The following is a 112,558-nucleotide window of genomic DNA, read 5'->3' on the forward strand; positions in this document are numbered from 1 at the left end:
GGTGGCGGCCTATCCGAAAGTCTATGCACAACTACAGCTGTTTTATCGGCAGAATCCACTGGCCCGGTTACAGCAACTTCAAGCAGAAGATCCGGTCTATCAAACGCACCACTAATGTCCTGTCGCGCTATTTAAGCTGTTCATCTGAAGACCGGTTACCTGACAACCAGGCCGCCGGTCGCTCGGTAAACCCGAACACGCCCGCAACACAGTACAACCAAGGTTCTACGACCCTTGGCACGTGGCATCGGTAGCGGAGTGTGTCTATAATCGCCGCCACTTTTTGGTCAATCCGGCCAAGTCATTTGGTCAACTAACGGGGGCAACGCCCAATGAGCTACAGCAAGATTCCGGCGGGCAAAGACCTGCCGAACGACATCTACGTCGCTATCGAAATCCCGGCCAACCACGCGCCGATCAAGTACGAAATCGACAAAGACAGCGACTGCCTGTTCGTTGACCGCTTCATGGCCACCCCGATGTTCTACCCGGCCAACTATGGCTTCATCCCCAACACCCTGGCTGACGACGGCGACCCCCTCGACGTACTGGTCGTGACCCCTTACCCAGTAGCGCCAGGCTCGGTGATCCGTGCCCGTCCAGTAGGCATCCTGAACATGACCGACGACGGCGGCGGCGATGCCAAAGTGATCGCGGTACCACACGACAAGCTGTCCCAGCTGTATGTCGACGTGAAGGAATACACCGACCTGCCAGCCCTGCTGCTGGAACAGATCAAGCACTTCTTCGAGAACTACAAAGACCTCGAAAAAGGCAAGTGGGTGAAGATCGACGGTTGGGGCAATGCCGATGCAGCCCGCGCCGAGATCCTGAAGTCGGTTGCTGCCTACAAAGGCTAAGAAGCAACTGCACGCTTGGAGCAACAGGCTTCAAGAAAGAGCCCCGGTCATCCGGGGCTTTTTTATGCCCGCACGCAGCACCAGTTGCCTGCTGGCACCGGCTTGCCGGTGAACCGCTTCCTCGGCAGACCACGCATCCAGCAACATATTCTTCGCACTTTTTATTGCTTCAAGGCCTCTGGAACGCGCTTCGCACTGGGAATTCCCGGCGAATATGCGTATGCTGCGCCCCACATTTGCGCATCGACCCTTCAAGCGGTCAGAGCGCCTGACGAAGCGGATGACTTTCTCGCCCAGTCCCACAGCCAGCCGCAAGAGCTGGGTGTACGTTTTGAAGGCTGGTACGGTTTACCAAAAATGAACCAAGCCAGTCCCCGAGAAGCCGGCCACAAGCCGGCTTTTTAATGCCTGGAACCCGGGCACGGGAAGGACCGGCCACTCCTACAGCAGGTGCAGGATGCACGACCTACGCAGCTTTGCAGCTCCCACAAGATCCCCTGCGGTGAATTTTCAGCCCCTGCGGCGAGCCATCAACGGTGCATTGCTGGCGGCGCTGACAGCCCTTGGCCTTTGCGGGTGCGTGGGTGCCTGGATGGATATGCCCGAAAGGCAAGTCACCAAGACCGACGCTCACCAAACGCTGGTAGGCCACTCCATGACCCCGGTCATCACCCGCACGCAGAAGAGCCCCGCCGAACGCCAGTGGTGCGGCACCACCGTTTTGCTCGTGATCCTGCCAATCCCGCTGAAACTGCCGGTTTGCGAGTCCTACAGCGCCACCTCATACGGCAACGATATAAACGGCGCCGAAGCTGCGTTGCTGTATGTGAACCAGAAAGTCAGTTCGGACTTCTACGCCTGTGGCCCATTCATGTTCCTCGGGCCAATCGCGCACGGTTACCAGGGCAACGCGCTTTGCGGGAGGTTCCGCTAGGCCCTTCACTCCTTGGCCCCCACACCAAGGCCCTCACGTTCTCGCTACAATCCCGCCCATTGATGGCAATTCGCCCGCTCTGCAGCGGCCGGCTTCGACTCCTGCCCCTTGAGCGCGACGTTAACGAGAAATCCGGACATGCAAACGCCGGGCGTTCATGGTCAATGGCGAGCGGATGCTGATCGAATGCCAGCGCCGGTGCTCACCAATGACCTTGCTGCTGTGCGACCTGGACCATTTCAAGCGCCTGAACGACGCCTACGGTCATCAGACCGGCGACCAGGTGCTGGTCGCATTCAGCCAGGTGCTTGCAGAAACCCTGGGTACAAAAGACGTATTTGCCCGCATTGGCGGTGAAGAGTTCACCTGCCTCCTGGCCGCGACCGATGAGCAGGCCGCCTGGCTCCTGCGTGGTTTTGCCAATCAGCGGGATAACTGTGATACGCCCCCCAAAGGCGGCAAATAAGGCACTTAGCCAGTATTTCCGGCGCCCTTGGGCAAGAATAAACTCGCCGCTCTCCAGGACTCTCGGATGACAAGGAATGTGGAATAAAGAAGCCGCTATCAGTCACTTGAACGCTCACGCTCACGCCGGTAGTACGGGGCGCTGTGCGGCCTATACTCGCCAGGCGATCGAAGCCGGTGGCGGTGGGGTGATTCTGCACAGGAAGCACTCGGCCAAGGACTTCGGCTCATCATTGACTTCTGCCGGTTTCATCGAACAGCCGGCCGGCCAGACGCCCGCAGCGGGCGATGTGGTGATCATCCAGCCCATTCCAGGGCACCCCCACGGTCACATGGCGATGTTCAACGGCACACTCTGGGTGTCAGACTTCAAGCAACTGCACGGTTTCTACCCGGGGCATTCCTACCGGGTGCAGAAACCTGCCTACAAAATCTATCGCCATCCGTAAGGGGTCCTCCATGAGAATGCTGTTCTGCTCGCTTCTGGCAGCGGTCGCGATGCATCAGTCGGTCGCCCTGGCCGACTGCGCCAGTTCGCCAAAGCCCGCAACCCAGGCGTTTTATAGCTGGTACCTGCAAACCTTCAGCGAAGACAAGGATCCGTTGACCGACAACGTGGCGGAAATGAAGAAGTACGTCTCCGACTCGCTGATCACCAAGATCAAGAAACAGATGGCCAGCCCCGACGGCCTGGAAGAGGACTACTTCCTCAAGGCCCAGGACTACATGGATGAGTGGCTGACCCAGATCAAGGTCAGCGAACCACAAGTCCAGGGCTCCAGCGCCAAGGAGCAAGTGACGTTGGGCAACACCCCGGACACCACCCAGATCGTCGATGTGCGGATGATCAAGGACAAGGGCTGCTGGAAGATCGATGAAGTGATTTCCACTGCCGACCAGAGCGATTGACCTACCGCTTCGGCGCTGACTCCGGCCACAGCGCGGGTCGTCCATCCGGGCGATCCGCCATGCTAAGCTGCGCGCCGTTTCGGGCAACGGCCCGGGACCTCCTTCACTGAAAAAGGACTCTCAGTCATGTCGTTGCCGGCCGCAGTACGCCTGCCCCTGTCATTTCTCTCGCTGTTCAGCGTTCTCAGCCTCAGCAGTTCCTGGGCCCATGCCGATGCACAACAGGACGTCGCCAAGGGGCGCTGGCAAGGCCTGGCCGGCATGGCCAACCTGTACCTGGACGAAGCCACGCCAGCGGATTTCATCGAGGCCGGGGACAATGAGAAGAGCCAGCACGACAACTACGCCGGCGCCCTCGCCTACTACCTGACCGCTGCCCGCCTCGACCCGAAGAATGCCTACGCCTCCTACCAGGCCGCCGGCAGCCTGGCGGCCATGGACAAGAACAAGCGCGCCGCCGAATACCTCGACCAGGCCCGCGAGCGTGGCTTCTGGCAGCTGGTGCTGCTCAAGGAAGACGACGAACTGGAATCGTTGCAGCAGGACCCGGCCTACAAGAAGCTGTTGCAGGCCGCCGAGAAGAACTACCCGGCCAAGGCCAGGGATGCGGGCCTTGCGGCCTTCAGCATTCCCCAGGGCAAGGCCCCGAGCGAGGGCTGGCCGGTAGTGGTCTGGCTATCGGGGTTCGGTACCGAAGGCAGCGACGGCATCGACATGCGCACGGACCTTGTGGGGGAAAAAGCCGTGCTGGTGGGCATCAACGGCACTCTCAAGCGCGACGAGCACCAATTCATGTGGCAGCAGCATTCGGTAGCACCGACCGAAGAAGCGGTCAGCGCAGCGCTGAAGAAACTGGAAAAGCAGACCCGTATCGATCGCTCGCGCATCGTCCTGATGGGTTTCTCCCAAGGTGCCGAGCACGCCTCGCACCTGATCGCCGAGTACCCGCAGCATTACAGCGGCGCGCTGCTGCTGTCACCCGGCGGCTACCGGATTCCCTTCGGCGAAACCAAGGCCCGGGACAAGCGCATCGTCATCGTCCATGGCGCCAAGGAGCACGAGAGCAACCAGAAGCTCACCGCCGCCACGCAACAGGCCCTGGAACCCGGCAACCAGGTCCAGAGCCATGAGCATGAGCAAGGCCATACCTTCCAGGACGACTGGCGCCAGGTGTATCCGGGCTACCTGAAGTTCGCCCTGAACCTCTGATGCCAGGTGCCGGGGCTTGAGCCCCGGCTGCTATCACTTGGCCGGAGTCATGGGCCCGGGGGCCTTTACCTGAGTCATCAGGTCATCGTCCCACTGCCCCTCGACCTTGACCTGAGCCAGGGCCCCCAACTCCATGGCCTCGATCAGGTTGTGGTTGAGGTACACGTAGGTGCCCGGCTGCTTGAAGGTGTAGAGCGCCGCCAGGGCCGAACCGCCGGGGATGAACCAGGTCTCCAGGTTGCGTTGCGGGGCGTTGGCGAACTTGCCGGTGGTCCAGACCCAGTCGCCATGGCCGCCGATCAGGTGCGGACGGCTGTCGCGGTTGGCCTGGGAGTGGATGAACAGCACGCTTTCGCCGACCTTGGCGGTCAGGGCGTTGGCTCCGGTCAAGGCGCCGACACGGCCGTTGAACACCACGTGGCTCGGGGTCAGGGTACGCATCACTTCACGGGTGTCCTGGTAGCTGGAGGCCAGGTCCGGGTAGCTCTTGTAATGCCCGTCCTTGTCCTTGGGGATGTACAGGTCGAACTCGCCGATGGTGTAGGCCCGGTCATAGTGCAAGGGCTTGCCGGCAGGGTCCTGCAAGCCTTCGCGCGGCAGCACCATCAAGGTCCCGCTCATGCCCGAAACCACGTGCCAGGGCACCATGCCCGGCGGCGCGCAGTGATAGACGAAGGTCCCGCTGCGGTCAGCCTTGAAACGCAGCACCACTTCCTGCCCCGGCAGCACCTGGGTCAGCGCCGCACCGCCCAGGGCACCGGTGGCCGCATGGAAGTCGATGTTGTGGGGCATGCTGTTGCTGGCCGGATTGCTCAGGGTCAGCTCGACGTAGTCGCCCTCGTGCACCACCAGGGTCGGCCCCGGCATGGAGCCGTTGAAGGTCATGGCCTGCAGGGTGGTGCCCTGATCGTCCACCACCATCTTTTTCTCTTCCACGTTCATGCGGAACTGCACGACCTTCGGCGGCCCGCTGACAGCCTGCTCATGAACATGCACCTGGGGCGGCGCCACCAGGTCCACCTTGACCCGCTGCAAACCGTCGGCGCCCGCGGCCAACACCAGGCTGGAGGCACAGCTTCCGGCCACTACACAGCACTTCAACCACGATTGAAAAGCACCCATGTTCTGCATTTCCCTGCCAATGAATGGTGATTCATTGCAAGGCAAACACCGGGGGCCCGTATTGTCTCAGGGCAATGAACGGATGGCCGGGAAAGCGCATCTGTTGAGCCCGGTCATGGATAACTGAAACTGCGCACCAGGGTCAGTTCCCCGGGAGCGCGCATCGGCACCACAAAGGTCTCGCTCTTTTCATCCGGCGTGCCTTCCTCGGTAATCACTGTGACCTGGGCGGTGGTCAGGGGCTGCACGGCATTTTCCTGGCCGCCGTCTTCATCGTCGTCACTGCGATAACCGCCACCGTAGTAGTTCACATAGACCAGGTACTGGCCCTTGAGCGGCGCCGGCATGGAGAAGATCTCCGGGCCGTAGCCCGTGGTCACGTCCACATCCAGGGTCGCGCCGTTGGGAGCCACGCGGTCGCCGTACCAGATGTGCGCGCCGTCCGGGGTTACCAGGTGCAGGTCGAGGTCGGTGTTGTCGCTGTCCCAGGACAGCAGCACGCGCAACTTGGGCGGGGTCACGCCACCGCCGGTGTTGAGAAACTGCACGCGCTTGCGCTGCTGGCCATCCGGGCTGCGCACTTCGACGCTGTTGCTGCCGTTGGGGAAGGCGTACGGCCGGTCGAAGCTGCCTTGCTCATCGAACTTGAGCGGCATGCTGACGCCATTGACGATCAGCTTGCCGGGCTCTTTGTTCGCCTTGGGCGCACCCTTGATCTGCCCGCGAATACGCGCAGTATCGGCCTGGCCCTGGGGGGTATTCACCGAGGAGGCCGGGTAGTTGACCTCCTGAATGTACTGTTCACCATCCATGGCTCGAGTGCGCCAGCCGCCCTTGGGGGTGTCGAGCTGGATGCCGCTGTCGGCCAGGGCCATGGGCAGGCTGAACATTCCACAAAGGAACAGGAGGACCGGGGGAGCAGGAAGTTTCATGGCCTATTCCAATAAAAGATGACGGGCGAGCCCTTCGATGTAGGTTTCATCCTGGCCGTTGGGATGAGCTTCAAAGGCCAGGTGCAGGTATTCGTGAGTCAGGTCGAGGCGGTCTTGCAGCGAGAGCACGCCCCGCACATAGATGCGTTGCCGTTCACGGTCGACGTAGGGCCGGCCGAAACTCAGGCGGCACACGGCGAACTGGCTGATTTCGTTGTAGCCGATCTCTTGCTCCAGCGGTTGGCGCCAGCGCCGGCGCTGCTGCAGCAGCCACTCCTGGGCCGCCGGCAAGGGTTCGCAGGAGGCCACGGGGTTGTCCCAGCGGCTGAGGCTGGCCCGGGGATAGGCGTGCAGCAGGATGGCGTCGTAGCGTTGCCCGGCCCGGGCCTGCTCCACGGCCTGTTGCCAGGACAGTTTGTCCGGCGCCTTCAGGTCCGAGTGATAGGTGACTTGAGTGCCGGCCAGCACCAGGTCGCTGGTCCAGGCGGCAATGGCCCGGGCCTGGGCAGTGGCCGGGCGCGGCGCGACCCGCTGGCGGTTGCTGCTGTCGTCGATGCTCAGGCATTCGCCGCTGCGCCCGGCGTTCTGCAACAGGTAGGTACGGATGGCCACGGCCAGCGCCTTGGCGGCCTCCACTGGCTCACTGGTGGCTTCGCGCTGCAGTACCCGAGCGACATATTCCTCACGGTCCAGGCGCGCCACCAGTCGCTGGGCCGCAGGGTCTTGCTGCAGGAACAGCTCGCCGGCGCTGTGGATATCCAGCTGGTTGCCGTTGGCAAACTCCACCCGGTAATCCCCTTGCAAGGCACCCGGTTTAGCCGGCTGGCCGCCCTGGCTGACGCTTTTGAGCGGGTAGCGGGAAAACAGGCTGACCTCCACACAGCGGCCTTTATCCACAGGCGGGTTGTCCGGCAGTTCCTGGTTCAGGGCCTGGGCGTAGTCCTTCAACACCCGTTGGCTGGTGCCACGCCCGCCCACCCACAGCGGTGTGCCATCCACCAGCCAGCCGGCAAAACCACCCTGGCGCGACTGCGGGTCCTGATCCGCCAGCCAACTCCAGGTCTTGACCCGCAAGCGCCCGCCCAAGGCGCCCACTACTGCGCCGTCGGCGGCATTGAGCACCACATCCAGCAGCACGCGCCGGGCCGTGTCCCGGGCCGGCAACAGCGCCAGCACCTGCAGCAGCTCCGCCACCGGGACCCGGGTCTGGGGCTGCAGCTGGTTGAGGTCCTGCAACCAGTCGGGAGCGTTGCGGGCCCGCCAGTAATGGCGCCAGTCAGCGGCGGACAGTTGCAAGCGCTGGGGCTCGAAATACAAACCGCAGGAACGTACCAGCGCCTGATCACGGGCGATGCTGGCACCCACCGCACAGCAGTAGACCTCTTCCTTGGACTTGCCCTGGCAGGCATAGGCCGGCTCCTGGGCGCCGGTGTCCACCAGCCAGGCGTAGACAAAGAGTTTCCAGACACTGCCCAGGGGCGCTTGCAGATCCTTGGGCAACGGCTCGCGAGACAGAACCTGGGTCTTGCTCAGGCTCACCAACTCACTGTCCGGGGCGTTTTTCCAGGCCAGGCGCAGGGGCTCGTCCTGGGCCGTCACCCACCCAGGAAGCAAACACAGACATAGCCAGGCCCAGCACCGCACCATGTTATTTGACCGTGACCTGACCCAGGGCCGGGGTGCGTTCCTGAGCCTGATGCTCCGGTGCGTACACCTGGTAGAAACGTGCCGGCGGCAGATTGAACTGGCCTTTCTGGGAGAAGCGAACCAGATGGCGCAGGCGCACTTCGCTGCCGTCGTTCAACGCATCCAGCGGCACCGCGTAGCTCATCTGCCCCGGTTCGGAGCGAGCCTTCTCCAGGGACGCCGCCTCCGTACCGGCCGGGCCGGCCAGCTTGATGCCCCAGGTGGTGCGCTCGACATCGGCGCCCGGCGGCAGCGGCACTTCCAGCATGCCGTACAGCAGCGGCCGGTTGCCTTCGTTGGCGATGATCACTTCGTCCAGGTACAGGCCGTCACTGGCGATCGGCTTGTTGCCCACCGGTTCCAGCTTGAAGGTGAAGGCTTCGTCCCCCGGCACCAGGCGCAACAGGCGGCGGGTGATGTTCACCGGCGACGGCGTGCCCATGTCCAGCTTGCTCAGGTAGCTCACCGACGCCCGCAGCGGACGTTCCGGCACAGAGCCCAGGGCCAGTACCGTCGGCACCTGCGCCCCTTGCCACTGCCAGTAGCTTTCACCACTGGCGCCCTGGCGCTGTTGCCAGCCCTGCCCCGGGTTCAAGGCCACCGCCGGGGTCGACTGGGCGATGCTGCGCTGCAACCAGGTCAGGGCCAGGGCCCGTTCCAGGGTCGATTGCGACGGCAGCAGGCGTTGCAGCAAGGCACGCGCCGCGCCTTGGTCGAACGGTTTGAGCGACAGGCTCAGGGCCTGGGTGAACGGCTGGGAGCTGATATCCAATTGCTGCTGCGCCGCTTCCAGTTGGGCGACGAACGCCGCGGGTGGCGTGACCTTGGCATCCCGCGCCAGGGCCGCGGCCAGCACCCGGGCGCTGGCCAGGCCGAGAGTCGAATCCGGATCGTCCATCACCAGGCTGTCGCTGCCGTTGTCCTGCATGCTGGCTGCCGGGCCGCTACCGGCCTTGGCCAGGTCGTCCATCAGGCCGCTGACCAGGGTGTTGATCGGCAGTTTCATTTCACGGGCGAACGACAGGATCAGCGCCCGTTGCAGCAACGGCGTATTGCCAGCCTGCTTGGCGTAGACCTCCAGCACCCGCTGCCAGTGCTCCGGCGGCAGGTTCAGGTCCAGCACCTTGCTCGCATTCCAGTCGGCGTAATAGGCGTAGGCGGTGAGGAAGGCATCCGGCTCGGCATCTTCGCCCCACCAGGTGAATGCCGCTTCCGGCCCGGCCATGTGCACCAGGCGCAGACGGCTGTTCTGCATCATCAGCCGCAGCCGGTCGCGGATCTGCGGATTGCTGGCCAGCGCCGGGTAGGCAACGCTCAGCGGCAGCAACTGGCTGGCGGTCTGTTCTACGCCGCCATACGGGTATTCCAGCAGGTCATCCAGGGCCGAACGGAACAGCGCTTGCGGGCTGTCGTCCAGGCGCAGGCGAATGTCCGCAGCATCGGCCGGCAGGCCCAGCGGCGTGCTGATGGTGACCACGTCCAGGCTTTGGGTCTGCACGCTCTGCCAGCCGGCCGCACTGCTCACCAGGCGCACCGCCAGGGCATCCACGGTCTTGCCGCCCTGCACCAGCTCGGCGCTCCACTCGCCATTGCCCGGAGCAATGGCCGGCAGCGCCACATAGTTGATGCCGCTGTTGAGGGTCAGCGGCAGGCGCTGGGACTCACCGGCGTAATGGATCACCAGTTCGGCCTTGGTGGGTTGTTCGGACTGGCTGAAGGCGAATACCCCCAGGTCCGGCTTGTCACCCGTGCGGAAGCGGGTCGGACCGCTCCACTTCAGGTACAGGGCCTTGTCGGAACGCACGAACTGCTTTTTCTGCCCCACTTGGCCGTCATCGGCGATGGCCCGGGCAGTGATGCGCCAGCGGGTCAGGGAATCCGGCATGCGGAAGGTGAAACGCGCCTTGCCGCTGCCGTCGGTGACCAGCTCCGGCTGCCAGGCAGCGGTGTCGACATCTTCGCGCCGCGGACGCTCCAGTACCTTGACCCCGCGTTCGCTGCGGTTGGCCTTGCCCGGGGCGGTGGGGCTGCCCGGCAGGGCCACGTCGTAGCTGATGAACGACAGGCTGGCGCTGGTGCGCACATTGTTGCGCCGCGGGTGGTAGAAGAACTGGTCGATGCTCGGCGCCACTTCCGGTTGCAGGGCGTAGACCATTTCGTCCACCACGCTGACCGTCAGGTGTGCGGGCACCGGCTTGCCGGCGAACTGGGTAGACAGGTCGACGGTGACCATGTCACCCGGCTGGTATTTGTCCTTGTCGGTATGGATGGCCACATCGATCTGCGGCGTCAGCACCTTGATCCCGGCGTTCTGGAAGCTGTACTCGCCGCCCTTGGTGTAGAGCACGGAAAAGGTCAGGTTCGGCGCAAAGCCGTCCTTCACCGGCACCCGGGCGCGGTATTGGGTGGGGCTGAGTTTTTCCACCTTGAGCCAATCGCCGCCCTTGGACAGCAGCGCCGTGGCCTCGACCTTGTCCCGCTCCAGGGACAGCAGGGCGTCGTTGATCGGCTCCGGGAAGGTGATCAGCGCCAAGGCTTCGTCACCAGCCTTGTACTCGGGCTTGTCGAGGACGATTTCCACGGTGCCCGGCACCGCTTTCACGCCCTCGCCAGTGACCGAGTGGCTGGTGCCGCCCAGTACACGATCGTGCTCGTCGCGCAGGGTCAGGTTGTAGGTACCGGGGCGCTCGAAGGCCAGGGCGAAACCGCTGTCGGCGGCAGCCAGCTTGCCCTCGCCGGTGGACTGGTCCTCCATGCGCACCCAGCCGTAGCGGCTCGGCTTGACGTTCTTGCTCTGCTCGCTGGTGTTCTGGTTGGCGTAGCTGAACTGCACCTTGTCGCCGGCCGCGCTGAAACGCTGCGGCGCGCTGAGGCTGAAGCTCGCCGCGCCACGCTCGATGAGGATTTCCTTGGTGGTCTTGACCCGATACGCAGCGCCATCACTGGCGAATACGGTGAGCATGTAGCGGCTGGGCTTGTCCGCCGCCGGCAGGTCGAGGGTCGCACTGCCCTTGGAATCGGTGGTCAGTTCGGCGCTGGTCAACTCCACCGGGAACTGGCCCATGTACTGCAGTTCGTTGTCCACCATGGACAGCTGCTGGGCCCGCAGGCTCAGTTGCAGGCGAGCGTTGGCCACCGGTTTGCCGTCGGGGTAGAGCAGCACCAGGTTGCCCTTCACCGGCTCGCCGGTCTTGAAGTCCGGCTTGGCCAGGGCCAGGGAAACCTCAAAGTGCGGCTTGATGTACTCGGCCACGCGGAAGGCACTGCTGTAGACCTGGCCCTTGTAGCCAAAACGCAGTTCATAACCACCGGCCACGGCATTTTCCGGCAGTTGGAAGCGGCCCTGGGCGCCGGACTTGGAATCCAGGTTCAGGGTCATGTTCTGCAGGGCGGTGCCGGCGGCATCCAGCACGCTGACGTTCACCGTGCCCGCACCCGGCTGTACCGAGTCCCGGGCGTTCTTGAACTCGCGACCGACGATCTTCAGCGATACCCAGTCCCCCGGGCGATACAGCGGCCGGTCGGTGAAGGCATACAGTTTGGTGTCGTAGATTTCGCTGTCGTAATAGAAGTTCTCGGAGACGAACACCCCGCCTTCCTGGTCTTCGCCGATCACGTAGGAGCGCTCGGGGCTGACGTGCTTGAGGCGCACCAGGCCCTGTTCGTCGGTGGCGCCGCTGTTCATCACACCGAGGCCGTCGGTCCACAGCACATTGACCTTGGGCACCGAGTTGCCTTCATGCTTGCCCGCAGCCCAGACCAGCAGTTCGTCGCCGGCGATCTTGCTCACCGCCACGGTGTTGGAAACAAAAACCATGGTGGTGGCGCGGTACTTGCCCACCAGGGCCTCCACCAGGTACAGGCCGGGCTTGAGCTGCCCCAGCGGGATGTAGACGTTGCCCGGGGCGACGTTGATGAACTGGCTGGAGGAACCGGACAGGTTTACCCCGGCCGGCGGCTGGATCGGCTTGGCCTGCCACAGCGGATAACGGAACTGGGTCACCAGGGGCAGCCCCGGGATCAGGGCGAATTGCGGCTGGGCGTCATACGGCGTCGGCGCCAGCATGGAGTTGCCCACCTTCAGTTCCGGCACCTCTTCGGTGACCTGCTTGCGTGACTCGTAGGAGAAGGCGCGCTGCATCACCCGGCGGGATTTGCGGTACCAGTTGTCCCACAGGTAGGCCAGGGTGTTGGACAGGCCCTCGCCCTTGAACTGGCCGTCGCTGACCACCCGGTGCAGGTTCTTCTGGCGCTTGAGAAAGTCCAGCGGCTGGTCGATCCGGTACACCCGGATGTCCGCGCCGCCATAGGGCTCCATGCGAAAGCGCCGGTAGTCACGGCCCGGGGCTTCGAGGCGCACCATGGCCTGTTCGTCGCTGGCGAAACTGCTGTCGGCCAGGAGGAAGAAACTCTCGCCGGAGACCGCCGCATAGTCGCTGGGCGGCACCGAGTCTTCGGCGTTGACCAGGGCCACGGGGGTGAGCAGGGTCAAGGCCAGGGTCAGGCGAAACAGAAAACGGGACATACGGGATTCGCTCATTGGGTGAGGAAGTTCAGTCGATAGATGCCGATGAAGTTGGGGTTGGCTGAGTCGGGTATCCATCGAGTGTCCTTCCATGTCATCAGTTGCTGCACGCTAGCCGAGCGCATGCCGTTGTCGGTGGGAGTGGTGGTGCCGGTGTGATAGGCGATGTTGCGGCCCATCCAGATCATCAGGTGCTGGTCGTCGCCCTGGTCGAAGAACAACAGATCACCGGGGCGCGCCTGCCCCAGGTCACGGCTCACCAGATGGCTGTTGAACTGGATCAGCTTGATGGCATTGACGTAGGGCCCGGTCTGGCCGCCGCCCTGCTGCCACTGCTGGGCCAGGCCGCGCTGGCCTTCGCTCAGTTGCAGCTCCGGCGGCAGGTAGCGATTGGACATGCCGTTGGCCCGCAGCCATTTGTTGTCGTGGACCTTGAGCGCTTCGTTGGCGGCAAAGCGCACCAGGCCCGCGCAGTCCTGCTGGTACCAGCGCGGGCTAGGGCCCTGGCTCAACTGCTCCTGGGCGATGCGCACGAACCAGGCACGGAACACCTGGGACTGTTGCACGTCCAGCGGCGGAGCCTGGGTCGCGCCCACGGCGCTGCTCAGCAACAAGGCCAACAGGCCAAGGCTGCTCAGACCTTTGCGCAGTGCACTCACAGGGCACGCCATTGCAGGGGCAGCCATTGCCAGCGACCGTCGGGCTCGCTGCCCTCGGGCAGGGTCAGGGCGTACTTGCCATAACCGCCAAGGGTACGCAGCTTGGGCACCAGGTAGGTTTGCGCGGCGTTGTTGAACACCGGCTCCATGTCCTGGGGCAGGCTGTCGAAGGTTTCCTGCTGGATCAGCTGGGCCAGGGACTGCGGGCCCAGGTACACCGGCATCAGTGCATCCTTGGGCACCACGTCCGCCAGGGGCGGGAAGCGCTTGTCCAGGGTGCCCAGGGCCTTGTTCACCAGCTTGTCATCCAGGGAGAACACCAGGGTCGAGCCATGGCGGGCCAGGCTGACCTGCATGAAGGCGCGACCGGTGATGGTTTGCGGGTCCTTGGCCTCCTTGGCCGGGTACTGGCCGAAGTTGGAACTGACCTGGCGCTGCCACTGGTGCACGTCGCCGTTCTGCTGCTCGACCACCGGGAAGATGCGCTCCGCCACCTTGCTTTCCCGGGTGCCGACCATGGAGCCGAACAGCTTGCCCAGGTCCGCATCGAGCTTGGCGTTGTCCTTGTCCTTGAGGCTGGCCACCAGCAGCGGCGTGTACAGCCGCGAGTCGGCGTACCAGCACAGGCCGGCGGTCCCGGCCATGTGCTCGGTCAGGGTGGTGGCCACCGCTTCTTCGGCGCCCAGCTTGACCAGCAACGGCTTCTGCTGCTCCGCCGCCAGGGGCAAGGCTACACAGGCGCTGGCGCCCATGGGCATGGCCTGCCAGATCGGCTTGAAGTCGAACGCCGGCTGGTTGTCCTGCTCTTGCATGGCCAGGTAGCTGTGCCAGCCCTTGTCGTCCATATCGAAGCGCAGGCCGGCGAAGTTGGGGATAAAGCGCTGGTAACCCATGGCCAAAACACTGGAGTTGACTGCCAGCCGCTGCTGCACTTCAGGCTTGCGCGCCTCCAGGCCAAAGGCCTCGGGGAACAGTTTGTCGCCGTTGAGCAGGGCCTCCAGCGCCGTGGTGGACACCGCACCATGCTCGTCGTCGGCGCCGGTGGCGGGGTCATACAGCTTGGCGGGGTTGGACAGCACCACCAGCTTGTCGCCGTGGGAGGCGAATGCCAGGGACCGGCTGGCGTTGTAATTCAACTGGTACAGGGTCACCGCATCGCCACCGACCTTCAGGTCCGCCAGCTTGCTCAACTGGGTGTCATCCAGGGCCACCTTGGCCAGGGGCTCCAGCAGCTTGGCCAAGCCGCCGCGGTCCATCACCAGCAGGAAGTCCTTGAGACGCCCGTCGGCGCCGCGCCACAGCGCCACGTCGGCCGGCTGGTCGAACAACTGCTCGATCAGGTTGTCCTGCAGCTTCAGGTCATGCTCGTAGATGATCCGCCGCAGGCTGCCGATCAGGCCCAGGCGGTCGGCGTGGGTCTGGTAATAGAAGACGAAATCCTCGGTCAGGGTTTCCTTGAGGAAAGGCACCGCCAGCAGGTCCTTGGGCAACTGCGCCAGGGAATGGGTTTCCAGCAGGCCGTCGGGGCGGCTCAGGCCCAGCTTGTCGCCGGCCAGCTCCGCCACCGGAGTCTTGGGCTTGCAGCCCACGCCGGTGGCCGCGGCCGCCACCAGGCACAGGCCCATGACCAGGACCGGCCAGCGCCGCTTGCTGGCGGGTTGTTCAGTACCGGGCACGCCGGCTGCCGGGGATGCTGTGTTTTCGCTCATGATTCACAAAGCCCAATTCATCCGTGGTGCGGGATGTTCAATAGTTGAAAGACTTGACCAGCAACAGGTCGCCGATGGCCCGCATGGGCACGATAAAGGTCTCGCGTTTCTCATCGACGGTGTTTTCGTTAAGGATCAGGTTGATCTGCGAGGTGATCACCTCGTTCTGATTGCTGCCTTCGTCGAAGTTGTATCCGCCGCTGCCGAAGTTGCCCCAGTAGTTCACGTAGATCAGGTAGGTGCCCCGCAGCGGTGCGGTCATGGTGAACATTTCCGGGCCCGGGCCATCGACGCCGTCCGGGTCCAGGCCGCCGCCATTGGTCAGGCCGGGGTGGCCGAAGAAGGCGTGCTGACCGTCGGGGGTAATGATGTGCATGTCCAGCTCGGCCTTGGGATCGTCCCAGCCCAGCACTACGCGAATGCGCGGTGGAGTCTTGTTCAGGTTGGCTTCATAGAACTGCACGCGCTTGAGGGACTTGCCCTCGGAGCTGCGCACTTCGACGCTGTTGGAGCCGGCACCGAACGCATAGGGCCGGGCAAAACGGCCCTGCTCGTCGGTATAGAGATTCAACGGGTTGCCGTTGACCGACAGGCTGTGGGGCTGGCGCAAATGGCCAATGGCCTTGAGCTGGCCTTCGATCAGGGTGCGGTTGCGCTGGATGCCGCGGTCGATGGGCGGCGTCGGATAGGCCACGCGATCCTGCTCGGTGCGGTCCAGCAGGCCGGAATAACGCCAGCCGGCCAGGGGTTCCTGCAGCTCGGCAGAAGGCTCGGCGAATGCCGGCCCGGCCAGCAGCAAGGTCAGCAGAAGGGAGGATAGAGCGCGCATGTAATGCGTCCTGCCATGCATGGGAAAACCCTGGCGCCAGATCCTCGGCGCGGCTGCAAATATTCGGAAAGAGTGCCCGGCAACAAAGGGCGTTGGAAAGGCCGCAGATTAGCGACTTGGCGCCTGTTGCACAATTGCCGAAAAAGGAATTTGCGAGGGAATCGGCAATGCCCTGAACCCCCCGCAGCAAGTGCCATTACAGCGCCATCACCCCCTTCACTCCCGGGAGCGATGCGCGTCGTGAAAACCCCAGCCCCCCGCCCCCAACGCCCCCCCGCCCGAAGCCCGCCAGCGGGCGCTTCTCATTTGCCCGAAACCCCGCTGTCTGCTAGTGTCGCGCCGGTTTAACGTCAACCGGGATAGCCGCCATGGCCCGCAAAAAAGCTGCCTTAGATTTCGAACAATCCCTCGCCGACCTGCAAACCCTGGTCGAGCGTCTGGAGAACGGCGAGCTGTCGCTGGAAGACTCGTTGACCGCCTTCGAGCAAGGCATCGGCCTGACCCGCGATTGCCAGGCGGCCCTGGCCCAGGCCGAGCAGAAGGTGCAGATCCTCCTGGAGCGCGATGGCGAACTGGCGGAACAGCCCTTCGATGCGGAACAGCCGGAATGATTACCGCCTATCAGGCCTCCAGCCAGGCCCGCGTCGACGCTGCAATGCACACCCTGTTCACCGCCCCTAGCCCCGAACTTGCCCGCCTCTATGAAGCCATGCGCTACAGCGTGATGAATGGCGGCAAGCGCGTGCGCCCGCTGCTGGCCTATGCCGCCTGCGAGGCCCTGGGCGGCAAGCCCGAGCAAGCCAACGGCGCCGCCTGCGCGGTGGAGCTGATCCACGCCTATTCCCTGGTGCACGACGACCTGCCGGCCATGGACGATGACGACCTGCGCCGCGGCCAGCCCACTACCCACAAGGCTTTCGATGAAGCCTGCGCGATCCTCGCCGGCGACGGCCTGCAGAGCCTGGCCTTCAGCGCCCTGCTGGACCCGGCCCTGAGCGACGCCAGCGCCGAGATCCGCCTGCGCATGGTCACCACCCTGGCCCAGGCCGCGGGCCCGGCGGGCATGGTCGGCGGCCAGGCCATCGACCTCGGCTCCGTGGGGCTCAAGCTGGACCAGCAGGCCCTGGAATACATGCATCGGCACAAGACCGGGGCACTGATCGAAGCCAGCGTGATCCTTGGCGCCCTGGCCAGCGGCCGGGCCGAAAAGGGCGAGCTCAAGGCCCTGCAAACCTACGCTCAGGCCATTGGCCTGGCGTTCCAGGTGCAGGACGACATTCTCGATGTCGAAAGCGATACCGCCACCCTGGGCAAGCGCCAGGGCGCCGATATCGCCCGAGACAAGCCGACCTACCCGGCCTTGCTGGGCCTGGCCGCAGCCAAGGAGTACGCCCTGGAACTGCGCGACCAGGCGCTGCATGCCCTGCGTCCGTTTGACGCAGCGGCCGAGCCGCTGCGCGAGCTGGCGCGCTATATCGTCGAACGCCGCAGCTGATCGGCGGTCCGTAGCAGGACCGCATATCGGCCAAGTTCGGCGCTCTGCGTGGGCAGCTTGCGATGCATAAGGTAAACTGCCGCCTCTTTCTATACCTATAACGATTCGCCTGATGCCCACGACGTTTCATGAGATTCCCCGCAAACGCCCGACCACGCCGCTGCTCGACCGCGCCCAGACGCCGGACGGCCTGCGCCGGTTAGGCGAAGCCGAGCTGGAAACCCTGGCCGATGAGTTGCGCCTGGAATTGCTCTATACGGTCGGCCAGACCGGCGGGCACTTCGGTGCCGGCCTCGGGGTCATCGAGCTGACCATCGCGTTGCATTACGTGTTCGACACCCCGGACGACCGGCTGGTGTGGGACGTGGGTCACCAGGCGTATCCGCACAAGATCCTCACCGGGCGCCGTGAGCATATGGCCAGCCTGCGCCAGAAAGACGGCCTGGCCGCCTTCCCGCGGCGCTCCGAGAGCGAGTACGACACCTTCGGCGTCGGCCACTCCAGTACCTCCATCAGCGCTGCCCTGGGCATGGCCATCGCCGCACGCCTGCAGAACAGCGAGCGCAAGGCCATCGCCGTGATCGGCGACGGCGCCCTGACCGCGGGCATGGCCTTCGAGGCCCTGAACCACGCGCCGGAGGTGGACGCCAACATGCTGGTGATCCTCAACGACAACGACATGTCGATCTCGCGCAATGTCGGCGGGCTGTCCAACTACCTGGCCAAGATTCTCTCCAGCCGCACCTACGCCAGCATGCGCGAAGGCAGCAAGAAAGTGCTGTCGCGCCTGCCCGGGGCCTGGGAAATCGCTCGCCGCACCGAAGAATACGCCAAGGGCATGCTGGTCCCCGGCACCCTGTTCGAAGAACTGGGCTGGAACTACATCGGCCCCATCGACGGCCATGACCTGCCGACCCTGATCGCCACCCTGCGCAACATGCGCGACCTCAAGGGCCCGCAGTTCCTGCATGTGGTGACCAAGAAGGGCAAGGGCTTCGCCCCGGCGGAAGTCGACCCGATCGGCTACCACGCCATCACCAAGCTGGAACCCCTGGACGCCCCGGCGGCCGCGCCGAAAAAGGCCGGCGGGCCGAAGTACTCCGGTGTGTTCGGCGAATGGCTGTGCGACATGGCCGCCGCCGACCCGCGCCTGGTGGGCATCACCCCGGCGATGAAGGAAGGTTCGGACCTGGTGGCCTTCAGCGAGCGTTTCCCGCTGCGCTACTTCGACGTGGCAATTGCCGAGCAGCACGCCGTGACTCTGGCGGCCGGCATGGCCTGCGAGGGCGCCAAGCCGGTGGTGGCGATCTATTCGACCTTCCTCCAGCGCGGCTATGACCAGCTGATCCACGATGTGGCGGTACAGAACCTCGACGTGCTGTTCGCCATCGACCGCGCCGGCCTGGTGGGCGAAGACGGCCCGACCCACGCCGGCAGCTTCGACCTCTCCTACCTGCGTTGCATCCCCGGCATGCTGGTGATGACCCCGAGCGACGAGAACGAGCTGCGCATGATGCTCAGCACCGGGCACCTGTACAACGGCCCTGCGGCCGTGCGCTACCCACGCGGCACCGGCCCCAACGCACCGATCGACAAGAGCCTGGAACCGATCGAGATCGGCAAGGGCGTGATCCGCCGCCAGGGCAGGCAAGTGGCCCTGCTGGTGTTCGGCGTGCAACTGGCCGAAGCCCTGCAAGTGGCCGAGAAACTCGACGCCACGGTGGTCGACATGCGCTTCGTCAAGCCACTGGATGAAGCCCTGGTACGCGAGATCGCCAGCAGCCACGAACTGCTGGTGACCATCGAGGAAAACGCCATCATGGGTGGCGCCGGTGGCGCGGTCAGCGAGTACCTGGCACGGGAAAACATCCTCAAGCCGATCCTCCACCTGGGCTTGCCGGACGCCTACGTCGAGCACGCCAAACCGGCGCAGATGCTCGCCGAGTGCGGCCTCGACGAAGCCGGCATCGAGGCCTCGGTGCGCCAGCGCCTGGCGCTGCTGGGCCTGGCTTGATCCACAACGGCCAGCTGTAGCCGCTGTTGCACGCCCGCCATGCGGGCGTCGCTTTTTGGCCTTCACTGTGCAGCCTCTCCCACTTTGCGGCAAAGGCCGAGCCGCGCTAACGGAATAGCCATGAAACTCTCTCGCCTGGCCCTGCCGCTTTGCCTTTTGCCCTGCGCCGAACTCTTTGCCGACACCCCCGACCGCGATCAGGCCCTGAAACTGCCCGAAATGCTGATCAGCGCCAACCGCCAGGTGGAAGCGCGCAATGACAGCAGCGCCGCCAACACCGTATTCACCCGGGAAGACATCGACCGCCTGCAACCCGGCAGCCTCACCGACCTGCTGCAGCGGGTGCCAGGGGTGCAGGTAGCCCAGGGCGGCGGGCGCGGCAACCTGCCGAATATCTTCATCCGCGGCACCAACTCGGCCCAGAGCCTGGTGCTGGTGGACGGCCAGCGCATCAGCAGCTCATCGAGCGGCGACAGTAACCTGCAGTTCATCAGTATCGAGCAGATAGAAAGGGTGGAAGTACTGCGTGGCTCGCGCTCAGTGATCTATGGCAGCGACGCCATTGGCGGGGTGATCCAGATCTTCACCCGGCGCGGAGCGGACTCGGGGCTCCATGGGCGCATGCGCGTCGCCGCTGGCAGCAACCAGACCTGGGAGCGCAGCCTGGGACTGTCCGGTGGAGATCAACAGACACGCTTCAGCCTCGGCGCCAACCTGGATGAAACCGCCGGGATCGACTGGACCCACGAATCGTTCCCCAGCGATGCCGACCATGATGGTTACCGCAACAAGTCGTTGAGCTTCACCCTCAGCCATGCGCTGAACGATGACCTGGAGGTAGGCCTCAACCTGCTGGATAACCGTGGTCGCACGCGCTATGACAACCCCTTCGGGCGCTACGACTCAAGCTACGACGTCTTCGCCCAGGATCCTTACACCGACTTCAGTGTCAGCAGCGTCAGCGGCTATCTCGATGCGCACATCAATGATTACTGGACGTCGCGAGTAGAGCTGGGGCATAGCGAGAACCGCGACCTCAAGCGCGACAAACTCAGTGACGAACGAAACGTATTCAATACCTACCGGGACTCGCTGAACTGGCAGAACGATCTGCGCCTGGACGAACACAACAGCCTGATCCTCGGCGCTGACTGGTACGAAGACCGGCTCAATACCAGCCCGGCGCGATTTGCCGAAGACAGCCGCTGGAACCGGGCAGCCTTCATTCAGCACCGCTTTCGCGGTGACAGTTTCTCCACCGAGCTGGGTCTGCGCCGCGACCAGAACCAGCAATATGGCAGCCAGAACACCTGGAGCGGCACCTTTACCCTGCCGCTCAACCCGGACAATGACTTGCTGCTCTCCTATAGCGAAGGTTTCCGGGCGCCCAACTTCAGCGACCTGTATTACCCCGGCTTCAGCAACCCCGACCTCAAGCCGGAACACTCCAAGAGCTATGAATTGCAGTGGCGTAGCCAACTGACGCAAAGCACTCGCCTGGAGACCTCGATCTTCCGCACCGATATCAAGGACGCAATCATTTATGACCGCATAGCCCAACGCCCGGAAAACGTTGGCGCAGCGAGAATCAACGGTTTCGAAGCGGCCCTGAAACAGGAACTGTTCGGCTGGCAGACCAGCATCGGCACCGCGATCATTGATCCGCGCAATCGCAAGGATGGCCATCAACTGCCGCGCCGTGCCCGCCGCACCTTGAATCTGGATCTAGACCGGCAGTTCGACCAATTGGCGCTAGGTGCCAGCTGGCAACTGGTGAGCAAGAGCCATGAGGACTTGAGCACGAAAAAGCAAGTCCCGATTGGCGGCTACGGCCTGCTCGGACTGCGAAGCAGTTGGGCGATCAATCAGGAAGTGAAGCTGGACCTGAAACTCGACAACATCTTCGACAAGTCCTATAGCCGCGCGCTCTACGAGTACAACGGCAACGACTATGGCTACCGCAGCGAAGGCCGTACCTGGATGCTCGGCGTGACCTGGACGCCTGAGCTGTAAGGTCCGCCGCCTTCGCCGGCAAGCCGGCTCCTACAGGCCCCTAGGGCAAGGCCTGCCGGTGAAGGGGCTCAGCGCTCAGGTGCGATCAAGGCACAGAGCCTGGCCGTCGCGGCAATCATCTGCCCGCTGGGCCGCTCCAGGCCCTTGTCCCTTACCAGCAGCAACCGCCCTTGCCGCACCGCCGCGACCTGCGGCCAGTCCTTCCAGGCATCCAGTTGTCCCTGGGCGGTGGCGAGGATCGCCTGCGGATTGCGCTGCAACACCGACTCGATACTGACCTGGGGCGCCGGCAGTTGCTGGTCGGCAAACACATTGCGCGCGCCGCAGACGCTCAAGGCTTCGCTGATGATCTGCCCACCACCCACCGTGTACAGCGGCTGGTCCCAGACCTGATAGAACACCGGCAACAGCGGTTCGCGGTGATAGCGGACGCGCAATGCAGCCAGTTGCCCGTTCAACTCGGCGGCCAGCTCGCGGCCGGCCGCCGGGCGGCCCAGGCGCTCGCCGATCTCGGCAATCTGCGCGGTCAGTTGCGGGAAGTCATGGGGTTCGGCAACCAGGGTGGGAATCCCCAGGCGCGCCAGCTGATCGCGCTGGGCCGGGCCGACACTGCCCGGCCAGAGCAACAGCAAATCAGGTTTGAGGCTCAGCAGGCGCTCGATATCCAGCTGGCCGTAGCGCCCCACCGAAGGCAGGTCCTTGAGCGGCGCGGGCCGTTCACCGGCATCCAGCACGCCCACCAGCAGCTCGGCGGCGCCTAGCTCTACAACGATTTCCGAGAGCGATGGCGCAAGACTCACCACCCGCTGCGCCGCCAGCGCCGGAACACTGGCCAGCAGGCACAGGACCGCCAGCCAGCGCAGCATCAGCCCAGTTGACGCGGAATGCGATAGAGGTAGAACAGCACCGCCGTGGACACCGCCAGAAGCATCAGCGGCACCGCTTCCAGGCCGACGAACACCGCCAGGGTACCGATCCAGGCCGGCAGCGACGCCGCCAGGAACGCCACCCGCCGGCTGGCCGCAAGGTTGATCCAGGCCGCCGGTTCCTCGGGAGTGTCCAGGGCTTTCTGGGTGGCGATCAGGGCGTGCTTGTAGCCGCCGAAGAAGCGCAGGCTGACGAACATCGATGCCACCCCGGCAATGAAGAACGGCATCGCCAGCACCGGCAGGATGGGCTCGCCCTGGCCGAACAGCGCGTTGATCACGAACAACGGCAACAGGCCCAGGGCCAGGTATTGCCACCAACTGACGGTCAGGCGCCGCTTGACTTGGCCCCGGGTCACGCGCGGTCGACCTCGCCCTGATGCTCGTTGCCCATCATGTGGTCGAGCTTGCTGGCCTTGGTCGCCAGGTAGAGTTTGTTGTGCGGGTTATGGCCGGTGTGCAGCGGTACGCGCTCGGCGACCTGGATCCCCATCTCGGTCAAGGCCTTGACCTTGCGCGGGTTGTTGGTCATCAGGCGCAGGGACTTGACCCCCAGGTGCTCCAGCATCGGCAGGCACATGGCGTAGTCGCGCTGGTCGGCGGCAAAGCCCAGGCGTTCGTTGGCCTCCACGGTGTCGGCGCCACCGTCCTGCAGTTCGTAGGCGCGGATCTTGTTCAAGAGGCCGATACCCCGGCCTTCCTGGCGCAAGTACAGCAACACCCCACGACCTTCGCGGGCAATGGCCTGCAGGGCGGCTTCCAGTTGCGAGCCGCAGTCGCAACGCTGGCTGAACAGTGCATCGCCGGTCAGGCACTCGGAGTGCAGGCGGCCGAGAACCGGAGCGCCGTCGGCGATATCGCCCAGGCTGAGCACCACATGCTCGCGGCCGGTAGCTTCATCGAGAAAACCATGCATGGTGAATTGCGCAAAAGGCGTAGGCAGCTTGCAAGCAGCAACAAAAACGACGGGCACTGTTGTGCTCCTGATCTGTATGAGGACTGGAGATTCGCAGAGGCGGCATTGTAACAGCAGCCTCCACTGGACGCTTAGGCTGAATTATCGGAGATAAAGATCGATAAGTTTGATCAACGCACCGCCGGCTAAGGGCTCCCGTCAAAGGGATAAGGCTGTTTCCAGCGCTCGAAGATCGGCCGCAAACGCCCGGTGCTCACCAGCTGTGCCATGCGCTGGTCGTACAGTTCGCGCATTTCCCGCCCGCGCGGGTTGCTGGCGAACCCCAGGTACAGCGGCAGCTCGGTCAGATGGGTACGCTTGAACTGGCTCGGATCGGAGGCCTGCCCCAGCACGTAGTCGATCTCGGTCTGGGCATCGATGTAATAGTCGGCGCGGCTGTACAGCAGCATCGGCAGGATGCCGATGCGCCGGCGGATCTCGTTGTAGCGACGGATATTGGGCAGGTAGTCCTGGTACTTGTAGCCGCGCACCCAGACCAGTCGGTAACTGGCGATAGTCGCCAGGCTCAACTCGGGGTTGCTGGCCAGTCCCAGGGCGTAGATGTGATCGGTGTCGTAGTTCCAGTGGGGGTAAAGCACACCCGGCGACTCATCACGGTAGGCACCCATGTGGGCGTCCACTTCGCCGCGCTGTACCAGCCCGACCGAACGGGTATAGGGCACGCTGCAACGTTCGATGGTCACACCCAGCGGCTCGAAGACTTCGCGCAGGATGTCCCAGCCCAGCCCCTCGCCGTTGGCTTCGGTGTAATCGCTCCAGACCTCGCTGGCGATGCGAATGTGCCTGGGCTGCGCCTGCGGCTCCGCGGCCCGGACGCTGCAACAGTTCAAGGCAACCAGCAATACCAGCAGCGCGCGGCACACACCCATGCCTATTTCCTCAGCTGAAGCACCACACCAGCCCTTGCATCGCCAGCCAGGCAAACACCCCGGCGAGCACGTCGTCGAGCATGATGCCGACGCCGCCATGCACATGCCGGTCGATCCAGCGAATCGGCCAGGGCTTGAGAATGTCGAAGAAGCGGAACATCAGGAAACCTGCCAGCAGCCAGTACCAGCCTTCGGGCACCAGCCACAGGGTGATCCACATGCCGACCATTTCATCCCAGACGATGCCTTCGTGGTCATGCACCCGCAGATCGTCGGCCACCTTGCCGCACAACCAGAAGCCGAACAGCATGGTGATGCCGAGCATCAGCCAGTAGCCCCAGTCCGGCAACATCTGCCACAGCGGGATAAAGGGTAGCGCAACCAGCGAACCCCAGGTGCCCGGCGCCTTGGGCAAGGTGCCGGAGCCAAAGCCGAAGGCCAGGAAATGCCAGGGGTTGCGCCACACCGACGGCGGTACGAACTCCGCCGGGACCTGTTTGGGATGATCTGTCACTGTGTCTCCGGAAAGTGTTGATAACCCCGGGTGCCGGGGGTGATGTCCTGCCCATCGGCATCCAGCAGGGTCACCCCCTGCCCGGCCACCACTCGCCCGACCACCCGCACTGGCCAGCCGGCCGTCAGTAGCGGCGCCAGTTCGGCCGGTGGCAGGGTGAAGGCCAGGACGTAGTCGTCACCGCCACTCAGGGCCGCGGCGCGAGCGCCCTGCTGGCCGAGAAAGCCCAGCAGCGCCGGCGACAGCGGCAGCTTCTCGACCTCGACCTGCAAACCAACCGCCGAGGCCGTGGCGATATGGCCGCAGTCGGCCAGCAAGCCATCGGAGATGTCCAGCGCCGCCGTGGCCTTGCCCCGCAGCGCCTGGCCCAGGGCGAGTTGCGGTTGCGGCGACCAGTAATGGGCCAGCAGTGGCTCAGCCAGCGCCGGCTCGGCGCTGCGCTGGCCCAGAACCAGCGGCAAGGCGCCGGCGGCGCTGCCCAGGTCACCGCCGACGCACAGCAGATCGCCTGCCCGAGCACCGCTGCGGGTCAGGGCCAGGCCGGCAGGTACCCGGCCGAATACCGTCAGGGTCAGGGTCAAGGGGCCGCGGGTGGTATCGCCACCGATCAGGTGCACCCCGCAGTTCTGCGCCATGGCATTCAAGCCTTGGGCATAGGCCTGCAGCCAATCGGTGCTTACCGTCGGCAGGGTCAGGGCAAGGGTAAAGGCCAGTGGCGTGGCGCCCATGGCGGCCAGGTCGCTGACAGCCACCGCCAGGGAGCGTTGGCCAAGAAGAAAGGGCTCGCAGGGATCGGCGAAATGCACACCGGCCACCAGGGTGTCGGTGGAAATCGCCAACTGCTCGCCAGGGGCAACTGCCAGCAAGGCGCAGTCGTCGCCGATCCCCAGGGCAACACCCTCGCCGCCCTGCGCACAAGGCGCGGCAGCGAAGAAGTTACGGATCAGCTCAAACTCGCCCATGGCAGCTGCAAGCGCGGTTCAGCGCTTGAACGCCTTCACTTCAGCTTCGCGCAGGCGTGGGGCCAGCTTGTCGAGTACGCCATTGACGAACTTGTGGCCATCGGTGGAACCGAAGACCTTGGCCAGTTCGATACCTTCGTTGATCACAACGCGGTACGGCACGTCGACGCGCTTGAGCAGTTCCCAGGTGGACAGGCGCAGAACCGCCAGCTCCACAGGGTCCAGCTCATCGATGGCCAGGTCCAGGCAAGGCACGAGCGCGGTGTCGATCTCGTTCTTGTTGGCCGGAACCCCGTGCAGGATTTCACGGAAGTAGGCGCCATCGATGTCAGTGAAATCGTTGTCGACCCGGAACTGCGCTTCGATCTCGTTCAGCGAATGCTTGGCCATGTGCCATTGATACAGCGCCTGGGTCGCGAGCTGACGGGCTTCGCGACGCTTGGCGCTCTTGGATGGCTTGCCGGCATTGGCAGGCTTGGGATCGCGCGGGTTGAAACGATCGCTATCGTCGCTAATCACTTGGCCTCCAACTGCGCCAGCAGGCTGACCATTTCCAGGGCGGACAGGGCAGCTTCAGCACCTTTGTTGCCGGCCTTGGTGCCGGAACGCTCGATGGCTTGTTCGATCGAGTCAACGGTCAGCACGCCGAAGGCCACTGGCACGCCGAACTCCATGGACACCTGGGCCAGGCCCTTGGTGCACTCGCCAGCCACGTATTCGAAGTGCGGAGTACCGCCACGAATGACCGCGCCCAGGGCGACGATTGCCGCGAACTCACCCTTTTGTGCCACTTTCTGTGCAACCAACGGAATTTCGAAGGCGCCAGGAGCACGGATGATGGTGATGTCGCTTTCGCTCACGCCGTGGCGAACCAGGGCGTCAACCGCGCCGCTGACCAGGCTTTCGACGACGAAGCTGTTGAAACGGCCGACCACCAGGGCATAGCGGCCTTTAGGGGCGATGAAGGTACCTTCGATGGTCTTCAGGGTCATTCGACAAATCTCTTAAAGAGCCAGAGCGTGTCTAGTACACGCTCTTCAGTGATATTTGAACCGCGAATAGGCTGCCGGAAACAGGCGGCGTTTATTCGGAGGGCACGTATTCTACAACTTCCAGGTCGAAACCGGATATCGCATTAAACTTCATCGGCGCACTCATCAGGCGCATTTTGCGTACGCCCAGGTCGCGCAGGATCTGCGAACCGGCACCGACGATGCTGTAGGTGGTGGGTTTCTTCGCCGGCTGGTGCTCCGCGGTTTCACGGATATGCGCCAGCAGCACGTCGCCATCCAGCGGGTGCCCGAGCAACAGCACCACGCCACTGCCGGCCTCGGCCACCGTGGCCATGGCCGCCCGCAGGCTCCAGCGGCCCGGTTGCTTGACCATCAGCAGGTCGCGCAGCGGATCCATGTTGTGCACCCGTACCAGGGTAGGCTCTTCAGCGCAGATCTCGCCCAGGGTCAGGGCCATGTGCACGTCGCCTTCCACGGAGTCACGATAGGTCACCAGGTTGAACTGGCCCAGTTCGCTATCCAGCGGCTGCTCGGCAATCCGCTGAACGGTACGTTCGTGGATCATCCGGTAGTGGATCAGGTCGGCAATGGTGCCGATCTTGATGTTGTGCTCGGCGGCGAAGGCTTCCAGTTCGGTGCGACGGGACATGGTGCCGTCGTCGTTCATCACTTCGCAGATCACCCCGCTGGGCTCGAAACCGGCCATGCGCGCCAGGTCGCAGGCGGCCTCGGTGTGGCCAGCGCGGGCCAGGGTGCCGCCGGGCTGAGCCATCAGCGGGAAGATGTGGCCCGGGCTGACGATGTCTTCGGCCTTGGCATCCTTGGCCGCTGCCGCTTGTACGGTACGCGCACGGTCAGCGGCAGAGATGCCGGTGGTCACGCCTTCGGTGGCCTCGATGGACACGGTGAACTTGGTGCCAAACCCCGAACCGTTGCGCGGCGCCATCAACGGCAGCTTGAGCAGCTCGCAGCGCTCGCGGCTCATGGGCATGCAGATCAGGCCGCGGGCGTGCTTGGCCATGAAGTTGATGTGTTCGGCCTTGCAGCACTCGGCGGCCATGATCAGGTCGCCTTCGTTCTCGCGGTCTTCGTCATCCATGAGGATGACCATCTTGCCTTGGCGGATGTCTTCAACCAGTTCTTCGATGCTGTTGAGCGCCACTCGGCACCCCCTTGAGTCAGGATTTGAGATAGCCGTTAGCGGCCAGAAAACTTTCGGTAATGGTGCCGCCCGTGGCCTCGGCCGCCTTGTCGCCCAGCAGCAGGCGCTCCAGGTAGCGCGCCAGCAGGTCCACCTCAAGGTTGACCTGCCGACCCGGCCGGTAGTCGGCCATGATGGTTTCCGCCAGGGTGTGGGGAACGATGGTCAGCTCGAACTCGGCGCCATTGACCGCGTTGACCGTCAGGCTGGTGCCGTCGACGGTGATCGAGCCTTTATGAGCGATGTACTTGGCCAGCTCTTTCGGTGCGCGGATGCGGAACTGGATGGCCCGGGCATTTTCTTCCCGCGCCACCACTTCACCGACGCCGTCGACATGGCCACTGACTAGGTGACCGCCCAGGCGGGTGGTCGGGGTCAGGGCTTTCTCCAGGTTCACCCGGCTGCCGGCCTTCAACTGATGAAAGGCGGTGCAGTCCAGGGTTTCACGGCTGACATCGGCCCAGAAACCATCGCCAGGCAGTTCAACAGCGGTCAGGCAGACGCCGTTCACCGCGATGCTGTCGCCCAGTTTGACGTCGGCCAGATCAAGCTTGCCGGTTTCTACATAGACCCGCACATCTCCGCCTTTTGGGGTCAATGCGCGAATGCTGCCGATGGATTCGATGATGCCGGTGAACATGGAGTCCTCCTCGAGAACAGGGCCGCCGGGTAGGCGAAAGTCGGGAATTATACGCTCGCTGGCGGGGCCGGGATGGCAGTGACTCGCCAGTCATCGCCCACCGCACGCATTTCTATGATCTTCAGCAATGGCGCCTGGCTCATCTGCGCCAGCGGCCAGTCCAGCAACGGCCGCGCAGAGGAACCGAGGAACTTGCCGGCGACGAATATCTGGTACTCGTCCACCAGGCCCTGCTGGGCAAAGGCCCCGGCCAGGCGTGGGCCGGCTTCCACCAGCACTTCGTTGACCCCACGGGCCGCCAGCTCCAACAGCAGGCGACGCAGATCCACCTGGCCATCGGGGCCGGGAACAATCAGGCATTCCGGGCCGTTGGCGTATTGCTCTTCCACCGCCGCACAAGTGGCAACCAACGCTGGGCCGGCCTTGAAGAATGGCGCATCCAGAGGCACCCGCAGGCGGCCGTCGATCAGCACCCGCAGCGGCGGCCGGCTCATGGCCAGGGCGGTCTGCTCGGCATCCAGGCTCAGTTCGGCGGCGCGCACGGTCAGCCGCGCGTCGTCCGCCAGCACTGTGTCGGCGCCGGTCAGTACCACGCTGGACTCGGCCCGCAGGCGCTGCACTGCAGAGCGCGCCGCAGGGCCAGTGATCCACTGGCTCTCGCCACTGGCCATGGCGGTACGGCCATCCAGGCTCATGGCCAGCTTGACCCGCACATAAGGCAGGCCGTGCTCCATGCGTTTCAGAAAGCCTTTATTGATCGCCCGCGCCTCGCCTTCCAGCACACCGCCATGGGTGTCGATGCCGGCCTGGGCCAGACGCTGCAAGCCGCGGCCGGCCACTTCCGGGTTGGGGTCCTGCATGGCCGCGACCACCCGTGCCACGCCGGCATTCACCAGGGCGTCGGCGCAGGGCGGCGTACGCCCGTGATGGCTGCAGGGTTCGAGGGTCACATAGGCGGTGGCGCCACGGGCCAGTTCACCGGCCGCGCGCAGGGCATGTACCTCGGCATGGGGCTCGCCGGCCCGCACGTGCCAGCCCTCGCCCACCACCTGGCCGTCGCGCACGATGACGCAGCCGACACGCGGGTTGGGATGGGTGGAGTAGCGACCCTTGCGCGCCAGTTCCAGAGCACGGGCCATGTAGTGGGCGTCGAGGACCGCTTGCTCGGCAGGCTGGTTCATTGCTTGGCCGGCTCACGGGCGAGACGGTCGATCTCTTCGCGAAATTCGTTGAGGTCCTGGAAACGGCGATAGACCGAGGCGAAGCGGATGTAGGCGACTTCATCGAGCTTCTGCAGCTCGGTCATCACCAGCTCACCCACGACCAGCGACTTGACCTCGCGCTCGCCGGTGGCCCGCAGCTTGTGCTTGATGTGCACCAGCGCCGCCTCCAGACGCTCGACACTCACCGGGCGTTTTTCCAGGGCGCGCTGCATACCGGCGCGCAGTTTTTCTTCGTCGAAGGGCTGACGGCTGCCGTCAGTCTTGATCAGGCGCGGCATCACCAGTTCGGCGGTTTCGAAGGTGGTGAAACGTTCACCACAGGCCAGGCATTCACGCCGGCGGCGCACCTGTTCGCCCTCGGCGACCAGACGCGAGTCGATGACCTTGGTGTCGTTGGCACCGCAGAAGGGACAGTGCATGGTGGCAGGCAACAAAAAAAGGGAGGGCCATGGTAGCGCATCCCACTGGCAAGACAAGCCATAGCCTTTACGGTATACAGACCGACTATTATGTTTCGCACACGGAAATTCGCCTTGTTGGAGCTTCAGATGCCGCTCAGACCGCTCGTTCTGCTCAGTCTTGTCAGCCTGTTGGTCGCTTGCAGCAGCGATACGCCAAAAACCGCGGCCCCCTCCACTTCACAGCAGCAGGCGGTGAAAAAAAATCAGGAACCAGCCGATCCAGGCCCCTTGCCGGCCTACCAGCGCGAGTTGAGTGGCACCCTCGAGGGCGTACCGGCCGGCGCCGACGTCGAGCTGGCCCTGCTGGTGATCGATGAGCGCGGCCGTCCGCAACGCCTGCTGGCCAGCAGCAACCTGAGCGGCACCAGCCAGGCCCTGCCGTTCCGCCTGCGCTTTGCCACCGAAGCCTTTCCGGCCGGCGCCCGGGTCGAACTGCGCGGCCGCGCCAGCCAGTCCGGCCAATTGATCCTGCACCTGCCGGCCCAACGCATCGACCAACCCACCAGCCAGGCCCTGGGCCAACTGCAATTTATCAAAGCCCCATGAATGTCCCGCTCGACCTGCAAGCTGCCCTCAGCGAACTGCTGGGGGACGCGCGACTGGTAGCCTGCGAGCTGCCCGATACCACGCTGAAGCTCTGGCTGATCGACGCCAACAACATGGACCGCGCCTTCACCCCGGAAGAAACCCGGCGCATCCTCCACGAGCCGCCCTACTGGAGCTTCTGCTGGGCCAGCGGCCTGGCCCTGGCGCGCTACCTGGCCGAGCAGCCGCATTGGGTCGCGGGCAAGCGGGTGCTGGATTTCGGTGCCGGTTCCGGCGTGGCGGCAATTGCCGCGGCCAAGGCCGGGGCCCGGGAAGTGGTGGCCTGTGACCTTGACCCGCTGGCCATTGCCGCCTGCCGGGCGAATGCCCGACTCAATGGCGTCGAGCTGAGCTATTCCATGGATTTCTTCGCCGAGGCCGACCGCTTCGACCTGATCCTGGTGGCGGACGTGCTCTACGACCGGGCCAACCTGCCGCTGCTGGACCAGTTCCTCAGCCGTGGCCACCAGGCCCTGGTGGCGGATTCCCGCGTACGGGACTTCCAGCACCCGCTCTATCAGCGCCTGGAAATGCTCAATGCCCTCACCCTGCCCGACCTGGCCGAACCCTGGGAATTTCGCAACGTGAGCCTCTATCACGCACAGCGGCGATAGCGATTTTCAGCCTCCCGGCCAGCCTTTATAGTGGTTCCATTCCCGCTTATTCGAGATACCCCATGAGTCAGGAAACGCCCTACATCTTCGACGCCCGCACCGCTGATTTCGACCAGTCGGTGATCGAGAACTCCTTTCACAAGCCGGTCCTGGTGGACTTCTGGGCCGAGTGGTGTGCGCCCTGCAAGGCGCTGATGCCGATGCTGCAGCAAATTGCCGAGAGCTATCAGGGCGAACTGCTGCTGGCCAAGGTCAACTGCGACATCGAGCAGGACATCGTCGCCCGCTTCGGCATCCGCAGCCTGCCCACCGTGGTGCTGTTCAAGGACGGCCAGCCCGTAGACGGCTTTGCCGGTGCGCAACCGGAATCCGCGGTGCGGGCCATGCTCGAACCGCATGTGCAGATGCCGCCACCGCCGGCCGCCGATCCGCTGGAACAGGCCGAAGCCCTGTTTGCCGAAGGCCGTATCGGCGATGCCGAGACCCTGCTCAAGGTGCTGCTGGGCGAAGACAACAGCAACGCCAAGGCGCTGATCCTCTACGCCCGCTGCCTGGCCGAGCGTGGCGAGCTGGGTGAAGCCCAGACCGTGCTCGACGCGGTCAAGAGCGATGAGCACAAGGCGGCCCTGGCCGGAGCCAAGGCGCAGATCACCTTCCTCAAGCAGGCCGCGGACCTGCCGGACGCCGCCGAGCTCAAAGCGCGCCTGGCCAAGGACCCGCAGGACGATGAAGCCCTGTACCAACTGGCGATCCAGCAACTGGCGCGCCAGCAATATGAAGCGGCGCTCGAAGCCCTGCTCAAGCTGTTCATGCGCAACCGCAGCTACAACGAAGGCATCGCCCACAAGACCCTGCTGCAAGTCTTCGACCTGCTGGGCAACGACCACCCCCTGGTGACCGCCTACCGCCGCAAGCTGTTCGCCGCCCTGTACTGAGCCGGAGGAGCTGGCTTGTGTAGGAGCCCGCTTGCCAGCGAAAGCGTTCTGACCGACCGAACGCATTCGCCAGCAAGCGGGCTCCTGCAGGGTCATTGCACCCAGCTGTAGATCGGCGTATCGGCGCCGCTCACCACCTTGACCTCGGCACAGTGACGCAAGCGCACCAATAAGCGCTTGCCTGCCGCCGCGCTACCGGCCAGCCCTTCCAGTTGCTCCAGCAACTCCGGCCCGCTGAGCTGCCCGGCCTTGCGCAGCAACTCCTTGGTGGTCTGCCACAGGGCATCGTCCTGGCTGGCCGGCTTCGCCGCCACCGCGACGCTCTCGGGCTTGGCCGCCTGCAACTGCGCACCCAGTTGCGCCCAGTCGCCTTCGTCCAGTTCCAGGGTCAAATCCACCGGCCAGTCGCCGATGCTTCCACGAATCCGCAACATTGCTGTGCTCCTGAATTTTTCTGACGAGCATGCTCCCACGCGTCTTGCGCAACGCCAAGCGGACGGTCAAACTCAGCGGCCGATTGTTATAAGATCACATAACATTTATTTCATCTTCGCTCCGGAGACTTGCTATGCGCCGTCTGCTACTCGCCCTGCCGTTCGCCCTGTTGCCGCTGGCCGCCGCCCAGGCCGCGCAAGCCCATGATCACGAGCATGAACATGGCAGCCTCGGCGCCCACGAACATGGAGTCGGCCGTTTGAACGCGGTGCTCGACGGCCAGACCCTGGAACTGGAGCTGGAGAGCCCGGCAATGAACCTGGTGGGCTTCGAACACGCTCCGAGCACCGATGCCGACAAAGCCAAGGTGGCTGCCGCCCGCAGCCAGCTGGAACAGCCGCTGGTGCTGTTCAGCCTGCCCAAGGCAGCGGCGTGCGTGGTGGCCAAGCAGGAGCTTCAGAGCCCGCTGTTCGGCGACAAGCCCGATGCCGATGATCACGATGACGACGACCACGACGAAGATGCCAAGGACACCGCTGGCCACGAGCATCACCATGAGCACAGCGAGATCCATGCCCACTACCAGTTCACCTGCGCCAAGCCGGATGCCCTGAAGACCCTCGATCTGGGGCAGGTCTTCAAGACCTTCCCCGCCACCCAGAAAATTCAGGTACAACTCATTTCGCCGAATGGCCAGCAGGGCGTCGAAGCCAGCGCCACGGCGGCAACCCTGAAGTTCTGAGCGCCAACCCTGTAGCCGCTGCCTTCGGCGGCTACAACACTCATCCGATGATCGACCCGACATGACCCAAGCACTTATCGAACTGTCCAACCTGGGCTTCAACTGGCCCGGTCATCCACCGTTACTGGACATCCCGGACTTTCGCCTGGAAGTCGGCGAAACCCTGTTCCTCAAGGGCCCCAGCGGCAGCGGCAAGACCACCCTGCTGGGCCTGCTGGGCGGCGTGCAGAAACCCAACCAGGGCAGCATTCGCCTGCTGGGCCAGGAGCTGACCGAGCTTTCGGCCGGCGCCCGCGACCGCTTTCGCGTCGATCACACCGGCTACATCTTCCAGCAGTTCAACCTGCTGCCGTTTCTCTCGGTGCGCGAGAATGTCGAGCTGCCCTGCCACTTCTCCAAGCTACGGGCCGGCCGCGCCGCACAGCGCCATGGCAGCGTCGACCAGGCCGCAGCCACCCTGCTGGCCCACCTGGGGCTGAAGGACCCGGAGCTGCTCGGCCGCCGCGCCGATTCGCTATCCATCGGCCAGCAGCAGCGGGTCGCTGCGGCCCGGGCGCTGATCGGCCAGCCGGAACTGGTGATTGCCGACGAACCGACCTCGGCGCTGGACCATGACGCCCGGGAAGCCTTCCTCCAATTGCTGTTCGCCGAATGCCGTGAAGCCGGGGCCAGCCTGCTGTTCGTCAGCCACGACCAGAGCCTGGCAGCGCTGTTCGATCGCAACCTGTCGCTGGCCGAACTCAATCGCGCCGCCAAGCCCGCAGAGGTCTGAGATGTATCTGTTCCGTCTAGCCATGGCCAGCCTGGCTAACCGTCGCTTCACCGCGATCCTCACCGCCTTCGCCATTGCCCTCTCGGTCTGCCTGCTGCTGGCGGTGGAGCGGGTGCGCACCGAAGCCCGGGCCAGTTTCGCCAGCACCATCAGTGGAACCGACCTGATCGTCGGCGCCCGTTCCGGCTCGGTGAACCTGCTGCTGTACTCGGTATTCCGCATCGGCAACGCCACCAACAACATTCGCTGGGACAGCTTCGAGCACTTCGCCAGCAACCCCAAGGTGAAATGGGCAATTCCGATTTCCCTGGGCGACTCCCACCGCGGCTATCGGGTGATGGGTACCACTGACGCCTACTTCCAGCACTACCAGTACGGCCACCAGCAGAACCTGCAACTGGCGGTGGGCCGGGCCTTCGCCAGCGACCCCTTCGAAGTGGTGCTGGGGGCCGAAGTCGCCGATGCCTTGCACTACAAGCTGGGGGACAAGCTGGTACTGGCCCATGGCGTGGCGGCCATCAGCCTGGTCAAGCACGACGACAAGCCCTTCACCGTGGTCGGCATCCTCAAGCGCACCGGCACTCCGGTGGACCGCACCCTGCACATCAGCCTGGGCGGCATGGAGGCGATCCACATCGACTGGCACAACGGCGTGCCGGCCCGTGGCGAGGGGCGCATCAGCGCCGACCAGGCGCGCAACATGGACCTGACGCCCCAGGCCATCACCGCCTTCATGCTGGGCCTCAACAGCAAGATCTCGACCTTCGCCCTGCAACGGGAGATCAACGAATTCCGCGGCGAGCCGATGCTGGCGATCCTGCCCGGCGTGGCCCTGCAGGAGCTCTGGAGCCTGATGGGCACCGCCGAGAAAGCCTTGTTCGTGGTGTCGCTGTTCGTGGTCCTGACCGGCCTGATCGGCATGCTCACGGCGATCCTCACCAGCCTCAATGAACGCCGGCGGGAGATGGCCATCCTGCGCTCGGTGGGCGCGCGCCCCTGGCACATTGCGACCCTGCTGATCTTCGAAGCCTTCGCCCTGGCGCTGTTCGGGGTGCTGGCCGGGCTTGGCCTGCTGTACCTGGGCATCGCCCTGGCCCAGGGCTACGTGCAGTCGAATTACGGGCTGTACCTGCCACTGTCCTGGCCCAGCCAGTATGAGTGGACGCTGCTGGGCGGTATTCTGATCGCCGCGCTGCTGATGGGCAGCGTGCCGGCCTGGCGCGCCTACCGGCAATCCCTGGCCGATGGCCTGTCGATTCGTTTATGAGCCCTGGTTTATGAAGACCCAACGCTTGCTGCGCTCTCTGCTTGCCCTGTCGCTGCTGTTCAGCTCGCCGCTGTGGGCGGCGGGGGCTCCGAAGGACCTGACCTGGTCGGAAATGATCCCGCCGGACGCGCCGCCGGAAGTGCCGAACATGAAGCCGCTGCACGACCTGTCGCAGATGAGCGATGCGCTGTCCGCCGAATCGGCCCCCGCTGCCAAGCAGGACCTGCCCAATGCCCCGGTGGTGAAGAGCCTCGACGGCCAATCGGTGCGCCTGCCCGGCTACATCGTGCCCCTGGAAGTGAGCGAGGAAGGACGTACCACAGACTTCCTGCTGGTGCCCTACTTCGGCGCCTGCATCCACGTACCGCCACCGCCGTCGAACCAGATCGTCCACGTCACCAGCGAAGTCGGGGTGAAACTCGATGAGCTGTACCAGCCGTACTGGATCGAAGGCGACATGCAGGTCAAGCCCTCCACCAGCGAGCTGGCGGATGCCGGCTACCAGATGGCGGCGCAGAAGATCTACGTCTACGAGTTGCCGGAGTAAAAGAGTGCGGGTGGGCGACGCCCGGGGAACGTCAAAAGAGTGCGGGGCAAAAGAATAGTTCACCCCGCCAACCGGGGTTTGCCATTTCATTGAGCTGAGTCAAGGCGGTCAACTTGACGATCCTTACCATTGGACATAGCCAATCTGAATCGTCCTTTGGAGCTCCCATGCACAAGTCTCTGCTTAGCGCCTCCCTGATCGCGCTCGCACTCGCCGCCCCGATTGCCAACGCCCACGAAGCTGGCGATATCCTGATCCGCGCCGGTGCCATTACCGTCAATCCAAAAGCCAACAGCTCCGACGTCAAGGTCGACAGCGGCCCCTTGGCCGGCGCCAACCTGGGCGGCAAGGCGACCATGAGCAGCGACACTCAGTTGGGTCTGAACTTCGCCTACATGGTGACCAATAACGTCGGTATCGAACTGCTGGCCGCCACCCCGTTCGAACACGACGTGAAGATCAAAGACACCTCCCTGGCCGCAGCCAACGGCAAGCTCGGTACCCTCAAACACCTGCCGCCAACCCTGAGCGTTGTGTACTACCCGCTGGATAGCAAATCGGCGTTCCAACCCTACGTCGGCGCCGGTATCAACTACACCTGGATCTACGACGAGCACGTCGGCAGCCGCGCCCAAGCCGCCGGTTTCGACAACTTCCGCGCCAAGAACTCCTGGGGCCTGGCCTGGCAGGTCGGTGCCGACTACATGCTGACCGACAAGATCATGGTCAACGCCCAGGTGCGCTACATCGATATCGATACCCGTGCCTACGTGGACAACAACGCCCTGGCCGCCGGCACCCGCGCCAAGGTCAATGTCGACGTTGATCCATGGGTCTACATGGTGGGCCTGGGTTACAAGTTCTAAACCCGCCAGCAATAAAAAAGGCGCCTGCAAGGCGCCTTTTTCATGTGCGTGTTTTCCCTCAGCGCCCCATCAGGCGGGCGAGGCCGACGCTCATCGGGGTCGGCTCGGGGAACTTGAAGCGCTGCAGCAGGCGCTGGTTGCCAGCCCGTGAATGGCGGATATCGCCCGCCCGAGCCGGGCCGTAGCTGATGGGTGGCAAGGCACCCACCACCTCGGCCAGGGCCGCAAGCATCTGCTTAAGGGTCGTGGCCTGATTCAAGCCAACGTTGACCGCCCCCACTTCCAGCTGCGGCGCCTCGATGGCCTGCACCAGCACCTGAACCAGATCGCCGACGTAGACGAAATCCCGGGTCTGCTCGCCATCGCCGAACACGGTGATCGGCAAGCCTTGCTGGGCCCGTTCGCTGAAGATGCTGATCACCCCGGAATAGGGCGAAGAGGGATCCTGGCGCGGGCCGAAGATGTTGAAGAAGCGAAAGATCGCCGGTTCCAGGCCATGCTGGCGCCGATAGAAATCAAAATAATGCTCGCTGGCCAGCTTGTCGGACGCATAAGGGGTCAACGGCGCCTTGGCCGTGTCCTCGTCGATGGACTCGCCTTCGCCGTTGTTGCCATAAACCGCCGCGCTAGAGGCGAACAACACCCGCTTGACGCCGCACTGGCGCATGGCCTCACAGACATTCAGGGTACCGATGAAATTGCTCTGGTGAGTCTGTACCGGGTCGTCCACCGAGGCCTGCACCGAAGCCACCGCTGCCAGATGCGCCACAGCGCAGCAGCCTTGCATGGCCTGGCTGACCAGCGACGCATCGGCCACATTGCCCTCGATCAGCTCGACCCGCGGATCAGCCAGCGGCAGGTTGCTCGGTTTGCCGGTGGACAAGTCGTCCAGCACCCGAACCGCGTAGCCCTTGGCGAGCAGGGCATCGGCCAGGTGCGAGCCAATGAAACCGGCACCGCCGGTAATCAATACGAGGCCTTCAGCCATGACGATAAAACCTATCCAGTAAAGCCGGGAGCGCGGCACGCCAGGCGCGCGGCTTGATCCCGAAGGTATGAAGGATTTTCTTGCAGGCCAGTACTGCGTGCTGCGGTTCCTCGGCGGCATCGGCGCTGGCGGCGTGGGCCTGGGCGGTCGGCGCCTCGATGGCCAGCGGGTGCAATTGCCGGGCTTCGGTCAGCACCGCCTGCCCCAAGGCCAGGGGCGTGGTGGCTTCCTGGCCGGCGTAGTGGTAAGTGCCCCAAAGCGGCGCGGCGCAATCGAGCTGCTTGAGCACCGAGATGATCACCCGCGCGGCATCGTCCACCGGGGTCGGATTACCCCGCCGGTCGTCGGCCATCAACAGTTCGTCCGGGGATTCGGCCCGGGCCAGGAAACGCCCGAGAATACCGTCCGGGCTGTCGTCCAGCAGCCAGCCGAAACGCAGCAGCACGTGCTGCGGGCAGGTGGCGCGAACGCTTTGCTCGATCCGCCACAGAGCCTGGCCGCGCAGGCCCAGGGGCACCGGCTCGTCCTTTTCGCTGTAGGCAGTCGCCCGGGAGCCGTCGAACACCCGGTAGCTTGAAGGTTGCAGGAGGATGATGTTGTGATGCTGGCAAAGCTCTGCCAGGCGCTCGACCGCCCGTTCCTGGCCGCTCAAGCGCGCCTCGCTCACGCTCTCCGCCTGAAACCAGTCGAAGTAGTAAGCCAGGTTGATCAAGGCATCCGGGCGGGTGTCGTCGAGCAGTTGCGTAAGGCTCGCGGCATCCCAGCCGTCTTGCGGCGGACGGGGGGCGAGGAAACCGATGTCTTCCTCCGCACCCAGGCGAATCAGCGCCTGCCCAAGGGCATTTCCGCCGCCCAGTAACATAAGGCGCATTCGCATAGAGTCAGCAGGCCCAGTCTGTTCAGAACGATGGTTGGAGTCGGCCAGTCTCGTGGGGCTGGCCGTCGATAATTGCCGGAATCGTTGCATTTTGCGGGTTTGTGGCGCAAGCGTCACTCAGAAAGTGTCGAAGCCCCCATGGAATCAACGGTGCTTGCAAGTTGCCGGGTGCGGCCGCATAAATCCATCCATGAACCTTGCCCAATCCGTGAATCCGGTGCTGGACGGCTTCCACCCCGCTGTCAGCGCCTGGTTCAAGCATACCTTTGCCGCGGTGACCCCGGCCCAGGCCCGCGCCTGGCCGCTGATCGCCCAGCGCCGCTCGACCCTGATCGCCGCGCCCACCGGCTCCGGCAAGACCCTGACCGCCTTTCTCGCGGTGATCGATGACCTGGTGCGCCAGGGGCTGGCCGGCGGTGGCCAGCTGCCAGACGCCACCCTGGTGGTGTATGTGTCGCCACTCAAGGCCTTGAGCAATGACATTCAGATCAACCTGCAGCAGCCACTGGCGGGCATCACCGAGCAATTGCGCCGCATGGGCCTGCCGGAACTGTCCATCAGCACCGCGGTGCGCACCGGCGATACCCCGCAGAAAGACCGCAACGCCATGCGCAAGAGCGCGCCGCAGATCCTCGTCACCACCCCGGAATCCCTCTACGTGCTGCTGGGCTCGGATTCCGGCCGCAGGATGCTGGCCAGCACCCGCAGCGTGATCGTCGACGAAATCCACGCCCTGGCCGGCAGCAAGCGCGGCAGCCACCTGGCCCTGAGCCTGGAACGCTTGCAGGCCTTGTGCGCCGAACCCTTGCTGCGCATCGGCCTGTCCGCCACGCAGAAGCCCATCGAAGCCGTGTCGCGCTTTCTGGTGGGCCACGGCCGCCCTTGCGAAATCGTCGATATCGGCCACGCCCGGCCCCGGGACCTGGACATCGAAGTGCCGCCGGTGCCGCTGTCGGCGGTCATGGCCAATGACGTCTGGGAGCTGGTGTACGAGCGCCTCGCCAACCTGGCCAGGGAACACCGCACCACGCTGATATTCGTCAACACCCGGCGCCTGGCCGAGCGCCTGGCCCGCCACCTCAGCGAGCGCCTGGGCAAGCAGGCGGTGACCGCGCACCACGGCAGCCTGGCCAAGGAGCAGCGCCTGGAAGCCGAGCAGCGACTCAAGGCCGGCGACCTGCAAGTGCTGATCGCTACCGCTTCCCTGGAGCTGGGGATCGATATCGGTGATGTCGACCTGGTGTGCCAGATCGGCTCGCCGCGCTCGATCTCGGCCTTTCTGCAGCGGGTCGGCCGCTCCGGTCACCAGGTGGGCGGCACGCCCAAGGGCCGGTTGTTCGCCCTGACCCGCGACGACCTGATCGAATGCGCCGCCCTGCTCGACTGCGTGCGCCGGGGCGAACTGGACACTCTACTGATTCCCCATGCCCCCCTGGATGTGCTGGCCCAGCAGATCGTCGCTGAAGTCAGCTGCCAGGAGTGGTCGGAAGCCGCGCTGCTGGACATGCTGCGCCAGGCCGCGCCCTACGCCGACCTGGATCAGGCCCACTACCAGGCGCTGTTGCAGATGCTCGCCGAGGGCTTCAATGGGCGCCAGGGCCTGCGCAGCGCCTACCTGCACCGCGACGCCCTGGCCCGCGCCCTGCGCGGGCGCCGAGGCGCCCAACTGACCGCACTGACCAGCGGCGGGACCATCCCCGACAACGCCGACTACAGCGTACTGCTGGAGCCCCAGGGGCTGAACATTGGCAGCGTCAACGAAGACTTCGCCGTGGAAAGCATTGCCGGCGACGTGTTCCAGCTGGGCAACACCTCCTACCGCATCCTGCGGGTGGAAACCGGCAAGGTGCGGGTCGAGGATGCCCAGGGCCAGCCGCCGAACATTCCCTTCTGGCTCGGCGAAGCCCCCGGGCGCAGCGCCGAACTCTCCAGTGCCGTGGCGCGCCTGCTGGCCCAACTCGACGAGTTGCTCGGCGCCACGCCCGGCCAGTTGCAAGCGGCCATCCACTGGTTGCACCACGAACTGGGCCTGAACCTGGCCAGCGCCGAGCAACTGGTGGATTACCTGGCACCGGCGCGCCTGGCCCTGGGCGCGCTACCGTCCCAGGACACGCTGATCATGGAGCGCTTCTTCGACGAGTCCGGCGGCACCCAACTGGTGATCCACAGCCCCTTTGGCAGCCGCATCAACCGCGCCTGGGGCCTGGCCCTGCGCAAGCGCTTCTGCCGCACCTTCAATTTCGAATTGCAGGCCGCCGCCAGCGAGGACGCGATCGTCCTTTCCCTGTCCACCAGCCACAGCTTCGCCCTGGACGAGGTCTGGCGTTACCTGCACAGCAACAGCGCCGAACACATCCTGGTCCAGGCGCTGCTGGACGCACCGCTGTTCGGCGTGCGCTGGCGCTGGAACGCCGGGGTGGCGCTGGCCCTGCCGCGCTACAGCGGCGGGCGCAAAGTGCCGCCGCAAATCCAGCGGATGAAAAGCGAAGACCTGATCGCCAGCGTGTTCCCCGACCAGATCGCCTGCCTGGAAAACCTGGCGGGCGAGCGCGAGATTCCCGACCATCCGCTGGTGGAGCAGACCCTCGACGACTGCCTGCACGAAGCCATGGACAGCGAAGGCTGGTTGAACCTGCTGCGGCGCATGGAACAGGGCCAGGTGCGCCTGCTCAGCCGCGAACTACCGGCGCCCTCGCCCCTGGCGGCGGAAATCCTCAGCGCCAAGCCCTACACCTTTCTCGATGACGCCCCCCTGGAGGAACGCCGTACCCAGGCAGTGCTGGCCCGGCGCTGGAGCGACCCGCAAGCCACCGACGACCTGGGCGCCCTGGATGCCGAAGCGATTGCCGCGGTAGCCGCCGAAGCCTGGCCAGCCCCGGCCAGTGCCGATGAAATGCACGAAGCGCTGATGAGCCTGGCCTGTATCAGCGAAGCCGAGGCGCAGGCCAACCTCCACTGGCCCGAGTGGCTGCAAGCCCTTTCCAGCCAGGGCCGCGCCTGCCGCTTGCAGGCCGGCCCGGGCGGCGGCTTGTGGCTGGCCCTGGAACGCATCTGCTGTCTGCGGGCGCTGTACCCTCAGGCCGCCTTGCAACCCGCGCTGCAACCGGTCCCCGGTTTCGACCAGGCCTGGGAGACACAGCCGGCCCTGGTGGAGCTGATTCGCGCCCGCCTCAGCGGCTTCGCTCCCCTGACCCTGGCGCAGATCGCCGCGCCCCTGGGCCTGCCCGCTTCCAGCATCCACCAGGCGCTGATCCAGCTGGAGAGCGAAGGTTATGTGCTGCGGGGGCGCTTCAGCCCTGGCGGCGATGAAGAACAATGGTGCGAACGTCACCTGCTGGCGCGGATCCACCGCTACACGGTGAAGCGCCTGCGCCGGGAAATCGAACCGGTGGCCTTGCAGGATTTCATGCGCTTTCTGTTCGACTGGCAGCACCTGTCGCCGGGTACCCAGGGCCAGGGCAGCGCCATGCTGGCCGAGGTGGTCGCGCAGTTCGAAGGCTACCCCGCAGCGGCCTCGGCCTGGGACAGCGACCTGCTGCCGGCGCGCCTGAAGGATTACTCCGCCAGTTGGCTGGATGACCTGTGCCGCAGCGGCAAGGTGGTCTGGAGCCGGATCAACAGCAGCGGCAAGATCGCCGGCAGCGCCCTGCGCAGCACCCCCATCGTGTTGCTGCCCCGGGCCCGCGTGGCGCTCTGGAACGCCCTGACTTGCCCCATCGACAGCAGTGACCTGTCACCCAAGGCCCAGAAGGTTCACGCCGTACTGAGCCAGCTGGGCGCACTGTTTTTCGATGAACTGCTGCAAGAAGCCCACCTGCTGCGCAGCGAACTGGAAACCGTGCTGCAGGAACTGGTGGGCGCCGGATGGGTGAATGCCGACAGCTTCGCCGGGCTGCGGGCCCTGATCACCCCGGCCAGCAAGCGCCAGAACCGCAGCAGCCGACGGGGTCGCGGCGCCTTCGTCGGAGGAATGGACGACGCGGGGCGCTGGGCTTTGTTGCGCCGCGCCGCCAGCGAGGATAGCGCCGCCACCCTGGAGCACGTGGCCATGACCCTGCTACGCCGCTATGGCGTGGTGTTCTGGCGCCTGCTGGAGCGCGAGGCCGACTGGCTGCCCAACTGGCGCGATTTGCTGCGTACCTTCCATCGCCTGGAAGCCCGCGGAGAAATTCGCGGCGGGCGCTTCGTCAGCGGCCTGGCCGGCGAGCAGTTCGCCCTGCCGGAAGCCATCCCGCTACTGCGCGAAGTGCGCCGCCGGCCCCATGACGGCAGCCTGATCGCGGTGTGCGGCGTCGACCCGCTGAACCTTGCCGGGACCCTGCTGCCCGGGCCCAAGGTCCCGGCCCTGAGCGGCAACCGCCTGGTGTTCCGCGACGGCCTGCCGGCGGCCGCCGACATCGGCGGCACCCAGCACCTGTGGCTGGAGCTGGAACCCCAGGCCGCTCAGGCCCTGCGCAACAAGCTCATCCGGCACTGACCTCCCCCCGAAGGAGCCGGCTGCCGGCGAAAGGGCCCGTGAGTCCTGCGCCACATCCAGCGGCCTCTTCGCTGGCAAGCCAGCTCCTACCCAGGCAGCAGGCACCCTTCCAGACAATCCACGCCCACCCTCGTAGGAGCCGGCTTGCCGGCGAAAGGGCCCGTGAGCCCTGCGCCACATCCAGCGGCCCTTACGCTGGCCGTCGTTGCGCAATCATTGCGGGCGGGGGGATTCGGGGAGCAGCAGCGCCGAGTCGTCCTGCTCCGGTTCGTCTTCATGCACCCGCCGCGCCGGCAACACCACCGACTGTGGATAAGTCTGGGCGAAATGCACCCAGGGGCAGTTATCCACAAGCTTTTTCAGACGCTGGTTGAAGGCCCGGCTCACCGCGTACTGGCCGCCGGACACCGTGCGGAACTGGGCCGTCAGCACCACGCCGTTGAGGTCCATCTTGTCCACCCCGAACACGTCCAGGCCGCCTTGCAGGTTGTAGCGCAGGAAGCTGTCCTCGCTGATGGAACGCCCGGCTTCGCGGATCAGTTCGATGGCCTTGTCGACGTCGGAGTCGTAGGTGAACTGCACCGAGAAGAAGGCATAGGCGAACTGCCGCGACTGGTTGGTGACCGCCTTGATCTGGCCGAACGGCACCGAATGCACGAAACCCTTGCCGTCGCGCAGGCGCAGGGTGCGGATGGTCAGGCCCTCGACGGTGCCGGCATGGCCGGAGTCGAGCACCACCCAGTCACCAATGGACAGGGTGTCTTCGATGATGATGAACAGGCCAGTGATCACGTCCTGCACCAGTTGCTGGGAACCGAAGCCGATGGCCAGGCCCACCACCCCGGCACCGGCCAGCAGCGGCGCGACGTTGATCCCCAGGTTGGCCATGGTGGTGATCGCGCAGATCACCACCAGGATGATTTTGATCGCATTGCGCAGCAGCGGCAGGATGGTCTTGACCCGGGTACTGGGCTGGCGCGCCGAACGCTTGTTGGCCGGTGGCTTGAGGGCCTCCTGGATCGCCGTGTCGAGCACCACCCACAGCAGCCAGGTCACCAGGAAGATCAGGCCGATGCTGCTTAGGGAGTCGCTGATGGCCCGGCCCACGGTATTGCGCTGGGCGAACTCGAACAGCGAGATCCCCCAGATGCGCCCGAGGATCTCGATGAAGGCGATGGCCATGACGATCCGTAGCAGGGCGTGCAACAGGCTCAGGAAACGCTCCTTGTAGGCGCTGCTGCGCTGAATCGTCTGGGCGCTACCGGACTTGAACAGGTGCTGCAGCACGGTGCTGAGAAACACCGTGGCGATCAGCAGCACGGTGGTCAGCAAGGCGCAGCGCAGGGCCTGCTGGCTGTCCTCGCCGGCACCGATCAGGCTCACCGCCGAGACCAGCACCATCAGCAGGATCGGCCAGTACCAGAGCCCGGAAAAGATCCGCAGCGACTCCTGCAACGCCGGCTGTTTCAGACGCTGGGCCAGGGAGCGGTTGCGGATCAGGTGCGCCACCGGCCGGCGCAGGCGGATCACCAGCACCGCGAAGATCAGCGAGGCCAGCAGGCCGGTGAACACCGCCACGCTGCTGGTGATATTACCCCCCAACTGGCGGGCGATCTGCGGGCTGGTCAGGGCATCGCTGAGGGCCGCAAGGAAACCGATCAGAAACAGCGGTTTCGGGCAGTAGCCACGGATGATCCGCACCGCGGGCCGCTTGTGCCCGACGTTGAACATCACGATCAGGCACAACAGCACCGAGGTCGAGACGATGCCGCTGCTGGTGGCATAGGCCAGGCACAGGGCCAGCGCCCGCCCCACCGAACCGTTCAGGGAATGGCTGACGTAAAGCGTCAGCGGCAGGCAGACCAAGGCCGGCAAGGTGTAAGGCAGCATGTATTCCAACAGGCCCTGGCCTCGGGGCCGGGCCTGCAGCCAGGGCCGCTGGCTCAGCCGCCGTACCAGCAGCCCGGCCAGCACCGTGAGCAGGGCGAAGCTGCCCAGCCAGGTGCCGGACAAGGTGAGGAAATCCCCGGCCACGCTCCAGCCCGAACGGTCCGAGGGTTGGTTCACCAGGCGCCCCACTTCGTCCGCCGCGCGGTCGGCCCGCAGGCGCCAGGCGTCGATCAGGTTTTCATTGAGGTCGAGCTTGTCCTGGACATCGTCGATGCTCGAACTGATGGCGCCCAGCAGGCCCCCTTCCACCAGCAGTTCCGGCTTGGCCGGGGCCGCCGCCGGAGCTGTTGCGGCAGTGGCGGCGCAGAGCTCGCTGCTGCCCAGAACGAGCAGCATCCCGAGCAAGATCGCGGTCTTGAAATTCAACACAACGCAGGGCTCCTTCAGCAGGGTCTGTAAGGAACTGATCAGCAAACGCCTGGCAAGTTCGCTTCAGTTGCCCCCGGGGCCGGCGCGCCGGTGAACGACGGGCTCCGGGATCCTTGACCCACAGGCAAATATCTTGTGCCGATAGGGCTATTTTTCCGCACGAGTCAAACCCGGACACTGCGCGCCAATCCCACTTTCACCGGAGTTGCAGTGATGCCCATTGCCCTGCTCGCGCTGACCCTCAGCGCATTCGCCATCGGCACGACCGAGTTCGTTATCGTTGGCCTGCTACCCACCATAGGTACCGACCTCGGGGTCAGCCTGCCGTCCGCCGGGCTGCTGGTCAGCCTCTACGCTCTGGGCGTGGCGATTGGCGCCCCGGTGCTCACCGCCCTCAGCGGCAAGGTGCCGCGCAAGCTGTTGCTGCTGTCGCTAATGGTGCTGTTCACCGTTGGCAACCTGCTGGCCTGGAAGGCACCCGGGTATGAATCCCTGGTGCTGGCACGGATTGTCACGGGCCTGGCCCACGGGGTGTTCTTCTCCATCGGCTCGACCATCGCCACCAGCCTGGTGCCCAAGGAAAAAGCCGCCAGCGCGATCGCCATCATGTTCACCGGGCTCACCGTGGCCCTGGTCACCGGCGTACCCCTGGGCACCTTTATCGGCCAGCATCTGGGCTGGCGCGAAACCTTCCTCGCAGTGTCCGCCCTGGGGGTGATCGCCTTTATCGGCAGCCTGCTGTTCGTGCCGAAGAACATTACCCACCGCCCGCCGGCGTCGCTGCTGCAACAACCCGCAGCCGGGTTACGGTACCCGGCTTGCAGCCGTTGAGGTGGCACCGAAGCGATTGCGATATTCACTGGGCGCCAGCCCGGTGATTTTCCGGAACAGGCTGCGAAAGGTGGCAGGGTCCTGATAACCCACGGTCCAGGCGATGTGATCAATGCTGCCGTTGGTGAACTCCAGCAGTTCCCGGGCCTTGCCCACCCGCAGGTGTTGACAGTACTGGGTCGGCTTGAGGCCGGTGGCCGCCCGGAAGCGCCGCAGCAAGGTGCGCGGCTCAAGCCCCGCCTGTTGCGCCATCACCGGCAGCGAAACATCCACCGCGCCATTGGCCTGCAACCAGTGCTGGAGCTTGAGAATCGCCCCGTCGCCGTGGCTGAGGATCGGCGCGAAATTGCTCCCGCACTCGCTCGCGCTGGCACTGTGTTCCATCACCAGAAAGCGCGCCGTGGCACTGGCGATGCTCGGCCCCAGCAAGCGGTTCACCAGGCGCAGACCAAGCTCGGCCCAGGCCATCAGCCCGGCGCTGGTGATCAGGTCGCCGTCATCGACAATGGGTTTGTCCGCTTCCAGGCGCACCTGTGGGTAACGCTCGGCGAAGGCCTGGGCCGAGGTCCAGTGAGTGGTGGCGCTGCGGCCATCGAGCAGGCCGCTTTCGGCCAGCAGGATCGAGCCCACACAGACCCCGCCCAGGGTGGCTCCGGCGGCGTGTTGCTGGCGTAGCCAGTCCATCAGGGCGGCAGATGACTGATGGCTTGAGAAGCCCGCCAGCGAAGGCGGAATCAATACCGCCAGCAAGGCCCCGGGGGCTTCGGCCAGGCTGTCGTGGACCCGCACCGGAGGCAGTTCGCCGCTGGCCTGCCAGTGGCTGACGCGCAACCGCGGCAACTGCGCCTGCGGCTGTTCGCCGGCAATCCGGTTGGCCACCTCGAACAAGTCGCTCAGGCCATGTACCGCCGCCATCTGCACACCGGGATAGAGCAGTACCCCCAATTCGGCGTGCGTGCCTTGAATACCCACTGTCAGTTTTCCCCCGGTTAATGTCGGTGCGGCCAATCCTCGAAGGAACGACCGGTGGCGATACTGGCTCCCACGTCAATCACTCACTCGCAGGTATTACCCATGGCCAGACAGGCACTCATCGTAATCGATATCCAGAATGACTACTTCGCCGACGGCAAGTGGCCCCTGATCGACGTCGACGCTGCAGCGGACAACGCCGCCCGGCTGATCCAGGCATTTCGCCAGAACGCTGAACCTGTGGTGCACATCCGCCACGAATTCACCTCCGACGACGCTCCCTTCTTCACTCCCGGTTCCCCAGGTGCGCAGTTGCATCCCAAGGTACAGAACCACGCCGATGAGCCGGTGGTGCTCAAGCATTTCGTCAACGCGTTCCGCGACACCGAGCTGCAATCGCTGCTCACGCGGCAGGGCATCGAGGAACTGGTGATCGTCGGCAACATGAGCCACATGTGTGTGGAAGGCACTGCCCGGGCCGCTGCCGACCTGGGCTACCCGGTCAAGGTGATCCATGACGCCTGTGCCACTCTCGACCTGGAGTTCGCTGGCCAGCGCGTGCCCGCCGCCCAGGTACAAAGTGCGGTGATGGCGGCACTGGCGTTCGCCTATGCCAGCGTGCTGTCCACCGAGCAGTTTCTGGCGGCCGGGCAGGCCCCCGCGGCTTGATTACCCGCAAGCGGTGAGCCGTGGCTCACCGCAACTTCATGGCACCAGGCATTTCCCGGATTAAGTTCGCCGCTGTTTACCAAGAGGTTAATAGCGGTAAATGCCGATAGTTGCAGGACTTACAAGTTAACCACAATGCGAACGAATGATTCCCATTAACAAAAAAACACTCCCCGGCAACCCGCTCGAACAGCTCTATGGAACAACTAAATAACTCCCAATTAATAAGCAAGCCATTAAATAGCTGACTAATAGTAATCAAGGGTTAATCCGTTATTTCAAAACCTGATTTGAAACATTTGTAGAAAACCATCAAGAGCTGCCCTCGCACATTACTTAGTGCGCTTTCATGAAACGATTTTTTCTATATATCCAATTTTCATAATCTTTATAGCAAAGTAAAAAACAGCCCCACCGTCTGTACCACCCCCAGCATTCATTGAGCAAGAACAGGCTCCACCAGACTTCTTGCAAGACGTTCACTGGAGCCGTCCCGGACTAAACACGCACTTTCCCCTGAAGCCATAAAAATGCCTTGCAGGCCACTTCATTCAACTTACTTGCAAAACCCTCGGCCTTGACTAAGTTGATAGCTACTCGCCACTGAAGTGTTCTTCAGCCGCCAGAAGATCAATAAAAACCGTCGAGGAATTCAATAACCAGACGCCCTCCTGCCCTACCCAGCTGACACTGACACGGAATCCAGTCATATCAATCAAGAGGGACGCTTGATGAAGCGCAGCTCGTTGTCTCGTGCCTTTTCACTCAAGGGTGCGGCCGAAAATTACTGGCTCTCGTTATTACTATTCTCGATCCTGGTTATCGCCAGTTTCCTGTTGTTTGAACAGCAGATCCAACAGCTGCTGAGTCACCTGGGTACCTTCCTTCCCACCGATCCCGTACAGCGCCTTAGCCTGGCCCTGTTGCTGGTAACCCTGTTGGCCCTGGACGTGCTGCTGCCCGTGCCCTCCAGCCTGGTGGCACTGCTGGCCGTGGCGGCCCTGGGCGCCATTGGCGGCTACCTGGTGATCTTCATCGGCCTGTGCCTGGGGGCCAGCCTTGGCTACTGGCTGGGGGCCGGCTACTTCCGCCTGCTGTCCAATTGGCTGGGGCTCAGGACCTGGCAACCCGGGCAACTGGCCTATCGCCTCAGCACCCTGTCGCTGGTGTGCCTGCGTGGCGTGCCGGTGCTGGCAGAAACCTCGGTGCTGGCCGCCGGCATGCAACGTTATCCGCTGCGCCAGTTTCTCCTGGTCACCACCCTGGCCAACGCCGGGCTGGCCCTGGCCTATGCCGCCATCGGCAGCCTGCTGGTGGAACAGAACGCCCTGCTGGCAACCATTCTCGCCAGCATGGTGCTGCCCGGGCTGTTCCTCGGCACCCGCAGCCTGTTCAAGAGCCGCCTGGCCCAGCCCCGGTACGATCAGGCGCAGTCTCTGGAGGGCCGCTTCCAGGTGAGCTACCACTACCCGGTGCTGTTCACCGATCACATCTTCCAGGCCGACAATCCCTGCCTGCACCAGCAACTGACCCGGCAGAACCCGGGGCGCACCACGGTGCTGGTGTTTGTCGATGAACAACTGCTGCTGTGCTCACCCCAGTTGCCGCTGCAGATCGACCACTACTTCAGCGCCCACGCCGCCGACCTGCATCTGCAGGCCGCACCGATCGCGGTGCCGGCCGGCGAATTGAGCAAGACCCCGGACGTGCTCCAGCAGCTGTACGCGCAGATGCTGGAACACGGCCTGGATCGCCACTGCTATGTGCTGGCCCTGGGCGGCGGCGCAGTGCTGGACGCAGTGGGCTATGCCTGCGCCACCTTCCACCGGGGCATGCGTCTGATCCGCATCCCGTCCACCGTGCTGGCGCAGAACGATGCCGGCATCGGGGTGAAGAATGGCATCAACGCCTTCGCCCAGAAAAACCTGCTGGGGGCCTTCTACCCGGCCACAGCGGTGATCAACGACTTCCAGCTGCTGCTCAGCCTTTCCCACCGGGACCAGATTGCCGGCCTGGCCGAAGCGGTCAAGGTCGCGGTGATCAAGGATGCCGCGTTCTTCCAGTGGATGGAGCAGCAGGCCGAAGCCCTGGCCGGTTTCGAGCACAACGCCAGTCGCTATGCCATTCGCCGCTGCGCCGAACTGCACCTGGGCCATATCACCGGTGCCGGCGATCCGTTCGAACGGGGCAATGGCCGCCCCCTGGACTACGGGCACTGGGCCGCCCACAAGCTGGAGAACCTCAGCCAGCATCGCTTGCGCCACGGTGAAGCGGTGGCCGTGGGCATGGCCCTGGATGCGCTGTATGCCAACGCCAGCGGCCTGCTGTCCGACGCCGACTGCCAGCGCCTGTTGCGACTGCTGGACAGGCTCGGCTTCAACCTCTGCCCGCCGGAACTGAGCCTGCGGGACAGCCAGGGGCGTTCGCCGATCCTGGTGGGCCTGGAAGAGTTCCGCCAGCACCTGGGGGGCCAGCTGTCGATCCCGATGCTCAACCGCCTGGGCCAGTCGGTGGATGTGCACCAGATCGACATGCCGCTGATGGAACAGGCCCTGCTGCGCCTGGCGGGTTTCGCCGGGCCGGATTTCGCCTGGGGCCCGGGGTGCGCGCAATGATCCAGTCGTCGCTGACCACCTGGCTGACCCTGGGCCGGGTCTCCAACCTGCCAACGGTATGGACCAATGCCCTGGCCGCCGCGCTGCTGGCCAGCAGCGCTACCACCCTGGCGCCGCCCTCGCCGCTGGTCTGGACCCTGCTGCTGGTGGCGCTCTCGGCGCTGTACCTGGCGGGCATGCTGCTCAACGACCTGATGGACGCCGACTGGGACCAGCAGCACCACAACCCGCGGCCGATCGTTCTCGGCCTGGTCAGCCGCGCCCAGGTCCGCCTGGCCACTGCCGCGCTGCTGCTGCTGGCGGCGCTGGCGGTCCTCGGCCTGAGCCGGATGATTGCCCAGCCCCACTGGCTGCTGGCCAGCGCCGGATTGCTGCTGCTGTTTATCCTTGGCTACAACCTTCTGCACAAGAAATATCCCCACAGCGTCTGGCTGATGGGCGGCTGCCGCTCGGCGCTGTACCTGACCGCCGCCGCCAGCCTGGCCATGCCGCCCCAGCCATTGTGGCTGTGCGCCGCGCTGCTGGGCACCTACATCGCCGGCTTGACCTACCTGGCCCGCCTGGAGCATCGCAACCAGTTGCTCAGCCGCCTGCCGCTGCTGCTCATGCTCAGCCCTCTGCTCCTGGCCGCCTATGCCGGCAACAGCGTGTTCTGGCTGGTCCTGCTGCTGTGGCTGGGCTGGTTGGGCTGGCACTACCAGCGCCACCTGGCCAACCCGCAACAACGGCAGATCCGTGCCTTCATCGGTGCCGGGCTGGCCGCCCTGCCGCTGTTCGACGCCCTGGTGCTGGCGGTGGCCAACCAGCCCTTGGGCAGCCTGCTGTGTGTGCTGGTGTTCTTTCTGCTTCCCCACCTTCAACGCTGGATCAAGCCGACATGAACATGGACCCCATCGCCCCTGCGCCGCTGGCGCTCGTCATTCGCCATGGTGCCTTCGCCGAGCGCCAGCAACTGCTGGAACGGCATCTGGACGACGCCAGCCGAAGCTGGTGGCAGCAAGCCCGGGAACAACTGGCCCGGCAGCCCTCGGCCAACACCCTGATGCTGCTCAGCAGTCAGTGTCGGCGCCGCTTGGCCAGCGCACTGCTGGCCCCCAGCCCGGACTGCAACCGCATTCAACTGGCCCGGGCGCTGCTACTGGCCCAGTTGCTGGAGCAGCAGGCCGGCGCCGGGCAACTGGCCCTGTTGCGCCAGCTGTTTCTCTGGGGCGACGACCAGGAAAAGGCTGCCCTGCTCAAGGCCCTGGATGACCTCGACAGCCAGGGGGCCAGCCTCGACCTGGCGCTCCAGGCCGGGCGTACCAACAACCGCGAGGTGTTCGCCGCCATCGCCCTGGACAACCCCTTTGCCGCGCGCCATTACCCGGAACGGGCCTTCCACCAGCTGGTGCTCAAGACCCTGGGCATGGGCCTGGACAGCCGCCATATCCACGGCCTGGCAGAACGGCGCAGCGTCGACCTCAACCAGTTGGCCCTGGACCTGATGGAAGAACAGCTGGCCGCCGAACGCGAGGTCGCCGACGGCCTGCCCCAGGCCATTGCCTTCGAGCTGTTGAGCCAAGCCCAGCTGCAGCGCCTGCGAGGCCTGTACCAGCAGGGACGATTGCCTGCGCACTGGCGCGACCACTTCCCGGCGGGCGGTTGACCCCCGCCAGCTGAGCCCACGTTTTTTCCCGCACTCAAGCAAGGAGCCACCATGGCGAAGTACTTCGACCCGCACATTCATATGGTCAGCCGCACCACCGACGACTACCAGAACATGGCCGCCGCCGGCATCACCGGGGTTATCGAGCCTGCATTCTGGCAAGGCCAGGCGCGCACCAGCGTCGGCAGCTTCATCGACTACTTCGACACCCTGCTGGGCTGGGAGCGCTTTCGCGCCAGCATGTTCGGCATCCACCATTTCTGCACCATCGGCCTCAACCCCAAGGAAGCCAACGACCTGTCGGTGGCTAACGAAGTGCTGGAGATCCTGCCGCGCTACCTGGTCAAGGACGGCGTGGTAGCGGTAGGGGAAATCGGCTACGACGACATCACCCCGGAAGAAGATCGCTTTCTCGCCGCACAACTGGAACTGGCCAGACAGTTCAACCTGCCGGTGCTGGTGCACACCCCGCACCGCGACAAGATCGGCGGCACCAAGCGCACCCTGGCGGTGATCCGCGAGGTGGGCATCGCCGAAAACCTGGTGATCATCGACCACCTCAACGAACTGACCCTGCCCCTGGTGCTGGACAGCGACTGCTGGCGCGGGCACTCGATCTACCCCAACACCAAGATGTCGGAACAGCGCATGGTGGCCCTGCTGCAGGAATACGGCAGCGAAAAAATGGTGGTCAACAGCGCCGCCGACTGGGGCATCAGCGACCCGCTCAAAGTGCCCAAGACCGGCCAGGCCATGCTCGCCGCCGGCTTCAGCGAAGCCCAGGTGGAGCAGGTGCTGTTCCACAACCCAGTGGATTTCTTCGCCCAGAGCGGGCAGTTGGACAAGCAACTGGTGAGCACCCCGCTGCCGATCGACCAGCGCCGCCAGTGGCAGGACAACTCGGCCCTGAGGGGCCAGGAACCGGTGGTCAAATGAGTGCCCGGGCCGGCTGGAACGCCGCGCAGATCGGCTATTGCAGCAACGTGCACCCGGCCCGTGACGTGGCCGGCCTGCGGGCGTCGATCCAGGAACATTTCCAGGGTGTGCGGCGTCAGCGTGGGCTGGCGGTGCAGGACAGCGGCCTGTGGATCAGCGCCCAGGCCGCCGCCGAACTTCAGGTGCCCGAGGTGCGCGAGGCCTTCATCGAACTGCTGCACGATTGTGGCCTGCGCCTGACCTCGCTCAACGGTTTTCCCTATGGCCAGTTCCATGAAGGCGCGGTGAAGGCCGAGGTCTACCGGCCCACCTGGGCCGAACCCCAGCGCCTGGAATACAGCCTGCAACTGGCGCATCTGCTGGCCGCCGCTCTGCCCCTGGATTGCCAGCAGGGGGTGATTTCCAGCGTGCCCTTCGGTTATGCCGCCACCTGGGACGAAGCCCAGCAGCAACAGGCCGAAACCCACCTGCGGCAACTGACCGCCGAGCTGGCCAGCCTGCATCGCAGCAGCGGCAGGAAGATCCTGGTGTGCCTGGAGATGGAGCCGGATTGCGTGCTGGAAAACACCGATCAGGCCCTGGCCTTTTTCAAGCACTGGCAGGTCACCGATCCCCATCATGGCTACCTGGCGCTGTGCTTCGACGTCTGCCATCAGGCGGTGGTTTTCGAAGACTGCTACCAATCCCTGCAACGGCTGCTGGATGCGCGGGTTCCGGTGGGCAAGATCCAGCTGTCCAACGCCCTGATCTGCCAGTTGCCGTTTGCCGATCGCCCACGCCGCCAGCAGGTATTGCAGGCCCTGGGCAACTTCGCCGAAGCCACCTACCTGCATCAGGTCAAGGCCCGGGATATGGCCGGGCAGCTACTGGCCTGGGCCGACCTGCCCGGGGCCCTGGATGCCGCCGAACCGGCCCAGGGGCAATGCCCCGAGTTGCGCATTCACTTTCATGTGCCGCTGTTCAGCGAACAGTTTCTACTGGCCGAGCTCAGCGGCAGCCAGCAGGCCTTGCTGCGCACCTTCGACTTTCTCGCCGCGCACCCGAACTTCCAGCCGGTGCTGGAGGTGGAAACCTACAGCTGGAACGTGCTGCCTGGTGCGCTGCGCCCGGACAGCGCGCAGGCCTTGCTGCAAGGCATCGCCGCCGAGCTGCAATGGGTCGAGGGCCAATTGCGCCAGCGGCATCTGCTGCGTGCCCACTCGTCTGCCCTGGAGGCTCCGGCCCATGCCTTCTGAACGCCCGCGCCAGCCCTTGCTGCTGATCAATGTGGTGGGCCTGACACCCAGCCTGCTGGGGCCGGCCACGCCGCGGATCAACAACCTGCTGCAACGGGCGCGGATGGCCCGGCTACGTCCGGTGTTCCCCGCCGTGACCTCCACCGTGCAGGCCTCGATCCTCACCGGGCTGCCGCCTTCGGAACACGGCATCGTCGGCAACGGCTGGTATTTCCGCGATCAGGCCGAGGTGCGTTTCTGGCTGCAGCCCAACGCGCTGATCCAGGGTGAAAAGGTCTGGCAGGCGCTGCAACGGGAGATCCCCGGCCTGCGCTGCAGCCAGCTGTTCTGGTGGTTCAACATGTACGCCCAGGTGGAGGCAGCCATCACCCCGCGCCCCCACTACCCGGCCGACGGGCGCAAGATGTTCGGCCTCTATTCGTCGCCTCCGGGGCTGCACGAACGCATCGAACAGCAGATCGGCGAGTTCCCCTTTCCGAGCTTCTGGGGCCCGGCCGCGGGGATTGCCTCCAGCCGCTGGATCGTCGACTGCGCCATCGCCGAGTTCCAGATCAGCCGCCCCGACCTGCAACTGATCTACCTGCCGCACCTGGACTACAGCCTGCAACGCCTGGGGCCGGAGCATCCGTCCATCAGCGACGAAGTGCGGGCCATCGACCATGAAGTCGGGCGCCTGCTGGATTTTGCCCAGCAGCAAGGCGCGGCCGTGATGCTGGTCTCCGAATACGGCATCGAGGCGGTGCAGCAGTCCATCTCGATCAACCGCGTGCTGCGCGAGCAAGGTCTGCTGCAGGTACGTCGCTCACTGAGCTGGGAGCTGCTGGACCCCGGCGCCAGCGCGGCCTTCGCCGTGGTCGACCACCAGATCGCCCACGTCTATGTGCGCCAGCCCGAGGACATTGCCCGGGTCAAGGCCCTGCTGCTGCGCCAGCCCGGTATCGAGCAGGTGCTGGACAGGAGCGAGCAGCGGGCCTGCCAGCTCGATCACCCACGCAGCGGCGAGCTGGTGGCGGTGGCCGCCCCGGGCTTCTGGTTCGATTACTACTACTGGTTCGACGACCGCCTGGCCCCGGATTTCGCCCGCACTGTGGATATCCACCGCAAGCCGGGCTACGACCCACTGGAGCTGTTCATCGACCCGGCGATCCGCTTTCCCAAGCTGCGGGTCGCTCGCCGGCTGCTGCAGAAGAAGCTCGGCTTTCGCTACTACATGGACCTGATTCCCCTGGACACCTCACTGATTCGCGGCAGCCACGGACGCTTGCCCAGCAGTGCCGAGGCAGGGCCCCTGCTCATCACCGATTGCGATTTACCCCTGCCGGCGCACCTGCCGGCCACCGCGGTAAAGCACCTGCTCCTAGAGCATTTCCTAGGGCGCCCCTATGACGATACGGCTCAGGCCAAGGAGATTCCATGCGGCGAACCATCCCTATAGTCGTGCTCGGTGTGTTGAGCGGCCTCGCTCACGCACAGACCACGCCCGCCTTCAATTGCAGCAACTTCCTGACGTTCAATGGTGACCAGGCCGGCACCCTGAGCACCTTCAAGCAGAGCCCGGAAACCATGGCATGGAACTGGTTTGTGTGCCTCAACCAGCCGGCCGGCTCCGGTAGCCCGGAGCGGCTCTGGGAGACGTTCAAACCATCCGATGAGGTCTACCTGAGCAAGGGGCAGGCTCCCCAGCCCTACAGCACCCAGGCCAACCTGCCGAGCCAGGTGCAGACCCAGGCGCAGAAGATCCCGGGCATGAACACCAGCGGGCTGTTCCTCAACCTGGGCAACGACACCGACGGCAGCACCGACAACGGCACCCAGCAGGTCGATGGCCTGGCCCTGGAAATGGGCAACCAGGTGCCGGAAGCGCAACGGGGCCAGTCGGTGCGTTTTCACATGTTGATGGGCCAGGACACCTTCAACTACATCGTCCAGCAGAAGATCTACAACCGGAACGGCATTGCCGCCCTGACCAGCAGCCTGAACTTTCCCGCCACGGCCTGGGAGCTGAAGACCTCCTGGTTGTGGATCGGCAGCGATAGCACCTTCCAGGCGCAACTGGCAAAGGATGGCTACTTCATCGCCCAGGCCTACTACGTCGACAAGCAGGGCCAATACCACACCGGCTACGCCGGCCTCAGCGGCATGCACGTCATCAACAAGCTGACCCACGACTGGGTCTGGACCACCTTCGAGAACCGCAACAACAGCAAGTACACCGTGACCAACGGCACGCCGCCCAAGCCCATGACCAACATCACCGGGCCCACTGCCGCGGCCCAGCCGGTGAATGCCACCTTCCAGCAGCAGAACCCCACGCTGGCCCAGTACGAGTTGATCGGCGTGCAGTACGACCAGGCCCAGGCCGAGCCCAAGCTGCTGGCCAATTCCCAGCTGGAATCGGCCTTCCAGAGCCACTCATCGTGCCTGGCCTGCCACAACACCGCGGCCTACTCGAGCAACAACACCTATTTCAACTTTGCCCTGAAAGAGGATGGCGGGATCGTCTACCCCACCACCGTCCTACCGGACTCCGACTTCGTCGGCTACCAGAAACTGGACTACGTCTGGTCGCTCAAACGCGCCCAGTGGCAGCGCTAAGGAGCAGCTCATGAGCGTCTTGAACTTTCCCCGGATCTACTTCAATGGCCACATGTTCTGGAACCCGCCGACGGCCAACAACAACGACGTTTTCCCGCTATATGATGCGGTGAAGATGCGCATGAACTGGCCGTTCCTGTCCTACTACGGGATCAACGACCAGAACGCCCCGCAACAGCTGATGCCCTGGACCATCGCCCCGCTGGCCTACGAGAACGTGCCGGACTACGTGCTGCAAGTGCCCACCAATGGCGCGAAAAGTGGTTACCCGATGATTCCCGCCGAATGGGACCTGTTCGGCGACAACGCCTGCGGCTTGGTCAACTACGAGCAGACCCGCTCGGTGATCGTCGGTGGCGAGTTCCAGGCCAACACCTACATCGACAACGATCCGCTGGTGAACAAGTGTTACCAGTTGCAGGGCAACCCGTTCGGCAGCGCCGCGCCTACAGCGGCGCGCTTCGTCGATATCAGCCCCTGGCAGAACACCTTCACCGCCCTGTACTTCGACAAACTGGTGCTTGGGGACGCCACCTGCGGCCTGACCTTGAAGCGCCAGTACCGCATGCTCGACCGCTTCCTCAACTTCAACTGGGGGGCCTTTGGCGGCTTGAGCTACGTGACTACCACCTGGCAGACCTGCTTCGCGAAAGACCACCTGCAGTGGATCGTCGGCGACTCGCAACTGCTCAAGACCCTGCAACAGGAGATGATCAACCAGAACGCCAAGGGCCTGATGTTCCGGTTCACCACCTACCTGACCTTCTACGACAAGAACGGCATCTTCAACGACTTCCCGGTGGTGGACAGCCACTCCAAGACGCCCGAAGCCATGGCCGCGCTGCAGGCGATGTACCAGAAGGGCCTGGATAACGTCTCCGACATCTTCTTCAACCCGGCCTACAGCCGCACCGTCGGCACTCTGGGCCTGTGGTTCGACAATGAATACCCCACCGCTCCGGCTGGCCGGCGCCTGGAACCCAAGGCTCCGGTACCGGTGTGCAAGGGGGCTCCCAAAGACACCGAGCCTACAGCCATGACCCTGGGGGTGATCAGCGCCCAGGTGCACGACAACACCCTGTCCCTGGACCTGGGCAATACCTTTCCGTTCTTTCCCGCCGGAGACAGCGCCGCACTGCCGCTCACCAACACTGACCTGAGCCAGGGAATTCCGGTGCCCGGGAAATACCTGGCCGGTGATTACGACATCGGGGTAAGGCCCACTGGCGGCGCTTTCCACAAAGTTGCCAGTTTTGGCTTCGAGCAGTATCGCCAGACCGCCTTCGACAAACGCGCTGGCCTGCTGGACCTGCCCATCAGCCCCGCCGACCAGGCCGCGTTGCAACAGGGCGCCCTAGAGCTGCAGTTGCAGGGCAGCCAGGAACTGGTCGCCGCCGCCCAGAAGATGTGGACCGCCGAAATCCTCGACAGCGGCTGCTTCATCGATGTGGGCGACACCCGGGTCCTGAGCATCATGGTGCAGTACGACGGCCTGCCCGCGCCGGCGGGCACCGCGCTGTGGGTGGCGGAGTACAACAACGCCTACATGCTGACCACCAGCGACTACTACCTGGCCTTCAGTAACGCGGCCAACTTCACCCTGTTCAACAACTACCCGAATGATCCCGGGAGCAACACGTCGAACCGACCGCAGTTCGTCGGCGCCCAGACCGCTGAAAGCCTGTTGCATGTGGGCAGCGGCCGCCGGCTCAGCGCGGTGCTGAAGGTCGACGACAGCGAGCCACCCGAGCCCATGCTCTACCAGAGCTTCCTGACCAAGCCCTCGGCTGTGGCCCTGAGCCCCTGCCTGCAGTTCATCAATGGGCAGGCACGCAGCGGCACCCTGGCAGACCCACTGAACGCCACCGTGCAGTACAGCCTGGCGCAGATCCTGACCGACGCCAATGGCATCGCCCAGGTATCGGTCAAGGCCGTGGCGGCCGGCTTCCCGACCTTGCGTTTCTTCATCCAGGACGGCCAGCAGCAACCGCCGGTGCCCTTCAGCTTCAACTACACCGAGGCCTACACCGACTTCCTTGCGCCGCTGCGGGTCCTGCCCCAGGAGCCGGAGATGCTCAAGGACTTTATCGACTGCTGGAACCGGGTGTGCACCCAGGACGACGCCAGCGTGCGGATCTGGAAGGAGTTCATCTTCCCCAGGATCCTCCAGCCCTTTTATTACCTGTACCCGATCATGAACAAGTTCATGCCGCTCAACTCCCTGCAACGCATCGAGGGCGCGATCAACCAGTTCATCGTGCTGATCAGCAAGGACTACCAGGAGGAAAGCACCCTGGCCATGCCGATCACCCGTGACCTGCCGCAGAGCCGGCGCAGGGTGCTGGAGATCTGGGCCCAGGACCTGGTGAGCAAGGGCTACCCACCGATCCCGCTGAAACCCAGCGACTACCCCCACGGCTGAGCCGCAAAGGCCAACCCATGGAATGCCGGGCGACCCCGTCGCCCGGCGCTTTCAAAGGAGTGTCAGATGAACGCCAGTCTCTTCAAGCAACTGCTGTTGGCCGCCAGCCTGCTGAGCGCCAGCCAAACGCTATGGGCCGAGACCTACCCCGACAACGTCTACTTCAACATGGGCGTGCACAACGACCGGGGGTGCGACGCCAAGACCAACAACTGCATCGCCAAGCGCAAACCCGGCGAGCCGGCCGATCCGCTCTACCCGGCAACCTGGGTCAGTGACTGGATCATGTACCGGGTCACCGCCAACTACGTGAAGAACCCACCGCCCTACAGCAGCCCGCCCAGCACCCTGAAACCGGCCGACTACACCGTGTCCCGGGGCACCAGCTACTACGACAACGACTATGTGCCGGCCGACAAGGACGGCACCGGGGCGATGATGGAGCACTACGAGAAGTACTGCCTGCCGATCTTCCCGATCAAGGACAACAACTACACCTGCTCCTTCGTTTCCCTGGGCAACAAGGCCTACTTCCTCACCTACCCCGAGGACCGGCCAAAGGACATGCCGGCCTGCTGCATGTTCTCGCCCATGAACCATCCGCCGCGCCGGGACTTCATCAAGCACCTGCCCTACAGCGCCGCCCGCAGCCAGCATCTGGATGGCAGCGTGCAGGCCTACGCGCTGGAGATCCCGGTCCAGCCGAGCCCGATTCTGTTCGGCTATGCGTTCTACAAGAAAGCCAGCAGCGACGGCCCGGGCCAGCCGGCCTATCAGCATCCGCAATCGTTCTATTTCTCCGGTGACGAGAGCGTCGCCAACGCGCCAATCGTCAGCCAGAACTACCTCAACTGGCGCACCGAGAAACCAAATCCGGCCAAGACCTGGGACCAGGTGGCGAAGATGTGCCCGGCCAACCCGCCGGACTGCCAGCTCTTCACGCCACCGCCATCGCTGAAGAATGGTGCGCGGCCGCAGTGGAACCAACTTTTGCCCCCCTCGCCATGACAGGAGCCGCCTCATGAACCCCTGGAGCCGTTTCACCGCCCTGTTGTTGCTTGGCCTGGGCAGCCAGCAGGCCAGCGCCCTGCAGCCCAGCACGCCGGAAGCGCAGACCACTTGCCCGCCCAACGCCGTGGTGCCTGCCGCCGGAGCCTCCCAACAGGCTTTCGATCAGTACAGCTGGCAGATGTTCATCAACCTGAACTGGCCGGCCCAGGCCGCAGAGCGCGGGGTGGCCGACTGCAGCAAGCCTCTGGGCAGCCCCGGCAATACCGTGTGGCAAACCTACAAGAGCGTTGCCGATACCTTTCTGCCCGGTGCGCAGAACCCGGGGCCCTGGAACACGCCGCTGAAAACCAGAAACCTCAGCCTGATCAATATCGCCGCCGTCAAGAACACGCAGGTCGTGCAGTCGGACCTGCAGGCGGTAGGCGGCTGGCTGATCGACCAGCGCCAGAACCCGACCTACTACGACATCGCCACCAACCAGGTGTCCTACACCTACATCGTCGACAACCAGTTCTATAACGCCAACATCGTCGATGCGGCGACGAATATCGCCTTTCCCGACAACGCCACCGAGGTCAAGTCCAGCTGGCGCATCATGACGCCCAGCGACGACACCAGCCGCTACCTGACGATGCAGGCCGAAGTCACCCGGTTCAATGACCAGGGTCAGCCCATTGGCACCCAACAGGCCAACCTGGGTCTGGTGGGCCTGCATATCATCAGCAAGGTCAACGGCTTTCCCCAGTGGATCTGGTCGACGTTCGAGCAGGTCGACAACGTACCGCCTCAAATCCAGCAGCAAGGCAAATGGGTGGACCAGCCGGCGGCGGGGGTCTTCTACTCCTACTACGATGCCAAGGCACCGGACGCCAGCGTCAACCAGTCGCCATGCAACTGGCAACCGGCGAGCTCCGGCCTGGTCTGCCAACCCCAGCCCGGCACCAGCTTCAAGACGCCGAACCCCTTGAACCGGGTGACCCCCATCACTAGCAACACCCAGCAGATCAACACCCAGTTCCAGACCAGCCCTCCCGTGCAGTCCAGCGTGTTCAAGTACTACCAACTGATCACCACCCAACGGCCACAACAGCCCAATAACCCCGGCAACCCGCTGGGCCAACCGACACCGGCGCTGTCGGCCAACGTCACCATGGAAAGCTACATCCAGGCCACCAGCAGCTGCATGAACTGCCACTCCATGGCGACCCCATTGAACAGCCTGAACAAAAGCGACTTCTCCTACGTGTTCCGTTTTGCCCAAGCCCCAGCCACTCACGCCTCCGAGGCCAAGGAATAGACCATGAGCATATTGAACGGCCCCCGGCTGAACTTCTGGGGCGGCATCTCCACCGACGTCAGCGTGCCAAACAACTCACCGACCTTGCCCACCGGCCCCTCCAGCCGGATGGAACTGTTCGACCTGACCACCTCGACAGTGGCGCCCACCGCCCAGGGCTACAGTGATGATCAGCTGTACGCGCTGATCAATGCCCCCGATCCCGAAACAGGTCCCGACAGCCGCTACACAGCCGGTGGCTGGAACCACTACGGCGAACACGTAGTGACCCTGCAGAACGCGCTGATCAGCTCCCAGGGCAGCCCAGGCAACATCGCCCTGAACGGCGATCTGATCGGCCAGCCGGTGTACCTGCTCGGCTCCGTGGTGCCCGGAACCGGGCAAGGCCCCTACTCCGGCCCGATGATGGTCGACCTGGACCCTACCGCCACCACCACCACGCAGATCTTTGTGGGCGGATTGCAGATCGGCAACGGCAGCACGCCCCAACTGCTGATCCGCTGGGACACCGTGTGCAGTAGCTTCGATGTGGGCTCGCGGGTACTGGACCCGCAACGAATGGACGCACCGATGTCCTTTCACGGTTGCGGCACCTTTCAACTGACCTTCCCGCTGAGCAGCATCGTCAGCTACAACCCAGACAGCGCCGGCCTCAAGGCGCTGATCGAAGCACCCGGGGCTACGGGAATAGTGTTGCGTTTCGTGATGTTCGAGATGTGCCCGACCCTGACCACCGAACAGTTGAACGCCGACTACGCCGCTGGCCAGTTCAGCCCTAATCCAAGCATCGGCCGGATCATCGGCACCCTGGCCACAGCCTATGCCGATGAGCCACTGATCTGCCCGCCTGGACGCCAACTGCTCAACCCGGCCACCAAGACCGCGGCCTATGCCGAGGTCGCCAACGGCCTGTTGAGCATCGACATGGTCAACCTGATCCCCAAACAGACCTTCCGCGTACGACGCGACGACATCATCAGCCCCATAGGTCCGAACGCCGACTTCGGCACCGTGAACATTGCCGTGGGAACGGACACCCTGGCGAGTTTCGCCCCCACCGATCCGCAACTGCAGAACTATTACCTGTACGGCGGCCTTATCGATGTGCCACTCAACGCAACCCAGCAACAGCAGATACAGAAGACGCCGCTGAACATCAGCACTCCCGGAAGTGCCAGCAACGGCAAGCTGTCTGCCCCCGAAAGCCCCTATCGGGTGTACAGCGATCAGCGCAACAACTACCTCGACCCCGACAGCCAGGGAGTACAGGTGACCTTGCAGGCCCGCTACCTGGGTGGCGCGGTGCCCACGGATACACCGATCAGCATCGTCCCCGGCCCGACCAACCTTTATACGGAAAATCAGTATTGGGACTTTCTCCAGTTCCCGACTGAACTCACGGTACCGGCCGGCCGGTCCTCGATCAGTTTCAATGTCGTCCCCGATACAGGCTCCAGTGGCCTGGCCGGCTTCACCACACTGACCTGCACCATCAACGACAACCCTGCCTGCCAGACCTTCAACAACTTCCGCAAATACGCCCGGACCGACTTCGGCATCCCTTCGGGCAGCATCATTACCTGGGACCAGGTCTATGAGAACGTGCTGCGCTTCCACTACCTGGCCTTTCCTGCCATGTCGCGCTACATCCAGCTCAACCAGCAAGACGCGGTAATGGGCTTCAAACAGGCAATCCTCACCCGGATCTCCCCCGAGTATCAGAACACCACCTTGTACATGTCCGTGGTGCGTTCGATGTCGCCGAGCCAAAGAGCGCTGCTGACCGCCTACCTCAACGGCACGCCCTGGCAGCCTTGAACAAGGAGAAGACCATGCCCGTTGCTCTGCATATTCCCACCCAGCTCGAGCAGGTGCTGCGACCGGATCACGTCATCGCCGAGGGCCTGCTCAACCCTCGCGGGGTTTGCCTGCAAGGCGATGGCAGCCTGCTGCTGGCGGAAGCCGGCTCAGGCCTGCCGGACCAGCCGTTCAGCGGCCGCATCAGCCGCCTGCGTCCGGATCCGGGCCAGCCGGGCGCCTACCTGCCGCCTCAGGTCGTGGCTCAGGGTTTTCGTTCGATGAACATGCAATCGCGCATGCTGCGCGACGAAATCATGGGCCTGTCGGACATCGCCCTGGGCGACGGGCGCTGCCTGGCCAGCCAAACCGACTACGTCGCCGGCTCCAAGCTGCTGGACCTGCAATACAACCCGCCCGAGCCGCTGTTCCATAGTCGCGGCAACCTCAACTCGCTGTGCTATCACCCGTCGCGCCGCAGCTGGCTGGCGGTCAAGCCCGATAGCAACCAACTGGTGGAGTTCACCGAAGGCGGTGAACAAGTCCTGGCGCAACTGCCCGATCTGGATCAGGGCCAGGAAGCCGTGCCGGTGACCTTGGTGCACGAGCCGCAGACGGATGCCGTGCTGATCAGCCTGTTCTCCGGCGAGCTGCGCCGGGACCCGGCGCGGATGGGTATCGACTTCGCCGACAAGGCGGGCCAGGTGATCCGGGTCTGGCCCGAGAGCGGCAGGATCGAGGTGCTGATTCGCGGACTGCAACTGCCCACCGGGCTGGCGCTGGACCCGCAGGAGCGGATCCTGGTGCTGGAACTGTGCGACCGGCTGCTGCAACCGTTGCCACCGGACTGGGCCGGCGAAGTCCTGCACGGCGGCTTCGCCCGCTTCAGCGGCCGCCTGCTGCGCTGCGATTTGCAGCAACGCAGCGTGCAAGTACTCGCCAAGGGCCTGGATACGCCTTCCAACCTGTGCTGCGTCGGAGACGCGGTGCTGGTGAGTGAAGGCATGGGCCTGAGTGGGCGGCCGATTCCGACGCCGGAGCAGCAGGTGGTCGCACTGAGCGGCCGACTGCGGCGAGTGGCGCTTTGAGCTGAGTGATGCGGCACACCGGTTAAACCCGGGCATAAAAAAACGGGGCCACCTGCATGGCCCCGTTTTTATCGATGCTGAACGCTGAAAACAGCGATCAGAATGGGGGTACCGATAAAAGCTTTTAACAGATTGATCAGCAACGACTTTTCCTGAATTTATCGCGTTTTAGACCCAATTTTGTAAAGAAAACCTAGGAGAAATCAAGATGATAGATCGGCGTGAGAAACTGTAAAGCTACCATTTTCTCCCTCTGTAAAGGTTGAGACTTAGACGCCAAACACGAAAATTGCCTGAAAAAGGCACTGATAAAACTTACTCGTAAAGCTTCGTGTAAAGCAGCAGTACGGCCATATGGCGGCAAAATGAGGGCCATTGAGGGGACAGCCAAACGGTGTCATCATCTGGCCATCAATCGGACAGGGATTTCTACGATGACGCCTTTCGGATCAACCGACTTTCAAGCCATTAGCGATGCCCGCTTCAATGGCTGAGCCTACTCTTCTCTGCCGCCATACCGGGCAGCAGATACCCTATCAAATTAACCAGGGGTTGGTTCCCGCCTATGTGCTCCAGTTACAGGAGCAGTGGGAGGCCGAGAAAACCAAGATCGTGCGGCAGCTCTTGGCTGACTTCCCTGCGGCTGCTGCCGACCGGGATTTATTCTTTCAGCAGCTACCAAGCTATGGCCTATCGGATATCGGATGGCGGTGGCTCGACAAAGCCATGGTTTTAAACACCGATGAGTATCACTGGTTTTTTCTCAGTGCCCAAGGACGCATCCAAGCGACTTGTGTGATCTACCATCCGAAGGAAAGCCGGATGGATGGTGAACGAATTTTCTATGTCGATTACGTAGCATCAGCGTACTGGAATCGAGATCGTCCGAATTATGTGAAGCAGTTTGGGAGCGTCAGCCGGATCCTGATAGCCCACGCTGCGCGCTTTGCAATGAATTCCCTAGGCTACCGACCAGGGTTCTGTCTGCATTCGCTTCCGACAGCCGAAGGCTACTACCGATTCCTCGGAATGGTTGAGTACGAAGCGGACGCCGACAAGGAAAACCTTCGCTACTTTGAGGCTCCCGCTCACGTTGCTGGGAAATTAGCTGGGGAGGCGCATCATGTCTGATGTCCCAAATGGCATCCCAGAAGATTTCGAGGTCTACCCATCCTCGCGGGCCGCTGCGGAGAACTTCACGGCAGCGCTCACAAGTCTGCGGCAAGCGTTGAAGCCAGCCGATGCTAAATCGCATGCACGACCTGGCGAAGCGTATGAAGACTTCATCATCCGGCTTGCCCTCAACGCGACCAGCAGTAATGCAGTGCTCTATCGAAAGAATGACTCCGCTGAAGAAACCAAGATCCAAGCTTGGTTGTCGCTGATCAGCGAGAAATCTAAGATCGCCGTCTTGAGCCGAGTCATCCCTCGGTTCCAAGGTTTGAGCTTAGAGCAGCTTCGTGAAATCGCGCTTATCAGTATGGAACCTGACCGCATCACCACTCTTATCGATCACTTAGCCAGCGTTTATGGGGTTCTCTTGGTGGTGGAGCCTGGTTTCAAGTCTATGAAGATGGACGGTTGTACATTCAAACTCTCGGGAGGTACACCGGTTGTGGGAATAGCGATTCGATACAATCGCTATGACAATTTCTGGTTCACGCTTATGCATGAGTTGGCCCATGTTCATAAGCACTATGACTACCTAGATAGTCCTATCTTGGATGACCTGGAAGAGGATGCCGACTCTGATCGGGAGGTCGAGGCAAACATCATTGCTAAAGACAGCCTGATTTCCAGGCAGTATTGGCGGATGGCTTGGAATGTTAGGGCAGAAAAAAGACAGTTACTGGATCTCTGTGGTAAAGCAGAAATTCACCCGGCTATCATGGCGGGTATGATTCGCCATCAGTCCAGAAACTATAAACTTTACCCTGAGCTGCATCACAGCATGGACGTTAAACGTGCTTTCGGGTTCGCCAATGATTAAGTATGTTCCATTTCTGAAGTTCAAGCAGAACGAAATTCAAGGCGTAGGAGTGCTCGATGATGCGATTCGTAATCAGATCGCACCAATGTACGACATTCCTCGCTCTCAGAAAGTAATGACTGAGACGGAGATTCTTGAACGTCTTAGAATTGCGGATAAGACTCTAAAGGCCACGCAGAAGGGAACGGTAGCCTACAAGTTTTTTGTCGACAATTTTGATGTCGATGACAGCATCGATTTGGGCGGTGTTCCCCAATATCGCACTATCCTGAGTAAACTTTCACATTTCCCAATCATGCCTGTTCTCGCTTTTGATCGTCATGCGGATCATAACCTTGCTGCCCTCGATTTCATTAAGTCACGGCCAAATTCTGAGATTGGGATTCGGCTACAGATGGTGGACATTGATAGCTATAACCTTACGAAAAGCAACCTGCAGGCCCTGTGGGTTGACTTGTCCGCTGCCAAGCCTCAGTCAGTGATTTTGCTAATTGATTTGCGCATCATCGATGACCCTATTCACGCCAAGAAAAAAGTAGAAAAGTTCCTAGCTGGGTTCCAAAAAGATTTTCAGGTGACTGCTGCTGTCGTGAGTGGCTCAGTCGTTCCGGCCTCAATTGCGGGATTGGTCAAAACCAACGCTGAAGCTCATATAGATCGCGAGGAGTACAAGCTCTGGCGAGCTCTTAATTCGACCCCTGAATTCGACAAGGTTTTGTTTGGAGATTACGGAATAATTAGTCCGGAATATTCTGATCTGGATATCGAACCAGAACTGATAAGCGGCATGGCGGCCCCTAAGGTGTTCTATACCTACCACGAAAAATTCTTTATTGTTCGGGGAAGGCGGTTCAAAACTCACAAATACAGCCAATACTTTGATATCTCGGACAACATTGTTAGACAGGCTTTCTTCAGGCTTCCAGGGGACTCGTATGGGGAGCAATACATACATGACCGTAGCTTCAAGGCTGCGGTACGAGCGCCCAAGACGGGCAACCCTGGTACGTGGATCAAATGCTCAACGGCTGCTCACATCACATTCGTTGTCAATAATATTTGAACGCCTTTCCACGAGGGCGCTTTGGATTCCTGCCAAGGCGTCGTCGCGGCTCAGCTGAAAACTGATCTGCTCTGCAATCGTATCTCGGTTGAACGACTTTTTGAAAATAACCCTTGGATGTGCAGTTGCCAGGGCTGTCAGTTCTGCCTTCCAAAGCATAAGAAGTGCATCTTTCTTAGAGAACATGGGGTTGGTACCCGCTTTGCGGAGATAGCGTAAGGTTGTTCGGTCTTTTCCAGGTGCGGCGAGAATCACCCCCCAGTAGGTTGGAATTCTCTCCATCGCAAATCTAATATGATTTTCAGTGGTTACTAAGGTCAACTTAGGGAACGACCGAGAGTAAAATTCCGATTGCAATAAAACGCGTCGAACGTTGTCAGTTTCGCCTTTTATCTCGTAGCAATGCATTTGGCGGTAGCACGCAACCACATCAGCAATAGCATTACCATTATCTATGGTGAGCTCTTCGAGCACCCGAGCAGGTCTTGGCGACCGCTTCATCAGATGGTCAACTAAAGCGCTTCGAATTTCTTTATCTCTGAGCACTCTGAGCTCCAGGCGGATGCAAACGCAAGATTTTAGCCTATGAGCCCCTCGGTTGGGAGCGTGATCAGTCTCGGTATTGCCCATTCCGACTGGCGACACCATGCGGAATGCAGGACGCTCTAGCAGAGTCGCCTGGATAAAGGACTTATCCAAATGAGTGAATCTCTAGGTCGTGCACGGTGGCCCGAGGTTAGTCATTATGCGGGTTGGTGAGATGCCATGGTTTGGGCGCGCCCCTACCGGGGGCGGCTGTCGTAAACCAAGCCCACACGCAAGCGTTGGTCTTGGTGGTTGAAGGCTTACATCCGCACGTCACGCGCTCCGCTTATAGGCACTCGCGCAACAGGCCAAGCAAGCCCGACACGCGTCTGCCTACCCTCCACAGAGACCTGAATGAAGATCAGGATTAGGGTCGCATCACCCACGCGTTTTCTTGCGATCTCGATACATTGCCAACCCTAAAAGCTCCTCGGAAAACTGTTTATGCACCCTCTCACGAATCGAGTCCTTACGGGTTTGCATTGCACTCGAAAGATGCTCGACCGTAAATTCATACTCCCCATAGCCTTGCGAGAGTTTTTGCATGGCATCCGAGATGGCAACAATCGAGCATGCCAACTGCCGGCAACCTTCAGGGGATGCTGCATTCCACGCAAAACGCGGCGAATAGCGGAGCATGGTATGGCATGACACCAGCTTTTCTATCGCAGGCCGTAACGTCAATCTATCCCGCGAAAGCTCCAGTATCGGCTCTGGCGAGTACCAAAGCCATTCGTCCACAGTTTCACCCACTAGAGGATTGATGAGCGCCTGAAAAGATTCGTGAGGGCGCTTGAAAAGGATTTCAGAGGCGGTGTCTGAATCTGTGAAAATCCGCATCCCTTTGCCCATCGTCTCGTAGGTAGCAGCCCGTGTCACAGCATCGCCAACAATGAAGGCACCAATAGAATGATCGATTTTGTTAGGCTCGTGGACATCTCCAAATGCAAGACCCCCGCGACATAATAAACCTGCCTCAATTGCTTCGTGCATCAAGAAGCGTCCCGCATCCGTTACCGCGCATATATCTTCTGACCAAAGAAATGCACAATCAGATAGTTGCGCCAGCTTCACCGCCTTAAACCGTCGGCCTGTTCGCATCAATGCCTTTCGAAAGGCCAACAAAATCTGCGCAGCGAGCAGTTGATGTGGAAATTTTCCTCCAGGCTTAATTTTCCATGGCATGTATTCTGACTCGGTCAGCTTGAGCCTCCCTCGAGTAAGGGCGCTGAATCCGAGCATATCTACAAACAGCACCGCTCCCTGAAAACTACGCATACATTCTTTCCTGCATTCTTGTGTTTTTGATAATTTGAGCGACCGATCTGGCGCAACATCACGCTCCAAGGCGGGCCTCAAATACTCTGGTTGGTCAAAACCCCAATGCTAGCCACTCCTCGAGCTAGACGTCTTCTGAAGTAGCCTAGGATTAACGTCAACCAATAGTTTTTTTGGATGTCATCTCCTATTTCCCTCCGCCGAATACAGGAACACGATGGACTCTTATTTGAATGCGACGCTGGGCACGTTCTTCACCCCACGTATGGAAATCAGACTATTCGACAAAGCAGAGAAATTTGCTGGGGACACTGCCACGAACGGCAGCGTGCTCACGTATTTTCATGAACACGTCCACTACTTCCAAACGCTATTCACTGGCTATGGACACATCCAGTGGAGCAGCTATCGACAAGCCACGGGATTCACTCACAGGATGTGGGAAAAGCTGCGCCAAGCCATGGGTGCACCAAGAATCCCCTTGTCTAACTGCAACACCCGACCGGACATCCACCAGTACGCCGAGTTTCTTGGACAGGTCTTTGCAGAGCAGAATAAGCTCAGCCAAGCTCGTTTCGTTAGCATCCCTGGCATCAAGACTTTAGATGCTCTCAAGCTGGTACTCATCAAAGAGCCATGGCAAATCAATCCTGTAATTGAATCAGCGAACGGCCAGCGAGAGCTCTGCACGAAGGATATTTTGGAAGGTCACGCGTTTTTTCTAGAACGTTCCTTCGCGGAAAATCTGCTCTCATTTCCTGAAGCCGCCGCTTGGGTCAGAGAAGGGATATCTGACGTCTACACTGCTGCTTACGACTGGTTCATTACGGAGTGCGGGCAGGACACCAGGAGTCTTTTCCCAGTCATCTGCGATCTATCACTGCAGATCAGCTGGAAACCCGTGAGTCCAACCACAGCTCATGAATGGCAAGCATCTAACCCTTCGTGGCGATTTTATCTGCTTACCAAGGCACTAGCTGCTGCGCCGGAAATCGCCGCCGAAATGAACAGCGATTGGAGTAAAAGCTACCTAGCAATCTGTGATCGGCTGCTGCACGCATGTAATTTCATAGATCTCAGCCAAATTCTGGCAGAACGGCTTCAAGCGCTCTTGGATCTCGAGCAGTCCCCTGGATTATCCCCAATGCAGCACATCATGAAGAGGGCAATGGAGCAGAGGGTTCAGCAGCCCTGGATATCGGTGAACCCGATACAAAACACTGCAGAGCTCGAGATGCTATTTAATGAGTTCCGCATACCCGCAGTATTGGTCGAAGGGCGGTACCAAGCTCAATCAACCCTTGACGACGCTGTCGTTACCGAATTGATAGGCGAGCTCCACTACCAAGCGTTCATGGATCAATTGCTCGGCAACCCATCTTCATTCGCACGCAACACTAACAGCCTTGAATGTGGATTCGCGAAGTATGGGGTACACAATGGCTGTCCTCACCAGGTTAGTGGCGAATGCATCGGACGCTTTGATCCGAAAGAAGGGTTACCTATGCCCATGCTCATCGATGAACATGGAAATATCGATGGGTGTACTTTTGGTGCGTTCTTCAAATTCTCTGGCATGAACGTAGAGGATCTGGTCGTTGATTACGATGCAAAATTCTTGAAATGATTTCCTACATCTCCAATGGCAGATAACCATCATCTGCACGCCCCTCGGTGACACATGAAATCAACATCTGCTTGTGAACATTGAGTATCTGCAAGGACTTTTGCCACCAGGTCACCGTCCGGCCAAGTCACATTTCGGCGCCAGAGGTCAATGACACGCATAGGGGGCAGGATAAAACCGCAAAAGACAGACAGCAGCGCGGGTCAGAACAGGACGGAGCAGGGTGCACCGTCCCATAGCCCTCCTCTCCGGATATGCGAAACACTGACCCAAGTGCCAGTGATCCGCATCGCCTTCACACCCAGATGACCCTGCCCTCTCGCAGCCAAAAATGCGACTTACAGCCATTTTTTAGCCACACTGATGGGTGCAGCGTTGGCCGTCCTAAGAAATCGGTACTGCATGTCCACCTTGGCGTCACATCTTGCGGCAGTGATAGCTCTATCGTCCGACCACAACCGCATGGACATCTGAACCCAACGCACCAATCCTCCGAGCCATCCTGAACTAGAGTTAGGGTGCGAAAAGGCAACTGGCTAGGCAGGACATCGCCCTGAACCACCTGTAATTTCCTAGCGGGCAGCAAGCCATCGACCCAGCGATACAGAGCTCTTTTTACGGCTTTGAGCATCACACACCACCTGCCAAGTCAGCGATCCCGAGCAGCGGCTCAGCGGCGCCAAGCGCAAGCCCTGGATCTGAGGTCTTCGGAAAGTCATTTTCAGCGGTGAACTCCTGCTCCGCTTCTCTGAACTTAATCAAGGTTCGCGCGTAGTTGCAGTTTGGCTCTTCACGCATTGGAAATGCTCTGGCCAAAAACTCCATCACGCATGAAGATGCCGCGAGCATGTTCAGGGAAATCACAGCGGGAGCTTCCTCATGGAACCCTCGAATGTACCCATGCTGAAGCTGCTGCTGATAGGCGTCAGGATTCGCAGCCAGAAGACTCTCGGCGCGAAGCGATTCACCGGTGTAGACCTCACGATCAGAGAGGGATGATCCACCAGGCTGCACGTAATCTATGCGGCCATAAACTCCTGCGATCATCACTCCCAACTCATCTTTCATCGTAGGAATGAGCACTCCAACATCAAGGAGCGGGATGAGAAAACGGCTAGCGATTCGATCAGCGATCATCCTGGCGTATCGCGTGTCCACACAGCAGAAGAGAATGTCCGCATCAGCGGCCGCTAATACTGCCTCACGAGTCCCAATCGATTTTGCAATCGGACGGGCCACTCCTTTACCCCGCACACGTTCGATGGAGCTCGCGAACATCTCCACCTTGGATACCGAGGAGGCCGCGTCCTCCAGGGTGCTGTTGAGTATCCGGTTGAGATTGCGCTCCTCAACGCGATCATGGTCAATCAAGATGATCTCGCCAAAGCCCAAACGGGTAACTTGCTCGGCCACAACTGAGCCCGTGCCAGAGACCCCGATGACGGCCACACTCAGCTTCGCCAACGCCTGAGTCATTTCAGAAGTGAATGCCATCGGCGCTCCAGATCTATCGTCCAGGACTGCATGGCCTTCGACTCCGTCGAAATACAACCGTATGTCGTCACCGATTACTGAGACCAGCCGTACATTGGTAGGGCGTTGCGAATCATCGTACGTACGAGCCACCACCCTGCCGTCTGGGATCATGACACCAGAGCCATGGATGACCTCCACTCCAGCGTACAGCGATCGCATGGTGATTTGATCGCTTTCATCATCCAGTTCTGAAAAGCCCAAGAAGCCGCCTGGGTGAGAATGGACGAGCATGATTGAAGATTGAGTTTCCTCACTCTGCGCTATAGCAAGTTCAAGGTACTCGCCAGGCCAATTCAGAAAATCCTTCTCCCTGACGCACGCTCCATGGGGTACCGGGATCACAGATTTAGCGAGCAACTTGGTGCGTTCACCTTCGTGTCGCGTGCAGATAAGGATGGCCGCTGCTTCCAAACCGTCCCCCGGGAACAGATGTTCCCGGAGTACGGAGTGCAGGGCTTCGGTCATTACGAGCGTCGCCCCAGTTTTCATTGACCAACCTCCTTGTGAAGGCAGCCTTCGACCAGAGCCAGTTGCGAAATGATGTTATCGGCATGCGGATTCCACGGGACAGTTGTCCGGTGACGTGACCACCCCTGGAAGCCCAAACCATCGATCTGAGCCGTCAGTTGCACGTTGGGAGGGAGCACACCTGTGGCCAGCGACACATGGGGGTACAAGTAGAAGCTGTCCAACGGCTCGACCGGGTAACCTGCCAGGACTTGAATTGCCAGCTGGACATATTGGTGGTTGTAGCCCGTCGGCAGTTCATAGTCGTGGATCACCAAATAACGCAGACCATCTGTGCCGATGCAGGTTTCCCAGCGCAAGCCAAGCTGGTCAAGGTACACCGTGTCAGCTGGCAGCAAGTTGAAAACACGACGGGCCGCTGTTGCGACTTCACCGTTCCCAACATCCTTAGGAGTGAACCGCAGCTTCTCAATGCCCGGAGCGCTGAGGTCAACAATCGCGTCCATGCTAGTCAGTTCGGAATGATGCCCTGCAGCCGTGAGGGTAATTTTCCAATGCTGGGAGACATCCAGCCCAGCGCGCAAAGCAGCTTCACGAACACTGATCTGTGGCTTGTCGAACTCCAAGGTACGACCTTGGATCTTGAGCTTCCAGATTGCCTTACGGATGACAAAGCGCTCAATGCCCTCCTCACCCAGGTTGATAACGTCAGCGTCTGCGATTTCACGATCAGCTTCTTCTTCCAGCTGCTGCACTAAGCGCATGTTCTCAGCAATCTGTGCCAGCTTCCGCACTGTGTGGCCATTGATGATCTTGCACGGCCATTCGTAACGCTGACCATCGACCGCGAAGAAGTAGGAGCGATCGGATTCGACCACGATGAAGCGGCGCGACGTTGCAGCCAAATCCACAAGCTCGTCCGGGCGAACATCTTCGAAAGCCCCGGATGGAAGTGCCTGAAGAATCGTAGGCATCTGATCGGGGAGAAACCCTCCTGCACGGGCAATCTGTGTACCGATCGGCGTCTCGTCGTTGAGGGGAACTGGTTTGAACTCGAGATCCAAACCAGCGATGAAAATATGATTCTGAGTAAATTCGTTCATACGTATCTCCACACGCCTTTTCTCAGGCGTGGACAGGTGCCCTGACGGGCGTCATGAGTGCGTCAGAGCATCGAGTAGCCTTGACTACCCGACGGCGCATGAAGATACTGAATTTGTGCTTGCATTCTTCATGCACTCGCTGGGGCGCAATTGCAGTTGCGTTTCCCAGCACCTCCGACTCGGTTATCGGTTAGGTTCTTTCTTCGCTAGTCCATTCGTTCCCCCCTTGATTCCCCCTTCCGTCGTAGCGTCTCCGCTCATCCGGGCGTTAAGCCTATTCTCATTGTCATACGGTCAAGCTGACCGATTACACGCTTCGGCTTGCCTAAACATAGAGCTCAATCCAACAATATTGCCAAGCTCTACATCCCTTCCCACCGAACGCTGGCATATCAGGCCACCGAACGACGACCTCACTGTGCGCCTGATCAAGCCACCCTGTCAACAGGGTTTTTTTCGTTCGGTACAGTGGTACACTCACCGAACGACTTAGGAGGTGATTACGGTGGCATCAAGCCTTGGAATGAAAATCGGCGCCAGGAGGCGAGAGCTCGGCATATCATTGGAGCGACTTGCGGAGCTAACGGACTCCAGTAAAAGCTACCTGTGGGAGCTCGAGAACCGAGACAAACCTAATCCGTCAATGGACAAGGTGAACAAGATTGCACTCGCGTTGAATCTCGCGCCTGAAACACTGCTCGGAAGCGCAACAGAAACTTCCCAAGATGTGGAAACCGACAGCGCTTTCTTTAGGAAATATCAAGCGCTTGACGAAGGTGACAAGAAGCGCCTTCGAAAAATCGTGGACGATTGGTGGGAAGACTGACGATGCAAAAGAACCCGAAGAATGAAGCAAACAAAATCACGAAGGTTCTACGTACTGCTGGATTCGACCAGTTCCCGATCAAGGTTAGGGAGGTTGCGCTCGAGTACTCGAAAGCTGTGTGCCCTGAAGCACCTATTTCGGCTATCAAGCCGGTACCTATCCCTAGCTTTGAAGGCATGCTCAAAAAAAACCCCAAGGGGGACAAGTGGATCATTGGCGTCAACGAAGATGTGGCGTCATCGGGGCGGATTAACTTCACGATCGCTCATGAGTTCGCTCACTACATTCTTCATCGCGATCTGCAGCAGGATTTCCAATGCGCCCCCAAGGACATGCACACCTGGGATGCACTTGGGAAGAAAATTGAAGCAGAGGCAGACGTATTCGCCTCCTATCTCCTCATGCCCGCTGACGACTTCCGTAGCCAAGTGTCCGGTCAGGAGCTTTCCATAGATTTGCTCAGACATTGTGCGGATCGATATGACGTATCTCTCACCGCTGCAGCCCTCAAGTGGCGGGAGATTGCTCCTGGGCGGGTAGTCGTACTTGCCGCCAAGGATGGGTTCCTTGATTGGTCATCTTCGAATGATCGGGCATTCAAAAGCGGAGCCTACTTAGCTACCTCGAAGCATCTCATCGAAGTACCAGCGACATCAGTGCTTGCACGCTCTATTCGATCAGCGTCGGGAGATAAGGCGCGAATTGATGCGCGAGATTGGTTCCCGAAAGAGCCCGAAGGGCTGGAAATCATAGAGCACGCATTTGTGGTAGAGGGGGATGGGTACAACTACACCCTGGGAATCTTGACTCTGCCCGGGCGGGATCGCGAGGCGGATGACGAAGAAGATTTACTGGCCCCTCTGACGGGAGAACCTACATTTCGCTGATACTGGCATGCCATTTTCTAGACAGAGGGCATGACCGTGCTAACCTGAAAATTCGAGTACCTGAATCGAGCGGTCGGTACGCATAGGCGAAAGCTTCAGGTTGCTTTACCTTCTCCTTGCACGCATTTCGACGATAGTCAGCGGGCAACCGACACCCTGACGCGTTGGAGAAGTGCTATGCGCGTTCCAATTCATCCAGACGATCTAAACCCGAAGTACGACTTCAAACGCATCGCTAAAAACTGCAGCGAGAGTGGCCTGGATTCAGCCCAATCCGACTTTCTTACGCACGTGAGATTCTTTCCAAAGGATTAGGCTACCGCGACTACCACGATGTAGTGCAGTCATCAAAAAAATTGCAACCCGAAGCTGTCCCCTCCTCCAAAGAAGAGGTGAACGTTGCCCTCATGTCGGCGATTTCAGCCGCGATTCAGGTCGACCATAAGCTCGTGCAAGCCGACTCAAACCTCCTGGCTCTCGTGCGGTCTTTACCTCTGCATACGTTAGTAGCTCTGAGAGGTGATCAATCGGACAAAGCTAGTGATTATCCACTTCTCGAAGCATCAAATCCCTACTTCAATATTCCATTGAGCGTTGCTTTCGTTGCTACCAAAATTGGTGGCAAAACTTGTGAAAGTCATTGGAGCTGCGGAATTTGCCCAAACTACATAGTGCCGCCTAGTGGGCCTCACATGGATAGACCCACATCTCCCTGATTGCCTCATCATAGATCGACGAGTCAGGATCATCGAGATGATCGCTAGCTCAGCTAGGTGTCCAGTGTATTGCAAATCGGTCTTCGAAATGATGCTGATTGCGACGAATGAGAATGGCACGGAGCGACTGGGAATTATGGCTCAGCGATAATTATTGCTGAGCCATAATTTCGAATAATTCAGCTAGGTCAAACGAGTGAAGCTATCTGGCAACATGGACTATTTACAGTACACCGTCCAAAGCTGATCAAGCCGCGTCGTGAAGCTTTGACTCATCATCTACCGACGCATGCCCCAGTCAGGGTGGCTTGGCACAATGGCCAAGCGCAACGTACCTCTACCCCAGCGCTCATTGATTGAGTCCAACACACCCATGACTTTCTCAGTGGCGACCGGTTGCGAGATCGAGAAAAAGTCATCGGTGTATTCCCCCTTTTGACACAGGTTGACCAGGAGTACCTCAGCTTTGCTGTACTTGAATCCTGTTCGGAAAACTCGATCCACCGCTTCTACGGCTGCCTTTGTCATCAACCGAACATCGTCTGTAGGGTATGCCCACGCACCGCTCGTTCATGATCGCAACATCACTGATGAAAGCGGTGATCGGCACCGTGTATTTGCGTAGATATGCTCGCACCAGGCGACTCAGTTGAAAGTCGCTCACTTCTTTGCCGTGAATCTCGACCTCGATTACTTCAGGCATTCAATCAAAGCTCCGACACTGTGGATTTTTTGGCGTGCATCGCTTACCCGGCTTTCATGGAAAAGGCCGCAGCAAGACTGGCTTCTTTCCGCAGGCCGGATCCTAGGAGGAGGTACACCGTATTTTTGGTTTCAAACATGCAGCCTTCAGTAAATGAGACGCCGAAATTGCTGCGAACCCACATTTGTGGCTGGAAGCGATTTTGACTGTCGAAAACGACCTCATGTGCGAACAAAGTCCCGGACAGCAGACCGAGCCCCTGAAGCTTTTCTTGTTCATCTGGGTTGACCGTGAGGTCGATCAGTATCCACTGTTTCACCACGCAGAATGCTTTTCCTGGAAACCTCTTTGCTGCGGCAGAGATCAGATCTTCTTGTGTGTCGCTCCAGCCAGGCATTTCTTCCCCGGCGCCGTAAAGCAACCGAGAGATTTCTTCCAACGTTACCATCAAAATCCTCTATATCTTTGAGCGCGACTTGGTACGTGATCACCTCACTGGCCTAATCAGTGTGGTCAAAGCTCGATCAGCAAATCAGGATCAAAGCCGGTAATTTGCGTCGGATAGCCACGTGGATTGGAAACTACTCGGCATCCATTCTTGAAAAAATCTGCTGTTACGTGGGTATGTCCATAGACCCAGAGGTCAGCCCTACTCAAGAGATCCGGCCATTCATTTGCATAGGCCGCAACGAGGTGTCCGGGATGATCGTTACCCACATGATCTAATGCCGGCGCGTGGTGCGTGACTACCACCGTTTTGCCGTCAAAGGGCTTTTCCAACTCTTGCGTCAGCCACGTATACGCAACCTCTGATTTGGCAATCAGGTCATCCGGACGAATGCGTCGGTAACTCTCATCTGCTCTGATGACGGTGAAATCGTTCATCCATTCCCACGCGACGCGCTTCGCGCCGGCAACGTCTCCGGACGATGAGTAATCTGTCCACGCTGTAGTGACCAAAAACCTGGTTTGGTTCAGTATCAAGACTTCGTTTTCGAGAACGTGGACGTGAGGCGCTGCTGCGTCCTTCATCTTTCGAAGCGTATGATCGATGTGGCCGCCGTAAAACTCGTGATTGCCACACACGTAGATCACCGGGCACTGGAACGTTTCGTTCGCCCATTTCACTCCACGCGATTTCAGATCGATGTCGCCCGCGAGGATGACCACGTCTGCGTTACTTGGGGTGGGATCGAAAGGAGAGAACTCGTTGTGCAGATCTGAATAGATTTGGATCTTCATGGATTAACCATCTGGCGTGGCATGGTTCACTTTGTCTCCATCAGAGCGTCACTGTGGTCGGGGTCTGATAGTTGGTGCTATGGAAATGCTTCCCGGCGGCAGTCGTGGCGTCGTAAATCATTCGAATATTGCTGAGCAAGCCTGCGTCGATCACGCCGGGCGGGCTGCTGTAGATCGCTCCGCTATCGACTTTATGAAGCAGTACGCACTCACCGTTTCTGTCATAGCCGACGATCACACTGATCAACTTTTCCATCCGTTCTAGAGAGCTCCCGTTAATGCAAGCGGGAGTCACAACCTGAACCACCTCAATCGTGTGCTCTCGGCCCCGCTGAGAGATTAGGTGGGCCAACATAGAGAGGTCTGTTGGCATCAATTTTTTGAACCGAACCCCTGCTCCTTCACAAATGCGAAAGCGAACGTGATACCAAAAGTCTTCCGAATCTCGCTCGACCATCCGCCAAGCCGTGCGGCCAAGCCCGGGAAACCCCGGTAGGCCGACCATACAAGACTCATCTGAAATAAACATGGTGCAGGTTTCCTAGTTTGCGGTGCTGCAGTTCGAAAAGTGGCGCACCGAGTTGGCAAGCAACGTACCTCAGCGATAATTGCTATAAATTGACAAATCTGGACTAAACCGCTGCTGACGGCGGAGCCCACCCAACGACTCGAGTGCAGGGCGACGGTAGCCACTCACCTGAAATTCACAATGGCGCACTATATTGCATTGATAGGAATTGATCAATGTGGCCTTATCCTTCCCTTTACGGGAAGCACCCATGCCTTCGCGATCAACGCTGGCAGCGATCCTACGCTCGATCAGAACTGCTCGAGGGCTGTCTCAAGAACAACTAGGTGGCGCAGTCGAAGCGCGGCATTTGCACAATGTCGAGCACGCGAAGACCAACATCACACTCGACATGCTCGAGCGCATCAGCGCGCGACTGGATGTCGACCCCATTGCTTTATTGGCGATAGCATCCATTTACGAGCGCCAAGAATCCTTCACTTCGTTCAATGCCCGTCTGCTGGCAGAGATGAAAAAGCTTGAAGCGCTAGGGGTTCTCTCTGGTTTACCGAGCCATTTTGAAGGCGGTGATTTAGTAACAGGTAAAGCCGGCAAGCGACCGATACCGATAGAGAGAATTCAGGCCGTGCTTGCCTGCAAAGTTGAAGGAATGACGCAGAAGCAGACATCTTTGAAACTAGGGATGGCTGCCTCAACCGTCCATAAAATCTGGCATTCCGGCTCGGGAGCCGCCTGAGCAGCGTTTGTAGCGACTATCTCTACCGGTGACATGATGGCCACGAGGAGGCAAGAAAGTCGCAGCCTTCGTGCACTGCTACGAACGCTTGGTCTCTAACACATTGCGGCAACAGTAAAACATCCAATGGATAATATTTTTTTGCCACTTAGTTCATAAAGCCTTTAAGTAGCAGCAAATCCTAAATTTTCTCACACATCAATTAGACCTATGACTTGCCACAGGCGGAATATCCTGATCAAATTCTTCTAACAGCCGCCGAACTTCCTTCTCAGACAACGGCGGGGAGCCGATTGGCACGGGCCTATCAACATTAAACATCTGAATTCCCTGCTGACGAATATGATAAGCAATGCAGTACCATCTTCGCCGCCATAAAACTTGCTGATGCTCGAGAACTGCAATTTTTTTTCGCAGGGACTCAATTTCCTCGGCTAATTCCGCGCTCACACCGCAGACCGGTGCCGGACTACTCTCAACCTGCCGAGCGTCGGCCAACCGATCCTTTGCAGATCGATAAGCAGCCTTAATTTTAGGGTGAGCATTCAATGCTTGGCGGGTGAATTTAGAGAACGCTTCAACATCTTGCCATCGAATCACATTCTCGTCAGAGCGATAACTCTCAAGAAATCCTACGATAGCAACAACATCACCCTCTGTCATCTTCCTATAGGACATAAAGCTATCTCTTCGGTTAAATCATCTACCCAACCGGGACAAAAGGAACCACCGGAAAAAACGTAGTCTCCGCATAGGCTTTACAAGCATCATTAAACCTGTCACGACACTTCAAGTATAATTCATACCCTTTGCCAACGTCCTCAACTAGCTTAGGCACTACGTGCTTGTCGAACGCTCCCGAATTTATATAAACATAGAGATCATTTAACTCAGTTCCAGGAACTAACTCATCAGCCCGATCCAGAATATTGTAAATTTTTAAGCACAAGTGTTTGCTCCAACTTGAATCCGTGCCCTCGGCAAGTGGGAATATGCTTTCTCCCATTTCTAACTGGAGGAGGTGCTGCGCTGCTTGACGCAGCAATTCCTCATAAAGCTGAGAAGGTTCGGCAGGCTGTTTTGGCCATCCCAAAAGGTGGCATCCACTATGACAGTCCAAATGCCTGTCACACGGGCCAGATTCCCATGCATGAAAGCACATACCCGTGCCCAAGTCGTGAACAGCCCGGACTTTTGAAGCCAAAAAGGCCTCTCTTTTATCCTGAGGTAATCTCATGACGCGCTCAGCGAGCGCCCCTCCAACACGGCCAAGCATAATTTCTTCCCGAATCTTTAATGCTTTCACTTCGGGCGAAGTGTGCTGATACGCCTTTGTATCATTTGGGTTTTTTCGGCCAAAGTATTCCGTCTGCATGAGCTCCGGCAATCCACCCTTGTCCAAAGCGTCATTCATGGTATGGCGGAAGTCATGAGAGGTAAATTTCTGATCAATGCGATTAGACGCATACTCAATGCAAAGCGGCTCCAAATGCAGCAAAAATTTATCAAAGGAGGCCGCCGTTACTGTATCGGCTATCTGGCGTATGTAAGCCCTGAGGATGTACCGAGCCATTTAAGCAGCAACATGTCTTTTATAAAGTAATTACGGCCACCCGCCATATACAGAGGCTGGGTCATACGCGACTTATAGTGTTCTCGACAATAGCGTTCGACGTCCTGACGAAACAGAAAGCCATTTTTTTTAACCACTCCAGGGATCGCTAAATCCCACTTGATCATCCCTCTTGTACCGAACCAACCGCCTGGGGAAAGCACGCTAGAAGGGAAGCCCATCTCGAGTAGCCGCGTCTTATAGAGCGGCTCGTCATCTGCTGTCCCCTCCAAAAACCTGAGGTCAGGGCCTTTGGTTCTGCACATCTCTTCCGCACATGCATAGAGTTCGGCGCTGGTATCATTCAATTCGAGCAGAACCGCTTCAACCAAAGGCACAACTTCAGTCATCACCGGCATTGAAGTCAATTCATACTGCCGACTGCCCTGAGCAGCTTTTAGCTTGAGGTAGGAGAAATAGTACCCAGAAGCTCTTTTCTCCAGCCTCTGTTTAGGCAGCAGCGTGATTTCGCTTAATCGCCGTCCCAGAGACACGAGCAGCGTTATGATCAACAAATACACTCGGTATTTATGGTCTCGGGGAACCTGTTTGAATAATTCCCCAAGCACCTTGAAAGTCGGCTCTGCCACAATGCGTGACGACTGTTCGGTGAGTAATGCAGGATCGTCCAATCGACGGCCAGAACGTCCCCCATAGTTGGAGGGCCTGGATCGACCGTCGTAGATGTAGCCTTTGAGATCGACGTAACAGAGCCCCAACTCGCTGCATCGACGTGCAAACTCACTGACGATGTTATGCCGTTTATAGCGTTCCTGCGGCGACGCGATATCCTGGTCGAGCGACTGGCACGCTTGATCGAGGATCGCCGGAGTTAACTGCTCCACTCCCCGGTTCCTCGCGACGGCTTGAATGTAGCCGATGGTCGCCACAAAGGTGCGATGTGAGGAAACCGACTTATGCTGCTCGCGCTCACGCTGGATGAAAAGAGCCCGCGCGACGTCCGCCCACCCGCCCTGCAGCGGCTGAGCCCCCAAAGATTGGGGTAAGCTGAAATTGAGCGTGACGCTTTCAATATGCTTACCCGTCAAGGCAAACAAGGTGGGACACAGAGCCCATACCACCCTCTCCCACTCATGATTGACGCCCAGGCCGGCGATCCTCGCTCGCGATGTAGAAACGAGCACTTTTAGGTTTGATACCGGATCCGACCGGTCGACCGCAAGCAGGGCACCTCTGTGGCGGCGCTTGTAGGATTTAGAGCGCTTCATCACAGCCCCCCTTGGCACATGCGGACTACTTGGCCCACAGCCAGAATCACATCGACACGATGTACTCCCAGCGTTTGCGACTCAGGCCGCTCATTATGCTGGCGGATCAACACGTCCAAGATATGCTCATGGATGTCAGATAAATAAGGCCTGAACTTGGGGCAGAGGTAGCAAGAAAATGGCGGGTGTTTGTGACACAGGTCGTCCAAGCCACAGCCTCCCAACGCCGCCACATCGCCCGGCTGGGAATGCTGGTCGGTGACAATCAGTTGGTCACGCGCCACCGGGTAACTAAGCGGAATCGCTCCTCCACCTTGGTACAAGTGGACAAACCTTGAATAGACGAGCACTCCGGCTTTATCCAACGCATATCGCATGCTATCCAATATGTCGTAATAGACCTGAACGTGCTGAAGGTCAGTGTGGTCAAGACGATGTGCCAACTCCTTCCGCGACACTCCCATGGCGGCATATTGGGTTCCGACGGTGTAGCGGAACCGTCTTGCCGTGAGGATCATTCGCCCCTGGGTGAGAGGTGATTCCAGCCCCATACGTTTTGCGAAATCACGCAGAAGCTTCGCATAATGCGCAGTGTAGATATGATAAGCCGACTCATAATCGCCCGTTTGCAGTCGCAGATGATTCGGCTCTAAGCGTCGAAACAACGGTCGCGCGCACGGGATTAGCTTGCCATTCACCTCAACCAGGCTGTCGAATGCTTGGTTCTGTTCGATCAACCCCCTGATATGCTGGCCGGTTTCGTCATCGAGGGATTCAACGATGAAATCTGAGCGAGCCGACCTGAAGCCTTTTTTGATCCGAGGAAGCTTAACCGCCCATTCGGGTTCCTCCGGATCATCTACAAGATCAAAGACATCCTCCTCTCGTAGCGCGATGTAATTCGCTGGATTGCGCCCATAGGTCTTGGAAATAGCCACCGCAGCACGCTGCTGGTAATGTTCGAACTCTTGACCGACATCACTCCGCAGCGCGTCAACGATCAGCGACACCTCTAGATGTGGATGAAGTGGCCCCTGTTCAGGGTCTTGTGAGCGAACCGCCTCTCCTTTTGGCCCACCTGGTATTTTCATGCAATCGAGCTCACTTGCGTACAGCTCGCAGAACCCCAGCTCGGGATAGTTTTCCGCCGCCCAGATGTACCAGCGAATGGGACGGTAAGCGCGCCAGAGTTTGCGTTCCTCCTTCAACCGTACAATCAAGATTTCAAACTGCTCAATCAGCGCTGGCTTCAACAACTCCGGATCCACGCAGCTCAATGATTTTGCGAAGAAATCTCGGTGGCCCAGCACTGCATGAATTTCAATTACGCTGTTGTAGGAGTGAATTGACGAGGTCACTTGAGCTACATGGATCATATATTTGGTCACAACCCATTGAAGAATGGGCGAACCATATTTTCGGATACTTACATTACCGTACAAATTTTCGCACGGAAGGTGCCATTTATCTCCGATAAGCTTTGCTAGCCGTCCCTCCCGTGTCACGAACTCCTCGGGAATTTCAGCCCAATCATTATCAGCGACTAACTCTTCCAGGTGAGGTGACGCGCTAAAAAAGGACATCGGGCGCATTCCTGTTGCTGGCCACCTGAGACTGGAAGCGCTGGAGGGCTTCTGTTCCTGCGGCACCATAGTCGATATAATCATCCTGAGACTTGGGCGAAGAATCTCCTCGTAGGTACATCAAGATCTGCTCAATCTCGGCTTCCTCCTTTCCTTGACGACGCAGCTCTTTGTGCACCAAATCAGTGAAGGTATAACGCAGAGAATGGGGGGTTAGATGACTCGGAAGTTTATCGGGGAAGCGTGTTCTAAGATCCTTGAATAGTTGGCGAAGTCTGTCCGACGAAAGCGGCTCACCTTCGTCACTCAGAAACAGAAAACCACTGTCATTACTGCGGCCATGCGCGATGAACCATTGCCGCTCATTCATAATATAGTCGTCAAGCATGATGGCGAGACGCGGAGAGTCAAGCGCCAGTATCCTGCCATTACGCTTTACACTTGGCGGTCTACGGCGCTGGTCAACGGGGCTCATACCTCGCCGTATTACATGAATCGAAGTAATCGCACCGAACTTGATGTCTTGGATTCGCAGACTCAATAACTCACCTGTTCGCACTCCCAAAAACACCAACAAACAAACCATCAAGAAGTTGCGAAGTCTGCCACGACTGTCTCTTCCAAATAGCACCGTCCCTTCAGGGTCAAGTGCGTCCTGAAGAAACTGCGTTTGGTCTAATGTCAGGTGTTTCTGGTAAGAGCGATTACCTTCAGGTGACTGCATCGAGTCAAGCAACATCCTAACCAACTTATCCTTCATATCACTCAGCCGTTTCCGCTGAGCCTCAGAAGTACCCGGGTCGGCAATCAATTCTTCAATATACCAAGCCATATGAATTCGCGTGGTACTGATGCGTTTATTGGCAGTACCGGGACTCACCGCCAGCTTTACAACAACTGTCGTATTCGAGGGCCGACGAAGTCGCTCGACCAGGCTGGTTATCTCAGCTTCAGTAAATTGCCGCCCAGACCGCAGACGCTCATAAAGATCAATTCTCCTAGCTCTCGCCCAGTCATGAACAACTAACAGCTCTTGCATGTAGCGTGACTGCGTGGCGAAGGCGCGTTGGCGGCGTGACAACATCCAGTCACAGGCCTCAGGTACTGGCAAGTCTTGATCGTCCAAGAGCATGGGCAACCGATCACCAGTGGGAAAGATCACTTGTTCTACGCGCATGACCTACCTCCGAATCCTTTACATTCGGTTTAGCGCGTTTCCTTTGCTTGTCAAAAACCGTTTATCCGGTTTTCAGAGCAGTGCTTTACAGTCACAAAAAGAAAGCCCCCAGGTTTCTTTACAAACCTGAGGGCTTCCCATTTTAAATCTTAGTAAAAACAGCTAGTTATATAAAATTCTTTACATAACTAGGTTTTATCCGGGCTAGAACGGAATATCGTCATCGAAGCTGTCGAAGTCCGGAGCCGGCTGCGGAGCGGCCTGCTGTGGCGCTGGACGCGACTCACGCTGAGGCTGCGGAGCAGGACGGGACTGCTGTGGACGCGGTGCCGAGTTGGACATGCCGCCCTGGCCTTGCTGGTCGCCCTGTGGACGGCCACCCAGCAACTGCATGGTGCCCTGCATGTCGACGATGATTTCGGTGGTGTAGCGCTTGATACCGTCTTTTTCCCACTCGCGGGTCTGCAGCTTGCCCTCGATGTAGACCTGCGAACCTTTGCGCAGGTATTCACCGGCGATCTCCGCGACCTTGCCGAACATCGACACGCGGTGCCACTCGGTGCGCTCGACCTTCTGACCGGTCTGCTTGTCGGTCCACTGCTCGCTGGTGGCCAGACTCAGGTTGGTCACGGCGTTACCGTTAGGCAGGTAGCGAACTTCAGGATCCTGGCCGCAAGTGCCGACCAATATGACTTTGTTAACCCCACGGGCCATAACGTTCTCCTAGGCTTCGCTCGCCGACGGCGCTGGATTGACCAGCTGCTCGAGGGTCGTGCGATCCAATAATTCGGTGTCCAATTTGATGTAAATGGCGGCCTCTTCGGCCACCACTACGGCATCTGTTACCCCAACAACGGCCTTCAGGCGCTCGACCAGGCCGGCTTCGCGGATCGCTTCGGGCGATAACGGCAAGCGCAGGCTCGTCACATACGGGGGCTCGCGCATGGTAACAGCAAAGGCCAGCCAGAGTGCAGCCAGGACTGCGCATCCAAGGAACACAGCCGACAAACCGCCATGCTGGAACAACCAGCCGCCGAGGATGCCGCCCAGTGCCGAACCGAGGAACTGGCTGGTGGAATACACCCCCATCGCCGTTCCTTTACCACCCGCCGGCGAAACCTTGCTGATCAGCGACGGCAAGGACGCTTCCAGCAGGTTGAACGCGGTGAAGAACACCACGGTACCAATCACCAGCGCCCGCAGGCTGTCGCCGAACTCCCAGAAGAATAGCTCGGTGAGCAGCAGCGTACTGACCGCGCCCAACAGAACTCGTTTCATTTTGCGTTTCTTCTCACCGTAGATGATGAACGGGATCATGGCGAAGAACGAAATCAGCAGTGCGGTGAGGTAGACCCACCAGTGCTGCTCCTTGGGCAGGCCGGCTTTTTCCACCAGCGCCAGGGGCAAGGCCACGAAGCTCGACATGAGCATCGCGTGCAACACGAAGATACCAAGATCCAGGCGCAGCAGATCGGGGTGCTTGAGGGTCGGGATCAGCGCCTGGCGCGCCACTCCGGATTCCCGGTGCTGCAGCGGCCCGGTTGAGCGCGGCACCATGAAGGCGATGATCAGAATGCCCACCAGGGCCATGGCCCCGGTGGCCAGGAACAGCCCCGAAAGCCCGAAACTGCGGGTCAGCAGCGGGCCAACCACCATGGCCACGGCAAAGGACAGACCGATGGTCATGCCAATCATGGCCATGGCCTTGGTCCGGTGCTGTTCGCGGGTCAGGTCGGAAAGCAGCGCCATCACCGCCGCGGAAATTGCGCCGGCGCCCTGCAGGATACGCCCGGCGATCACCCCCCAGATCGAATCGGCGTTGGCCGCCAGCACACTGCCCAGGGCGAACACGATCAACCCCAGGTAGATAACCGGACGACGACCGATACGGTCGGAAATGATCCCGAAGGGAATCTGGAACACTGCCTGGGTCAGGCCATAGGCACCAATCGCCAGCCCGATCAGGGTCGGGGTCGCTCCTGCGAGATCCATTCCATAGGTCGCCAGGACCGGCAGTACCATGAACATGCCAAGCATACGGAAGGCGAACACCAGGGCCAGCCCGCTTGCCGCGCGGGTCTCGCTGCCACTCATGCGTTCGTTGTGGGGATCGTGCATGGATAAACCTCATGTGAACCGGCGGCGATTCTACCAGTCGGATCGATTGAGGGGGTATATGGCGACGCTTTGCCGCGCAGCCCATGCCAGCGATCAAAAAAGCGCCGAACGATAGTGTGCATCCATCCAGTGTTTGGTTTTATACTCCTGCCTTTACGCCCGCCGATCGAGGCCACTTTTGGACAAGATTCTGATTCGTGGGGCCCGCACCCACAACCTGAAGAACATCGACCTGACCCTGCCGCGGGACAAGTTGATCGTCATCACCGGGCTGTCTGGGTCCGGCAAGTCGTCCCTGGCTTTCGACACGCTGTATGCCGAAGGCCAGCGCCGCTATGTCGAGTCGCTCTCGGCCTATGCCCGACAGTTCCTGTCGATGATGGAAAAGCCCGATGTCGACACCATCGAAGGCCTCTCGCCGGCGATTTCCATCGAACAGAAATCCACCTCCCACAACCCGCGCTCCACCGTCGGCACCATCACCGAGATCTACGACTACCTGCGCCTGCTCTATGCCCGCGTCGGTACTCCACGCTGCCCGGACCACGACATCCCGCTGGAAGCCCAGACCGTCAGCCAGATGGTCGACCTGGTGCTGGCCCAGCCCGAAGGCAGCAAGCTGATGCTGCTGGCCCCGGTGATCCGCGAGCGCAAGGGCGAACATCTGTCGGTCTTCGAAGAGTTGCGAGCCCAGGGCTTCGTTCGCGCCCGGGTCAACGGCAAGCTGTTCGAGCTGGACGAGCTGCCGAAGCTGGATAAACAGAAGAAGCACTCCATCGATGTGGTGGTCGACCGCTTCAAGGTCCGCGCCGACCTGCAGCAGCGCCTGGCCGAATCCTTTGAAACCGCCTTGAAACTGGCGGACGGGATTGCCCTGGTGGCGCCGATGGACGACGAGCCGGGAGAGGAGATGATCTTCTCCGCGCGCTTCGCCTGCCCGATCTGCGGCCACGCCATCAGCGAACTGGAACCCAAGCTGTTCTCCTTCAACAACCCGGCCGGTGCCTGCCCGACCTGCGACGGGCTGGGGGTCAAGCAGTTCTTCGACATCAAGCGCCTGGTCAATGGCGAGCTGACCCTGGCCGAAGGGGCGATACGCGGCTGGGACCGGCGCAACGTCTATTACTTCCAGATGCTCGGTTCGCTGGCCTCTCATTACGGCTTCAGCCTGGAAGTACCGTTCAACCAACTGCCGGCGGATCAGCAGAAGGTCATCCTGCACGGCAGCGGCACCCAGAACGTCGACTTCAAATACCTCAACGACCGGGGCGACATCGTCAAGCGCTCCCACCCGTTCGAAGGGATAGTGCCGAATCTGGAGCGCCGCTACCGGGAAACCGAGTCGGCCACCGTGCGTGAAGAGCTGGCCAAGTTCCTCAGCACCCAGCCCTGCCCGGATTGCCGTGGCACCCGCCTGCGTCGCGAAGCGCGGCACGTCTGGGTGGGCGAGAAAACCCTGCCGGCAGTCACCAGCCTGCCCATCGGCGACGCCACCGATTATTTCGGCACCCTGAAACTCACCGGGCGCCGTGGCGAAATCGCCGACAAGATCCTCAAGGAAATCCGCGAGCGCCTGCAGTTCCTGGTCAACGTCGGGCTCGACTACCTGACCCTGGACCGCAGCGCGGACACCCTGTCCGGCGGCGAAGCCCAGCGTATCCGCCTGGCCAGCCAGATCGGCGCCGGCCTGGTGGGGGTGATGTACATCCTCGACGAGCCGTCCATCGGCCTGCATCAGCGGGACAACGATCGCCTGCTGGGAACCCTGAAACACCTGCGCGACATCGGCAACACGGTGATCGTGGTTGAACACGATGAAGACGCCATTCGCCTGGCCGACTATGTCGTCGATATCGGCCCGGGGGCCGGTGTGCACGGCGGGCGAATCGTTGCCGAAGGCACCGCCGCAGAGGTCATGGCCCATCCGGACTCCCTGACCGGTAAATACCTCTCGGGCCGGGTGAAGATCGTGGTGCCGGCCAAGCGCACGCCGCGCAACAAGAAGCTCTCCCTGACCCTCAAGGGCGCTCGCGGCAACAACCTGCGCAATGTCGACCTGGAGATCCCCATTGGCCTGCTGACCTGCGTCACTGGGGTATCGGGCTCGGGCAAGTCGACCCTGATCAACAACACCCTGTTCCCCTTGAGCGCCACCGCACTGAATGGCGCCACCACCCTGGAAGCCGCGCCACACGACAGCATCAACGGCCTGCAGCACCTGGACAAGGTAGTGGATATCGACCAGAGCCCGATCGGCCGGACTCCGCGCTCCAACCCGGCGACCTACACCGGGCTGTTCACCCCGATCCGCGAGCTGTTCGCCGGGGTACCCGAGTCGCGCTCCCGGGGCTACGGGCCCGGTCGCTTCTCCTTCAACGTCAAGGGTGGGCGCTGCGAGGCTTGCCAGGGCGATGGCCTGATCAAGGTGGAAATGCACTTCCTGCCGGACATCTACGTGCCCTGCGACGTGTGCAAGAGCAAGCGCTACAATCGCGAAACCCTGGAAATCAAGTACAAGGGCAAGAGCATCCACGAGGTGCTGGAAATGACCATCGAGGAAGCCAGGGAGTTCTTCGACCCGGTGCCTGCCCTGGCGCGCAAGCTGCAGACCCTGATGGATGTGGGCCTGTCCTACATCAAGTTGGGGCAGTCGGCGACGACCCTGTCCGGTGGCGAAGCGCAGCGGGTCAAGTTGTCTCGCGAGCTGTCCAAGCGCGACACCGGCAAGACTCTGTATATCCTTGATGAGCCGACCACGGGCCTGCACTTTGCGGATATCCAGCAGTTGCTGGACGTACTGCACCGCCTGCGCGATCACGGCAACACCGTGGTGGTGATCGAACACAACCTGGATGTGATCAAGACCGCCGACTGGCTGGTGGACCTGGGGCCGGAAGGCGGTTCCAAGGGCGGCCAGATCATTGCCGTGGGCACCCCGGAGCAGGTTGCGGAGATGCCGCAGTCCCATACCGGGCACTACCTCAAGCCGTTGCTGACCCGCGACCGCGCCTGAGGCCCATGAAAAAGCCCCTGGCACTTGACGGTGCCAGGGGCTTTTTTGTCTCTAGGGGTTGCTGCGCTTCCCGCAGAAGCGAGCTTTGCTCGCGAACAGGCAGCAAAACCTAAGGCAATCAGAACTGCGATTGCAGGTAGTTCTCCAGGCCGATGGACTTGATCAGGCCCAACTGCTTCTCCAGCCAGTAGGTGTGATCTTCCTCGGTATCCGCCAGCTGGATGCGCAAGATGTCGCGGCTGACATAGTCCTTGTGCAACTCGCACAGCTCGATGCCTTTGCACAACGCGGCGCGCACCTTGTATTCCAGGCGCAGGTCGCTGGCCAGCATCTCCGGCACCGTGGTTCCGGTGTCGAGATCGTCAGGGCGCATGCGCGGACTACCTTCGAGCATCAGGATGCGGCGCATCAGGGCGTCGGCGTGTTGCGCCTCCTCTTCCATTTCATGGTTGATACGCTCATAGAGCTTGGTAAAGCCCCAGTCTTCGTACATCCGCGAGTGGATGAAATATTGGTCTCGTGCTGCCAGCTCGCCCGTCAGCAACGTGTTGAGGTAATCGATTACGTCCGGGTGACCTTGCATCGCCCTACATCTCCCTGCTTGAAAGTGGATAGTTTGAACCAAGCTGACTTGCAGGTCACTTAGAAACAGCTGAAAAAGTGAAGAATATCTGAGAAAACCAGTAGAAATAACGCAAAAACCGCCCAAATGAGGGCGGTTCTGCTTCTTATTTAGACTTACTTGAGCGATACGCCCAAAGCTTTGGCGATGCCTTCGCCGTAAGCCGGGTCGGCCTTGTAGAAATGCTGCAACTGCCGATCAACCACATCAGCCGTGACTCCAGCCATGGCGCCCGCGATGTTGTTGATCAGCAATGCCTTCTGCTCATCGCTCATCAGGCGGAACAACGCACCAGCATGGCTGTAGTAGTCGGTATCTTCACGATGATCGTAGCGGTCCGCAGCACCGCTGAGTGCCAGGGCCGGCTCGGCATAACGTGGAGCCTGCTTCGGCGCATCGCCATAGCTGTTGGGCTCGTAGTTAGGCGCCGCACCACCATTGGTACCGAAAGCCATGGAGCCGTCGCGCTGGTAGCTGTTCACCGGGCTCAATGGAGCGTTCACCGGCAACTGTTGGTGGTTGGTACCCACACGGTAGCGATGCGCGTCGGCGTATGCGAATACCCGGCCTTGCAGCATGCGATCCGGCGAAAGACCTACCCCAGGTACCATGTTGCTAGGCCCGAATGCAGCCTGCTCGACCTCTGCAAAGTAATTCAACGGGTTGCGGTTCAGTTCCAGCTCACCCACTTCGATCAGCGGGAACTCTTTCTGCGACCAGGTCTTGGTCACATCGAAGGGATTCTCGTAATGCGCGGCGGCTTGAGCTTCGGTCATGACCTGAATGCACACGCTCCATTTCGGAAACTCACCGCGCTCGATCGCATTGAACAGGTCGCGCTGGGCGTAATCAGGATCGGTACCGGCCAGGCGCGCTGCGTCAGCCGGCGCCAGGTTCTTGATGCCCTGCTTGGTCTTGTAGTGCCACTTGACCCAGTGCCGCTCACCCTTGGCGTTGATCAGGCTGTAGGTGTGGCTGCCAAAGCCATGCATGTGGCGGTAGCCGTCCGGAATACCCCGATCGGAAAACAGAATGGTTACCTGGTGCAGCGCCTCGGGCGAATGGGACCAGAAATCCCACATCATCTGGGCACTTTTCAGATTGCTCTGGGGCAAGCGCTTCTGGGTGTGGATAAAGTCGGGAAACTTCAGAGGGTCGCGAATGAAGAACACCGGGGTGTTGTTGCCTACGATGTCCCAGTTGCCTTCTTCGGTATAGAACTTGAGGGCAAAGCCGCGTGGGTCACGCTCGGTGTCTGCCGAACCACGCTCGCCGCCTACCGTGGAAAAACGCAGGAAGGTCGGAGTCTTCTTGCCTACCGCCTCAAACAGCTTGGCGCTGGTGTATTCGGTGATATCACGAGAAACGGTGAAAGTGCCATAGGCGCCCGAACCCTTGGCGTGCACGCGACGCTCGGGAATATTCTCGCGGTTGAAATGGGCGAGCTTTTCGATCAGGTGAAAATCGTCGAGAAGCAGAGGGCCCCGGGGGCCGGCGGAACGAGAGTTCTGGTTATCAGCGACAGGAGCGCCACTTGCGGTAGTAAGAGTTTTGGTCTGGCTCATGCTCAATCTTCCTCTGTCAGTCTGTGAAACTGCCGGCTAATCGGCTGACAAAGAGTATTGACCACCAGTGTTACAACATCCAATGCATTACACATTAGCTAACGATAGAAATATCCAATATAGGCAGACACAAAAAACCGGGCACTAGGCCCGGTTCCTTGTTTCAGACTGACGTCTTACTCAGCGGATACAGCTTCACCGCCGACAGCACGATCAACCAGTTCAACGTACGCCATAGGAGCGTTGTCGCCAGCGCGGAAACCGCACTTGAGGATGCGCAGGTAGCCACCCTCACGGGTAGCGTAGCGCTTGCCCAGGTCGTTGAAGAGCTTACCAACGATAGCTTTCGAACGAGTACGGTCGAAAGCCAGACGGCGGTTAGCCAGGCTGTCTGTCTTGGCCAAAGTGATCAGCGGCTCGGCAACGCGGCGCAGTTCTTTAGCTTTGGGCAGTGTAGTTTTGATCAGCTCGTGCTCGAACAGCGACACCGCCATGTTCTGGAACATGGCCTTGCGGTGCGAGCTGGTGCGGCTCAGGTGACGCCCACTTTTACGATGACGCATGGTTCATTCCTTACCAAACACAACGTTCGGTGATTACGACGATCAGGCAGTCGCCTTGTCGTCCTTCTTAAGACTTGCAGGCGGCCAGTTGTCGAGGCGCATGCCGAGGGACAGACCGCGGGAGGCCAGAACGTCCTTGATTTCAGTCAAGGATTTCTTGCCCAGGTTCGGAGTCTTCAACAGTTCTACTTCGGTACGCTGAATCAGGTCGCCGATGTAGTAAATGTTTTCCGCCTTAAGGCAGTTAGCCGAACGTACAGTCAGTTCCAGATCGTCAACCGGGCGAAGCAGGATCGGATCGATCTCGTCTTCCTGCTCGACTACCACTGGCTCACTGTCACCCTTGAGGTCGACGAACGCAGCCAACTGCTGTTGCAGGATGGTTGCAGCACGACGGATAGCCTCTTCAGGATCCAGAGTACCGTTGGTTTCCAGATCAATAACCAGCTTGTCCAGGTTAGTACGCTGCTCGACACGGGCGTTTTCCACCACGTATGCGATACGGCGAACCGGGCTGAACGAAGAGTCGAGCTGCAAGCGACCAATGCTGCGGCTTTCGTCTTCATCGCTCTGACGCGAGTCGGCCGGTTCATAACCACGACCACGAGCTACTACGAGCTTCATGTTCAGGGCGCCGTTAGACGCCAGGTTAGCGATTACGTGATCGGGATTAACGATCTCGACATCATGATCCAGCTGAATATCGGCAGCGGTAACCACCCCCGAACCCTTCTTCGACAAGGTCAGCGTAACTTCGTCACGGCCGTGCAGCTTGATAGCCAGACCTTTAAGGTTCAACAGGATTTCAATTACGTCTTCCTGTACACCTTCGATGGCGCTGTACTCGTGGAGCACACCGTCAATCTCGGCCTCGACTACTGCACAGCCGGGCATTGAGGACAACAGGATGCGGCGCAGCGCGTTGCCCAGGGTGTGGCCAAAACCACGCTCGAGAGGCTCGAGGGTGATCTTGGCGCGGGTTGGACTGACAACCTGCACATCAATGTGGCGGGGTGTCAGGAACTCATTTACCGAAATCTGCATGGATGCACCTATTTTCTAGCCCTTACTTGGAGTAGAGCTCGACAATCAGGCTTTCGTTGATGTCGGCGGACAGATCACTGCGAGCTGGAACGTTCTTGAAAACGCCCGACTTCTTCTCAGTGTCTACTTCTACCCATTCTACGCGGCCACGTTGAGCACACAGATCGAGAGCTTGGACAATGCGAAGTTGATTTTTTGCTTTCTCGCGAACAGCAACCACGTCACCAGCACGAACCTGGTAGGACGGAACGTTAACGGTCTGACCGTTCACGCTGATCGACTTGTGCGAAACCAGCTGACGGGATTCGGCACGAGTAGAACCGAAGCCCATGCGGTACACAACGTTGTCCAGACGGCATTCGAGCAGTTGCAACAGGTTTTCGCCGGTTGCGCCCTTCTTGCCAGCTGCTTGTTTGTAGTAGCCGCTGAATTGACGCTCGAGTACGCCGTAGATACGACGAACTTTTTGCTTTTCACGCAGCTGGGTGCCGTAGTCGGATTGACGACCGCGACGCTGGCCGTGGATGCCAGGAGCTGCTTCGATGTTGCACTTGGATTCGATAGCGCGCACGCCGCTCTTCAGGAAGAGATCGGTGCCTTCGCGACGAGCCAGTTTGCATTTTGGACCAATGTAACGAGCCATTCTTTACAATCTCCTGGATTACACGCGGCGCTTCTTCGGCGGACGGCACCCGTTGTGCGGGATTGGCGTCACGTCGGTGATGCTGGCGATCTTGTAGCCACAGCCGTTCAAAGCGCGGACTGCGGATTCACGACCTGGACCTGGACCCTTGACGTTGACGTCGAGGTTTTTCAGGCCATATTCCAGCGCAGCTTGACCAGCACGCTCAGCAGCTACTTGAGCAGCGAACGGGGTGGACTTGCGAGAACCGCGGAAACCCGAACCACCGGAGGTTGCCCAGGAAAGAGCGTTACCTTGACGGTCGGTGATGGTCACGATGGTGTTGTTGAAAGACGCGTGGATGTGGGCGATGCCATCAACCACTGTCTTTTTAATCTTTTTACGAGGACGAGCAGCAGGTTTTGCCATGACTAAATTCCTGTCGATTCGCTGGTGCGATTACTTGCGGATCGGCTTACGCGGACCTTTGCGAGTACGCGCGTTGGTCTTGGTACGCTGACCGCGCACTGGAAGACCACGACGATGGCGCAGACCGCGGTAGCAGCCCAGATCCATCAAGCGTTTGATTTTCATGTTGATTTCGCGACGCAGGTCACCTTCAGTGGTGAACTTCGCCACTTCGCCACGCAGCTGTTCAATTTGCTCGTCGCTCAGATCCTTGATCTTCGCAGCTGGGTTGACCCCAGTCACCGCGCAGATTTTCTGCGCAGTAGTGCGACCAACACCATAGATGTAGGTCAGCGAGATAACAGTATGCTTGTTATCTGGAATGTTAACGCCTGCAATACGGGCCATTCAGTGGGACTCCAATTGACAGCTACCTACGCCCCGGAAGCCAAGAAATAGGGCGCGAGATAATATCGCTGTAATAACAAATAATCAACCCGGCAGCACACTAGCTGCCGGGCTTGAAGCACAATCACACTCAGCCTTGGCGCTGTTTGTGACGCGGTTCCGCGCTGCAAATTACTCGAACAACACCTTCGCGGCGAATAATCTTGCAGTTACGGCACAGCTTTTTCACCGATGCACGAACTTTCATCACCAACTCCTCGAACCTTATGGATTAGCGCAGCATGCCGCTGCCGTAACCCTTCAGGTTGGCTTTCTTCATCAGGGATTCGTACTGGTGGGAAACGAGGTGCGATTGTACTTGCGACATAAAGTCCATAACAACCACGACCACGATCAGCAACGAGGTCCCGCCAAGGTAGAACGGAACGTTTGCAGCAACCACCAGGAACTGGGGCAACAGGCAGACGGCCGTCATATATAGAGCACCGAACATGGTCAAACGAGTCAGAACGCCATCAATGTAGCGCGCCGACTGCTCACCTGGACGGATGCCCGGAATAAAGGCACCGGACTTCTTCAGGTTTTCCGCTACGTCTTTCGGATTGAACATCAACGCCGTATAGAAGAAGCAGAAGAAAATAATCCCTGCACTAAACAGCAGAATATTCAACGGCTGACCAGGAGCGATCGACTGCGAGATGTCCTGCAACCAGCCCATACCTTCAGACTGACCGAACCAGGCACCCAACGAAGCCGGAAACAGCAAAATGCTGCTCGCGAAGATAGCAGGAATAACACCGGCCATATTCACTTTCAGCGGCAAGTGGCTGGTCTGCGCAGCAAATACCTTGCGGCCCTGCTGACGCTTGGCGTAATGAACAGCAATACGACGCTGACCACGCTCAATGAACACCACAAAACCGATAATCGCTACTGCCAGCAAACCGATCGCAACCAGGGCAAAAATGTTGATATCACCCTGACGTGCAGACTCGAAAGACTGCCCGATCGCTCTCGGAAGACCGGCGACGATACCTGCGAAAATCAACATCGAGATACCGTTGCCAACACCACGCTCAGTAATCTGCTCACCCAGCCACATCATGAACATCGCACCAGCCACAAAAGTGGATACCGCGACGAAATGGAAGCCAAAGTCACCAGTGAACGCAACACCCTGACCCGCCAAGCCAACGGACATGCCGATAGCTTGAACCAGGGCCAGGATGACAGTGCCGTAGCGGGTGTACTGGCTGATCTTGCGACGGCCAGCTTCACCTTCCTTCTTCAACTGCTCCAACTGCGGGCTGACGGCTGTCATCAGCTGCATGATGATCGATGCCGAGATATACGGCATGATCCCCAGTGCAAAGATGCTCATCCGTTCCAGCGCGCCGCCGGAAAACATGTTGAACAAGCTAAGAATGGTCCCCTCATTCTGTCGAAACAGGTCCGCGAGTCGGTCAGGGTTGATACCTGGAACCGGGATGTGTGCGCCTATTCGGTAGACGATAATCGCCAAGAACAGAAAACGCAGACGAGCCCAAAGTTCAGACATACCGCCTTTGCCGAGCGCAGAGAGAGCACCTTGCTTAGCCATTTATTCCTCGAACTTGCCGCCAGCTGCTTCGATAGCCGCACGCGCACCTTTGGTGGCTGCGATACCCTTGATGGTCACAGCGCGAGTAACTTCGCCGGACAGCATGATTTTCACACGCTGAACGTTTTGGTTAATCACGTTGGCATCTTTCAGGGACTGCACGGTGACGATGTCGCCTTCCACTTTAGCCAGCTCGGAGAGACGCACTTCTGCGCGATCCATGGCTTTCAGGGAAACGAAACCGAACTTCGGCAGGCGACGATGCAGCGGCTGTTGACCGCCTTCAAAGCCTGGAGCAATGGTGCCACCGGAGCGGGAAGTCTGACCTTTGTGACCACGGCCACCAGTCTTACCCAAACCACTACCGATACCACGGCCCGGACGATGCTTTTCACGACGGGAACCCGGCGCTGGACTCAGATCATTGAGTTTCATCGATTAACCCTCGACACGCAGCATGTAGTAAGCCTTGTTGATCATCCCGCGATTCTCGGGAGTATCCTGGACTTCTACAGTGTGACCGATGCGACGCAGACCCAGACCCTTAACGCACAGTTTGTGGTTAGGGATACGGCCGGTCATGCTTTTGATCAGCGTTACTTTTACGGTAGCCATGATCAGATGATCTCCTGGACGCTTTTGCCACGCTTGGCGGCAATGGATTCAGGGGACTGCATTGCTTTCAAACCCTTGAAAGTGGCGTGAACCACGTTTACTGGGTTAGTCGAGCCGTAGCACTTGGCCAGAACGTTCTGAACGCCAGCTACCTCGAGGACAGCACGCATAGCGCCGCCAGCGATGATACCGGTACCTTCAGAAGCAGGCTGCATGTACACCTTGGAAGCACCGTGAGCGGACTTCATTGCGTACTGCAGAGTGGTGCCGTTCAGGTCAACTTGGATCATGTTGCGGCGAGCAGCTTCCATTGCCTTCTGGATCGCAGCAGGCACTTCACGCGACTTGCCACGGCCGAAGCCAACACGGCCCTTACCATCACCAACCACGGTCAACGCGGTGAAAGTGAAGATACGGCCGCCTTTTACGGTTTTGGCTACGCGGTTAACTTGAACCAGCTTCTCGATGTAGCCTTCGTCGCGCTTTTGGTCGTTATTTGACATAACTTAGAACTCCAGCCCAGCTTCACGAGCAGCATCAGCCAGCGCCTTGACGCGGCCGTGGTACTTGAAGCCAGAGCGGTCGAAAGCCACCTGCGAGACGCCAGCGGCTTTCGCACGCGTAGCGACCAGCTGGCCAACCTTAGTGGCCGCGTCGATGTTGCCAGTGGCGCCATCACGCAGTTCTTTATCCAAAGTCGAGGCACTTGCCAGGACTTTGTTGCCGTCGGCCGAAATGACCTGGGCGTAGATGTGCTGCGAAGAGCGGAACACGCAGAGACGCACGACTTCGAGTTCGTGCATTTTCAGGCGTGCTTTGCGAGCGCGACGCAGTCGAGTAACTTTTTTGTCGGTCATTTGCTATGCCCTACTTCTTCTTGGCTTCTTTACGACGGACGACTTCGTCCGCGTAGCGCACACCTTTGCCTTTGTAAGGCTCTGGTGGACGGAAGTCGCGGATCTCAGCGGCCACTTGACCTACCAGCTGCTTATCGATGCCCTTGATCAGGATATCGGTCTGGCTAGGAGTCTCAGCGGTGATGCCTTCCGGCAGTTCGTAATCCACTGGATGCGAGAAGCCGAGGGCCAGGTTCAGCACTGTGCCTTTTGCCTGTGCCTTGTAACCAACACCGACCAGCTGGAGCTTGCGCTCGAAGCCTTGGCTTACGCCTTGGACCATGTTGTTTACCAGAGCACGAGTGGTACCGGCCATTGCGCGAGTTTGTTGGTCGCCGTTGCGAGCAGCGAAACGCAGCTCACCAGCTTCCTGAACAATTTCAACGGACGAGTGTACGTTCAGTTCGAGAGTGCCCTTGGCACCCTTCACCGAAAGCTGTTGGCCGGCGAATTTGACTTCGACACCAGCTGGCAGCTTAACGGGGTTCTTAGCGACGCGAGACATGCTTATCCCCCCTTAGAACACAGTGCAAAGAACTTCGCCGCCGACACCGGCAGCGCGCGCAGCACGATCAGTCATCACACCCTTGTTGGTGGAGACGATAGACACGCCAAGACCGCCACGTACTTTCGGCAGTTCTTCAACGGACTTGTACTGACGCAGGCCTGGACGGCTAACGCGCTTCACTTCTTCGATGACCGGACGGCCTTCGAAGTACTTCAGCTCGATGGACAGCAGAGGTTTGATTTCGCTGCTGATCTGATAACCCGCGATGTAACCTTCGTCCTTCAGGACTTTTGCTACAGCCACCTTCAGCGTGGAAGACGGCATGCTTACGACGGACTTTTCAGCCATCTGGGCATTACGGATTCGAGTTAGCATGTCCGCTAACGGGTCCTGCATACTCATGGGCTAGATGCTCCTGATACAAAAAGAATTAGCCTTGCGGCTACAACTGTCGCCGAGAAATTCCGGGCAAAAAACACGGGCTCAGGCGAGCCGGTCATTCTAGACACACCCCAGAAATGAATCAAGCCCCAAAAGGGGCTTGATTCACGTTCAAGGCCACCGGCGATCGGGATCTTGCGAGCCCGAACACCGAGACTTTGATAGCTATTACCAGCTGGCTTTAACCAGACCTGGTACGTCACCACGCATTGCAGCTTCACGCAGCTTGTTACGGCCCAGGCCGAACTTGCGGTAAACGCCGTGCGGACGACCAGTCAGGCGGCAGCGGTTACGCATGCGCGAAGCGCTTGCATCACGTGGCTGCTTCTGCAGAGCTACGGTAGCTTCCCAACGAGCTTCTGGACTTGCGTTCAGATCCACGATGATAGCTTTCAGCGCTGCACGCTTGGTGGCGTACTTGGCAACGGTGAGCTGACGCTTCAGCTCACGGTTCTTCATGCTCTTCTTGGCCATTTTCCTACTCCAATCAGTTGCGGAACGGGAATTTGAAAGCACGCAGCAGAGCGCGGCCTTCGTCATCGTTCTTAGCAGTGGTGGTCAGGGTAATGTCCAGACCGCGGAGAGCATCGATCTTGTCGTAATCGATTTCCGGGAAAATGATCTGCTCTTTAACGCCCATGCTGTAGTTGCCACGACCATCGAAGGACTTGGCATTCAGGCCGCGGAAGTCGCGAACCCGAGGCAGGGAGATCGACAGCAGACGATCCAGGAACTCGTACATACGCTCACGGCGCAGGGTCACTTTGACGCCGATCGGCCATCCTTCGCGGACTTTGAAGCCAGCGATGGATTTACGAGCGTAGGTCACAACGACTTTCTGGCCGGTGATCTTTTCCAGGTCAGCAACAGCATGCTCGATGACTTTTTTGTCGCCGATTGCTTCGCCCAGACCCATGTTCAGGGTGATTTTGGTAACGCGCGGAACTTCCATCACGTTCGAAAGCTTAAGTTCTTCCTTAAGTTTCGGAGCGATTTCCTTCCGGTAAATCTCTTTTAGTCGTGCCATGGTCTTCTACCTAGCAGTGTTCAAGCATCAACCGCTTTTTGGGTCGACTTGAAGACACGAATTTTTTTGCCGTCTTCTACTTTGAAACCAACGCGGTCAGCCTTGTTGGTTTCGCTGTTGAAAATGGCGACGTTGGAAGCGTGCAGTGGCGCTTCTTTCTCGACGATACCGCCCTGTACGCCCGACATCGGGTTAGGCTTGGTATGACGCTTGACCAGGTTCAGGCCACCGACGACCAGACGGTCGTCAGCCAGAACCTTAAGCACCTTACCGCGCTTACCTTTGTCTTTGCCGGCGATCACGATGATCTCGTCGTCACGACGAATCTTTTGCATGTCGGATCTCCTTACAGCACTTCTGGGGCGAGCGAGACGATCTTCATGAACTTCTCGTTGCGAAGTTCACGGGTCACTGGCCCAAAGATACGGGTGCCGATCGGCTCTTGCTTGTTGTTCAACAGAACAGCAGCGTTGCCATCAAAGCGGATGATGGAGCCGTCTGCACGACGAACACCATGGCGAGTGCGGACTACAACAGCAGTCATCACTTGGCCTTTTTTCACCTTACCGCGAGGAATTGCTTCCTTGACGGTAACTTTGATGATGTCACCGATACCAGCGTAACGACGATGGGAGCCACCCAGCACCTTGATGCACATAACGCGGCGAGCGCCGCTGTTATCGGCCACATCGAGCATGGATTGAGTCTGAATCATATAATTTCTCCGACCCCTAGCCCTTAGACTTCCACAGCGCGTTCGAGAACATCAACCAGGGCCCAAGACTTGGTCTTGGCCATCGGACGAGTTTCACGAATAGTGACTTTGTCGCCGATGTGGCACTGGTTGGTTTCGTCGTGCGCGTGCAGCTTAGTCGAACGCTTAACGTATTTACCGTAGATAGGGTGCTTAACGCGACGCTCGATCAGAACGGTGATGGTCTTGTCCATCTTGTCGCTGACAACACGGCCAGTCAGCGTACGGACAGTTTTTTCGGCTTCAGCCATGATTACTTACCTGCCTGCTGGTTGAGCACAGTCTTCACGCGAGCGATGTCACGCTTAACTTGCGAGAGCAGATGAGACTGCCCCAACTGGCCAGTTGCTTTCTGCATACGCAGATTGAACTGGTCGCGCAGCAGGCCGAGCAGTTGCTCGTTCAGCTGCTGTGCGGATTTTTCACGAAGTTCATTCGCTTTCATCACATCACCGTCCGTTTAACAAAGGAGGTGGCGAGCGGCAGCTTTGCAGCAGCCAGGGCGAAAGCCTCACGCGCCAGCTCTTCAGAAACACCCTCGATTTCATACAGGACTTTGCCTGGCTGAATCTGGGCTACCCAGTATTCGACGTTACCCTTACCTTTACCCATCCGAACTTCGAGAGGCTTTTTGGAAATAGGCTTGTCCGGGAATACACGGATCCAGATCTTGCCACCACGTTTTACGTGACGGGTCAGAGCACGACGCGCTGACTCGATCTGACGAGCGGTGAGACGACCACGAGCAACAGACTTCAGCGCGAACTCGCCGAAGCTGACTTTGCTACCGCGCAATGCCAGACCACGGTTGTGGCCGGTCATTTGCTTGCGGAACTTCGTACGCTTTGGTTGCAACATTTGGCGTACCCCTTACTTAGCAGCTTTTTTACGAGGCGCAGGTGCTTGCGGCTTCAGCTCTTCTTGGCGACCACCAATTACTTCGCCTTTGAAGATCCAAACCTTCACACCGATCACACCGTAAGTGGTGTGAGCTTCGTAGGTGGCATAGTCGATATCGGCACGCAGGGTGTGCAGCGGCACACGACCTTCGCGATACCATTCAGTACGTGCGATTTCAGCACCGCCGAGACGACCGCTCACTTGGATTTTGATGCCTTTGGCACCAATGCGCATGGCGTTCTGTACGGCGCGCTTCATAGCACGACGGAACATTACGCGACGCTCCAGCTGCTGAGCTACGCTCTGCGCAACCAGCATACCGTCGAGCTCCGGCTTGCGGATCTCTTCGATATTGATGTGCACAGGCACACCCATTTGCTTGGTCAGGTCCTGACGCAGCTTCTCAACATCTTCACCTTTCTTGCCGATCACGATGCCGGGACGAGCGGTGTGGATGGTGATGCGTGCAGTTTGTGCCGGACGATGGATATCGATACGGCTTACGGACGCGCTTTTTAGTTTGTCTTGGAGATACTCACGCACATTCAGATCTGCGAGCAAATAGTCCGCATAAGTCCGACCGTCTGCGTACCAGACGGAGGTGTGCTCCTTGACGATTCCCAGGCGAATGCCAATGGGATGTACTTTCTGACCCATCTCTTCGACTCCGTTACTTGTCAGCAACCTTGACAGTGATATGGCAAGACCGCTTGACGATGCGATCAGCACGGCCTTTGGCACGTGGCATGATGCGCTTCAGCGAACGCCCTTCGTTGACGAAAACGGTGGAGACCTTCAGGTCATCAACGTCTGCGCCTTCGTTATGCTCGGCGTTGGCTACGGCCGACTCCAGCACTTTCTTCATGATCTCGGCGGCTTTCTTACTGCTGAAAGCCAACAGGTTGAGCGCTTCGCCCACCTTCTTCCCGCGGATCTGGTCGGCGACCAAGCGGGCTTTCTGGGCGGAGATTCGAGCGCCCGACAACTTAGCGGCTACTTCCATCATTCCTTACCCCTTAACGCTTGGCTTTCTTGTCAGCCACGTGCCCGCGATATGTACGGGTACCGGCGAACTCGCCCAGTTTGTGGCCGACCATGTCTTCGTTCACGAGAACTGGAACATGTTGACGACCGTTATGCACAGCAATGGTCAGACCGACCATTTGTGGCAGGATCATGGAACGGCGCGACCAGGTCTTAACTGGTTTGCGATCGTTCTTTTCCGCCGCCACTTCGATCTTCTTCAGTAGGTGAAGATCAATAAAAGGACCTTTTTTCAGAGAACGTGGCACTGTCGTATCCCTCTATTTACTTGCGACGACGGACGATCATTTTGTCGGTACGCTTATTACCACGAGTCTTCGCGCCCTTAGTCGGGAAGCCCCATGGCGATACCGGATGACGACCACCAGAGGTACGACCTTCACCACCACCATGTGGGTGGTCAACCGGGTTCATGGCAACACCACGAACGGTTGGGCGAACGCCACGCCAGCGTTTGGCACCAGCTTTACCCAGCGAACGCAGGCTGTGCTCGGAGTTCGAGACTTCGCCCAGGGTCGCGCGGCATTCAGCCAGCACTTTACGCATCTCACCAGAACGCAGACGCAGGGTCACGTAGACACCTTCACGAGCGACCAGCTGAGCCGAAGCACCAGCCGAACGAGCGATTTGCGCGCCTTTACCTGGCTTCAGTTCGATGCCGTGTACGGTGCTACCAACTGGAATGTTGCGCAGTTGCAGAGCGTTGCCCGGCTTGATCGGTGCCAGAGCACCTGCGATCAGCTGGTCGCCAGCGCTCACGCCTTTAGGGGCGATGATGTAGCGACGCTCGCCATCTGCGTACAGCAGCAGAGCGATGTGAGCAGTACGGTTTGGATCGTATTCGATACGCTCGACAGTGGCAGCGATGCCATCTTTGTCGTTGCGACGGAAGTCGACCAGACGATAATGCTGCTTGTGACCACCACCAACGTGACGAGTGGTAATGCGGCCATTGTTGTTACGACCACCAGACTTCGATTTCTTCTCGAGCAGCGGTGCGTGAGGAGCGCCTTTATGCAGCTCCTGGTTGACCACCTTGACCACAAAACGGCGGCCAGGGGAAGTCGGTTTGCATTTAACGATTGCCATGATGCACCCCTTCCTTACTCAGCACTGCTGCTGAAATCGAGATCTTGGCCTGGCTGAAGGGAGATAACTGCCTTCTTCCAGTCATTACGCTTGCCCAGACCGCGAGCGGTACGCTTGCTCTTACCCAGAACGTTCAGGGTAGTAACGCGCTCCACTTTCACGCTGAACAGGCTTTCGACGGCCTTCTTGATTTCCAGCTTGGTTGCGTCAGTAGCAACCTTGAAAACGAACTGGCCTTTCTTGTCTGCCAGAACCGTAGCCTTCTCGGAAACGTGCGGGCCAAGCAGAACTTTAAATACGCGTTCCTGGTTCATCCCAGCAGCTCCTCGAATTTCTTCACGGCCGACACAGTGATCAACACTTTGTCGTATGCGATCAGACTAACTGGATCGGAACCTTGCACGTCACGAACATCAACGTGTGGCAGGTTACGAGCAGCCAGGTACAGGTTCTGATCAACAGCGTCCGACACGATCAGAACGTCGGTCAGGCTCATGTTGTTCAGCTTGCCCAGCAGATCTTTGGTTTTCGGAGTTTCAACAGCGAAATCCTGAACCACGACCAGACGATCAGTACGCACCAGCTCAGCAAGGATGGAACGCATTGCTGCGCGATACATCTTCTTGTTCAGCTTCTGGGAGTGATCCTGAGGACGAGCTGCGAAAGTGGTACCGCCGCCACGCCAGATTGGGCTACGGATAGTACCGGCACGAGCACGGCCAGTACCTTTCTGACGCCATGGGCGCTTGCCGCCACCGGAAACGTCGGAACGGGTCTTTTGCTGCTTGCTACCTTGACGGCCGCCGGCCATGTAGGCCACGACTGCTTGGTGAACCAGCGTCTCGTTGAATTCGCCGCCAAATGTCAGTTCGGAAACTTCGATCGCTTGAGCGTCATTTACATTTAATTGCATGTCAGCTTCCCCTTAACCGCGAGCCTTGGCCGCCGGACGTACAACCAGGTTGCCGCCAGTAGCGCCAGGAACAGCACCCTTGACCAACAACAGATTGCGTTCAGCGTCGACGCGCACTACTTCCAGGGACTGCACGGTCACGCGCTCAGCGCCCATATGACCGGACATTTTTTTGCCCTTGAATACACGACCAGGAGTCTGGCACTGGCCAATAGAGCCCGGGACGCGGTGGGAAACGGAGTTACCGTGGGTGTTATCTTGACCGCGGAAATTCCAACGCTTGATGGTACCGGCGAAGCCTTTACCTTTCGACTGACCGGTAACGTCTACCAGTTGGCCAGCAGCGAAGATTTCTGCATTGATCAGATCGCCAGCTTGGTACTCGCCTTCTTCAAGACGGAATTCCCAAACGCCACGACCGGCAGCAACGTTCGCTTTAGCGAAGTGACCTGCTTGAGCAGCAGTCACGCGCGAAGCACGACGCTCACCTACAGTGACCTGCACTGCACGATAGCCATCGGTTTCTTCAGTTTTGAACTGGGTGACGCGATTCGGCTCGATCTCAATGACCGTGACCGGAATGGAGACACCTTCTTCGGTGAAAATACGGGTCATACCGCATTTACGACCGACTACACCAATAGTCATGTTGTAAACCTCATGAGTGTACGGGGCTTTCACCCGCTATGGCCGCCCATTTCAGAGCGTTACACGACTAAGACCGAGTCTTAGCCGAGGCTGATCTGCACTTCCACACCTGCCGCAAGATCAAGCTTCATAAGAGCATCAACGGTTTTATCCGTTGGCTGGACGATGTCCAGTACGCGCTTATGAGTACGGATCTCGTACTGGTCACGCGCGTCTTTGTTGACGTGCGGGGAGACCAGAACGGTGAACCGCTCTTTACGGGTAGGCAGTGGAATTGGACCACGCACTTGAGCACCAGTACGTTTCGCGGTTTCCACGATTTCCTGGGTGGATTGGTCGATCAGGCGATGGTCGAAAGCCTTCAACCTGATACGGATTTGCTGATTTTGCATTGGATTTCAGACTCCAGGCTGCTATTCCCACCGGGCGCAATACGCCCGTTAAAAGGAGGCGCAATTCTATAGACGGCCCCACAGAGTGTCAACCCAATAAAAAAGCCCCCGCAAGCGGGGGCTTCTTCATGAGTCGTCGATTACTCGATGACTTTGGCTACGACGCCAGCGCCGACGGTACGACCGCCTTCACGGATAGCGAAACGCAGACCATCTTCCATCGCGATGGTTTTGATCAGAGTGACAGTCATCTGGATGTTGTCACCTGGCATTACCATTTCAACGCCTTCTGGCAGCTCGCAGTTACCAGTCACGTCAGTAGTACGGAAGTAGAACTGTGGACGGTAGCCTTTGAAGAACGGAGTATGACGGCCGCCTTCTTCCTTGCTCAGAACGTAAACTTCAGCGGTGAACTTGGTGTGCGGCTTAACGGTGCCTGGCTTAACCAGAACCTGGCCACGCTCAACGTCGTCACGCTTGGTACCACGCAGCAGAACGCCGCAGTTCTCGCCAGCACGACCTTCGTCGAGCAGCTTGCGGAACATTTCAACGCCGGTGCAGGTAGTTTTCTGAGTGTCGCGCAGACCAACGATCTCAACCTCTTCCTGGATGCGAACGATACCACGCTCAACACGACCAGTTACCACGGTGCCACGGCCGGAGATCGAGAATACGTCTTCGATTGGCATCAGGAACGGCTTGTCGATTGCACGCTCTGGCTCTGGGATGTAGGTATCCAGAGTTTCTACCAGACGCTTAACAGCGGTGGTACCCATTTCGTTGTCGTCTTGGCCGTTCAGAGCCATCAGAGCCGAACCGATGATGATCGGAGTGTCGTCACCTGGGAAGTCGTAAGTGCTCAGCAGATCGCGCACTTCCATCTCAACCAGTTCCAGCAGCTCAGCGTCGTCAACCATGTCAGCCTTGTTCAGGAAGACAACAATGTACGGAACGCCTACCTGACGGGACAGCAGGATGTGCTCACGAGTTTGTGGCATCGGACCATCGGCAGCCGAGCAAACCAGGATCGCGCCGTCCATCTGGGCAGCACCAGTGATCATGTTTTTGACGTAGTCGGCGTGACCTGGGCAGTCAACGTGCGCGTAGTGACGAATGTTCGAGTCGTACTCTACGTGCGCGGTGTTGATGGTGATACCACGAGCTTTTTCTTCTGGGGCGCTGTCGATCTTGTCGAAGTCAACACGAGCCGAACCGAAAACTTCGGAGCAAACGCGAGTCAGAGCAGCGGTCAGAGTGGTTTTACCATGGTCAACGTGACCGATAGTGCCAACGTTGACGTGCGGTTTGTTACGTTCAAATTTTTCTTTAGCCACGACAATTAACTCCTAGCCTAAAGGGGAGACTGAATCAGCCTTGTTTTTTAACGAGAGCTTCGACGATGTTCGACGGAGCTTCGGCGTATTTGGAGAATTCCATGGAGTAGCTCGCGCGACCCTGAGACATGGAACGAACGTCAGTTGCATAACCGAACATTTCACCCAGTGGCACTTCAGCACGGATAACCTTGCCGGACACCGAGTCATCCATACCCTGAATCAGACCACGACGACGGTTCAGGTCACCCATCACGTCACCCATGTAGTCCTCTGGGGTTACAACTTCAACCTTCATGATCGGCTCGAGCACAACGCCGCCACCCTTCTGGGCCAGCTGCTTGGTCGCCATGGAGGCTGCCACCTTGAACGCCATCTCGTTGGAGTCGACGTCGTGGTAGGAACCATCAAACACGGTAGCCTTCAGGCCGATCAGCGGATAACCGGCAACGACGCCGTTCTTCATCTGCTCTTCGATACCCTTCTGGATAGCCGGGATGTATTCCTTAGGAACCACACCACCAACAACTTCGTTGGTGAAGACCAGACCTTCGGTGATGTTGCCGTTCGCATCGACGTCTGGCTCCGAGAAACGGATCCAGCAGTGACCGAACTGACCGCGACCGCCGGACTGACGAACGAACTTGCCTTCGATCTCGACGTTGCTCTTGCTGATCTTCTCGCGATACGAAACCTGCGGCTTGCCGATGTTGGCTTCGACGTTGAACTCGCGCTTCATGCGGTCAACGAGGATGTCCAGGTGCAGCTCACCCATACCGGAGATGATGGTCTGGCCAGTCTCTTCGTCGGTCTTGACGCGGAACGACGGGTCTTCCTGAGCCAGCTTGCCCAGTGCAATACCCATCTTTTCCTGGTCCTGCTTGGTTTTCGGCTCTACCGCTACCGAAATTACAGGCTCAGGGAAGTCCATACGCTCAAGAATGATCTGCTTGTCGAGATCGCACAGAGTGTCACCAGTGGTGACGTCCTTCATGCCGATCAGAGCAGCGATGTCGCCTGCACGTACCTCTTTGATCTCTTCACGCTGGTTGGCGTGCATCTGCACCATACGACCAACGCGCTCTTTCTTGCCCTTGACCGAGTTGATCACGGAGTCGCCCGAGCTCAGGAAGCCCGAGTAAACGCGCACGAAAGTCAGAGTACCAACGAACGGGTCGGTAGCAATCTTGAATGCCAGAGCCGAGAACGGTTCAGCATCGTCAGCATGACGCTCGTCGTAGTCGGCCTCTACCAGCTCATCCTTCGGCTTCTCGATGAGATCCGGATGGATACCCTTGATCGCCGGGATCTCGGTAGGAGCAGGCAGGAAGTCGATAACAGCATCGAGAACCAGGGGAACGCCCTTGTTCTTGAACGACGAACCGCAGACGGCCGGAACGATCTCGCTAGCCAGGGTGCGCGCACGCAGACCGGCCTTGATCTCTTCGACAGTCAGGTCACCTTCTTCAAGGTACTTGTTCATCAGCTCTTCGTTGGCTTCAGCAGCAGCTTCAACCATGTTGGAGCGCCACTCGTTAGCCAGGTCCAGCATATCGGCAGGAATTTCTTCCTCGCGATAGGTAGTACCCTTGTCGTCGTCGTTCCAGTAGATAGCCTTCATCTTGATCAGATCAACCTGACCTTCGAAGTTATCTTCAGCACCGATAGCCAGCTGGACCGGAACCGGGGTATGACCCAGGCGGTTCTTGATCTGGCCAACAACGCGCAGGAAGTTGGCACCGGCACGGTCCATCTTGTTCACGTAAACAACACGTGGAACACCGTACTTGTTGGCTTGACGCCATACGGTTTCAGACTGAGGCTCAACACCGGAAGTACCGCAGAACACAACGACCGCGCCGTCGAGTACACGCAGAGAGCGCTCTACTTCAATGGTGAAGTCAACGTGGCCAGGGGTATCGATAACGTTTACACGATAGTTATCGTATTGGCCGCGCGAACCTTTCCAGAAGGTAGTTACAGCAGCGGAGGTAATGGTGATACCCCGCTCCTGCTCCTGCACCATCCAGTCGGTGGTCGCAGCGCCGTCATGCACCTCACCCATCTTGTGGCTGAGACCTGTGTAGAACAGGATCCGCTCGGTAGTGGTAGTCTTGCCCGCGTCAACGTGGGCACAGATACCGATGTTACGGTAGCGGTTGATTGCTGTAGTACGAGCCATAAAGCCCTCGCAAAATGAATGATGCCGATATTAGAAGCGGTAGTGCGAGAAAGCCTTGTTGGCTTCAGCCATACGGTGAACGTCTTCACGCTTCTTAACTGCAGCACCTTTGCCTTCGGCAGCGTCCAGCAGTTCGCCAGCCAAACGCAGAGCCATAGACTTCTCGCCGCGCTTGCGGGCGAAGTCTACCAACCAGCGCATTGCCAGAGCGTTACGACGGGACGGACGAACTTCGACCGGAACCTGGTAAGTAGCACCGCCTACACGGCGCGACTTCACTTCGACCAGCGGAGCGATGGCGTCGAGAGCTTTCTCGAAGATTTCCAGGGGATCGCTGTTCTTGCGCTCTTTAACTTTTTCCAGCGCGCCATAAACGATACGCTCGGCAACGGCTTTCTTGCCGCTTTCCATTACGTGGTTCATGAACTTGGCGAGGATCTGGCTTCCGTATTTCGGATCGTCCAGAATCTCACGTTTGGCTGCTACGCGACGTCTTGGCATTGATAAGCCCTCAAACGGTCTTCAGGTTAGCTCGGGACAGTTGATCCAATGGACGCGTGCCCGACCTTACTCTTATCGACTCAATATAATTAAAAACTGCAAAACGACCGATTACTTCGGACGCTTGGTACCGTACTTCGAACGACCTTGGTTACGACCTTTAACGCCGGAAGTATCCAGGGAGCCGCGAACGGTGTGGTAACGAACACCTGGCAAGTCTTTTACACGGCCGCCGCGAATCAGTACGACGCTGTGCTCTTGCAGGTTGTGGCCTTCACCGCCGATGTACGAGGAAACCTCGAAACCGTTGGTCAGACGCACACGGCACACTTTACGCAGTGCCGAGTTAGGTTTTTTCGGCGTAGTGGTATACACGCGAGTGCACACGCCACGACGTTGCGGGCAGTTCTGCAGCGCAGGCACGTCGGATTTCTCGACGATACGCTTACGCGGCTGACGTACCAGCTGGTTGATAGTTGCCATCTACTAGCTCCACTGTTGTCTTTCGACATAAACAAAATGGCAGAGCAGGAGCTCCACCAAATTTAGGGGTACAAGAGTCTAAAGAGGATCTTGCCCCCAGTCAAGGCAAGGCCCCGGCCTCCCCGATCAGCGAACCTCGACAAAAAGTGTCTTGATTCTCAATCGAAAAAGCCGGGGCCCCGTCTCAATCTACCGCAGACCTCAATTACCGCTGGAGTTCAGCGCTTCAGTCAGTGCTGCTTCGACTTCGCTTGCGCTTACGCGCAGCGGCTTGTCTGCATCACGACGACGCTTACGCTCGCTGTGGTACGCCAGGCCAGTACCGGCCGGGATCAGACGACCCACGACCACGTTTTCTTTCAGGCCACGCAGGTAGTCGCGCTTGCCAGTTACCGCCGCTTCGGTCAGTACACGGGTGGTCTCTTGGAAAGAGGCCGCCGAGATGAACGATTCGGTGGACAAGGACGCCTTGGTGATACCCAGCAGTACGCGGGTGAACTTGGCGACGAACTTGTCTTCGGTGCTCAGACGCTCGTTTTCTACCAGTACGTGAGTCAGTTCCATCTGGTCGCCCTTGATGAAGCTGGAGTCGCCGGACTCGGCGATTTCAACCTTACGCAGCATCTGACGCAGGATGGTCTCGATGTGCTTGTCGTTGATCTTCACGCCTTGCAGACGGTAAACGTCCTGGATCTCGTTGACGATGTACTTGGCCAGCGCACTCACACCCAGCAGACGCAGGATGTCGTGTGGATCGCTCGGACCGTCGGAGATAACTTCGCCGCGGTTCACTTGTTCGCCTTCGAAGACGTTCAGGTGACGCCACTTCGGAATCAGCTCTTCATACGGATCGCTACCGTCGTTCGGGGTAATGACCAGACGGCGCTTGCCCTTGGTCTCTTTACCGAACGCGATGGTGCCGCTGACTTCAGCCAGAATCGACGCTTCCTTCGGACGACGAGCTTCGAACAGGTCGGCAACACGCGGCAGACCACCGGTGATGTCACGGGTCTTCGAAGTTTCTTGCGGAATACGAGCGATAACATCACCGATCGCAATCTGCGCACCGTCGGCAACACCGACCAGGGCGTTAGCCGGCAGGAAGTACTGTGCCGGTACGTCGGTACCTGGCAGCAGCAGATCCTTGCCATCCATACCCACCATCTTCACAGCAGGACGGATGTCCTTGCCGGCAGCTGGACGGTCTTTGACGTCAAGCACTTCAATGTTGGTCATACCGGTCAATTCGTCAGTCTGACGCTTGATCGTGATGCCTTCTTCCATGCCCACGTAGG

Annotated in this window: 117 protein-coding genes and 2 pseudogenes (2 of these 119 cut by a window edge); 43 read left to right on the top strand and 76 right to left on the bottom strand. The window is 60.1% G+C overall.

All coding sequences use genetic code 11. The features are described 5' to 3' along the window. From ABCR88_RS29025 to ABCR88_RS29060, 8 genes are all read left to right on the top strand, one after another. Positions 1–115: the final stretch of a M90 family metallopeptidase gene (locus tag ABCR88_RS29025; protein WP_015637182.1), read on the top strand. Its footprint begins 698 nt before the window's first position; the window shows 115 of its 813 coding nt (coding positions 699–813); its start codon lies beyond the left edge, outside the window; its stop codon occupies positions 113–115. Between the two features lie 217 nt (positions 116–332). Beyond that, the gene (gene ppa / locus ABCR88_RS29030; protein ID WP_011063696.1) at positions 333–860 is read left to right on the top strand and encodes an inorganic diphosphatase; all 528 of its coding nucleotides are present in this window, start codon (positions 333–335) and stop codon (positions 858–860) included. A 15-nt stretch (positions 861–875) separates the two neighbouring features. Further along, on the top strand, positions 876–1,265 hold the full coding sequence (locus ABCR88_RS29035; RefSeq protein WP_350023274.1) for a hypothetical protein: 390 nt from the start codon (positions 876–878) through the stop codon (positions 1,263–1,265). 52 nt (positions 1,266–1,317) lie between these two features. Next, positions 1,318–1,794 carry a hypothetical protein gene (locus ABCR88_RS29040; RefSeq protein ID WP_015637184.1) on the top strand — a complete coding sequence of 159 codons (477 nt, stop codon included), beginning with the start codon at positions 1,318–1,320 and terminating at the stop codon, positions 1,792–1,794. A 157-nt stretch (positions 1,795–1,951) separates the two neighbouring features. Further along, positions 1,952–2,260 (top strand): GGDEF domain-containing protein, encoded by a 309-nt coding sequence (locus tag ABCR88_RS29045; protein WP_350403758.1) that lies wholly within the window; start codon positions 1,952–1,954, stop codon positions 2,258–2,260. A 76-nt stretch (positions 2,261–2,336) separates the two neighbouring features. Further along, positions 2,337–2,708, top strand: a complete 372-nt coding sequence (locus ABCR88_RS29050; RefSeq protein ID WP_011063715.1) for a hypothetical protein — start codon at positions 2,337–2,339, stop codon at positions 2,706–2,708. Between the two features lie 10 nt (positions 2,709–2,718). Continuing rightward, entirely contained in the window at positions 2,719–3,168 is a 450-nt protein-coding gene (locus ABCR88_RS29055; RefSeq protein WP_011063716.1) for a DUF3828 domain-containing protein, read from the top strand. 126 nt (positions 3,169–3,294) lie between these two features. Further along, the gene (locus ABCR88_RS29060; protein WP_019092772.1) at positions 3,295–4,377 is read left to right on the top strand and encodes an alpha/beta hydrolase-fold protein; all 1,083 of its coding nucleotides are present in this window, start codon (positions 3,295–3,297) and stop codon (positions 4,375–4,377) included. 33 nt (positions 4,378–4,410) lie between these two features. On the opposite strand, the gene nirK is transcribed toward ABCR88_RS29060, so the two are convergent. From nirK to ABCR88_RS29095, 7 genes are all read right to left on the bottom strand, one after another. Further along, entirely contained in the window at positions 4,411–5,499 is a 1,089-nt protein-coding gene (nirK, locus tag ABCR88_RS29065) for a copper-containing nitrite reductase (RefSeq protein WP_015637187.1), read from the bottom strand. 113 nt (positions 5,500–5,612) lie between these two features. Then, positions 5,613–6,431, bottom strand: a complete 819-nt coding sequence (locus ABCR88_RS29070; RefSeq protein WP_015637188.1) for a DUF2135 domain-containing protein — start codon at positions 6,429–6,431, stop codon at positions 5,613–5,615. A gap of 3 nt (positions 6,432–6,434) precedes the next feature. Continuing rightward, positions 6,435–8,078: a DUF2300 domain-containing protein gene (locus ABCR88_RS29075; RefSeq protein ID WP_350403759.1), complete on the bottom strand. Its 1,644-nt coding sequence runs from the start codon at positions 8,076–8,078 to the stop codon at positions 6,435–6,437. Position 8,079: 1 nt separating this feature from the next. After that, positions 8,080–12,657, bottom strand: coding sequence for an alpha-2-macroglobulin (locus tag ABCR88_RS29080; protein WP_350403760.1), 4,578 nt, complete (start codon positions 12,655–12,657; stop codon positions 8,080–8,082). Further along, a complete protein-coding gene (locus tag ABCR88_RS29085) occupies positions 12,654–13,313 on the bottom strand; it encodes a DUF1175 family protein (RefSeq protein ID WP_015637191.1) in 660 nt (219 codons plus the stop codon). Before ABCR88_RS29085 ends, ABCR88_RS29080 begins: the two co-directional genes overlap by 4 nt. Then, a complete protein-coding gene (locus tag ABCR88_RS29090; RefSeq protein ID WP_350023278.1) occupies positions 13,298–15,010 on the bottom strand; it encodes a DUF2138 domain-containing protein in 1,713 nt (570 codons plus the stop codon). Before ABCR88_RS29090 ends, ABCR88_RS29085 begins: the two co-directional genes overlap by 16 nt. Before the next feature lie 37 nt (positions 15,011–15,047). Next, a complete protein-coding gene (locus tag ABCR88_RS29095) occupies positions 15,048–15,839 on the bottom strand; it encodes a DUF2135 domain-containing protein (RefSeq protein WP_019092777.1) in 792 nt (263 codons plus the stop codon). Between the two features lie 368 nt (positions 15,840–16,207). Here ABCR88_RS29095 and ABCR88_RS29100 point away from each other — a divergent pair, with 368 nt between their 5' ends. The 4 genes from ABCR88_RS29100 to ABCR88_RS29115 all read left to right on the top strand — a co-directional run bounded on the left by ABCR88_RS29100 (position 16,208) and on the right by ABCR88_RS29115 (position 21,361). Further along, positions 16,208–16,450: an exodeoxyribonuclease VII small subunit gene (locus ABCR88_RS29100; RefSeq protein ID WP_011063724.1), complete on the top strand. Its 243-nt coding sequence runs from the start codon at positions 16,208–16,210 to the stop codon at positions 16,448–16,450. After that, positions 16,447–17,334, top strand: a complete 888-nt coding sequence (ispA, locus tag ABCR88_RS29105) for a (2E,6E)-farnesyl diphosphate synthase (protein WP_011063725.1) — start codon at positions 16,447–16,449, stop codon at positions 17,332–17,334. Before ABCR88_RS29100 ends, ispA begins: the two co-directional genes overlap by 4 nt. Before the next feature lie 112 nt (positions 17,335–17,446). Then, complete coding sequence (gene dxs / locus ABCR88_RS29110; RefSeq protein WP_337155291.1) at positions 17,447–19,348, top strand: 1-deoxy-D-xylulose-5-phosphate synthase; 1,902 nt, start codon at positions 17,447–17,449, stop codon at positions 19,346–19,348. A 120-nt stretch (positions 19,349–19,468) separates the two neighbouring features. Next, positions 19,469–21,361, top strand: coding sequence for a TonB-dependent receptor (locus ABCR88_RS29115; protein ID WP_123431457.1), 1,893 nt, complete (start codon positions 19,469–19,471; stop codon positions 21,359–21,361). A gap of 68 nt (positions 21,362–21,429) precedes the next feature. Here ABCR88_RS29115 and ABCR88_RS29120 read toward each other — a convergent pair whose 3' ends face one another. The 12 genes from ABCR88_RS29120 to nrdR all read right to left on the bottom strand — a co-directional run bounded on the left by ABCR88_RS29120 (position 21,430) and on the right by nrdR (position 30,104). Continuing rightward, positions 21,430–22,227, bottom strand: a complete 798-nt coding sequence (locus ABCR88_RS29120; RefSeq protein WP_123431456.1) for a cobalamin-binding protein — start codon at positions 22,225–22,227, stop codon at positions 21,430–21,432. Then, on the bottom strand, positions 22,227–22,646 hold the full coding sequence (locus tag ABCR88_RS29125) for a hypothetical protein (protein WP_011063729.1): 420 nt from the start codon (positions 22,644–22,646) through the stop codon (positions 22,227–22,229). Before ABCR88_RS29125 ends, ABCR88_RS29120 begins: the two co-directional genes overlap by 1 nt. Next, entirely contained in the window at positions 22,643–23,260 is a 618-nt protein-coding gene (gene ribA / locus ABCR88_RS29130; RefSeq protein WP_011063730.1) for a GTP cyclohydrolase II, read from the bottom strand. Before ribA ends, ABCR88_RS29125 begins: the two co-directional genes overlap by 4 nt. Before the next feature lie 128 nt (positions 23,261–23,388). Continuing rightward, entirely contained in the window at positions 23,389–24,132 is a 744-nt protein-coding gene (locus ABCR88_RS29135; RefSeq protein WP_350403761.1) for a transporter substrate-binding domain-containing protein, read from the bottom strand. A gap of 10 nt (positions 24,133–24,142) precedes the next feature. Further along, on the bottom strand, positions 24,143–24,646 hold the full coding sequence (locus tag ABCR88_RS29140; RefSeq protein WP_011063732.1) for a phosphatidylglycerophosphatase A: 504 nt from the start codon (positions 24,644–24,646) through the stop codon (positions 24,143–24,145). Then, positions 24,643–25,608, bottom strand: a complete 966-nt coding sequence (gene thiL / locus ABCR88_RS29145; RefSeq protein WP_325985283.1) for a thiamine-phosphate kinase — start codon at positions 25,606–25,608, stop codon at positions 24,643–24,645. The genes ABCR88_RS29140 and thiL overlap by 4 nt, the downstream gene beginning before the upstream one ends. A gap of 18 nt (positions 25,609–25,626) precedes the next feature. After that, a complete protein-coding gene (nusB, locus tag ABCR88_RS29150) occupies positions 25,627–26,127 on the bottom strand; it encodes a transcription antitermination factor NusB (RefSeq protein ID WP_011063734.1) in 501 nt (166 codons plus the stop codon). Then, positions 26,124–26,600, bottom strand: coding sequence for a 6,7-dimethyl-8-ribityllumazine synthase (gene ribE, locus ABCR88_RS29155; RefSeq protein ID WP_011063735.1), 477 nt, complete (start codon positions 26,598–26,600; stop codon positions 26,124–26,126). The genes nusB and ribE overlap by 4 nt, the downstream gene beginning before the upstream one ends. 91 nt (positions 26,601–26,691) lie before the next feature. Further along, the gene (gene ribBA, locus ABCR88_RS29160; protein ID WP_011063736.1) at positions 26,692–27,783 is read right to left on the bottom strand and encodes a bifunctional 3,4-dihydroxy-2-butanone-4-phosphate synthase/GTP cyclohydrolase II; all 1,092 of its coding nucleotides are present in this window, start codon (positions 27,781–27,783) and stop codon (positions 26,692–26,694) included. Positions 27,784–27,799: 16 nt separating this feature from the next. After that, positions 27,800–28,462 (bottom strand): riboflavin synthase, encoded by a 663-nt coding sequence (locus ABCR88_RS29165; protein WP_011063737.1) that lies wholly within the window; start codon positions 28,460–28,462, stop codon positions 27,800–27,802. A gap of 47 nt (positions 28,463–28,509) precedes the next feature. Continuing rightward, a complete protein-coding gene (gene ribD / locus ABCR88_RS29170) occupies positions 28,510–29,643 on the bottom strand; it encodes a bifunctional diaminohydroxyphosphoribosylaminopyrimidine deaminase/5-amino-6-(5-phosphoribosylamino)uracil reductase RibD (protein ID WP_325985284.1) in 1,134 nt (377 codons plus the stop codon). Then, positions 29,640–30,104 (bottom strand): transcriptional regulator NrdR, encoded by a 465-nt coding sequence (nrdR, locus tag ABCR88_RS29175; RefSeq protein WP_019095943.1) that lies wholly within the window; start codon positions 30,102–30,104, stop codon positions 29,640–29,642. Before nrdR ends, ribD begins: the two co-directional genes overlap by 4 nt. Before the next feature lie 129 nt (positions 30,105–30,233). Here nrdR and ABCR88_RS29180 point away from each other — a divergent pair, with 129 nt between their 5' ends. From ABCR88_RS29180 to trxA, 3 genes are all read left to right on the top strand, one after another. After that, the gene (locus tag ABCR88_RS29180) at positions 30,234–30,692 is read left to right on the top strand and encodes a hypothetical protein (RefSeq protein WP_337155295.1); all 459 of its coding nucleotides are present in this window, start codon (positions 30,234–30,236) and stop codon (positions 30,690–30,692) included. Further along, on the top strand, positions 30,689–31,345 hold the full coding sequence (locus ABCR88_RS29185) for a 50S ribosomal protein L11 methyltransferase (RefSeq protein WP_041120024.1): 657 nt from the start codon (positions 30,689–30,691) through the stop codon (positions 31,343–31,345). The genes ABCR88_RS29180 and ABCR88_RS29185 overlap by 4 nt, the downstream gene beginning before the upstream one ends. A 62-nt stretch (positions 31,346–31,407) precedes the next feature. Next, positions 31,408–32,280 carry a thioredoxin gene (gene trxA / locus ABCR88_RS29190; RefSeq protein WP_325985286.1) on the top strand — a complete coding sequence of 291 codons (873 nt, stop codon included), beginning with the start codon at positions 31,408–31,410 and terminating at the stop codon, positions 32,278–32,280. Positions 32,281–32,372: 92 nt separating this feature from the next. Here the strand turns inward: trxA and ABCR88_RS29195 are convergent, their stop codons facing one another. Continuing rightward, positions 32,373–32,714: a hypothetical protein gene (locus ABCR88_RS29195; protein WP_015637205.1), complete on the bottom strand. Its 342-nt coding sequence runs from the start codon at positions 32,712–32,714 to the stop codon at positions 32,373–32,375. Between the two features lie 134 nt (positions 32,715–32,848). On the opposite strand from ABCR88_RS29195, the gene ABCR88_RS29200 reads away from it, so the two are divergent. The 5 genes from ABCR88_RS29200 to ABCR88_RS29220 all read left to right on the top strand — a co-directional run bounded on the left by ABCR88_RS29200 (position 32,849) and on the right by ABCR88_RS29220 (position 36,909). Further along, the gene (locus tag ABCR88_RS29200) at positions 32,849–33,457 is read left to right on the top strand and encodes a DUF2796 domain-containing protein (protein ID WP_041120026.1); all 609 of its coding nucleotides are present in this window, start codon (positions 32,849–32,851) and stop codon (positions 33,455–33,457) included. 61 nt (positions 33,458–33,518) lie between these two features. Continuing rightward, a complete protein-coding gene (locus ABCR88_RS29205; protein WP_019093216.1) occupies positions 33,519–34,229 on the top strand; it encodes an ABC transporter ATP-binding protein in 711 nt (236 codons plus the stop codon). A gap of 1 nt (position 34,230) precedes the next feature. After that, a complete protein-coding gene (locus tag ABCR88_RS29210) occupies positions 34,231–35,496 on the top strand; it encodes an ABC transporter permease (protein ID WP_015637208.1) in 1,266 nt (421 codons plus the stop codon). Positions 35,497–35,521: 25 nt separating this feature from the next. Then, entirely contained in the window at positions 35,522–36,043 is a 522-nt protein-coding gene (locus tag ABCR88_RS29215) for a DUF3299 domain-containing protein (RefSeq protein ID WP_026019988.1), read from the top strand. A 167-nt stretch (positions 36,044–36,210) separates the two neighbouring features. Then, complete coding sequence (locus ABCR88_RS29220) at positions 36,211–36,909, top strand: OmpW family outer membrane protein (RefSeq protein ID WP_041120027.1); 699 nt, start codon at positions 36,211–36,213, stop codon at positions 36,907–36,909. Positions 36,910–36,967: 58 nt separating this feature from the next. Here ABCR88_RS29220 and ABCR88_RS29225 read toward each other — a convergent pair whose 3' ends face one another. Together ABCR88_RS29225 and ABCR88_RS29230 are read right to left on the bottom strand one after the other, a co-directional pair. After that, positions 36,968–37,897 carry an NAD-dependent epimerase/dehydratase family protein gene (locus ABCR88_RS29225; protein WP_350403762.1) on the bottom strand — a complete coding sequence of 310 codons (930 nt, stop codon included), beginning with the start codon at positions 37,895–37,897 and terminating at the stop codon, positions 36,968–36,970. Beyond that, on the bottom strand, positions 37,890–38,774 hold the full coding sequence (locus tag ABCR88_RS29230; RefSeq protein ID WP_036995925.1) for a sugar nucleotide-binding protein: 885 nt from the start codon (positions 38,772–38,774) through the stop codon (positions 37,890–37,892). Before ABCR88_RS29230 ends, ABCR88_RS29225 begins: the two co-directional genes overlap by 8 nt. Before the next feature lie 190 nt (positions 38,775–38,964). Here ABCR88_RS29230 and ABCR88_RS29235 point away from each other — a divergent pair, with 190 nt between their 5' ends. Then, a complete protein-coding gene (locus ABCR88_RS29235) occupies positions 38,965–43,251 on the top strand; it encodes a DEAD/DEAH box helicase (protein ID WP_350023284.1) in 4,287 nt (1,428 codons plus the stop codon). 213 nt (positions 43,252–43,464) lie between these two features. On the opposite strand, the gene ABCR88_RS29240 is transcribed toward ABCR88_RS29235, so the two are convergent. Further along, on the bottom strand, positions 43,465–45,570 hold the full coding sequence (locus ABCR88_RS29240; RefSeq protein ID WP_350403763.1) for a mechanosensitive ion channel family protein: 2,106 nt from the start codon (positions 45,568–45,570) through the stop codon (positions 43,465–43,467). Between the two features lie 213 nt (positions 45,571–45,783). Here ABCR88_RS29240 and ABCR88_RS29245 point away from each other — a divergent pair. Next, a pseudogene (locus tag ABCR88_RS29245) lies at positions 45,784–46,359 on the top strand (MFS transporter); the annotation flags it as partial. Positions 46,360–46,374: 15 nt separating this feature from the next. Here the strand turns inward: ABCR88_RS29245 and ABCR88_RS29250 are convergent. Beyond that, positions 46,375–47,373, bottom strand: coding sequence for a GlxA family transcriptional regulator (locus ABCR88_RS29250; protein ID WP_350403764.1), 999 nt, complete (start codon positions 47,371–47,373; stop codon positions 46,375–46,377). 102 nt (positions 47,374–47,475) lie between these two features. Between ABCR88_RS29250 and ABCR88_RS29255 the strand changes: the two genes are divergently transcribed. The 16 genes from ABCR88_RS29255 (at position 47,476) to ABCR88_RS29330 (ending at position 67,736) form a co-directional block, all read left to right on the top strand. Continuing rightward, the gene (locus ABCR88_RS29255) at positions 47,476–48,042 is read left to right on the top strand and encodes a cysteine hydrolase family protein (protein ID WP_350403765.1); all 567 of its coding nucleotides are present in this window, start codon (positions 47,476–47,478) and stop codon (positions 48,040–48,042) included. Between the two features lie 731 nt (positions 48,043–48,773). After that, entirely contained in the window at positions 48,774–50,657 is a 1,884-nt protein-coding gene (locus ABCR88_RS29260; RefSeq protein WP_041120032.1) for a 3-dehydroquinate synthase, read from the top strand. Beyond that, positions 50,654–51,538 carry a UbiA family prenyltransferase gene (locus ABCR88_RS29265; RefSeq protein ID WP_350403766.1) on the top strand — a complete coding sequence of 295 codons (885 nt, stop codon included), beginning with the start codon at positions 50,654–50,656 and terminating at the stop codon, positions 51,536–51,538. The genes ABCR88_RS29260 and ABCR88_RS29265 overlap by 4 nt, the downstream gene beginning before the upstream one ends. After that, positions 51,535–52,302 (top strand): EboA domain-containing protein, encoded by a 768-nt coding sequence (locus tag ABCR88_RS29270; RefSeq protein ID WP_350403767.1) that lies wholly within the window; start codon positions 51,535–51,537, stop codon positions 52,300–52,302. Before ABCR88_RS29265 ends, ABCR88_RS29270 begins: the two co-directional genes overlap by 4 nt. Positions 52,303–52,353: 51 nt before the next feature. Further along, the gene (locus tag ABCR88_RS29275) at positions 52,354–53,238 is read left to right on the top strand and encodes a TatD family hydrolase (RefSeq protein WP_011063758.1); all 885 of its coding nucleotides are present in this window, start codon (positions 52,354–52,356) and stop codon (positions 53,236–53,238) included. Next, positions 53,235–54,473 carry a metabolite traffic protein EboE gene (eboE, locus tag ABCR88_RS29280; RefSeq protein WP_350023288.1) on the top strand — a complete coding sequence of 413 codons (1,239 nt, stop codon included), beginning with the start codon at positions 53,235–53,237 and terminating at the stop codon, positions 54,471–54,473. The genes ABCR88_RS29275 and eboE overlap by 4 nt, the downstream gene beginning before the upstream one ends. Beyond that, positions 54,463–55,908, top strand: coding sequence for a nucleotide pyrophosphatase/phosphodiesterase family protein (locus tag ABCR88_RS29285; protein WP_015637220.1), 1,446 nt, complete (start codon positions 54,463–54,465; stop codon positions 55,906–55,908). Before eboE ends, ABCR88_RS29285 begins: the two co-directional genes overlap by 11 nt. Next, entirely contained in the window at positions 55,887–57,068 is a 1,182-nt protein-coding gene (locus tag ABCR88_RS29290; RefSeq protein WP_350403768.1) for a hypothetical protein, read from the top strand. Before ABCR88_RS29285 ends, ABCR88_RS29290 begins: the two co-directional genes overlap by 22 nt. Before the next feature lie 10 nt (positions 57,069–57,078). Continuing rightward, positions 57,079–59,490 (top strand): hypothetical protein, encoded by a 2,412-nt coding sequence (locus ABCR88_RS29295; protein WP_350403769.1) that lies wholly within the window; start codon positions 57,079–57,081, stop codon positions 59,488–59,490. 66 nt (positions 59,491–59,556) lie between these two features. Beyond that, positions 59,557–60,498, top strand: a complete 942-nt coding sequence (locus tag ABCR88_RS29300) for a hypothetical protein (RefSeq protein WP_350023291.1) — start codon at positions 59,557–59,559, stop codon at positions 60,496–60,498. A 13-nt stretch (positions 60,499–60,511) separates the two neighbouring features. Then, the gene (locus ABCR88_RS29305; protein WP_350023292.1) at positions 60,512–61,798 is read left to right on the top strand and encodes a hypothetical protein; all 1,287 of its coding nucleotides are present in this window, start codon (positions 60,512–60,514) and stop codon (positions 61,796–61,798) included. Positions 61,799–61,801: 3 nt separating this feature from the next. Next, positions 61,802–63,616: a hypothetical protein gene (locus ABCR88_RS29310; RefSeq protein WP_041120048.1), complete on the top strand. Its 1,815-nt coding sequence runs from the start codon at positions 61,802–61,804 to the stop codon at positions 63,614–63,616. A gap of 14 nt (positions 63,617–63,630) precedes the next feature. Further along, positions 63,631–64,683, top strand: a complete 1,053-nt coding sequence (locus tag ABCR88_RS29315) for a hypothetical protein (RefSeq protein ID WP_041752624.1) — start codon at positions 63,631–63,633, stop codon at positions 64,681–64,683. 486 nt (positions 64,684–65,169) lie between these two features. Further along, a complete protein-coding gene (locus ABCR88_RS29320; RefSeq protein ID WP_258712412.1) occupies positions 65,170–65,814 on the top strand; it encodes a hypothetical protein in 645 nt (214 codons plus the stop codon). Continuing rightward, the gene (locus ABCR88_RS29325) at positions 65,807–66,673 is read left to right on the top strand and encodes an ImmA/IrrE family metallo-endopeptidase (RefSeq protein ID WP_350403770.1); all 867 of its coding nucleotides are present in this window, start codon (positions 65,807–65,809) and stop codon (positions 66,671–66,673) included. Before ABCR88_RS29320 ends, ABCR88_RS29325 begins: the two co-directional genes overlap by 8 nt. Then, positions 66,666–67,736 carry a hypothetical protein gene (locus ABCR88_RS29330; protein WP_350403771.1) on the top strand — a complete coding sequence of 357 codons (1,071 nt, stop codon included), beginning with the start codon at positions 66,666–66,668 and terminating at the stop codon, positions 67,734–67,736. The genes ABCR88_RS29325 and ABCR88_RS29330 overlap by 8 nt, the downstream gene beginning before the upstream one ends. On the opposite strand, the gene ABCR88_RS29335 is transcribed toward ABCR88_RS29330, so the two are convergent. Both ABCR88_RS29335 and ABCR88_RS29340 read right to left on the bottom strand, forming a co-directional pair. Further along, positions 67,695–68,282 carry a sce7726 family protein gene (locus ABCR88_RS29335; protein WP_258712415.1) on the bottom strand — a complete coding sequence of 196 codons (588 nt, stop codon included), beginning with the start codon at positions 68,280–68,282 and terminating at the stop codon, positions 67,695–67,697. The genes ABCR88_RS29330 and ABCR88_RS29335 overlap by 42 nt on opposite strands. A gap of 417 nt (positions 68,283–68,699) precedes the next feature. After that, complete coding sequence (locus ABCR88_RS29340; RefSeq protein WP_258712416.1) at positions 68,700–69,599, bottom strand: hypothetical protein; 900 nt, start codon at positions 69,597–69,599, stop codon at positions 68,700–68,702. Positions 69,600–69,816: 217 nt separating this feature from the next. Between ABCR88_RS29340 and ABCR88_RS29345 the strand changes: the two genes are divergently transcribed. Further along, entirely contained in the window at positions 69,817–71,226 is a 1,410-nt protein-coding gene (locus ABCR88_RS29345) for a hypothetical protein (protein WP_350403772.1), read from the top strand. A 295-nt stretch (positions 71,227–71,521) separates the two neighbouring features. Here the strand turns inward: ABCR88_RS29345 and ABCR88_RS29350 are convergent, their stop codons facing one another. The 3 genes from ABCR88_RS29350 to ABCR88_RS29360 are packed head-to-tail and all read right to left on the bottom strand — an operon-like array spanning position 71,522 to position 74,333. Next, positions 71,522–71,857, bottom strand: coding sequence for a DUF6527 family protein (locus ABCR88_RS29350; protein ID WP_350403773.1), 336 nt, complete (start codon positions 71,855–71,857; stop codon positions 71,522–71,524). After that, entirely contained in the window at positions 71,857–73,251 is a 1,395-nt protein-coding gene (locus tag ABCR88_RS29355) for a ThiF family adenylyltransferase (RefSeq protein ID WP_350403774.1), read from the bottom strand. The genes ABCR88_RS29350 and ABCR88_RS29355 overlap by 1 nt, the downstream gene beginning before the upstream one ends. Continuing rightward, complete coding sequence (locus ABCR88_RS29360) at positions 73,248–74,333, bottom strand: multiubiquitin domain-containing protein (protein ID WP_258712420.1); 1,086 nt, start codon at positions 74,331–74,333, stop codon at positions 73,248–73,250. Before ABCR88_RS29360 ends, ABCR88_RS29355 begins: the two co-directional genes overlap by 4 nt. 505 nt (positions 74,334–74,838) lie before the next feature. Between ABCR88_RS29360 and ABCR88_RS29365 the strand changes: the two genes are divergently transcribed. Both ABCR88_RS29365 and ABCR88_RS29370 read left to right on the top strand, forming a co-directional pair. After that, positions 74,839–75,159 (top strand): helix-turn-helix transcriptional regulator, encoded by a 321-nt coding sequence (locus ABCR88_RS29365; protein ID WP_160042032.1) that lies wholly within the window; start codon positions 74,839–74,841, stop codon positions 75,157–75,159. Between the two features lie 2 nt (positions 75,160–75,161). After that, on the top strand, positions 75,162–76,046 hold the full coding sequence (locus ABCR88_RS29370) for an ImmA/IrrE family metallo-endopeptidase (RefSeq protein ID WP_350403775.1): 885 nt from the start codon (positions 75,162–75,164) through the stop codon (positions 76,044–76,046). Between the two features lie 995 nt (positions 76,047–77,041). Here the strand turns inward: ABCR88_RS29370 and ABCR88_RS29375 are convergent. The 5 genes and pseudogenes from ABCR88_RS29375 to ABCR88_RS29395 all read right to left on the bottom strand — a co-directional run. Continuing rightward, a pseudogene (locus ABCR88_RS29375) lies at positions 77,042–77,314 on the bottom strand (DUF4113 domain-containing protein); the annotation flags it as partial. Then, on the bottom strand, positions 77,223–77,465 hold the full coding sequence (locus ABCR88_RS29380; protein WP_350403776.1) for a hypothetical protein: 243 nt from the start codon (positions 77,463–77,465) through the stop codon (positions 77,223–77,225). The pseudogene ABCR88_RS29375 and the gene ABCR88_RS29380, both read right to left, overlap by 92 nt. A gap of 43 nt (positions 77,466–77,508) precedes the next feature. Further along, entirely contained in the window at positions 77,509–77,913 is a 405-nt protein-coding gene (locus ABCR88_RS29385; RefSeq protein ID WP_350403777.1) for a hypothetical protein, read from the bottom strand. Between the two features lie 65 nt (positions 77,914–77,978). Continuing rightward, positions 77,979–78,707, bottom strand: coding sequence for a metallophosphoesterase family protein (locus tag ABCR88_RS29390; RefSeq protein ID WP_350403778.1), 729 nt, complete (start codon positions 78,705–78,707; stop codon positions 77,979–77,981). 40 nt (positions 78,708–78,747) lie between these two features. After that, positions 78,748–78,963 carry a hypothetical protein gene (locus ABCR88_RS29395; protein WP_350403779.1) on the bottom strand — a complete coding sequence of 72 codons (216 nt, stop codon included), beginning with the start codon at positions 78,961–78,963 and terminating at the stop codon, positions 78,748–78,750. A gap of 523 nt (positions 78,964–79,486) precedes the next feature. Between ABCR88_RS29395 and ABCR88_RS29400 the strand changes: the two genes are divergently transcribed. Continuing rightward, the gene (locus ABCR88_RS29400) at positions 79,487–79,972 is read left to right on the top strand and encodes a helix-turn-helix transcriptional regulator (protein ID WP_350403780.1); all 486 of its coding nucleotides are present in this window, start codon (positions 79,487–79,489) and stop codon (positions 79,970–79,972) included. Positions 79,973–80,170: 198 nt separating this feature from the next. Here the strand turns inward: ABCR88_RS29400 and ABCR88_RS29405 are convergent, their stop codons facing one another. From ABCR88_RS29405 to ABCR88_RS29435, 7 genes are all read right to left on the bottom strand, one after another. Then, positions 80,171–80,650, bottom strand: coding sequence for a hypothetical protein (locus ABCR88_RS29405; protein ID WP_350403781.1), 480 nt, complete (start codon positions 80,648–80,650; stop codon positions 80,171–80,173). Between the two features lie 25 nt (positions 80,651–80,675). Beyond that, positions 80,676–81,545: a hypothetical protein gene (locus ABCR88_RS29410; protein WP_350403782.1), complete on the bottom strand. Its 870-nt coding sequence runs from the start codon at positions 81,543–81,545 to the stop codon at positions 80,676–80,678. Then, on the bottom strand, positions 81,506–82,813 hold the full coding sequence (locus ABCR88_RS29415) for a hypothetical protein (protein ID WP_350403783.1): 1,308 nt from the start codon (positions 82,811–82,813) through the stop codon (positions 81,506–81,508). The genes ABCR88_RS29410 and ABCR88_RS29415 overlap by 40 nt, the downstream gene beginning before the upstream one ends. After that, complete coding sequence (locus tag ABCR88_RS29420; protein WP_350403784.1) at positions 82,813–84,396, bottom strand: hypothetical protein; 1,584 nt, start codon at positions 84,394–84,396, stop codon at positions 82,813–82,815. The genes ABCR88_RS29415 and ABCR88_RS29420 overlap by 1 nt, the downstream gene beginning before the upstream one ends. Beyond that, positions 84,383–85,573 (bottom strand): site-specific integrase, encoded by a 1,191-nt coding sequence (locus ABCR88_RS29425; protein ID WP_350403785.1) that lies wholly within the window; start codon positions 85,571–85,573, stop codon positions 84,383–84,385. Before ABCR88_RS29425 ends, ABCR88_RS29420 begins: the two co-directional genes overlap by 14 nt. Positions 85,574–85,777: 204 nt before the next feature. After that, positions 85,778–86,287 carry a single-stranded DNA-binding protein gene (locus ABCR88_RS29430; RefSeq protein WP_011063767.1) on the bottom strand — a complete coding sequence of 170 codons (510 nt, stop codon included), beginning with the start codon at positions 86,285–86,287 and terminating at the stop codon, positions 85,778–85,780. A 9-nt stretch (positions 86,288–86,296) separates the two neighbouring features. Continuing rightward, positions 86,297–87,691 carry an MFS transporter gene (locus ABCR88_RS29435; protein ID WP_011063768.1) on the bottom strand — a complete coding sequence of 465 codons (1,395 nt, stop codon included), beginning with the start codon at positions 87,689–87,691 and terminating at the stop codon, positions 86,297–86,299. Positions 87,692–87,869: 178 nt separating this feature from the next. On the opposite strand from ABCR88_RS29435, the gene uvrA reads away from it, so the two are divergent. Continuing rightward, positions 87,870–90,704 (top strand): excinuclease ABC subunit UvrA, encoded by a 2,835-nt coding sequence (uvrA, locus tag ABCR88_RS29440; RefSeq protein ID WP_019094235.1) that lies wholly within the window; start codon positions 87,870–87,872, stop codon positions 90,702–90,704. 118 nt (positions 90,705–90,822) lie between these two features. On the opposite strand, the gene bfr is transcribed toward uvrA, so the two are convergent. The 35 genes from bfr to rpoC all read right to left on the bottom strand — a co-directional run. Then, entirely contained in the window at positions 90,823–91,287 is a 465-nt protein-coding gene (bfr, locus tag ABCR88_RS29445; protein WP_015637228.1) for a bacterioferritin, read from the bottom strand. 155 nt (positions 91,288–91,442) lie between these two features. Beyond that, positions 91,443–92,891, bottom strand: a complete 1,449-nt coding sequence (locus tag ABCR88_RS29450; RefSeq protein ID WP_350023293.1) for a catalase — start codon at positions 92,889–92,891, stop codon at positions 91,443–91,445. A 176-nt stretch (positions 92,892–93,067) separates the two neighbouring features. Further along, positions 93,068–93,454, bottom strand: a complete 387-nt coding sequence (gene rplQ / locus ABCR88_RS29455) for a 50S ribosomal protein L17 (protein ID WP_007924175.1) — start codon at positions 93,452–93,454, stop codon at positions 93,068–93,070. A 42-nt stretch (positions 93,455–93,496) separates the two neighbouring features. After that, positions 93,497–94,498 carry a DNA-directed RNA polymerase subunit alpha gene (gene rpoA, locus ABCR88_RS29460; protein WP_007970428.1) on the bottom strand — a complete coding sequence of 334 codons (1,002 nt, stop codon included), beginning with the start codon at positions 94,496–94,498 and terminating at the stop codon, positions 93,497–93,499. A 22-nt stretch (positions 94,499–94,520) separates the two neighbouring features. Then, positions 94,521–95,141: a 30S ribosomal protein S4 gene (gene rpsD, locus ABCR88_RS29465; RefSeq protein WP_011063772.1), complete on the bottom strand. Its 621-nt coding sequence runs from the start codon at positions 95,139–95,141 to the stop codon at positions 94,521–94,523. A gap of 18 nt (positions 95,142–95,159) precedes the next feature. After that, positions 95,160–95,549 (bottom strand): 30S ribosomal protein S11, encoded by a 390-nt coding sequence (gene rpsK / locus ABCR88_RS29470; protein WP_007924177.1) that lies wholly within the window; start codon positions 95,547–95,549, stop codon positions 95,160–95,162. 30 nt (positions 95,550–95,579) lie between these two features. Beyond that, on the bottom strand, positions 95,580–95,936 hold the full coding sequence (gene rpsM / locus ABCR88_RS29475; RefSeq protein ID WP_003186020.1) for a 30S ribosomal protein S13: 357 nt from the start codon (positions 95,934–95,936) through the stop codon (positions 95,580–95,582). A gap of 130 nt (positions 95,937–96,066) precedes the next feature. Further along, positions 96,067–96,183: a 50S ribosomal protein L36 gene (gene rpmJ / locus ABCR88_RS29480; RefSeq protein WP_002555468.1), complete on the bottom strand. Its 117-nt coding sequence runs from the start codon at positions 96,181–96,183 to the stop codon at positions 96,067–96,069. Positions 96,184–96,207: 24 nt separating this feature from the next. Next, positions 96,208–97,536, bottom strand: a complete 1,329-nt coding sequence (gene secY / locus ABCR88_RS29485; protein ID WP_003210064.1) for a preprotein translocase subunit SecY — start codon at positions 97,534–97,536, stop codon at positions 96,208–96,210. After that, positions 97,537–97,971, bottom strand: coding sequence for a 50S ribosomal protein L15 (rplO, locus tag ABCR88_RS29490; protein WP_007924183.1), 435 nt, complete (start codon positions 97,969–97,971; stop codon positions 97,537–97,539). A 3-nt stretch (positions 97,972–97,974) separates the two neighbouring features. Continuing rightward, positions 97,975–98,151 carry a 50S ribosomal protein L30 gene (gene rpmD, locus ABCR88_RS29495; RefSeq protein ID WP_003176408.1) on the bottom strand — a complete coding sequence of 59 codons (177 nt, stop codon included), beginning with the start codon at positions 98,149–98,151 and terminating at the stop codon, positions 97,975–97,977. 2 nt (positions 98,152–98,153) lie between these two features. Continuing rightward, the gene (gene rpsE, locus ABCR88_RS29500) at positions 98,154–98,654 is read right to left on the bottom strand and encodes a 30S ribosomal protein S5 (RefSeq protein WP_007924184.1); all 501 of its coding nucleotides are present in this window, start codon (positions 98,652–98,654) and stop codon (positions 98,154–98,156) included. A 3-nt stretch (positions 98,655–98,657) separates the two neighbouring features. Beyond that, on the bottom strand, positions 98,658–99,008 hold the full coding sequence (gene rplR, locus ABCR88_RS29505; RefSeq protein WP_003186037.1) for a 50S ribosomal protein L18: 351 nt from the start codon (positions 99,006–99,008) through the stop codon (positions 98,658–98,660). Between the two features lie 10 nt (positions 99,009–99,018). Further along, on the bottom strand, positions 99,019–99,552 hold the full coding sequence (gene rplF / locus ABCR88_RS29510; RefSeq protein ID WP_007924185.1) for a 50S ribosomal protein L6: 534 nt from the start codon (positions 99,550–99,552) through the stop codon (positions 99,019–99,021). Positions 99,553–99,564: 12 nt separating this feature from the next. Further along, positions 99,565–99,957 carry a 30S ribosomal protein S8 gene (rpsH, locus tag ABCR88_RS29515; RefSeq protein WP_011063773.1) on the bottom strand — a complete coding sequence of 131 codons (393 nt, stop codon included), beginning with the start codon at positions 99,955–99,957 and terminating at the stop codon, positions 99,565–99,567. A 207-nt stretch (positions 99,958–100,164) separates the two neighbouring features. After that, positions 100,165–100,470: a 30S ribosomal protein S14 gene (gene rpsN / locus ABCR88_RS29520; RefSeq protein WP_003228726.1), complete on the bottom strand. Its 306-nt coding sequence runs from the start codon at positions 100,468–100,470 to the stop codon at positions 100,165–100,167. Positions 100,471–100,483: 13 nt separating this feature from the next. Beyond that, entirely contained in the window at positions 100,484–101,023 is a 540-nt protein-coding gene (gene rplE / locus ABCR88_RS29525; protein WP_003210069.1) for a 50S ribosomal protein L5, read from the bottom strand. 20 nt (positions 101,024–101,043) lie between these two features. Further along, a complete protein-coding gene (rplX, locus tag ABCR88_RS29530; RefSeq protein WP_010443924.1) occupies positions 101,044–101,358 on the bottom strand; it encodes a 50S ribosomal protein L24 in 315 nt (104 codons plus the stop codon). Between the two features lie 11 nt (positions 101,359–101,369). Next, on the bottom strand, positions 101,370–101,738 hold the full coding sequence (gene rplN, locus ABCR88_RS29535) for a 50S ribosomal protein L14 (protein WP_011063774.1): 369 nt from the start codon (positions 101,736–101,738) through the stop codon (positions 101,370–101,372). A 23-nt stretch (positions 101,739–101,761) separates the two neighbouring features. Beyond that, entirely contained in the window at positions 101,762–102,028 is a 267-nt protein-coding gene (gene rpsQ / locus ABCR88_RS29540) for a 30S ribosomal protein S17 (protein ID WP_003194644.1), read from the bottom strand. A 2-nt stretch (positions 102,029–102,030) separates the two neighbouring features. Next, complete coding sequence (gene rpmC / locus ABCR88_RS29545) at positions 102,031–102,222, bottom strand: 50S ribosomal protein L29 (RefSeq protein ID WP_002555481.1); 192 nt, start codon at positions 102,220–102,222, stop codon at positions 102,031–102,033. Beyond that, positions 102,222–102,635, bottom strand: coding sequence for a 50S ribosomal protein L16 (rplP, locus tag ABCR88_RS29550; protein ID WP_003228729.1), 414 nt, complete (start codon positions 102,633–102,635; stop codon positions 102,222–102,224). Before rplP ends, rpmC begins: the two co-directional genes overlap by 1 nt. A gap of 12 nt (positions 102,636–102,647) precedes the next feature. Beyond that, positions 102,648–103,334, bottom strand: coding sequence for a 30S ribosomal protein S3 (rpsC, locus tag ABCR88_RS29555; RefSeq protein ID WP_007924192.1), 687 nt, complete (start codon positions 103,332–103,334; stop codon positions 102,648–102,650). Positions 103,335–103,347: 13 nt separating this feature from the next. Continuing rightward, the gene (gene rplV, locus ABCR88_RS29560; RefSeq protein WP_003103908.1) at positions 103,348–103,680 is read right to left on the bottom strand and encodes a 50S ribosomal protein L22; all 333 of its coding nucleotides are present in this window, start codon (positions 103,678–103,680) and stop codon (positions 103,348–103,350) included. A gap of 13 nt (positions 103,681–103,693) precedes the next feature. Further along, complete coding sequence (rpsS, locus tag ABCR88_RS29565) at positions 103,694–103,969, bottom strand: 30S ribosomal protein S19 (RefSeq protein ID WP_002555486.1); 276 nt, start codon at positions 103,967–103,969, stop codon at positions 103,694–103,696. A 16-nt stretch (positions 103,970–103,985) separates the two neighbouring features. Further along, a complete protein-coding gene (rplB, locus tag ABCR88_RS29570) occupies positions 103,986–104,810 on the bottom strand; it encodes a 50S ribosomal protein L2 (protein ID WP_011063775.1) in 825 nt (274 codons plus the stop codon). Positions 104,811–104,824: 14 nt separating this feature from the next. Beyond that, positions 104,825–105,124, bottom strand: a complete 300-nt coding sequence (gene rplW, locus ABCR88_RS29575; protein ID WP_002555488.1) for a 50S ribosomal protein L23 — start codon at positions 105,122–105,124, stop codon at positions 104,825–104,827. Then, a complete protein-coding gene (gene rplD, locus ABCR88_RS29580) occupies positions 105,121–105,723 on the bottom strand; it encodes a 50S ribosomal protein L4 (RefSeq protein WP_007924200.1) in 603 nt (200 codons plus the stop codon). Before rplD ends, rplW begins: the two co-directional genes overlap by 4 nt. Positions 105,724–105,735: 12 nt before the next feature. Further along, on the bottom strand, positions 105,736–106,371 hold the full coding sequence (gene rplC / locus ABCR88_RS29585; protein WP_007924205.1) for a 50S ribosomal protein L3: 636 nt from the start codon (positions 106,369–106,371) through the stop codon (positions 105,736–105,738). Positions 106,372–106,451: 80 nt separating this feature from the next. Continuing rightward, on the bottom strand, positions 106,452–106,763 hold the full coding sequence (gene rpsJ, locus ABCR88_RS29590; protein WP_003186070.1) for a 30S ribosomal protein S10: 312 nt from the start codon (positions 106,761–106,763) through the stop codon (positions 106,452–106,454). A gap of 140 nt (positions 106,764–106,903) precedes the next feature. Then, positions 106,904–108,097 (bottom strand): elongation factor Tu, encoded by a 1,194-nt coding sequence (gene tuf, locus ABCR88_RS29595; protein WP_011063776.1) that lies wholly within the window; start codon positions 108,095–108,097, stop codon positions 106,904–106,906. A 34-nt stretch (positions 108,098–108,131) separates the two neighbouring features. Then, on the bottom strand, positions 108,132–110,279 hold the full coding sequence (fusA, locus tag ABCR88_RS29600; protein ID WP_011063777.1) for an elongation factor G: 2,148 nt from the start codon (positions 110,277–110,279) through the stop codon (positions 108,132–108,134). Positions 110,280–110,309: 30 nt separating this feature from the next. Next, a complete protein-coding gene (rpsG, locus tag ABCR88_RS29605) occupies positions 110,310–110,780 on the bottom strand; it encodes a 30S ribosomal protein S7 (protein WP_007925959.1) in 471 nt (156 codons plus the stop codon). A 111-nt stretch (positions 110,781–110,891) separates the two neighbouring features. Beyond that, on the bottom strand, positions 110,892–111,263 hold the full coding sequence (gene rpsL, locus ABCR88_RS29610; RefSeq protein ID WP_003186084.1) for a 30S ribosomal protein S12: 372 nt from the start codon (positions 111,261–111,263) through the stop codon (positions 110,892–110,894). Between the two features lie 201 nt (positions 111,264–111,464). Then, positions 111,465–112,558 carry the end of a DNA-directed RNA polymerase subunit beta' gene (gene rpoC, locus ABCR88_RS29615; protein WP_011063778.1) on the bottom strand. It continues 3,106 nt past the right edge of the window, so the window shows 1,094 of its 4,200 coding nt (coding positions 3,107–4,200); its start codon lies beyond the right edge, outside the window — the gene reads right to left on this strand; the stop codon is at positions 111,465–111,467.

This window comes from Pseudomonas sp. W17, assembly GCF_040268305.1.
GTDB classification, from domain to species: Bacteria; Pseudomonadota; Gammaproteobacteria; order Pseudomonadales; family Pseudomonadaceae; genus Aquipseudomonas; species Aquipseudomonas protegens.

Excerpts from the sequence above, each read along its gene's own strand:
- ABCR88_RS29385 (WP_350403777.1), bottom strand. The coding sequence starts at position 77,913 with ATGGTAACGTTGGAAGAAATCTCTCGGTTGCTTTACGGCGCCGGGGAA.
- rplR (WP_003186037.1), bottom strand. The coding sequence starts at position 99,008 with ATGACCGACAAAAAAGTTACTCGACTGCGTCGCGCTCGCAAAGCACGC.
- ABCR88_RS29085 (WP_015637191.1), bottom strand. The coding sequence starts at position 13,313 with ATGGCGTGCCCTGTGAGTGCACTGCGCAAAGGTCTGAGCAGCCTTGGC.
- ABCR88_RS29210 (WP_015637208.1), top strand. The coding sequence starts at position 34,231 with ATGTATCTGTTCCGTCTAGCCATGGCCAGCCTGGCTAACCGTCGCTTC.
- rpsQ (WP_003194644.1), bottom strand. The coding sequence starts at position 102,028 with ATGGCTGAAGCCGAAAAAACTGTCCGTACGCTGACTGGCCGTGTTGTC.
- rpsD (WP_011063772.1), bottom strand. The coding sequence starts at position 95,141 with ATGGCTCGTTACATTGGTCCAAAATGCAAACTGGCTCGTCGCGAAGGC.
- rplW (WP_002555488.1), bottom strand. The coding sequence starts at position 105,124 with ATGAACCAGGAACGCGTATTTAAAGTTCTGCTTGGCCCGCACGTTTCC.
- rplN (WP_011063774.1), bottom strand. The coding sequence starts at position 101,738 with ATGATTCAGACTCAATCCATGCTCGATGTGGCCGATAACAGCGGCGCT.
- ABCR88_RS29355 (WP_350403774.1), bottom strand. The coding sequence starts at position 73,251 with ATGAAAACTGGGGCGACGCTCGTAATGACCGAAGCCCTGCACTCCGTA.
- nirK (WP_015637187.1), bottom strand. The coding sequence starts at position 5,499 with ATGGGTGCTTTTCAATCGTGGTTGAAGTGCTGTGTAGTGGCCGGAAGC.
- trxA (WP_325985286.1), top strand. The coding sequence starts at position 31,408 with ATGAGTCAGGAAACGCCCTACATCTTCGACGCCCGCACCGCTGATTTC.
- rpsJ (WP_003186070.1), bottom strand. The coding sequence starts at position 106,763 with ATGCAAAATCAGCAAATCCGTATCAGGTTGAAGGCTTTCGACCATCGC.
- rpmD (WP_003176408.1), bottom strand. The coding sequence starts at position 98,151 with ATGGCTACCGTAAAAGTAACGCTGATCAAAAGCATGACCGGCCGTATC.
- ABCR88_RS29350 (WP_350403773.1), bottom strand. The coding sequence starts at position 71,857 with ATGCTCAAAGCCGTAAAAAGAGCTCTGTATCGCTGGGTCGATGGCTTG.
- ABCR88_RS29295 (WP_350403769.1), top strand. The coding sequence starts at position 57,079 with ATGAGCGTCTTGAACTTTCCCCGGATCTACTTCAATGGCCACATGTTC.
- ABCR88_RS29195 (WP_015637205.1), bottom strand. The coding sequence starts at position 32,714 with ATGTTGCGGATTCGTGGAAGCATCGGCGACTGGCCGGTGGATTTGACC.
- ABCR88_RS29425 (WP_350403785.1), bottom strand. The coding sequence starts at position 85,573 with ATGCGCGTAGAACAAGTGATCTTTCCCACTGGTGATCGGTTGCCCATG.
- rpmJ (WP_002555468.1), bottom strand. The coding sequence starts at position 96,183 with ATGAAAGTTCGTGCATCGGTGAAAAAGCTGTGCCGTAACTGCAAGATT.
- ABCR88_RS29075 (WP_350403759.1), bottom strand. The coding sequence starts at position 8,078 with ATGGTGCGGTGCTGGGCCTGGCTATGTCTGTGTTTGCTTCCTGGGTGG.
- rpsL (WP_003186084.1), bottom strand. The coding sequence starts at position 111,263 with ATGGCAACTATCAACCAGCTGGTACGTCAGCCGCGTAAGCGTATCGTC.
- ABCR88_RS29310 (WP_041120048.1), top strand. The coding sequence starts at position 61,802 with ATGAGCATATTGAACGGCCCCCGGCTGAACTTCTGGGGCGGCATCTCC.
- ABCR88_RS29200 (WP_041120026.1), top strand. The coding sequence starts at position 32,849 with ATGCGCCGTCTGCTACTCGCCCTGCCGTTCGCCCTGTTGCCGCTGGCC.
- ABCR88_RS29135 (WP_350403761.1), bottom strand. The coding sequence starts at position 24,132 with ATGGGTGTGTGCCGCGCGCTGCTGGTATTGCTGGTTGCCTTGAACTGT.
- rpsG (WP_007925959.1), bottom strand. The coding sequence starts at position 110,780 with ATGCCAAGACGTCGCGTAGCAGCCAAACGTGAGATTCTGGACGATCCG.
- dxs (WP_337155291.1), top strand. The coding sequence starts at position 17,447 with ATGCCCACGACGTTTCATGAGATTCCCCGCAAACGCCCGACCACGCCG.
- ABCR88_RS29040 (WP_015637184.1), top strand. The coding sequence starts at position 1,318 with ATGCACGACCTACGCAGCTTTGCAGCTCCCACAAGATCCCCTGCGGTG.
- ABCR88_RS29400 (WP_350403780.1), top strand. The coding sequence starts at position 79,487 with ATGCCTTCGCGATCAACGCTGGCAGCGATCCTACGCTCGATCAGAACT.
- ABCR88_RS29370 (WP_350403775.1), top strand. The coding sequence starts at position 75,162 with ATGCAAAAGAACCCGAAGAATGAAGCAAACAAAATCACGAAGGTTCTA.
- ABCR88_RS29120 (WP_123431456.1), bottom strand. The coding sequence starts at position 22,227 with ATGCTGCGCTGGCTGGCGGTCCTGTGCCTGCTGGCCAGTGTTCCGGCG.
- ABCR88_RS29285 (WP_015637220.1), top strand. The coding sequence starts at position 54,463 with ATGCCTTCTGAACGCCCGCGCCAGCCCTTGCTGCTGATCAATGTGGTG.
- ABCR88_RS29275 (WP_011063758.1), top strand. The coding sequence starts at position 52,354 with ATGGCGAAGTACTTCGACCCGCACATTCATATGGTCAGCCGCACCACC.
- rpsM (WP_003186020.1), bottom strand. The coding sequence starts at position 95,936 with ATGGCCCGTATTGCAGGCGTTAACATTCCAGATAACAAGCATACTGTT.
- ABCR88_RS29230 (WP_036995925.1), bottom strand. The coding sequence starts at position 38,774 with ATGCGAATGCGCCTTATGTTACTGGGCGGCGGAAATGCCCTTGGGCAG.
- rplC (WP_007924205.1), bottom strand. The coding sequence starts at position 106,371 with ATGACTATTGGTGTAGTCGGTCGTAAATGCGGTATGACCCGTATTTTC.
- rplE (WP_003210069.1), bottom strand. The coding sequence starts at position 101,023 with ATGGCACGACTAAAAGAGATTTACCGGAAGGAAATCGCTCCGAAACTT.
- ABCR88_RS29185 (WP_041120024.1), top strand. The coding sequence starts at position 30,689 with ATGAATGTCCCGCTCGACCTGCAAGCTGCCCTCAGCGAACTGCTGGGG.
- ABCR88_RS29260 (WP_041120032.1), top strand. The coding sequence starts at position 48,774 with ATGAAGCGCAGCTCGTTGTCTCGTGCCTTTTCACTCAAGGGTGCGGCC.
- ABCR88_RS29045 (WP_350403758.1), top strand. The coding sequence starts at position 1,952 with ATGGTCAATGGCGAGCGGATGCTGATCGAATGCCAGCGCCGGTGCTCA.
- eboE (WP_350023288.1), top strand. The coding sequence starts at position 53,235 with ATGAGTGCCCGGGCCGGCTGGAACGCCGCGCAGATCGGCTATTGCAGC.
- rpoA (WP_007970428.1), bottom strand. The coding sequence starts at position 94,498 with ATGCAGATTTCGGTAAATGAGTTCCTGACACCCCGCCACATTGATGTG.
- rplF (WP_007924185.1), bottom strand. The coding sequence starts at position 99,552 with ATGTCTCGCGTCGCTAAGAACCCCGTTAAGCTGCCAGCTGGTGTCGAA.
- ABCR88_RS29060 (WP_019092772.1), top strand. The coding sequence starts at position 3,295 with ATGTCGTTGCCGGCCGCAGTACGCCTGCCCCTGTCATTTCTCTCGCTG.
- ABCR88_RS29265 (WP_350403766.1), top strand. The coding sequence starts at position 50,654 with ATGATCCAGTCGTCGCTGACCACCTGGCTGACCCTGGGCCGGGTCTCC.
- thiL (WP_325985283.1), bottom strand. The coding sequence starts at position 25,608 with ATGGGCGAGTTTGAGCTGATCCGTAACTTCTTCGCTGCCGCGCCTTGT.
- rpsK (WP_007924177.1), bottom strand. The coding sequence starts at position 95,549 with ATGGCAAAACCTGCTGCTCGTCCTCGTAAAAAGATTAAAAAGACAGTG.
- ABCR88_RS29070 (WP_015637188.1), bottom strand. The coding sequence starts at position 6,431 with ATGAAACTTCCTGCTCCCCCGGTCCTCCTGTTCCTTTGTGGAATGTTC.
- rpsN (WP_003228726.1), bottom strand. The coding sequence starts at position 100,470 with ATGGCCAAGAAGAGCATGAAGAACCGTGAGCTGAAGCGTCAGCTCACC.
- ABCR88_RS29420 (WP_350403784.1), bottom strand. The coding sequence starts at position 84,396 with ATGTCCTTTTTTAGCGCGTCACCTCACCTGGAAGAGTTAGTCGCTGAT.
- ABCR88_RS29395 (WP_350403779.1), bottom strand. The coding sequence starts at position 78,963 with ATGGAAAAGTTGATCAGTGTGATCGTCGGCTATGACAGAAACGGTGAG.
- ABCR88_RS29205 (WP_019093216.1), top strand. The coding sequence starts at position 33,519 with ATGACCCAAGCACTTATCGAACTGTCCAACCTGGGCTTCAACTGGCCC.
- ABCR88_RS29300 (WP_350023291.1), top strand. The coding sequence starts at position 59,557 with ATGAACGCCAGTCTCTTCAAGCAACTGCTGTTGGCCGCCAGCCTGCTG.
- ABCR88_RS29320 (WP_258712412.1), top strand. The coding sequence starts at position 65,170 with ATGGCTGAGCCTACTCTTCTCTGCCGCCATACCGGGCAGCAGATACCC.
- ribE (WP_011063735.1), bottom strand. The coding sequence starts at position 26,600 with ATGACCCTGAAGACCATCGAAGGTACCTTCATCGCCCCTAAAGGCCGC.
- ABCR88_RS29080 (WP_350403760.1), bottom strand. The coding sequence starts at position 12,657 with ATGAGCGAATCCCGTATGTCCCGTTTTCTGTTTCGCCTGACCCTGGCC.
- ABCR88_RS29235 (WP_350023284.1), top strand. The coding sequence starts at position 38,965 with ATGAACCTTGCCCAATCCGTGAATCCGGTGCTGGACGGCTTCCACCCC.
- ABCR88_RS29290 (WP_350403768.1), top strand. The coding sequence starts at position 55,887 with ATGCGGCGAACCATCCCTATAGTCGTGCTCGGTGTGTTGAGCGGCCTC.
- ABCR88_RS29380 (WP_350403776.1), bottom strand. The coding sequence starts at position 77,465 with ATGCCTGAAGTAATCGAGGTCGAGATTCACGGCAAAGAAGTGAGCGAC.
- ABCR88_RS29305 (WP_350023292.1), top strand. The coding sequence starts at position 60,512 with ATGAACCCCTGGAGCCGTTTCACCGCCCTGTTGTTGCTTGGCCTGGGC.
- ABCR88_RS29325 (WP_350403770.1), top strand. The coding sequence starts at position 65,807 with ATGTCTGATGTCCCAAATGGCATCCCAGAAGATTTCGAGGTCTACCCA.
- ABCR88_RS29330 (WP_350403771.1), top strand. The coding sequence starts at position 66,666 with ATGATTAAGTATGTTCCATTTCTGAAGTTCAAGCAGAACGAAATTCAA.
- ABCR88_RS29430 (WP_011063767.1), bottom strand. The coding sequence starts at position 86,287 with ATGGCCCGTGGGGTTAACAAAGTCATATTGGTCGGCACTTGCGGCCAG.
- ABCR88_RS29180 (WP_337155295.1), top strand. The coding sequence starts at position 30,234 with ATGCCGCTCAGACCGCTCGTTCTGCTCAGTCTTGTCAGCCTGTTGGTC.
- ABCR88_RS29340 (WP_258712416.1), bottom strand. The coding sequence starts at position 69,599 with ATGCGTAGTTTTCAGGGAGCGGTGCTGTTTGTAGATATGCTCGGATTC.
- nrdR (WP_019095943.1), bottom strand. The coding sequence starts at position 30,104 with ATGCACTGTCCCTTCTGCGGTGCCAACGACACCAAGGTCATCGACTCG.
- ABCR88_RS29390 (WP_350403778.1), bottom strand. The coding sequence starts at position 78,707 with ATGAAGATCCAAATCTATTCAGATCTGCACAACGAGTTCTCTCCTTTC.
- rplQ (WP_007924175.1), bottom strand. The coding sequence starts at position 93,454 with ATGCGTCATCGTAAAAGTGGGCGTCACCTGAGCCGCACCAGCTCGCAC.
- rplB (WP_011063775.1), bottom strand. The coding sequence starts at position 104,810 with ATGGCAATCGTTAAATGCAAACCGACTTCCCCTGGCCGCCGTTTTGTG.
- ABCR88_RS29090 (WP_350023278.1), bottom strand. The coding sequence starts at position 15,010 with ATGAGCGAAAACACAGCATCCCCGGCAGCCGGCGTGCCCGGTACTGAA.
- ABCR88_RS29050 (WP_011063715.1), top strand. The coding sequence starts at position 2,337 with ATGTGGAATAAAGAAGCCGCTATCAGTCACTTGAACGCTCACGCTCAC.
- ABCR88_RS29435 (WP_011063768.1), bottom strand. The coding sequence starts at position 87,691 with ATGCACGATCCCCACAACGAACGCATGAGTGGCAGCGAGACCCGCGCG.
- rpsH (WP_011063773.1), bottom strand. The coding sequence starts at position 99,957 with ATGAGTATGCAGGACCCGTTAGCGGACATGCTAACTCGAATCCGTAAT.
- ABCR88_RS29315 (WP_041752624.1), top strand. The coding sequence starts at position 63,631 with ATGCCCGTTGCTCTGCATATTCCCACCCAGCTCGAGCAGGTGCTGCGA.
- bfr (WP_015637228.1), bottom strand. The coding sequence starts at position 91,287 with ATGCAAGGTCACCCGGACGTAATCGATTACCTCAACACGTTGCTGACG.
- rplO (WP_007924183.1), bottom strand. The coding sequence starts at position 97,971 with ATGAAACTCAATGATCTGAGTCCAGCGCCGGGTTCCCGTCGTGAAAAG.
- ABCR88_RS29450 (WP_350023293.1), bottom strand. The coding sequence starts at position 92,891 with ATGAGCCAGACCAAAACTCTTACTACCGCAAGTGGCGCTCCTGTCGCT.
- rplV (WP_003103908.1), bottom strand. The coding sequence starts at position 103,680 with ATGGAAGTAGCCGCTAAGTTGTCGGGCGCTCGAATCTCCGCCCAGAAA.
- secY (WP_003210064.1), bottom strand. The coding sequence starts at position 97,536 with ATGGCTAAGCAAGGTGCTCTCTCTGCGCTCGGCAAAGGCGGTATGTCT.
- ABCR88_RS29095 (WP_019092777.1), bottom strand. The coding sequence starts at position 15,839 with ATGCGCGCTCTATCCTCCCTTCTGCTGACCTTGCTGCTGGCCGGGCCG.
- rplD (WP_007924200.1), bottom strand. The coding sequence starts at position 105,723 with ATGCAATTAAATGTAAATGACGCTCAAGCGATCGAAGTTTCCGAACTG.
- ABCR88_RS29225 (WP_350403762.1), bottom strand. The coding sequence starts at position 37,897 with ATGGCTGAAGGCCTCGTATTGATTACCGGCGGTGCCGGTTTCATTGGC.
- rplX (WP_010443924.1), bottom strand. The coding sequence starts at position 101,358 with ATGCAAAAGATTCGTCGTGACGACGAGATCATCGTGATCGCCGGCAAA.
- ABCR88_RS29100 (WP_011063724.1), top strand. The coding sequence starts at position 16,208 with ATGGCCCGCAAAAAAGCTGCCTTAGATTTCGAACAATCCCTCGCCGAC.
- ABCR88_RS29055 (WP_011063716.1), top strand. The coding sequence starts at position 2,719 with ATGAGAATGCTGTTCTGCTCGCTTCTGGCAGCGGTCGCGATGCATCAG.
- ppa (WP_011063696.1), top strand. The coding sequence starts at position 333 with ATGAGCTACAGCAAGATTCCGGCGGGCAAAGACCTGCCGAACGACATC.
- ABCR88_RS29345 (WP_350403772.1), top strand. The coding sequence starts at position 69,817 with ATGGACTCTTATTTGAATGCGACGCTGGGCACGTTCTTCACCCCACGT.
- ABCR88_RS29410 (WP_350403782.1), bottom strand. The coding sequence starts at position 81,545 with ATGGCTCGGTACATCCTCAGGGCTTACATACGCCAGATAGCCGATACA.
- ABCR88_RS29405 (WP_350403781.1), bottom strand. The coding sequence starts at position 80,650 with ATGTCCTATAGGAAGATGACAGAGGGTGATGTTGTTGCTATCGTAGGA.
- ABCR88_RS29255 (WP_350403765.1), top strand. The coding sequence starts at position 47,476 with ATGGCCAGACAGGCACTCATCGTAATCGATATCCAGAATGACTACTTC.
- ABCR88_RS29360 (WP_258712420.1), bottom strand. The coding sequence starts at position 74,333 with ATGAACGAATTTACTCAGAATCATATTTTCATCGCTGGTTTGGATCTC.
- fusA (WP_011063777.1), bottom strand. The coding sequence starts at position 110,279 with ATGGCTCGTACTACAGCAATCAACCGCTACCGTAACATCGGTATCTGT.
- ABCR88_RS29115 (WP_123431457.1), top strand. The coding sequence starts at position 19,469 with ATGAAACTCTCTCGCCTGGCCCTGCCGCTTTGCCTTTTGCCCTGCGCC.
- rpsE (WP_007924184.1), bottom strand. The coding sequence starts at position 98,654 with ATGTCAAATAACGACCAAAAGCGCGACGAAGGCTACATCGAGAAGCTG.
- ABCR88_RS29220 (WP_041120027.1), top strand. The coding sequence starts at position 36,211 with ATGCACAAGTCTCTGCTTAGCGCCTCCCTGATCGCGCTCGCACTCGCC.
- ABCR88_RS29270 (WP_350403767.1), top strand. The coding sequence starts at position 51,535 with ATGAACATGGACCCCATCGCCCCTGCGCCGCTGGCGCTCGTCATTCGC.
- rplP (WP_003228729.1), bottom strand. The coding sequence starts at position 102,635 with ATGTTGCAACCAAAGCGTACGAAGTTCCGCAAGCAAATGACCGGCCAC.
- rpmC (WP_002555481.1), bottom strand. The coding sequence starts at position 102,222 with ATGAAAGCGAATGAACTTCGTGAAAAATCCGCACAGCAGCTGAACGAG.
- ABCR88_RS29415 (WP_350403783.1), bottom strand. The coding sequence starts at position 82,813 with ATGAAGCGCTCTAAATCCTACAAGCGCCGCCACAGAGGTGCCCTGCTT.
- rpsC (WP_007924192.1), bottom strand. The coding sequence starts at position 103,334 with ATGGGTCAGAAAGTACATCCCATTGGCATTCGCCTGGGAATCGTCAAG.
- ABCR88_RS29165 (WP_011063737.1), bottom strand. The coding sequence starts at position 28,462 with ATGTTCACCGGCATCATCGAATCCATCGGCAGCATTCGCGCATTGACC.
- ribD (WP_325985284.1), bottom strand. The coding sequence starts at position 29,643 with ATGAACCAGCCTGCCGAGCAAGCGGTCCTCGACGCCCACTACATGGCC.
- ispA (WP_011063725.1), top strand. The coding sequence starts at position 16,447 with ATGATTACCGCCTATCAGGCCTCCAGCCAGGCCCGCGTCGACGCTGCA.